The organism is Pseudonocardia cypriaca, assembly GCF_006717045.1.
Taxonomy (GTDB): Bacteria; Actinomycetota; Actinomycetes; order Mycobacteriales; family Pseudonocardiaceae; genus Pseudonocardia; species Pseudonocardia cypriaca.
This window is the reverse complement of record NZ_VFPH01000001.1, coordinates 1,138,216-1,253,043: the sequence shown is the minus strand read 5'-3', so window position 1 is coordinate 1,253,043 and position 114,828 is coordinate 1,138,216. Positions and strand designations below refer to the sequence as shown.

The following is a 114,828-nucleotide window of genomic DNA, read 5'->3' as shown; positions in this document are numbered from 1 at the left end:
TCCGTCTGCATCCGGCGCACGGTCGCCAGCAGCGGCTCGTCCGCGGGCGCGACCTCGTCGGCGAGGCCGGTGAGCTCGCGCGTCCCGACGTGCTCGGTGAGCACGAGGCGGTGGCCGGCACCGGTCGCCGCCTTGAGCAGCGCCTCCGCACGCGGATCGAGCTCCGCCGCGATCACCGCCGTCCCGACCCGCCGGTCGCCGTCGAGCACCGCCCTGACCTCGCCACCGGGCGCGTCCGGCGACTCCTCCGGCGGGCCCAACCAGGTCCTGTCCCCGCGGTCGGGGCTGTCGAGCTGCCGTGCCGCCGCGGTCCAGATCGTCTGGTCGTCCCAGCCCTCGACCTCGGAGCTCGCCTTGGCCACGATCGGTGGGCCGGTGCAGAGTGCGTCGCTGTCCACGACGACAGCGTCGATCCGGTCCAGGCGGCGGTACGCCGAGCCGTCCATCGGCAGCACGTCGCGCCGACACATCAGCAGGTCGAGCACCGACGCGAACGACTCCCGCCCCAGCATCGCCGTCCTGGGGGTCAGGGCCTTGAGCAGATCAGCGGACCGCCCCGGCGCGCGGGTCAGGGCGAGCACGCCCACCGCGGCTGCGAGCGACGTCGGGCCGAGCCGGGAGTGGTACGACTCGACCGGTCCGGGCGGCAGCGGGACCGGTCGCTCCCCCGGCGGCGCGATCGGATCGGGCTCGTCGGCCGGGTGGGGTCGGCACAGCTCCGGCTCCAGGCGGCGCCAGACGTCGCGGCGCGCGTACATCTCCATCGCCCGCTCGATGGCCGCGACGGCGTTGAGCGCCGGGACGGTCGGGCTCTGGGTGAGCGCGTGGAGCAGGGCGCTCGCGCCGGTGAACGCGAGGTCGGTTCCGACCGGCCCGATCCGCTCCGTGATGCGGCTCGAGATCCAGCGCTGCGAGTCGAGCAGGGCGAGCACCAGGGTCGCGTGCCGGGTCAGCGCGGGCACCGGGAGGACCTTGCCCGCGAAGGCCACACCGATCGCCGCCGTGTCGATGGCCGCTGCGACGAGCGCGGCCAGCAGGGGTTCGAGGTCGCCCGGGTGCTCGTCGTGGCGCGGGAAGACCGGCCGCCCCCCGCGCGCCTGCTCGATCGAGCTGACCACGCCGACGACGTCCTCCACCCGGACCCGCCGCTGGTCGAACGCGACGAGGACGCGACCGACCACGTCGTTGACGGTCGCCCACTCCACGCCCTCCAGCCGCTCGAGCCGCCGCCGCAGGGTGCGGCGGACCTCCGGGTCATCCGCGACGGCCGGCTCGGCGAGCTCGACGTGTGCGTGGCCGCCGTCGACCCAGACCCGGCGGTGGTGTCGTTCCTCCGCCGGTTCGAAAATGCCTCGGGCGGCCTCCGCCATCCGTTCCAGCCCGCCTTCGGCCAGCGGGTCCGTCCCCGTCACCGCGGTGCCGGCGAACCGGACCGTCTCGACCGCCGCGCGCCGCGCAAGCCCCAACGAACCACCGGCCACGGCAGCGGTCGCGCTGGTGGTGGCGCGGGTGGCGCGGACCCCGACCTTGGCCGTGCCGGCCACCAGGCCCGCCGTCAACCCGACACCGGTCGCGGTGACGGTGAACGCCACCCCCGCCGTCGAGCGGGCAACATCGGTGAGACGGGGTAGGGCCACCGGAACTCCTTGCGCGGACGGCATCCGTAGCGCCCGTTTACCCCGTCCCGAGACGCGCATCCCGGGTCGCGACCCGTCAACTCGCTCGCGAACGGGTCATACGCAACCGGTCCCCTCCTGGAGACAAGACCACCAGGCAGGAGATCCCCTGATCCACATGGTTTGAAATCCGGGCCGTTCGGGCACAACCCGAACCATCCATGGATCGGGCCCAGCGAGGTGAGCAGTGGCCGGGAAGACGAGGAACGCAGACACGCGCACCGGCGGCACTGCGACGCCGGCTGACGAGCAGGCAGGCCGCAAAGCCGAGGCGAGCGCGGACAGCACGCCGGCCGAGGAGATCCGCCCGGAGCGCCCCGCGGAGGGACCTTTCGAAGGGCATCGTTCAGCGACGGTCAACCTCCCCTTCGTGACGGCGCAGTTCCGCATGCCGGACCTGCGCACCCCCACGCGCCAGGATCTCCAGGCCGCCGCTCGCGGAGTCCGATCTTTGCTGCCCACGCAACCGCCTTCGCGCAAGTCGATGCTGTTCTACGGGGGGCTGGCCGCGACCGCGGCCGTTGGAGTGATCGAGTGGCCGGTGGCCACCGCCATCGGTATCGGCAGCGCACTGGCGAGCCGAGGCGCTGCCGACCCGACACCGCCCGCCCAGAAGCCGCCGGCAGACGCTCCTCGGGACACGTGATCTGACCATCGAGACGGGATCGCTGCGCCTGGGCAGGTAGCCCTGGCGTCCGGCTGCGCCCCGCGGGAACCGGGACGCGTCCGTCCGGGTCCGCCGCGGACCGTCACGATGACCGTCCCCCTCCGTCGGCACCCGGACGGGTCTGCTGCGGAGCCGGTTTGACGTTGAGGAAGAACCGGTCGCCGTAGTTGTCGATTCCCCAGCCGACGGCCTGCTCCACGGCCCGCTGCGACCGGTCGTCCCGGCGGATCAGCGGGTCGTGCCGCAGGTCCCTCGTGAGCGCCACGCACAGCAGGATCATGACCAGCCCGAACGGCACGGCCATGATGATCGTGAGGTTCTGGATGCCGCTGAGCGCATCGTCCCCTCCGACCATCAGCATGATGGCGGCAATCGCTCCCATCACCACGCCCCAGAACACGACGACACCGCGCGAGGGGTGGATCGAGCCGCGCTCGGAGAGCGTGCCCATCACGACCGAGGCCGCGTCGGCGCCCGAGACGAAGAAGATCGCGATCAGGACCATCGCCACGACGCCGAGCACGGCACCGAGCGGGTAGGCCCCGAGCACCCCGAACAGCTGGGCCTCCGCCGACTGCGAGGCCAGGTCGGTCCCGGTGCGCTGGAGGGTCAACGCCGCTCCACCGAAGATCGCGAACCAGACCAGGCTGACGAGGCTCGGCACGAGGATGACCCCCGCGACGAACGACTTGATCGTGCGACCGCGGCTGATCCGGGCGATGAACATCCCGACGAACGGGGTCCAGGAGATCCACCAGGCCCAGTAGAAGACCGTCCACCCCGACAGCCAGGCCTCGGTCGCGTCCCCGCCGGTGGCGCCGGTGCGGGAGGCCATCGCCGCGAGGTCACCGAAGTAGTCGCCGATCGCGGTCGGCAGCAGGTTGAGGATGAGGATCGTCGGTCCGGCGACGAACACGAAGGCCGCGAGTACCACCGCCAGCACCATGTTGATGTTCGACAACCACTGGATGCCCTTGGCGACACCGCTCACCGCGGAGGCCACGAACGCGATCGTGAGCACGACGATGATGACCACGAGCAACGCGGTCGGGGCCTCGTCCAGGAAGCCGCCTGCCTGCAGGCCGCCGCCGATCTGCAGCGCACCCAGGCCGAGCGACGCCGCCGATCCGAAGAGCGTCGCGAAGATCGCCATCACGTCGATCGCCCGGCCGATCGGGCCCTCGCAGCGCCTGGCGCCGAGCAGCGGCTCGAAGGCCGAGCTGATCAGGGATCGGCGGCGCCTGCGGAAGGTGCTGTAGGCGATGGCGAGCCCGACGACGGCGTAGATCGCCCACGGGTGCAGGGTCCAGTGGAACAAGGTGGTGGCCATCGCCACGTCGAACGCCGCGTCGGTGCCGGCGGCCGCCGTGCCCGGCGGAGGGTCCGAGAAGTGCGCGAGCGGCTCGGCGACGCCGTAGAACATCAGCCCGATGCCCATCCCGGCGCTGAACATCATCGCGATCCAGGAGACCGTGCGGAACTCCGGTGCCTCACCGTCGCGGCCCAGCGGGATCCGGCCGTACCGGCTGACCGCGAGCCACAGGGCGAACACGACGAACCCGCTCGCGGCGAGCACGAACGCCCATCCCCCGGCCCGCATCACACCGCTGAGCACCGCGGACATCACGGCGCTCATGGACTCGGTGCGCAGGAGCCCCCACGCGATGAACGCCACGACCAGCACCGCCGACGATCCGAAGACCCATCTGTCCACGCCGGTCCGCCCGTCGGGGGCGACGTGCGGAATGTCGTCGGGGATCTCGCTCGAGTCGGATGGAACCTGTAGGACCATGTCGCGTCGACCCTTCCTCTTCGGTTGGGCCCTCCTCGTCGAGGGCGGGCCGTGGTGGGTGTCGAGCTCGCTCGGTAGGCCGGTCGGGACGAACGTCGCTCACATGGCGAGCTGCTCCGTGACCCAGGTGTGGAAGGCACCGATGTGGTGCTCGCTGGGCACCAGGACCCCACCCTGGGCGTACGCCTTCGACGTGGCGGCGAGCTGGCAGCGCTCGCAGGCGTCGAAGTCCTGCTGGTTGACCCGGTGGAACAGCTCGACCGAACGGTCCAGGTCCTGGCCGCTGCGCACGACCTCGGGCAGGTAGAGCCAGTCGCACTCGACGACGGTGCGGTCCGGGCCCACCGGGTACATCCTGTGGAAGATCACGTGGTCCGGGACGAGGTTGATGAACACCTGCGGGTTCACCGTGATCGCGTAGTACTTCCGGTCGTGGCCGTCCACGACACCGGGGATCACCGTCACACCGGCGCTCCCGTCGACGGTGAACCCCTCCGCCTCCTCGGCGAACGCCGCCCCGTGCCCGACGAAGTACTGCGCGGCGAACCCGTCGGCGAACTCCGGCAGCACCTCCGTCAGCTCGGGGTGGATGGTCGCGCAGTGGTAGCACTCCATGAAGTTCTCGATGATCAGCTTCCAGTTGGCGCGCACGTCGTAGCTGATCCGGCGCCCGACCTCGAGGTTCTCGATGTCCCAGCCCTCGATGATCCCCGTGCCTCCGAGCCGTTCGGTGACGGCACCGATCACCGTGTCCTCGAACGAGGGCGGCTCGTCGGCGACGCAGACCCAGGCGTAGCCGAGCCACTCACGCACCGGAACCGGGACGAGCCCGTACGCGGTGCGATCGAGATCGGGCATCTGCGTCAGGTTCGGGGCGGCGACGAGCTTGCCGTCCAGGCCGTAGGTCCAGGCGTGGTAGCCGCACTGGATGTTCCGCCGCGCCACGCCGGACCGCTCCATGCAAACCCGGGCACCGCGATGGCGGCACACGTTCAGGAAGGCGCGCAACTGCCCGTCGCGGCCGCGGACCAGGATCACGTTCTCCCGGCCGACGTCGAGGGTGCGGAACGCACCGGGGCCGTCGAGGTCCGCGCTGCGCGCGGCGGCGATCCACCGGGCCTCGAAGATCTTCTCCTGTTCGCGCTGGAAGAGCGCGGCATCGGTGTAGGAGAGGCCCGGAAGGGTGGAGATCAGGCTAGGAGACACGTGGGTGGGAGCGGGCACGCGACACCTCTCGTGCGGGGAGTGGGATTCAGGAGAGTTCGGCGAGCGCGGGGGCGACCAGTTGCCTGCGCCACTTTCCGAAGAGCTTGGGCTGGTTCATCGCGAACACCGCGACGAGCTCGCCACGGCGGCGGTAGCCGGCGACGAAGCGCCGGGAGCCGAGGTCGCCCTCGATGATCTCGACGGCGTCGTCGGGCAGGCGGTGGCCGGCGAACTGCAGCCGTGCCCCGTACTGGTCCGACCAGAAGTAGGGCGCCGATGGCCGGGCCGCGGCGACGGGCAGTCCGAGGAGGCTCTCCACCGCCGCGGCGGGCTGCTGGATCGCGTTGGTCCAGTGCTCCTGGCGCAGGTCGACGCCCGCGTAGGGGCAGTACGAGAACGTGCAGTCCCCGGCGGCGACGACCTGCGGGATGTTGGTCGCGCCCCCGGCGTCCGTCCACACCCCGCGGTGGTCGTGGTCGACGCCCGATCCGGCGAGCCACTCGATGTTCGGCAGTGCGCCGATCCCGACCACGACCACGTCGGCGGGCTCCGAGCGGCCACCGGCCAGCCGGACCCCCTGAACCCGGTCGGTTCCCACGAGGCCGGTCACGGGGGTTCCGCTGATCAGGCGGACCCCGTTGTCCTCGTGCAGCGCCGTGCACGCCGCGCCGAGCTCGGGGCCCAGTACGCCGCCGAGCGGGAGCGGGTCCGCCTCGATCACGGTGACCTCGACGCCGAGGTCGCGCGCCGTCGAGGCCACCTCGGCCCCGATGAACCCGGCACCGATCACCACGAGCCGTCCGCCGGCCAGCAGCTCGTCCCGCAGCGCGACCGCATCGTCGAGGGAGCGGAGGGTGTGGACACCGGCGAGCCGGGCCCCGGGGAACGGCCGCGCCCGCGCGCCCGTGGCCAGCACGACGCCGTCGACCTCGATCCTCCGCCCCGAGGCCAGCACGACCGACCGGCCGCGCACATCGAGTCCGGCCGCCGGGACGCCGAGGTGCCAGTCCAGATCGAGGTCGGCGTCGGTGTCCGTCGTCAGCGCGAGGTCCTCGACACCGATCTTGCCCGCCAGGAACTCCTTCGACAGGGGCGGGCGGTCGTACGGGAGCCGCTCCTCGTCGCCGACGACGATGACCCGGCCGTCGAACCCGTGCTCGCGCAGGGCTCGCGCCGCGGCGAGACCGGCGAGGGAGCCTCCGATGACCGCGACCGCGCGCATCAGGCCGCCGCCTCCACGGACTCCGCCACGCGCACGTAGACGAGCCCGTCCGCGACGACCACCTCGTGGGTGCGCACGGGCGTCTTCGCGGGAGGCCCTGACGGCATGCCGGTGCGCAGGTCGAAGCAGGCGGCGTGCAGCGGGCACTCGACCGTGCAGCCCTCGACCCAGCCGTCGGCCAGCGATGCGTCCTGGTGCGTGCACGTGTCGTCGATGGCGAGGAACTCACCGTCCACGTTGAACACCGCGATCGGCAGCCCGGACCCGCCTCCGGCCTCGATCCGCACGGCGTCGCCGGGCGGTACGTCCTCCGGTCGACCGACGAGGATCATTTCGCCTCCGTTACGAATTTGTTTCAGATGGCGCAACAGCTCTCGCTATCAGCAACAACATGATGAGGCTGACGTCAGGCGTCGTCAAGACGCAGGAACTGCTCCGAGACGACGACGGCCGTAGAGTCGGGGCGTGATGTCCGATTCAGCGCGCCACGGCAGGGAGGCCGCCCCGTCCCAGGTCCAGTCGGTGGATCGCGCCATCGCGATCCTGTACCTGCTGGCCGAGCGGGGACGCGACGGCGCGGGCGTGACCGAGATGGCCGCTGAGCTCGGCGTCCACAAGTCGACCGCCTTCCGGCTCATCGAGGCGCTCGAGAACGGCGACCTGGTGGAGCAGCTCGAGGAGCGCGGCAAGTACCACCTGGGCCGCGGCATCGTCCGGCTGGCGGGCGCCACGACCGCCCAGCTCGAGCTGACGACGGAGAGCCGCCCGGTCTGCCGGCTGCTCGCTGCCGAGCTGGGCGAGACGGTCAACCTCGCCATCGCCGACACGGGCGAGGTCACGAACATCCTCCAGGAGTACGGCAGCTCGGCGATCAGCGGCCGCAACTGGACCGGTCAGCGCACCCCGCTGCACGCGACGGCCAGCGGCAAGGTCCTCCTGGCCTGGGCCGACGACGACACGGTGAAACAGGCCCTCGCCGGCGACCTGATCGAGTACACGCCACGCACCATCACCGACGCCGCCGCGCTCGAGGCGGAGCTGACGAGGGTCCGCACGCGGGGGTGGGCGTCGACCGCGGAGGAGCTCGAGGTCGGCCTCAACGCGGTCGCCGCGCCCGTCCACAGCTCCGCGGGCGACGTGGTCGCGGCGGTCGGCGCGTCCGGTCCGTCGTACCGGCTCACGGTCGAGTCGTTCCCCGAGGTCGCGGCGCACCTGCTCGCGGGCGCGCGCGAGATCAGCAGCCGCCTGGGCTACTTCGGCGCCACGCGCCGGTAGGCGAGCAGCAGCACCGTTTCCGACGAACGGCGCGTTCGTCGGAACCTAACCGACGAACGCGCCGTTCGTCGGAATCGTGCGGGACTAGAGGACGGCGCGGACGGCCCGCTCGAAGCCCACGACGTGCTCCAGCGCCAACCGTCCCGCCGTGTCGGCGTCGCCCTCGACGATGGCCTCGAGGAGGGCGACGTGCTCCCCCACGTGGCCGGCGATCGCCGGGATGCGGTCCAGGAACAGGCACCAGATCCGGGTGGCGAGGTTGTCCTGCCGCACGAGGATGTCCTCCAGGTACGGGTTCCCCGCCGCGCGGTAGATCTCGCGGTGGACCCGGACGTCGCGCCGGAGCAGCTCGCGCCGGTCGCTGATGCGGGCCTCGAGCCCGGCGACGTCCTCGGCGAGGTCGGCGAGGCGCGCGCGTGTGGCGGCGGAGGAGTTCTCCGCCGCCCGGGATGCCGCGAGCGGTTCCAGCTGCGCGCGGATGTCGGAGATGTGCGCCAGGTCGGTGATGTCGACCGCGGTCGCGAACGTCCCCCGCCGGGGATAGGCGACCACGAGCCGGTCGCCCTCCAGCCGCTTCAACGCCTCGCGCACGGGCGTGCGACCGGTGCCGAGCTCCTGGGCGAGCGCGTCGTCGTTCAGCGGGTCACCCGGCCGGATGTCCAGCATGACCAGGCGATCACGGATCCCCTCGTACGCCTGGTCGGCGAGCGACGCCGGTACGGCCAGCTGCGCGGCGAGACCCATGACCACCCCTTGACGTCGTCCCGAGAGCGGACCTACCGTACACCGCCGACTGATATATCAGTCTAGAGACCTTGGTACGACAGATCGGATGCCAGATGCTCCCGACCCAGGTCCGGACCACCCTCAACAGCAGCCTCGCCCAGGTAGACCCCGAGATCCACGCGGCGGTCGGCGCGGAGCTCCGGCGCCAGGAGACGACGCTGGAGATGATCGCCAGCGAGAACTTCGCCCCCGTCGCCGTGATGCAGGCCCAGGGCTCGGTGCTCACCAACAAGTACGCCGAGGGCTACCCGGGCCGCCGGTACTACGGCGGGTGCGAGCACGTGGACGTCGTCGAGCGGCTCGCCACCGACCGGGTCAGGGACCTCTTCGGCGCGACCTTCGCGAACGTCCAGCCGCACTCCGGCGCCCAGGCCAACGCCGCCGCCATGGCCGCGCTCCTGCAGCCCGGCGACACGATCCTCGGCCTCGACCTCGCCCACGGCGGCCACCTGACCCACGGCATGCGGCTCAACTTCTCGGGCCTGCTCTACGACGTCGCCGCCTACCACGTCCGCGAGGACGACCACCGCGTCGACATGGCCGAGGTGGAGCGGCTGGCGCAACAGCGCCGCCCGAAGCTGATCGTGGCCGGCTGGTCGGCCTACCCGCGCCACCTCGACTTCGCGGAGTTCCGCCGCATCGCCGACGAGGTCGGCGCGTACCTGATGGTCGACATGGCCCACTTCGCCGGGCTCGTCGCGGCCGGGCTGCATCCCTCACCGGTGCCGCACGCGCACGTCGTCACCACCACCACCCACAAGACGCTCGGCGGGCCCCGCGGCGGCGTGATCCTCTCCGCCGAGGACGACCCGGCGCTGCGGAAGAAGCTCAACTCGGCGGTGTTCCCCGGCCAGCAGGGCGGCCCGCTCGAGCACGTGATCGCCGCCAAGGCGGTGGCGTTCAAGCTGGCCGCGAGCGAGGCGTTCCGGGACCGGCAGGAGCACACGCTGCTCGGCGCGCGGCTGCTCGCCGACCGGCTGCTCGCGCCGGACTCGCGGGCCGCCGGCATCGGCGTGGTGAGCGGCGGCACCGACGTCCACCTCGTGCTCGTCGACCTGCGCCACTCCGAGCTCGACGGCAAGCAGGCAGAGGACCGGCTGCACGCCGCGGGGATCACCGTGAACCGCAACGCGGTGCCGTTCGACCCGCGGCCCCCGATGGTCAGCTCCGGGATCCGGATCGGCACGCCGGCACTCGCCACCCGTGGATTCGGCGCGGACGAGTTCGCCGAGGTCGCCGACATCATCGCGACCGCGCTGCGCCCGGCCACCGACGACAAGGCCATCGCTGCACTGCGCGAGCGCGTGGCCGCGCTCGCCGCACGCTTCCCCCTCTACCCGGCTCTCGAGGACGGTCCCCGATGAACCCGCTGCCCGAGCACCCGGACGTCCTGTGGCGCAACCCGGAGCCGAAGCGCTCCTACGACGTGGTGATCGTCGGTGCGGGTGGGCACGGCCTGGCCACCGCCCACTACCTCGCGAAGAACCACGGCATCACGAACGTCGCGGTACTCGAACGGGGCTGGCTCGCCGGCGGCAACATGGCCCGCAACACCACGATCATCCGCTCCAACTACCTGTGGGACGAGAGCGCGGCGATCTACGAGCACGCGCTGCGACTGTGGGAGGGCCTCGAGGACGACCTCGGCTACCCGATCCTGTTCAGCCAGCGGGGCGTGCTCAACCTGGCGCACAGCCTGCAGGACGTGCGCGACAGCGTCCGCCGGGTGGAGGCCAACCGACTCAACGGGGTCGACGCCGAGTGGCTCACCCCCGACGAGGTCAAGAAGGTCTGCCCGATCGTCAACACCTCGCAGGAGATCCGCTACCCGGTGCTGGGCGCCACCTACCAGCCCCGCGCCGGCATCGCCAAGCACGACTACGTCGCCTGGGGCTTCGCCCGCCGCGCCGACGAGGCCGGGATCGACCTCATCCAGGACTGCGAGGTCACCGGCTTCATCACCGACGGCGATCGGGTCACCGGCGTGCGCACGACCCGCGGCGACATCGCCACCGGCAAGGTCGCCCTCTGCGCCGCGGGCCACACCTCGGTGCTCGCCGACCAGCTGGGCCTGCGCCTGCCACTGCAGAGCCACCCGCTCCAGGCACTGGTCTCCGAGCTGCTCGAACCCGTGCACCCCACCGTCGTCATGTCCAACGCGATCCACGTCTACGTCTCGCAGGCCCACAAGGGCGAGCTCGTGATGGGCGCCGGCATCGACTCCTACAACGGCTACGGCCAGCGCGGCGCCTTCCACATCATCGAACGCCAGATGGCCGCCGCGGTGGAGCTGTTCCCGGTGTTCGCCCGCGCCCACCTGCTGCGCACCTGGGGCGGCATCGTCGACACCACCCCCGACGCCTCCCCCATCGTCGGGCTCACCCCCTACGCGAACCTCTACCTCAACTGCGGGTGGGGCACCGGCGGGTTCAAGGCCACGCCCGGCGTCGGCTGGTGCATGGCCCACACCATCGCCCACGACGAACCACACCCCTACAACGCCCCGTTCACCCTCGAACGCTTCGTCACCGGCGCGCTGGTCGACGAGCACGGCGCCGCCGCCGTGGCCCACTAGGAGAAGCCGTGCAACTCATCGAATGCCCCTGGTGCGGACGACGCGAGGAAACCGAGTTCCACTACGGCGGGCAGGCCCACGTCGCTTACCCGGCCGACCCGGCCGCGCTCACCGACGAGGAATGGGCGCACTACCTGTTCTTCCGCGACAACCCCAAGGGCCTGTTCGCGGAGCGGTGGAGCCACTCCGCCGGATGCAGGCGCTGGTTCAACGCCGTGCGCGACACCGCGACCTACCGGTTCCACGCCGTCTACCGCCCCGACGAGCCCCGCCCGGTGAGCTCATGACGGAGTTCCGCGTTCCCGCCGGTGGGCGGATCGACCGCGCCACCGCCTACCGCTTCACCTTCGGCGGCGTTCCGTACACGGGGCACCCCGGCGACACCCTCGCGTCGGCGCTGCTGGCGAACGGCGTGCACGCCACCGGCAGGAGCATCGCGCTCGGCCGTCCCCGCGGCATCGGCGCGGCCTGGGCCGAGGATCCGGGCGGCCTGGTGCAGATCGAGGAGCCCTTCCCCGAACCGATGCTGCTCGCCACCACGATCGATCTCGTCGACGGGCTCGCCGCTCGCGGCGTCCCCGGCCAGGGCCGGCTCGCCGACGTGCCCGACTCCGCCCGTTACGACGCGAAGCACGCGCACGCCGACCTGCTCGTGGTCGGGGCGGGCCCGTCCGGCCTCGTCGCAGCGCTCACGGCGGCACGGGCAGGGGCCCGGGTAGTGCTCGTCGACGAGCAGTCCGAGCCGGGCGGGGCGCTGCTCGGCAGCGCCGACCGCGTCGACGGCGGTCCCGCCCTGGACTGGGTCGCCGCCGCGACGGCCGAGCTGGCGTCGTACCCCGACGTGCTGCACCTGCAGCGCACCACGGCGTTCGGGCACTACGACGACGGCTTCGTGCTCGCCCTGGAGCGGCGTGCGGACCATCTCGGTCCCGCGGCGCCGCGCAACCGCTCGCGCCAGCGCGTGTGGCGGATCCGCGCGCGCCACGTGCTCATCGCGACCGGCGCGCACGAGCGCCCGATCGTGTTCGCCGACAACGATCGCCCCGGGATCATGCTCGCCGCATCGGCCCGCACGTTCCTGCACCGCTACGGCGTGCTGGCCGGCCGCGACGCCGTCGTGTTCACCACCGACGACGCCGCCTACGCCACGGCGGTCGACCTCGCGGACGCCGGGGCGCGGGTGCACGCCGTCGTCGACGCACGGCCGGAGGCGCCCGCGCAGTGGCGTGCGGAGTGCGAGCGGCGTGGCATCCCGGTGCGCACGGGGCAGGTCGTCACCGGCACGGAGGGCACCGAGCGGGTGAGCGCCGCCCTCGTCGCGGAGCTGCAGGGCGGCGAGCGCGAGCGGATCACGTGCGACCTGCTGCTGGTCAGCGGCGGGTGGAACCCCGCGGTGCACCTGTTCAGCCAGGCCCGCGGCCGGCTGCGCTACGACGACGGGCTGGGGGCTTTCGTGCCGGGCGAGACGCTGCCGGGCACGTCCGTCGCCGGCTCCGCGACCGGCGTCCTCGACCTGGACGGCTGCCTGCGCGACGGTGCCCGCGCCGCGCTCCTCGTGCTCGCGGACCTGGGGGTCGACGCCGGCGGGGTCGCGGCGCTGCCCACCGCGGAGGCGGGCCCCGAACGCACCCCACCGCTGGTGCTGTGGCGGGTGCCCGATGGGGACACCAGCACCCAGTTCGTCGACGTCCAGCGCGACGCCACCGTGGCCGACATCGCCCGCGCCGTCGGGGCCGGGTTGCGCAGCATCGAGCACGTCAAGCGGTACACGACGATCGGCACCGCGCACGACCAGGGCAAGACGTCCGGGATCGTCGCGGCCGGGATCACCGCCGAGCTGCTCGGCGTGCCCGTCGCGGACCTCGGCACCACGACGTTCCGCCCGCCGTACACGCCCGTGGCGTTCGCCGCGCTGGCCGGCCGCAACCGCGGCGCCCTCTTCGACCCCGAGCGCGTCACCGCCGTGCACGACTGGCACGTCGCGCGCGGCGCGGTGTTCGAGGACGTCGGGCAGTGGAAGCGGCCGCGCTACTACCCGCTGCCCGGTGAGGACATGGAGACCGCCGTCCTGCGCGAGTGCGCCGCGGTCCGCGGCGGCGTCGGGATCCTCGACGGTTCCACGCTCGGCAAGATCGACGTGCAGGGCCCGGACGCCTCGGTGCTGCTCGACCGGCTCTACACGAACCTGATGAGCAGCCTGAAGGTCGGCTCCGTGCGCTACGGCGTGCTGTGCGGCGCCGACGGGATGGTGCTCGACGACGGCACCGTGCTGCGCCTCGCCGAGGACCGGTTCCTCGTCTACACCACCACCGGCGGCGCCGCGAAGGTGCTCGACTGGATGGAGGAGTGGCTGCAGACCGAGTGGCCCGACCTGCGCGTGCACCTCACGTCGGTCACCGAGCAGTGGGCCACCTTCCCCGTGGTCGGGCCGCGCTCCCGGGACGTGATCGCCGCGGTCTTCCCGGACGTGGACGCCTCGAAGGGGGCCTTCCCGTTCATGGCGTGGCGCGACACGCGGCTCGGCGAGGTCCCGGTGCGGATCGCCCGCGTCAGCTTCTCCGGCGAGCTCGCCTACGAGGTCAACGTCGACGCCTGGCACGCGCAGGCCGTCTGGGACCGGCTCATCGAGGCGGGCGAACCGCACGGCATCACCCCGTACGGCACGGAGACCATGCACGTGCTGCGCGCGGAGAAGGCCTACCCGATCGTCGGGCAGGACACCGACGGCACCGTCACCCCGCAGGACCTCGGGATGTCGTGGGTGGTGTCGAAGAAGAAGCCCGACTTCGTCGGCAAGCGCTCCTTCGACCGGGCCGAGAACCGCAACCCGCTGCGCAAGCAGCTGGTCGGCCTGCTGCCGCTCGACCGCACCGTGCTGCTGCCCGAGGGCTCGCAGGTCGTCGAGGGCTCCGACCGCTCCGGGCGGCTGCCCGAACCGCCCGTGCCGATGCTCGGGCACGTCACGTCCAGCTACCGCAGCGCCGAGCTGGAGCGGACCTTCGCCCTCGCGCTGGTGCGGGCGGGCCGCGACCGCATCGGCCAGACCCTCCACGTTCCGGTCGGCGACGCGTTGGTCCCCGTGGCGGTCACCGAACCCGTGCTCGTCGACCCGGAAGGAGCCCGCCGTGACGGTTGAGCTGCCGCGCACCGGACCCCTGCACGGCTGGTCGGAGCACTTCGCCGATCTCCCCGACGGGGTGCAGATCATGGCTGAGCCGTTCGTCGCGATGGCCGACCTGCGCGTCGACCCGACCGGGCCGGCCGCGGACGCCGTCGCCGCGCACCTCCGCGCTGCCCTGCCCACCAGGCCGTCCTGGGTGGATGGCGAAAGGACCCGGGTGATCTGGCTGGGGCCCGACGAGTGGCTCGTCACGAGCCCGTTCCGCAACCCGGAGGAGCTGGAGGCGGATCTCCGGGCGGCCGTCGGCGCGGAAGGGGCGGTGGTCGACGTCTCCGCGCAGCGCACCACGTTGCGGCTGCGCGGCGAGCACGTCCGCGACGTGCTCGCCACCGGCTGCGCGATCGACCTGCACCCGCGCGCGTTCCCGGCGGGGTCAGCGGTGCAGACCACCCTCGGGCTGGCCGGCGTCGTGCTGCTGGCCCTCGACGACACGGCCACGCACTACCAGCTCCTGGTCCGGTCCTCCTTCGCCCGCTACCTCGCCACCTGGCTGCTCGACGCGGCCACCGAGTTCAGGGGAGCCTGATGCCCAGCACGCCACGAGTCGTGATCATCGGAGCCGGGATCGTCGGGACGAACCTCGCCGACGAGCTGACCTCCCGCGGGTGGGACCGGGTCACCGTCGTCGACCAGGGCCCGCTGCCGCTCACCGGCGGCTCCAGCTCGCACGCGCCCGGCCTGGTGTTCCAGACGAACGCGTCGAAGACGATGACGGAGTTCGCGCGCTACACCGTCGAGAAGTTCTCCGGCCTCGACCTCGACGGCGCCTGGTGCTTCAACCAGGTCGGCGGGCTGGAGGTCGCCACCACGCCGGAGCGGTTGGTCGACCTGCACCGCAAGCACGGCTGGGCCACGTCGTGGGGCGTCGAGAGCCGGGTCGTCGACGCGGACGAGTGCGTGCGCCTGCACCCGCTGCTCGACCGCGAGCGGGTGCTCGGGGGCTTCCACGTGCCGACCGACGGCCTCGCGAAGGCGCCCCGGGTGGTCGCCGCCCTCGCCCGCCGCGCGGAGGCGCGGGGCGCCCGCTTCCAGGGGTCGGCCCGGGTCACCGGCATCGAACGGTCCGACGGGCGGGTCACCGGAGTGCGCACCGCCGACGGCGTGCTGCCGGCCGACGTCGTGGTGTGCTGCGCCGGGTTCTGGGGGCAGCGGGTGGGCGCGATGGTGGGCATGCCGGTGCCGCTGCTGCCGCTGGCCCACCAGTACGTGAAGACCGGGCAGGTCGCCGAGCTCGTCGGCCGCAACAACGAGGTCACCGAGGCCGGTCTGCCCATCCTGCGCCACCAGGACCAGGACCTGTACTTCCGCGAGCACGTCGACCGGCTCGGGATCGGCAGCTACGCCCACCGCCCGATGCCGGTGCGGCTGTCCGACCTCGACGATGACGGGCAGGTCAGCGCGGCGGCGATGCCGTCGATGCTGCCGTTCACCGAGGAGGACTTCGCGCCGTCCTGGGAGCAGAGCCGGTTGCTGCTGCCCGCGCTGGCGTCGGCGAAGGTCGAGGAGGGCTTCAACGGCATCTTCTCCTTCACCCCGGACGGTGGCCCGCTGATCGGCGAGTCGCCCGACGTCGCCGGGTTCTGGATTGCCGAGGCGGTCTGGGTGACGCACTCGGCGGGGGTGGCGAAGGCCGTCGCGGAGCTGCTGACCGACGGCCGGTCGAGCGTGGACCTGCACGGGTGCGACGTGCACCGCTTCGAGGAGGTCCAGCTCACCGACGACTACGTCAGCGAGACCTCCCAGCAGAACTTCGTGGAGATCTACGACGTGCTGCACCCCCTGCAGCCGAAGGATTCGCCGCGCAACCTGCGGGTCAGCCCGTTCCACGCCCGGCAGCAGGAGCTGGGCGCGGTGTTCCTGGAGGCGGCCGGGTGGGAGCGACCGCACTGGTACGAGGCGAACGCGCCGCTGGTCCTGCAGCTGCCGCGGGAGTGGGTTCCGCCGGAGCGCGACGAGTGGTCGGCGCGGTTCTGGTCCCCCATCGCCGCCGCCGAGGCCTGGCGGACCCGCGAGGGCGTGGCGATGTACGACATGACCCCGCTCAAGCGGCTCGAGGTCACCGGCCCGGGCGCGCTGGCGCTGCTGGACCGGCTCACCACCGGCAAGATGGACAAGTCCGTCGGCTCGGTCACCTACACCCTCGCGCTCGACGAGGCGGGTGGCGTCCGCAGCGACCTGACCGTTGCCCGGCTGGGCGCCGACCGGTTCCAGGTCGGCGCGAACGGCAACCTCGACCTCGACCACCTCCGCCGCCACGCCCCCTCCGACGTGCAGGTGCGCGACATCACCGGTGGCACCTGCTGCATCGGCGTGTGGGGTCCGCTGGCCCGCGACCTCGTCCAGCCCCTGTCCCGCGAGGACTTCTCCAACGAGGCGCTGAAGTACTTCCGGGCCATGCCGGCGCGGATCGGCGGCGTGCCGGTCACCGCGATGCGGCTGTCCTACGTGGGCGAGCTCGGCTGGGAGATCTACACCAGCGCCGAGTACGGGCTGCGGCTGTGGGACGTGCTCTGGGAGGCCGGTCAGGAGCTGGGCGTCATCGTGGCCGGACGGGCCGCCTTCAACAGCCTCCGGCTGGAGAAGGGCTACCGCTCATGGGGTCACGACATGACCACGGAGCACAACCCGTACGAGGCGGGACTCGGCTTCGCGGTACGGCCGCAGAAGGGCGACTTCGTCGGCCGCGACGCGATCGCAGGCCTCGACGCGGACGCGGTCACCCGCAGGCTGTCCTGCCTCACCATCGATGACCGGCGCAGCGTGGTGCTCGGCCACGAGCCGGTGTTCGTCGACGGGCGGCCGGCGGGCTACGTCACCAGCGCAGCGTTCGGGCACACCATCGGCGCGCCCATCGCCTACGCATGGCTGCCGGCGAGCGCGACCCCGGGCACCGCCGTCGAGATCGAGTACTTCGGCCGCCGCATCCCGGCCACGGTGGCCACGGAGCCCCTCGTGGACCCGGAGATGACCCGCATCCGGCGCTGACGACCCGTGCTCCTCCGCCTCCGCCCCACCACCTCGACCAGGAAGGGCGCCGCCGTGCGCAACCAGACCATCGGGCAGTTCCTCATCGCCCTCGCCGCTCGGGTCCCCGCGCCCGGCGGCGGCGCGACCGCCGCGCTGCACGCCGCCCAGGCCGCCGCGCTCGTGGCGATGGTCGCGCGCTACAGCGACGGCCCGAAGTACGTCGAGCACGCCGGAGCGATCGGGCGCATCCGCGACACCGCCGACGAGCTGCGCGAGACTGCGCTCACGCTCGCCGAGGACGACGCGGCCGCGTTCACGGCGGTCACGGAGGCCTACCGGCTGCCGAAGACCGGCGCCGCCGAGGCCGCGACGCGGTCCGCCGCGATCGCCACTGCGCTCCTCGCCGCGGCCCGCCCACCCGCGTTCGTCATCGGGGTCGCCGCCCGCGTCCTCGACCTCACCGAGGAGCTGCTGCCCATCGGCAACCCCAACGTGATCAGCGACGTGGCCGCAGCGGCCGAGGCGGCGCGGGCCGCGGCGACCACCGCGCGGGTCAACGTCGAGATCAACCTCACCGGGGTCGAGGACGCGCAGGCCAGGAGCGAGCTGCTCGCCGCGGCCGGTTCGGTCGGCGGGCTCTGCGACCGGGCCGACAAGGTGACAGGCGAGGTACGTGCGGGGCTCGCCTCATGACCGCCTCGCTCGGTGGCCGCGAGCTCGCGGCCGACCTGCGCCGTCGCACCGCCGAGTCGGCCGCGACGCTGACCGCGGCCGGCAGGCCGCCGCGGCTCGCGATCGTCGTCGCGACGGCCGACGAGTCCAGCGCGTGGTACGTGCGCTCGATCGCGAAGGCGGCGGCCGCGGCCGGGATCGTCTGCGACGTCGTGTCCCCCACCCCGACGGAGATCCACACCGTCCTGAGCCGGCTCGGCGCGGACGACGACGTGCACGGGATCATCCTGCAGACGCCGCTCCCGGCAGGGGTCGACGTCGGCGACCTGGCCCCGGCGATCCCCCCGGCGAAGGACGTCGACGGCGCCAACCCCGCGAGCCTGGGCCGCCTCGCCGCGGGCCTGCCTTCCTTCCCGCCTGCCACCGCCGAGGCGGTGCTGGCGCTGCTCGACCACCACGGTGTCCCGCTGTCCGGTCGGCACGCCGTCGTCGTGGGCCGCTCGACCGTGGTGGGCAAGCCGGCGGCGCACCTGCTGCTCGACCGCGACGCCACGGTGACGATCTGCCACTCCCGCACCAGCGACCTCGCCGCGATCACCCGGCAGGCCGACGTGCTCGTCGCGGCGGTCGGCAGGCCCGGGCTGATCACGACCGAGCACGTGTCGCCCGGAACCGTCGTGATCGACGTCGGGACCAACCCGACCGCGGACGGCGGGCTCGTCGGCGACGTCGACCCGGCCGTCGCGGAGACGGCGGGCGGCCTGACCCCCGTGCCCGGCGGAGTCGGGCCGGTCACGACCGCGCTGCTGCTGCAGCACACCGTCCGGGCCGCGGGTGGGCCATGACCATCAGCGCCTTCGACCTGTTCAAGGTCGGCATCGGCCCGTCGAGCTCGCACACGGTGGGGCCGATGCGCGCGGCGAGCTCGTTCGCGAGCCGCCTGGAGCGGGACGGGCTGCTCCCCCGCACCGCCCGCGTCCGTGCCGAGCTGTTCGGCTCGCTCGGGGCCACCGGGCACGGGCACGGGAGCGTCAAGGCCGTCGTGCTCGGGCTGGAGGGCGAGCAGCCCGACCTCGTCGACCCGGCGGCCGCCGATCCCCGGGTCAGCGCCGTCCGGGACGGCGGCCGCCTGCTGCTCGCCGGCGAGGTGTCGATCCCGTTCTCCGTCGACGACGACGTCGTGCTGCACCGGCGCAAGCGGCTGCCCTTCCACACCAACGGCATGATCTTCCGTGCCTTCGGCGCCGACGGCGGCGAGCTGACGGCCAGGGAGTACTACTCGGTCGGCGGCGGATTCGTCCTGGACGAGGACGAGGCAGGGCGCCCGGTCCTCGTCGAGGACCCGACGCCGGTGCGCTATCCGTTCACCACCGGCGAGGAGTTGCTGCGGCGCACCCGCGAGACCGGGCTGCGCATCAGCGACCTCATGCTCGCGAACGAGCTGGCGTGGCGCACCGAGCAGGACGTGCGCGCCGGGCTGCTGCACATCTGGTCGGTGATGCAGGAGTGCGTCGAGCGCGGGACGCACACCGGCGGCGTGCTTCCCGGCGGGCTGAAGGTGCGCAGGCGCGCCGCCGCGCTGCGCGAGCGGCTCGACGCCACAATCGACGAGCAGGACCCGCTGCGCGCCGTCGACTGGGTCACCCTCTACGCGCTCGCCGTGAACGAGGAGAACGCCGCCGGCGGCCGCGTCGTCACCGCCCCGACGAACGGCGCGGCCGGCATCGTCCCGGCCGTCCTGCACTACTACCGGCGTTTCATCGGCTCGTTCTCCGACGACGGGGTGGTGCGGTTCCTGCTCACGGCCGCCGCTGTGGGGCTGCTGTTCAAGGAGAACGCCTCGATCTCCGGGGCCGAGGTCGGCTGCCAGGGCGAGGTCGGATCGGCCTGCTCGATGGCCGCCGCAGGCCTCGCCGAGGTGCTCGGGGGCACCCCGGAACAGGTCGAGAACGCCGCTGAGATCGGCATCGAGCACAACCTCGGGCTCACGTGCGACCCCGTCGGCGGGCTCGTGCAGATCCCGTGCATCGAACGCAACGCCGTGGGCGCCGTCAAGGCCATCACCGCGGCCCGGCTCGCCGTGCGCGGCGACGGGCGGCACCAGGTCACCCTCGACAAGGCGATCAAGACGATGCGCGAGACCGGGGCGGACATGAAGGACAAGTACAAGGAGACCGCCCGCGGCGGTCTCGCCCTCAACGTCGTCGAGTGCTGAGCGCCGAGGAGTCCCGTGACGAGCACCTTCATCCTCACCCTGAGCTGCCCGCAACGCCCGGGCATCGTGCACGCGGTCACCGCCTTCCTCTTCGAGCAGGGCTGCGACATCGTCGAGCACCAGCAGTTCGACGACCGGGTGCGCGGCACGCTGTTCCTGCGCACCGAGTTCGTCACCGCGCGGGAGACCGACGCCGAGGCCCTGTCGGCGGCGTTCGAGCCGGTGGCGGCCGAGTTCGGCATGGCGTTCGGCCTCACCCGTGACAGCCCGCAACGGGTGCTGGCCATGGTGTCGAAGGCCGGGCACTGCCTCAACGACCTGATCTTCCGCTGGCGGGCCGGGAGCCTCGGTGGCGAGCTCGTCGCCGTCGTCTCCAACCACGAGGACCTGCGGCCCATGGCCGAAGCGGCCAGCCTGCCCTTCCACCACGTGCCGGTCACGCCGACCACCAAGCCGCAGGCCGAGCGGCGGCTGCTCGAGCTCGTCGAGGAGTACCACGTCGATCTGGTGGTGCTCGCCCGCTACATGCAGGTCCTCTCCGATGGCATGTGCCGCACGTTGCACGGGCGGGCGATCAACATCCACCATTCGTTCCTGCCCGGCTTCAAGGGAGCCAAGCCCTACCACCAGGCGTACGACCGCGGCGTGAAGCTCGTCGGCGCCACCGCCCACTACGTGACGCCGGACCTCGACGAGGGCCCCATCATCGAGCAGGAGGTGATCCGGATCGACCACACCTTCGACCCCCGCCACCTCACCACCGCGGGCCGGGACGCCGAGGCGCTCGCGCTGTCCCGTGCCGTGCGCTGGCACTGCGAACGTCGCGTCCTGCTCAACGACCGCAGCACGGTGGTCTTCCGCTGACCGGTAGTCGCTCCTGTACCGCTGCTCAGGGGCTCCCGCCCGCCGAATCCGTGACGTTTCAATCCACGACGAGGACGATCTTCCCGGTGGTGCGCCCGGTCTCACCGTGGGCGTGTGCCCGGGCGGCCTCCGTGAGCGGGAAGGTCGCATCGACGTGGGCGCGGAGCCTGCCCTGCTCGGCGAGTTCGGCGATGGCGCGCATGCCCGCGTGGTCGGCTTCGACGAGCAGCCCCTGCAACCGGACGCCCCGCTCGGCGGCCTTCCTCGCGTCGGCGGCGTCGACGGCCGGGTCGCTCGACACGAGCGAGATCATCCTGCCGCCCTCCCGCAGGACGTCCAGGGACCGGGTGCGCACCTCGCCGGCGAGGGTGTCGAGGACCACGTCGACGTCGTCGAGGGCCTCGGCGAAGTCCGTGGTCCGGTAGTCGATCAGCTCGTCGGCGCCGAGCTCGCGCAGGAAGTCGTGCTTCGCCGCGCTGGCCGTGCCGATGACGTGCGCACCGCGCGCCTTCGCGATCTGCACGGCCAGGTGGCCGACCCCGCCCGCCGCGGCGTGGATCAGCACTCGCTGGCCCGGCTGGACGTCCACCGTGTCGACCAGCGACTGGTGCGCCGTCAGCGCGGCGAGGGGCAACGCGGCGGCCCGCACGTGGTCGAGGTTCGCCGGCTTGCGGGCGAAGGACCGCGTGGGCGCCTTGGCGTACTCGGCGTACGCCCCGCCGCCCCGCGGGTAGGGCAGCATGCCGAACACCTCGTCGCCGGGCTCGTACAGGGTGACCCCGCTGCCGACCCGCTCAACGACCCCGGCGACGTCCCACCCGAGGACCGGCACCGGTTCCCTCATCCAGGGCAGGCCCGCGCGGTGCTTCCAGTCGGTCGGGTTCACGCCCGCCGCGTGGACCCGGACGACGATCTCCCCGGGGCCCGCGACGGGCTGCGGCCGCGTGACCACGTGGAGCACGTCCGGGCGGCCGAGCACGTCTTGGCTGATAGCGCGCATCGTGGCGCCCTCGCTTCCGCTCATGATCTCAGTCTGTTGAGGACCCGAGCGGGCGACAATGGCATGATTGCCACTATTCGATGGGATCCTGCCAGCAGCGGTGGTCCCCGATCCAAGGAGCCACACCGTGCCGAGAGCGCACCGGGTCGCCGTCCTCGCCATCGACGGGGTGTATCCGTTCGAACTCGGCATGCCGAGCCGGATCCTCGGCGCCACCGAAGGCCTCTACGAGGTGCTGACCTGCAGCGTCGACGGTCGCCCGGTACGCACGAGCAGTGACTTCACCGTCGCCGTCGAACACGGCCCCGAGCTGCTGTCCACGGCCGACACGGTGGTGATCGCGCCGTTCGCCCCGCCCCCCGACGACGCCGAACCGATCGTGCCGGAGCTACCGGAACCGATCGCGGAAGCCTTCCGGCAGATCCGGCCCGGCACCCGGCTCGTGTCCATCTGCACCGGCGCCTTCGTGCTCGCCGCCGCCGGTATGCTCGACGGTCGCCCGGCCACCACCCACTGGCAGGCGGCCGAGCCGTTCCGCCGCCTCTTCCCGAAGGTCGACCTGAACCCCGACGTGCTGTTCGTCGACGACGGCGACGTCCTGACCTCCGCAGGCGCAGCCTCCGGCGTCGACCTGTTCCTGCACCTGCTGCGCACCGACCACGGCAGCGAGATCGCCAACCGGGCCGCCCGCCGCTGCGTGGTGCCTCCCTGGCGGGACGGTGGGCAGGCGCAGTACATCGAATCGCCGGTCCCCCGGACCACACAGGACGGCACCGCGGCCGCGCGGCAATGGGCCCTCGCGCACCTGCACGAACCCCTCGTCCTCGCCGATCTCGCCGAGCACGCCCGGATGAGCCTGCGCACCTTCGCCCGCCGCTTCACCGACGAGGTCGGCACGAGCCCCGGGCGATGGCTCACCCAGCAACGCCTCGCCCGCGCACGTCACCTCCTCGAATCCAGCGATCTCCCGATCGACGAGATCGCCGGCGAGGTCGGCTTCGCCACCAGCACGTCCCTGCGCCAACACCTCCACGCGGCGATCGGGGTCTCCCCGCTGGCCTACCGGCGCACGTTCCGGGCGGCGCGCGCCTGACGGACTTCCCCCCGCCACACGTCGCCGTCGGGATCCGGGAAGACGCCGGTGGGACCGGAGGGAAGCGATCCCAGCAGCAGGGCCCTGCGAGGCCGGCGTCATGCCCGCATTGCTGCTGACCTCGTGGGCAGCAGTCGAGGACGGGCCCCAGGAGAGCCGGGCGGTCGCGAGGTGATCTGATTCACCCGTGCGGGGGACGAGAACGCTTTCGGTTGTCTTGGGTTCGTTGCTGCTGGCCAGCCTCACCAGTGGAGTCGGCTCCGCTGCGGCGGCGGCAGGCCCGTGCGTCGCACCGGCTGCGTCGGACGACGCCGCCACCTACGATTTCATCCACACGTATCGCAGCGAGTGCGCGACGAACCGGAACTACGACCGGACGTTTCCCGACGTCACGCTGGCCACGACGGTGGACGGGACCAACCGGCTGTCCGTCACCACGTCGACCGCGCTGGCCGGGGCGATCGCCTCGGTGCGGGTGAACGACAAGGAGTTCATCGCGAGCGGCGGTTACGGAGCGGCGCTGCAGTACGCGTTCCACGCCTGGCAGGAGGGCGAAGCCGGCAGCGAGTGCTACAACCCCACCCAGGCGGGTACGCGTCTCGATGCGGAGGGCCAGAAGGCTCCTTACCACCGGAAGAGCAGCACCAGCGCGCTGTACACCATGGCGAAGTCCGGGCTGTCCGTGCGCACCGAGTCCAGGCCGGCGATGTTCATGACCCGCGCCGACCCGGCCCCGGGCTGGGACGGCTGCCACGGCGTCGACTTCCAACCCGACCGAGTACCGTTCTCGCAGGGCCTCTCGCCGTACTGGTTGGAGACGACCGTCGATCTCCAGCCCGACGGCGCGCAGGAGCTCTCCAACGTCATCCGGCTCGAAGCCACGCTGACGTCCGACGACGACACACACGATCACTTCGATGGTGTGCTGGTCGCCTACTTGCAGCGCGACTTCACCGACGCGTTCTCGGTCGACCCGACCACCCGCGTCCTCACTCCCCGGCCGAATGACTCCTACACGAGCAAGGAACCCCTCGCCCGCTGCACCACCGACGGCGACTACTGCATGGGCATCCTCACCGTGCCGAGCGCGGTGGCCGCCGGCACGTACTACTACTCGATGAGCAGGCCTCCGAGCCCCTACAACGGCATGACCGGCGAGGACACCATCCAAATCACCGCGCCGCGCGGCACGGTCGCCCGCGGCGACAAGGTCTCCTACGAGGTCTACCTCGCCGTCGGCAACCGGCAACGCGTGGCCGACACGCTCGCCGTGCTGCAGGGCGTCGTCGCGGAGAGGTAGCGCGGTCCTTTGGTCACCCAGCGGACGACAGGATCGAGCGGGCGTTGACCCTCACAAGGCGTCCTCGACCTGGGCGACAAGAACTTCGCCATCGTCACCCCGGACTGAAGCCTCCCGCCACCGGTGGACCGGCCGATGCCGGCGGAGGCACGCACATCCGGAGGCTCCGGATCGACCCGAACCGGCGTTCCCGGCAACGACGCCGATCCACTCGCCCGCACCTGACCGGCAGGTCGCGCACGCAGCCGTTGAGTCGCCCGCTCGTGCCGGTAACGCCCGGGAAACCGCGGATCTGGCGTGCGCACACGATCAGCCCATTGAGCTGGGTCGTACTCCGTGCCAACCTCGTATCGGTCCGAACATCCTTCGAGGCGCTCGCCTCGAACGCTCGACCAGCGAGGGGAGTCAGTGGCAGGTCGCGACAACGCCACTGCTTCGGATTCGTATTCCCCATTGCGCGAGCAGCGGAGCAGCGGGCTCGGGGGCACCGGCTGCGGTTCGTGGCGGCCCGACCGGCTGGAGAGCACCCCTGGCAAACCGTTGCCCACGTGCTCGCCGCGGGCGGCTCACCGGCGGAGTGCGCCGCCGCGCTCGGCCTCCACCCTCCGGCAACCGTCAGCCACGAGCTGCGTTCCTGGCCAGACAAAACGCCCAGACGTACTGATGCGAACTGTCGAATGGCGTTCTCGGCGCGACCCGCCGCCCGTCGAGGTCATCGGACGGCAGACTGGAGGCCAACCGCAGCAGCCTGGTGCTGGCCGTGCTCGTGCGTGCCTCCCGGTGCTGGCACGGTCCCGCCATGACCGCGGCCGGGTTGCGACCGCTCCGGGTCCCACGGCGCGCGCTGTTCGAGAACCGCACCTTCCTACGACACGCCGAGGCGCCCGACGCCGACAAGCCCCGGCAGCGTCGGGGTAGTGGCCTAACATCGACCGCCGACGAGAGGCGATTCACATCTACTCATTTCACCCGCTAGTGATACACCACCACGCGACGCGGTGATGCACCGTACAGACAGCGGCCGATAAGACGCGAGAGGCTCATTTTGCGGATCTACACGACATGTCCACCGTCGACGGCGATGGACCGCACCAGTTACGTCTCCACGGTGCGTGACGTCGCGAGGTGGAGCGACCGTGCAGGATTCGCCGGGATTCTCGTCTACACCGACAACAGCCTGGTCGATCCGTGGCTCGTGTCCCAGATAATCGTCGAGAACACCGAGCAGCTGTGCCCACTGGTCGCGGTGCAGCCCGTGTACGCGCATCCCTACACGGTCGCAAAACTGGTCGCGTCGCTCGCTCATCTCCACGGTCGCCGGGTGCACCTGAACATGGTGGCGGGTGGATTCCGAAACGATCTCCTGGCCCTCGACGACGACACGGAGCACGACGAGCGCTATCGGCGGCTCGTCGAGTACACGCAGATCGTCATGGCGCTCCTGCGTGCCGAAACGGCGGTGACGATCAAGGGGCGGTACTACTCTGTCACGGGGTTGCGGATGCGGCCGAAGCTCCCGGCGCACCTCCTGCCGGACGTCCTCGTGTCCGGCTCCTCGCCGGCGGGCCGCGACGCGGCTCGGGCGCTCGATGCGACCGCCGTCAAGTACCCCCAGCCGCCGGGCGAGGAGGCCGCGTGGATGGGGCACGGGCTCGCCGGCGGGTTCGGCATCCGGGTCGGCATCGTGGCACGAGACACCGCAGAAGAGGCATGGCGGGTCGCGCGCACACGCTTCCCGAAGGACCGGAGCGGCCAGATCACCCATCGCCTCGCCGTCGCGGTCTCCGACTCGCACTGGCACGGCCAGCTGTCGGAGGAGCGAGACCGGTCCGGCGATCTCGACGGCGAGCCCGACCCCTACTGGTTGGGGCCGTTCCAGAACTACAAGACGTTCTGCCCCTACCTGGTCGGCAGTTACGACCGAGTCGCGCGAATGCTGAGCCACTACATCGCTCTCGGCACGACGACCTTCATCCTCGACGTCCCGCAGAGCGAAGAGGATCTCGCCCACACGGCGGTCGTCTTCGCCAAGACGCACGAGATGGTCACGCCATGATCGCGCGGCTGCAGGACTACCTGACCAGGTCCGCCGAGCGTGACGCGGGAGCTTGCGCGCTCGTGATGGGCGACGAACGCGTGTCGTACGGCGACCTCGAGGCGGAGACGAACCGATGGGCGCGCCTGATGCAGGAGTTCGGCTGCGGCGACGGGGACCGGGTCTGCGTGCTCGCGAGCAAGACCCCCCGCACGGTCGCAGGCCTTCTCGCCGTCCTCAAAGCCGGCGGGGTGTACGTGCCGGTCGACAGCACGAGCCCGCCGGCACGCGTCGCACGCATCTTCGGCTCGGCAGAGCCCGGCCTAGTCCTCGTGGACGAGTCGGCGGTTCCGCTCGTCGACGGGCTGATCGAGGCCGGTGCACTGTCCCGGCCCGGCACATCGATCGGATCGGTCGACGGCCCCCTGACCGGAGATCGCTTCAGCACGCAGTTCTGCCGGTCCGATGCCACCACGTGGTCGGCCGACCCACTCCCGAACCGACGCCGCGCCGAGGATCTCGCACACCTTCTCTTCACGTCGGGTTCGACGGGCACGCCGAAGGGTGTGATGATCACTCACGCGAACGTACTGGCGTTCGTCGAGTGGGCGGTGCGGTACTTCCGAACGCGGCCGTCCGACCGCATCTCAGGGCACCCACCCTTGCATTTCGACCTGTCGACGTTCGACATCTTCGCGACCCTCGCGGCGGGAGCCGAGCTGCACCTGGTGCCGGGCAACGCGAGCCTCAACCCGCGGGCGCTGGCCGCGATGATCCGCGACCGCGAGCTCACGCAGTGGTTCTCCGTTCCGACGGTGTTGACCTACCTCGCGAAGTTCGACGTCATCGCCCAGGACGACTTCCCGGCCCTGGAGCGCCTCCTGTGGTGTGGCGAGGTGCTGCCGACGCCCGTGCTGGCGCACTGGATGCGGCGCCTACCGCACGTGCGGTTCACCAACCTCTACGGGCCGACCGAAGCCACGATCGCGAGCAGCTACTACACCGTTCCGAGCTGTCCGGAGGACGAGACGGCGTCCATCCCGATCGGCACGCCGTGCGCCGGTGAGAACCTGCTCGTCCTCGACGAGGAGCTCGAACCGACCGCCCCCGGTGAAATCGGCGACCTCTACATCTCCGGTGCCGGGCTCTCTCCCGGGTACTGGCGAGATCCCGAGAAGACGGAGGCTGCGTTCATCACCCGCCCCGACGGGCGCATCTACCGGACCGGTGACCTGGCGAGGCGCGCCGAGGACGGTCTCGTGCACTTCCTCGGCCGGGCCGACTCGCAGATCAAGAGCCGCGGCTACCGGATCGAGCTGGGTGAGATCGAGGCGGCGGTGAACGCTCAACCGGGCGTGCGGGAGTGCGCGGTCGTCGGGGTCGACGTCGGCGGTTTCGAGGGAACCACCATCTGCTGCGCGTTCTCCGTGGCCGACGGCGTCGACCTGCAGCCGCTCGCCCTGCGGGCCGCCGTGTCCGAACTGCTGCCCGCCTACATGCTGCCCACGAGGTGGCGCGAGCTGGACACCCTCCCCAAGAACGTGAACGGGAAGATCGACCGCAATCAGCTGAAATCGAGCTTCACCGAAGAGTTGGCGGCACCGGGACGGCCGGTGGTCGGGTCGTGAACCACGATGGGATGCAGACCGGCGACGGGATCCTCGAGCTGATCCGGGACCGGCTCAACATCGATGTCGCGGACGTCGACGTGGACATGATCGAGACGGGCGTGCTCGACTCGATCGCGCTCGTAACGTTGATCACCGCAATCGAGGACGCGCTCTCGTGTGAGCTCCCGCTCGACGACTTCGACATCGAGCACTTCCGCTCGGCACGCCGGATCAGCCAGTACCTCGAAGCCTCGGGAGTGCGTGGCAACGGGAGCACGCCATGATCACGGCCCGGCTCCCGGCATCGCCGGTCTCATGAGAATTCCGGTCTCATGAGAATTGCAGTGGCCGCGGAGGAATCCGCAGGCGTCCAGGCCCTCCGACTCGTGGCCGGCTCCGCCCACGAGGCCTGCGTGGTGCTCACCGAGTCGAACTCGGGCGACCGCACGCGCGGCCTGACGGTCGCCGCCGTCGCCGACGAACTCGGGATCGACACCATTCCGGGCGCCGCCGTGCGGGACCCGAGCCTGGCGGGGATCCTCCGCGCCAGGGACGTCGACGTCCTGCTCAACGTGCATTCGCTGTATGTCGTGAATCCCGCGGTGCTCGCCGCGCCGCGGTTCGGCTGCTTCAACCTCCACCCGGGTCCGCTGCCCCGGTACGCCGGCCTGAACACCCCGAACTGGGCGCTCTACCAGGGGGAAACCACACACGGGGTGACGCTGCACTGGATGGCGCCGGGCATCGACACGGGACCGATCGCCTACCAGGAGAGCTTCCCCCTCGCGACCGAGGACAACGGGTTCAGCGTGTCCGCAACCTGCGTCCGCGAGGGCCTGCGCCTGGTCTCACGCCTGCTCGACGACCTCGGGACCGATCCTGCTCGCGTACCGGTCATCGAGCAGGACGTCACGCTGCGGCGCTACTTCGGGCGCGATGTCCCGCACGACGGCTGGATCCAGTGGACGGAGGGCGCCACCCACGTCGCCGGCTTGGTACGCGCATGTGACTACGGCCCGTGGACCTCGCCGTGGGGCCGGGCCCGCACCCGGGGCAACGACGGCCTCGAGATCACCGTGCGACGGGCGCACCGCACCGGTCGACCGGCGGAAGATCCGCCCGGCACGGTCGGACGCTGCGACAGCGCGGAGGCCTGGGTCGCCACCCGGGACGAGTGGATCGTGATCAGCCGTCTGCAGGTCGCGGGCACGGTCACGCCGGCCGATGCCGTCCTCACCACCGGAGACGTGCTGACCGCCCCTGAGAATGTGTTTGAGAAGCGCGGAGCGGGCCGCCCAGGGCAGCCAGGACCTGCTGAATCACCGGCGCCCGCGGCCCACATGCGCGCTTCTCAAACACATTCTGATCACGCTCTGCGCCGACAGCCGGCGAGCGACTGACCCGAAGGATTCGCCGCATCCATGCCGTCGCGGTCCTCCTCGACAGCGACGCGCCGACGAATGGAAAGAAGGCAATGCCAGAGAAGCCCGGAGTCCTCACCTACGCGGACACGTCTGCACGCCCCCGGTCGTCGAGGCCGGGGCGATGAGCCGTATTCGGAGCCTGCAGCCCGACGATCTGTCTCAGGTCGTCGCACTGTATCGGACCTATTTCGCAGAGCCGAACGTCGGCGACGCCGACGAGCTGCACACGGCCTTCGAGCAGATCTTCCTCGGCCAGCCGCTGTCGGATCCCTCCATTCCCTCGCTGGTGTTCGAAGGCTCCGACGGGGAGATCCTCGGCTTCATCGGCTCGCTGGTGCACCGGATGCGGTTCGATGAGACCCCCGTCCGTCTGGCGTGCAGCAGCTCGCTGGTCGTCGCACCACGAGCGAGACAGCTCGGCGCCGGAGGCCTGCTACTGCGGAAGTACCTGGCCGGCCCTCAGGACCTGACCATCACCGACACCGCCGGGAGTGCCACCGAGCACATGTGGAAACGCCTCGGCGGTTCCATGTACCACCTCGGCTCGGTGACCTGGCTACATCTCTTGCACCCGCTGCGAGCGGCGGTCGGCGTCAAGCTCTGGCAACGTGGCAGGCACCGGTGGCTGCCATTTGCCCGACCCCTGTGCCGGCCGACGGATGCCCTGTATTCCCGCTTCACCGGTACCGACGGTACGAGTGACGTCGAGAAGCACACCGAGGAGCCGCTGTCGCCGCAACTCTTGATCGACCACCTCCATCTCGGACCTCAGCAGTTCCCCCTCCGGCCGGACTTCGACGCCGAGTCGCTCGGCATGCTGTTCGACCAGATCGACCGCTCCCGGTCCAACGGCCGGCTCGTCAAGAACTTCGTCCGAGACGCCCGGGGAAGGCCTGTTGGCTGGTACATCGCCTCCCTGCTACCGAGCGGCATCTACCGCGTCATGGGTCTCGCCGCAGCCCCCGGGAACGAGGAACTCCTGTTCCGCCACGTGCTGCACAAGGCGAAGGATCTCAATGCTGCGGCCGTGGCGGGCAGGCTCGAGCCATGGATGCTCGAGGTCTCCCCACGGCGCATGATGATGTTCTTGCGCGTACGGTTCCTCGTCCATTCGCGCAATTCGGCCCTCTGTGATGCTGTCCGTTCAGGCAAGGCGTTGCTGACAGGGCTCGAGAGCGACATATGGATACCAAGATAGCGCTCGGGGACTACGGATGGCTAGCGAAAGAGAATGAACTCCATCGCAGTGATGACGCCGAGGCCGACGTCGCCGGAATCACTCTCGCACAGGAGTTCGAACGAGCGCGGATCGCTGGCGGGCGTGACGTGGATCAAGTGTCCGGTGGCGGCGACGACTTCGATCGAGCGAACGTGGCCGGCATTCCACCCGTAAGAGCGGCCGACGATCCCGGTCCCGGGGTAGGACGGGACCAGCGGGGCGAGTCCCAGTTCGGCGGCGTAGTCGACTACGTCCGACCACAGCGCGCCGGCTCGCGCGATCGCCGTACGGCCCCGCAGGTCGAGGTATATCTGGTTCATGCGGGTTGTAGTGATGAGCACGCCGTCATTCGCGGAGCTGGGCGCCCGGTGACCCGGCACCATGACGGCAAGCGGTAGCCGGAACTCCGAGGAGAACCTGACAGCGCCCTGGACATCGGCCGGGTTCGTCGCCCCGACCGCGATGGCGGGTTCGTGCAGGATCGTGGTATCGGGGCCGGGCACCTCGTCCGCGAGTTCCGGGTCGCCGGCGACCAGCACCGATCCCTGCGTGATGCTCGCCAACGCTGTGACGTCCTGGGGCGTGAAGCCTGGATCCCATCGGGCGGAACGGTAGTTCACTACGGCCCTCCGTTGGTGCTGTCCGGTCGGTGTCCGGACCTCGTGCCTCATCGACAATCGGGATGAGGCGAGTTCCACGACCGGGCGATGGCACAGGGCCGTGGGCGGCCGTTACGGCTCGTCGTGCACGTCGTGGCGATGCCGCCGATATCACCGGAGCCATCCGGGCCACCGGCGCCGGGTCACGCAGCTCGAGGGCGTCTCGGCCGGGAAAGATCCCGACAACGTCGGTGCGCTCCTACTCCCTGGTGATGGTCGCCTTCTCGGCGGTGGCCTCCTCCACACCGGACTCAGCGGTGTCCGCCTCGGCGGCGCCGGCGGCCGGGATGTGGCGGAGAAGGGTCACCGCCAGCACGGCGACGACCGCGGCGATGCCGGCGCACACGGCGGCTGCCGTGCCGAACCCGGACGTGAACGCCTCCCGAGCCGCGGCGAGCAGCGACGCGCCTGCCTCACCGGGCAGGTCGGCAGCCGTGGTGGTTGCGCCAGTCAAGGTGTCGCCCGCCTCGGCCGCGTCCGCGGGCACCGAGGTTTCCGCCATCTGGTTCCGGTAGACGGCCGCGCCGATGCTGCCCATCACCGCGACGCCGAGGGCCATGCCGAACTCGATGTTGGTCTCGGAGATCGACGAAGCCGAGCCCGCCTTCTCGCTCGGCGCGGACGACACGATCAGGTCGACGCCCAGGCCGGCGATCGGCGCCCCGCCGAAGAACGCGATCGACAAGCCGACCACGGCGAGCGTGATCCCGCCCGTGGCGCTCACCTGGGAGACGATCAGGAATCCGACGACCGTGATCACCAGTCCGCCCGCGATCAGGTAGGCCGGCCGGATCGTGCGGACCAGCATCGTCGCCAGCACCACACCGATCATCTGCGCCGCGGTGTGCGGCAGCATCCACAGCCCGGCCGCCAGTGGCGACATGCCTTGCACGTCCTGCAAGTACGTGGCGAACAGCAGCGTGCTTCCGCCGACGGTGAGGACACCGAGCAGCATGACGCCGAGCGCGCCGCTGAAGGCGCGGTCGGCGAACAGCGACACCTCCATCAGCGGGTTGGTGAGCGTGCGCTGCCTGCGCACGAACAGCACGCCGAACACGACACCGGCAACGACGGCCACGAGCGGCACGATGGCGAACCCATCCTTGGCGATCTCCTTGAGACCGAAGATGACCGGCAGGATCGCTGCCAGCGACAGCGCGACGCTGGCCAGGTCGAGCTTGCCGCCGGTGGGGTCGCGGTGCTCGGGCAGCAGCACCGGCGCGGTCACCAGCAGCAGGATCATGACGGGCACGCCCATCAGGAACACCGAGCCCCACCAGAACCACTGCAACAGCACGCCGCCGACCACCGGGCCGACGGCCGTGCCGCCCATGAAGCACGCCATCCACACACCGATCGCCGCGGCGCGCTGCCTGCCGTCGGTGAACATCGTGGTGATGAGCGACAGCGTGGACGGCATGAGCGTCGCGCCCGCGATGCCGAGCAGCGCCCGGGTGGCGATCAGCATCTCGGCCGAGGTCGAGTAGGCGGCCAGCACCGACGCTCCGGCGAAGGCGACGGCGCCGATCATCAGCAGCTTCCGCCTGCCGACGCGGTCGCCGAGGGTGCCCATGGTGACGAGGAACCCGGCGATCATGAATCCGTAGACGTCCATGATCCACAGCTGCTGCGCGCCGTCGGGCGCCAGGTCGGCGCTCAGGTGGGGCAGTGCGAGGAACAGGACGCTGAAGTCGAGTGCCAACAGGATGGTGGGCAGGGCCAGCACGGCCAGTCCCAGCCACTCCCTGCGCCCGGCGCGAGCGCCGGGCGCGGTCGTCGGTGTGGTGTCCATGGTCATCCCTCTCCGGCGGTTGCCGTCCTCAGAAGCGCCAGCGGGTGGGCGCGAACTTGTCGCTGGTCGGGAAGCCGAACACGGCGACCGGGTCGACCTCGTAGACGGCGAAGGGGCCCTCGCCCGCGGTCGGCCCCGCAGGTCTCGTGGTGCTATTCGAGCGTGTCCAGGCCGACCGGTGCTGCCATCGGCGCGGTGTGCGGGCCGGGCTGTGTCTTGCCCGGTGCGAAGAGTGCGGCGACCATGCCGACCATCGAGGCGATCGCGCCCACGACGAGTGCCGCTCGGAAGCCGCCCATGGCTGCCGCGGGGTCGCCGTAGTGGCCGTACGTGGCGAACGCCGCGCCGAGGGACACGACGCCGAACACCCCGCCGATCTCGCGGACCGCGCTGTTCACCCCGGACGCGACCCCGACATCGTTCTGCGGGACGGAGGCGAAGACCAGGTTGATCGTCGTGGGGAGGCACATCGCGATACCGACCCCGCCGAGGATCAACGGCACGATGAACGAGCCGTATCCGGTGTCTGGTTGTGCGACCGCGGCGATCCACGCGAGGCCGACGCCCTGGAGCAGCAAGCCGGCGACCATGAACGGCCGGTTGCCCAGTCTGTCGGCGAAATTACCGGCGATCGGGGCTACCAGCAGTGGCATCGCCGTCCACGCGAGCAGGCGCAGGCCGGTGCCCATCGGGTCGTTGCCGAGGCCCTCCTGGAACATCTGCGCCAGCATGAACAGCGCGCCGATCAGAGCGAAGTGCTGGAAGAAGGCCGAGACGTTGGCGATGGTGAAGCCGCGGCTGCGGAAGTAGGCCATCGGCAGCATCGCGTGCGTCACGCGCTTCTCCCAGAGCACGAACGCCACCAGCAGGACAAGGCCGCCGACGATCGACAGCAGGACCTCCGGGTCGCCCCATCCCAGGACGGGCTGCCGCACGGCGGCCCACACCAGACCGAACAGGCCGATCGACACGAGCGCCAGGCCGACGAGATCCAGCTCGGGACGCGGGCCGTAGCTCTCCCGCAGCAGTTTCGCCGACAGAACGGTCGCGGCCAGGCCGATCGGGACGTTGAGCCAGAAGATCCAGTGCCATGACAGGCCCTGGGTGATCAGGCCACCGACCACGGGGCCGGCCGCAACGGCCAGGCCCGAGACGCTTCCCCAGATGCCCATCGCCATGCCGCGCTTCTCGGGCGGGTAGGCGTTGGACAGCAGGGTCAGACTCACCGGGATCGCCACGCCGGCTGCCACCCCCTGCAGGACGCGGGAGAGGATCAGGACGCCGACCGTCGGGGCGAGCGCGGCCATCGCCGAAGCGGCGGTGAACACCGCCAGCCCCAGCACGTAGACCTTCATCCGGCCGAAGCGGTCGCCGAGCGCCGCACCGGTCAGCATCAGGCAGCCGAAGGCCAGGTTGTAGGCGTTGATGGTCCACTCGAGGTCCGCGAGGCCGGCGTCGAGGTCCTGCCGGATGGTCGGGATCGCGGTGACCACGACCATCACGTCGAGCGAGGTGAGGAACGCGCACACCGCGACCAGCACCAGCGTCCAGCCGGGACGCACCGGCCGTTCCGTACTCGTGTTCTCGCCTCTCACGGCTCGACCCCCCGGCCACAGTCGGACGCACTGCACGTCATTGCGACTCCGTTCTCGATCACGTCCGTCAGCGGTCGTACTGGTCGTGCAGGCGCCACCACTGGTAGGCCGGGGTCTGCGGCCAGCCTTCGGGTGAGTCCTCCCACGTCTCCTGCCGGCCGTAGGGCGTCAGGTCCAGCAGGGCGAGGTCGTTGCGGAGGTGATCGGTCCCCCGTGCGGCGGTGGAGTAGCTGCGGAACACGCGGTTCTCGTCCGAGCGCACGAAAACGCTGAGTCCGGCACCGCCGTCGATGCCGCAGTCGGCGTCGAAGTCGCTGCCCGCCGTGGAGTACCAGGGGATTTCCCAGCCCATGCGGACGCGGTACGGCTCGAACTGGGAGACCGGCGCCGGCGAGGTCATCACGTACGTGGTGTCGCGGGCGTGCAGATGCGCCAGGTGGGGCGTGCTGTCGGCCACCGCCGAGCAGCCGGGGCAGCGGTGGTCCGAACCCGCCTCCATCATGAAGTGGTAGACGATGAGCTGGCGGCGCCCGTCGAACAGCCCGGCAAGGCTCTTCCTACCGTCGGTGCCCTCGAACGCGTACTGCTTGTCGAACTCGACCACCGGCAGCCTGCGGCGGCGCGCGGCGAGGGCGTCGATGGCGCGGGTCATCTTCTTCTCCTCGACCAGCAGCTCCTCCCGGGCGCTGGCCCATTCCTGGGCGGAGACGATCGGTGGCAGCTCCATGAGCGCTCCCTGCTTCAGGTCCGTCAGTCGCACGCCACTGCGGCGCGCACTTCCAAGACCGTAGCAGCTACTTCATTTCACGTAGTAGAAACTTCTGATTAGGGAGGAGCGAGCTACACTGGCCGCGTGCCGACGAAACGCAGCTACGGCGACCCGTGCGGCGTGGCCCATGCGCTGGACCTGGTGGGCGAGCGCTGGGCGTTGCTGATCGTCCGGGACCTGCTGTTGGGCCCGAAACGGTTCACCGACCTCCAGGTCGGCCTCACCGGCGTGCCGCCGAACGTGCTCACGACCCGTCTCAACGACCTGCAGGAGGCCGGCGTGGTGCGCAAGCGCACGCTGCCGCCACCTGCGGCGGCCCGGGTCTACGAGCTGACCGAATGGGGCGCGGACCTGAAGCCGATCGTCCTGGCGCTCGGCCTGTGGGGCTCACGGTCCCCCGTGCCCCGCCCCGAAGGCGAGATGGGCACGGACTCGCTGATGCTGTCGATGCTCGGCACGCTGGACGCCGCTGCGTTCGCTCCGGGCGGGGGCACCTTCGAGGTCCGGCTGGGTCGAGAGAGTTTCACCATCTCGATCGGCGAGGACGTGCAGGTCGCGCGTGGCAACGCGCCCGACCCCACCGGCCCGGTCATCGACACCGACGCCGCCACCCTGGATGCGTTGATGGCAGGAGAAGTCGAGGTCGACGCCGCCGTCGCAGCCGGGCGCGTGCGACTGGAAGGGGACACGAACGCCTGCCGAGCCCTGCTCGCGGCCTTGTGGCGCAGCGACGTCTCCGCGCACGCGCATCCAAGCGTGTAGCACCGGGAAACCGTTCGCGACGACCCGCTGCCACGCGCACGGCGACTTCAACACCCCGGCCATCACGACCTCCGGCTATCTGGGCGGGATGGCAATAGCCATGCTGGCCGGCCGCGCCCCTGAGGTGTTCGCCGGTAGCGATGGTGGTCGCGGTTGCCCTGATCGCGTTGATCGCGTTCGACCTGCTGCAGCTCGCGCACCGATCAGCGGACGATCCCGACGGGGTTGCGCCGCCGACCCGGAATGGCGGAGGTCAGCGGCGCGAAGCAGCGTGGCGGGCCAGGACCGGGTTCCGCACCCGGCCGATGCTCTCGATCTCGACCTCGACGACGTCGCCGGGGTGCAGGAACACCCCGCGACCGGCCCCGACTCCCGCGGGTGTGCCCGTCGCGATGACGTCGCCCGGCTCGAGTGTCGTCAGCGCGCTCGCGGCAGCAATCAGCTCGGCGACGCTGCAGATCATCAGGGCTGTCGAGGCGGACTGCATGACCTCGCCGTTCACGGTGGTCCGCACGCAGAGCTGCTGCGGGTCCGGCACCTGCCAGTGCGGCACGATCCCGGACGCCATCGGCAGCGAGGTGTCGGCTCCCTTGGACGCGACCCAGTCCCAGACGAACGGGGCGGGCGCGTCCTCCCGGCGGTGCGGTCCGCGCAGCGAGATGTCGTTGACGACCGTGTATCCGGCGACGTGCGCGAGCGCCGCGCCCACGGCGATGTCGCGGCCTCCGACGCCGACGACCGCCGCGAGCTCGCCCTCCCAGTCGACCCGGTCGTCCGGGTCACCGCCGACGAGGATCGGCTCGCCGTCGGCGACCAGCGCGGTCGTCGGCGGCTTGAAGAAGAAGTAGGGCCGCCACTGCGCGCCGAAGGACTCCCCCATCTCGGCCAGGTGGTCGCTGTAGTTGGGCCCGGAGCAGAGGATCTTGCGCGGGTGCCGCAGCGGCAGGTCGAGGACCGCACCCTCGACGGCAGGTGCGTCGAACGGGTCGATCTCACGCAGCTCCGCCTCGAACTCGGCCCACCGCTCGACCACCGGCAGGACCCCGTCGACGCCGTCGAGCACGACGGGGGCCCGGACGCGGCCCTCGTGCAGCACCCCGGCTCCGGCCCGGCTCCCCTGCCGGTAGGTGACCAGGCTCCAGCCGCCGTTCATGCGGTCTCCTCCGTACCCGGCGCCTGCACGCCGACACCAGCCATCGCGCGCAGTAGGAACTCCCGCAGTTGGCGCTGTTCGTCGACGGAGAGCAGCGCCGTCGCCCTCATGTCCACCGGCGCGGTGAGGCGCTGGGCGCGTTCGAGCAGGCGGCGGCCGTCCTCGGTGATCCACACGCGGATCACCCGGCCCCGGCTGGGATGCGGCCCGCGCTCCACGAGGCCGCGGCTCTGGAGCCCGGCCAGCGCCGTGGACATCCCCTGCGCCGTGATCCCCGCCCGCCGTCCAAGCTCGGCCCCGGACAACCAGCCCTCGGCGCAGATCGCGAGCTGCCCCAGTGCGGCGAGCTGGGCCTGCGTCAGCCCCACCGGCCGGAGTGCCTGCTCGACCTGCTGGTTCAGCGCGTTCGCCAACATCCGTACGAGGTAGGCGATCCGGGTCGATGGCTCCACGATCCCGTGACCGTCGGGCTGCTGCTCGGGCATGCCCGACCATCCCATGGCTCCGCTCACAGCGATCCTCCGCCCGCGTCGACCCGCAGCACGATCTGGCCGTGGGCCTCCCCCCGCTCGACCGCGGCGTGCGCCTCCGCCGCGCGGTCCCACCCGAGCAGCTGCAGGTGGCTTGCCGGCGGCCGGAACCCGTTCGCCACGTCCGCCCACAGCGCGGCGCGCTGGGCCCGGTTGCCGGTCCGCACCCCGATCAGCGACTGGCTGCGCAGGTAGAACGTCAGCAGCGGGACGGGCACCGGGTCGTGGCTGATGGCCCCGGACATGACGATCGTGCCCATCGGCGCCAGTGCGGGCAGGTAGGCGTTCCACAGCTCGGTGATGCCGAGGTTGTCCACCACGCAGTCGATGCCGTCAACGTCGCCGACCCCGTCCACGTCGGTTCGCAGCGCCTCGGCCAGGTCCGGCCGGTCGCCGTCGATCATCGCCGCCAGCGGGAGCCCGGCCAGCCGGTCGGGATCCCGCCCGAGGCGGTCGACGCCGATCACGCGTGCCCCGCGGAACGCCGCCAGCGCGGCGAGGGTGGAGCCCAGCGAGCCGGCCGCTCCCAGGACGAGCACCGTGGACCCGGGACCGACCCGGCCGGCGTCCAGCTGGGCCGCGGCCACCCCGCCGTTGGCCGCGAGCGAGGCGGCCGCGGCCAGCGACACGTCCTCGGGCACGGGCTGCACGTTGGCCTCCGGAACCACGCAGAACTGGGCGTAGCTGCCGGGCCGGTGCACACCCACCAGCCGGAACCCGGCACAGGCCTCTTCCCGGCCCTGCCCGCAGGCGCGGCAGTTCCCGCAGGTCAGCACCGCCGACACTGCGACCCGGGAGCCGACCAGACGGTCGTCGACCCCCGGTCCGACGGCGTCGACGACACCCGCGTGCTCGGTGCCGAGCACGTGCGGGAAGGCGGTGATGGACGGCGCGAACGGCGGTCTGCCCGCGCGGGCGGCCACGTCCTTGGTCCGGGCGACGGCCACCGCCTCGACCGCCACCCGCACCTCACCCGGACCGGGCTCCGGGTCGGCGAGCTCCGCGGCACGCAGCACCTCGGGTCCGCCGAACCGCTCGATCACGATCGCCCTCATCGGGGCCGCTCGGACCCGGGCGGGTTCGCCATCGCCCGCACGACCTCCGGGGTGATCCCTCCCGAGGTGCCCCACACGTCGGCGTTCTCCTGGGTGCGCGCCCATTCCTGCGGCATCCAGCCGCTGTCGACCTCGATCAGCTCGGCGGTGTACTCGATCACGTTGCCCACCGGGTCGAGGAAGTAGCAGAAGACGTTGCCACCCGGGCCGTGCCGGCCCGGCCCCCAGATCGTGTCGACGCCGGCCCTGCGCATCCGGCCCAACGCCCGCATCACCTCGTCGGTGTCCCGGACCTCGAACGCGACGTGGTTGAGCGAGGTCCACTCCCCCGGCGCCAGCACGATGCAGTGGTGCACCGGGTTGCAGCGCAGGAACACCATCTGGTCGTTCTCGTATGTGTCGGAGACCGCGAACCCCAGTACGTCGACGAAGAACGCCTTCGACGCGGCGAGGTCAACCGTGTTGAGGACGACGTGGCTGAGCCGGTCCGGCCCGAAGTCGCGCGAGGCGGGATCCGGACGCTCCGGCACGTCCGCGCTCACCTCGATGCGCCGTCCCTCCGGATCGGTGAACTCGACGGCGTACTCCCCGCCGGGCCGACGGGCCGGGCCCGCGAGGAGTTGCGCGCCGCTCGCCCGCACCCGCTCCGCGACGGCATCCACCGCCGCGGCGTCGCGGGCTCCGAGGGCGATGCGGACGAGCTGGTGCGGGTCGCCCGCGACCAGCCGCAGCACGTGGTGCTCCGGGCCGCGGGCCCGGAGCGCGATGGTTCCCTCCGCGGCGGTGCCGGGCAGGTCCTCCACCCGCTCCAGGCCCCAGGTCTCCTCGTAGAACGGCAGGAGCGCTGCCGGCTGCTCCGCCGAGATGTCGATGCTTCTCAGGTGGGTGATGCCGAGCCCGTCCCTCATCGATCCCCCTCGATGCATCCGAGCGGATGTGTCAGAGTATAAAGCAGTTTATAAGCCGCTTGACAAGAGGACTTCGATGGACGGCACCGGCACGGCCCGTGTCGCTCAGCGCACCGCGCCGTTCAGCGACCGGCGACCGGTCGCCTGGCCGCAGAGACCCGTGTGGTGGACGAACCGCTGAAGATCGGCGCGCTCTCCTGAGCGAACCTGGGCAACAGGCGCCCGAACATCTCCCGCTCCTCCGGCGTCCAGTCGGCGCAGATCTGCCTGATGCGTTGCCGGTTCCTGATCCGCATCGCGTCCAGGTGCTCCACGGCCGCGGGCGTGAGGCTCACGACCAGAGCACGACGGTCACGCTCGTCCGGCCGCCGGACGACCAGACCGCGAGGCTCCAGCTCGTCGAGGTGGCGCGTCACGGTCGTGCGATCCAGACCCAGAGCCTCGGCCAGCTCCGACACCCGCAAGGGGCCGACGCGGTACAGCAGCATCAGCGGCGCGATCGTGCCGCGGCGCAGGCCGTCGGAGAAGGTGGCGGCGAGCTCGTCGAGGTAGCCCTCGGTCGTATGCAGCAGAACCGCCATCGCATCCAGGATCCGATCCTCGAGCCGCTGTCGTCCCACCATCGCCCTGCCCTGCTCCTGTCTCGCGCGTCCCGGCGGAAGTATGGGGCAGCTCGTTCGCCGTTGATGCGCGGTCGTCAGGCCGACTCCGCGAACGCGGCTTCTCGCACCACTCCGCGAACCTACGCGTACTCGGGCCTGATGTCCGTCAGCCGGCCGCCTGCGACCGAACCCGCTGGACGGGGACGGCCGACCCGGCACCCGCGCGAGCGACGCGCCGTGCCCACGATGCGGGATTACGTGTAGCACGCCACTCAATTTACGTGTAGCTTGCCGCATATTCCGGCGACGCTCCCGCTCGTCCCCCACGCGCCACGAACTGCGCACCGCCCGAACCGCCACTGGAAGGGATCTGCCGCATGGATCTGAACCCGCCGATCCACCTGCCCGACTTCTTCATCGGTGAGCCGGCACCGGTCTACCGGGAGCTGCGCAAGAACTCGCCGGTGCACTGGACCGACGCCAACGGCGGCTTCTGGGGGATCACGCGCTACGAGGACATCAAGTGGATCGCCTCCCGGCCACACCTGTTCTCCTCCGCGCGGGGAGTGCTGATGCCGGGTCCGAACATCGATACCGACGAGGTGCGTCCGATGCTGATCACGACCGACCCACCCCGTCACCAGGCGATGCGCAGGATCATCTCGAAGGGCTTCACCCCGCGGCACATCAACGCGATGGAGCCCGGCATCCGCGAGATAGTCCGCGGCGCCCTCGACCGCGCCGAACCGGGCGTGGAGCTGGACTACGCCGAGGGCATCGTCGCACCGATCCCGACCCGGATCATCGCCGACCTGCTCGGCGCTCCGCACCAGGACTGGGAGCAGTTCCGCGCCTGGTCCGACGCGTCGGTCGGCTCAGCCGACCCCGACATCACCCTGACATCACGGGAGGCGCTCGGCATCCTCACCACGTACTTCCAGAACCTGATCGACCTGCGCGATGAAGTGCGCACCAACGACCTGATCTCGATCCTGATGGACGCCGAGGTCGACGGGGAGCGCCTGTCCCACGACGAGGTCATGGCATTCCTGCACCTGCTGCTGGTCGCCGGCAACGAGACCACCCGCAACCTGATCTCCATGGGCACGCTCACGCTGATCGACCACCCCGACCAGCTGCAGAAGCTCATCGACGACCGCAGCCTGATCCCCAGCGCCGTCGAGGAGATGCTGCGCTTCATCTCCCCGGTCACACACATGACCCGCTGGGCGACCGAGGACGTCCCCCTTCGCGACAAGGTCATCAAGAAGGACCAGCCGGTCGTCCTGCTCTACGGCGCCGCCAACCGTGACGAGGCGATCTTCGGCGACGACGCCGAGGAGTTCGACATCACCCGCAGGCCCAACCCGCACCTGGCTTTCGGCACCGGTCAGCACGCCTGCCTCGGGCTGTCACTGGCACGACTCGAGGCCCGGGTCTTCTTCGAGGAACTCCTCGCCCGCTTCACCCGGATCGAGCTCGCGGGCGAGGTACTGCGCATGCGCTCGACCATGGTGCCCGGGATCCGGCGCATGCACGTCCGACTGGGAGCCGCGACCACGAGGACGGCTCGATGATGAAGATCGTCGTCGACCGGGCCAGATGCACCGGGATCGGGATCTGCGAGGCCATCGCCCCCACCGTGTTCGAAGTGGACGACGACGGCGGGCTCGTCCTGCTGTCCCAGCTGGTTCCCCACGGCGTAGCAGCAGAGGTGGCCGAGGCGGTCGAGGGCTGCCCGACGCTGGCGTTGCGGCTGGAGCCGTGATCGCGGTGTCAGCCGAGGAGATCCGCTGCCTGGTCGCGGTCGGGGCCTCCCTCGCGGGCGTGCGCGCCGTCGAGGCGGCGCGCAAGGCCGGCTTCGAGGGCCGGGTCACCTTGATCGGAGCCGAACCCCATCCGCCGTACGATCGGCCGCCCCTTTCCAAGGAGTTCCTCCGCCCCGATCACGCACCCGAACCGGTTGTCCTCCACGGCCGCGCCGAGCTCGTCGAGGACTTCGAGGCAGAGGTGCTGCTGGGCGCACCGGCCACGGGCTTGGACCTCGACGCCCGCACAGTGCGGGCCGGTGATGCGGACGTTCCCTACGACGCGCTGGTCATCGCCACCGGTGCCGCCGCCCGCGAGCTGCCGGGCACCGGCCACCTGTCCGGGGTACACGTCCTGCGCGATCTCGACGACGCCAAGGCGATCCGGCTCGCACTCGACGACGGCGCGCGCACCGTCGTCATCGGAGCCGGCTTCATCGGCTCCGAGGTCGCCTCGGCGGCCCGCAGGCGCGGCCTCGACGCCACGGTCGTCGAAGCCCGGCCCACACCCCTGGTCCGCGCCATCGGCCCAGACCTCGGCTCCGCGCTGGCCGGCCTCCACGAGCGGAACGGCGCCACCCTCATCTGCGGGCGGCCGGTGACCGGGCTCGAAGGAACCGGCGCCGTCGAGCGCGTACACCTGGCGGACGGAACCATGGTCGAGGCCGACCTCGTCGTGGTGGGCGTCGGCGCGGTGCCGTGCACCGACTGGCTCGCCGGTAGTGGTCTGGAGCTCGACGACGGAGTGGTGTGCGACGAGTTCCTGCAGACCAGCGCCCCTGGCGTCTACGCCGCGGGTGACGTCGCCCGATGGAACAACCCGCAGTTCGACCGGATGATGCGGGTGGAGCACTGGTCGAACGCCGCCGAGCAGGGAGTCCGCGCGGCCCGCAACGCGATTTCACCCACCACCGCCGCCGAGCCCTACACGACGGTCCCCTACTTCTGGTCCGACTGGTACGGCTCCCGCATCCAGTTCGTGGGACTCGCCGCCCGGGATCAGCACGAGGTGGTCTCCGGCGACCTGGCCGGCGACCACTTCGTGGCTCTCTACCGCGAATGCGACAAGCTGACCGGTGCGCTGACCCTCAACGGCCGGCGCCACATCATGAAGTACCGGAGGCTCATCGCCCAGGGCGCCACCTTCGAGGAGGCACTCGCGTTCTCCCGGACGGTGGCCGCCCGTCCGCGCAGCCGCGGACCGCAGTAGCTCGGAGGCCGCAAAGCCGTCTTCGGTCGCGAGCACCCGCCGCCTCGGCACCGCCGTGACGCAGCGTCGAGCACCACGAGCTCGAGCTCGTTCCCACACGACGCCGTCCGTGACCGGCACGCCAACCCGCACGTCGTTGCGGGCGACTCTTCCGATCTGACGGCCGCCCAGTCTCTGTGAGGAAAGATCGAGCATGACCGAACAGCAGCACCCGGATCAGAACCGGAACCAGGACCCGATCGACCAGGAGAAACCCACGCCTGCCGCATCCGCGTCCCCGGAACCCGCCCGCACCCGGGAGCAGGTGGTGCTGGACCGGATGGGCGGACGAAGGGGGTTCATCTACTCGACCATCCCGATCGTCGTGTTCGTGACGGCCAACCTGTTCCTCCCACTGGTGGCAACGCTCGGCATCGCCGTCTCGGTCGGAGGGGCACTGACCGCGATCCGCATCATCCGCGGCGAGCGATGGACCTCGGCGGCCGCAGGCCTGGTCGGTGTCGCGGTCGCCGCCACGATCGTTGGCCTGACCGGGTCGGCGAAGAACTACTTCCTGCTCGGGATCTGGGCCTATTTCGCCGGCTTCGTCATAGCCGTCGTCTCGGTGCTGATCCGCTGGCCGGTGAGCGGGATCATCTGGAACTTCCTGCACGCGGGCAAGTACCGATGGCGATCCGACCGGTCGGTGATGCGCGCACACAGCCTCGCCACACTGGCCGCCGCCGCCGTGCTGGGCTCCCGGTTCGTCATCCAGCAGTGGCTCTACCTCGCCGACAGCACCAGCGGACTGGGCATCGCCCGCATCGCGATGGGCACCCCGCTGTCCGCACTGGTCGCAGTGGTCGGGTTCTGGGCCTTCCGGCACAGCAGCAAGCAGCTGATCAAGCGGCCGGACCACGCACCGGAGGTTCCGGGCGACGGCCGACGCTAGGGAGTGAGTCGACCGGGTCGCCCACCGCGCCAGGGAACCTCACCGGCAACGTCGAGCGCTGACCGGCCTGCGCCGGCCGCCGGCGCCGCTCCGTCCAGCAGATCGCTCCATCCCACCTGGAGAGCTGCCGTGACAAACGCTGCGAACCCAGCACCGTCGCCGAGGGTCCTCGTCGCGGTGCTGACCCTCGCGGGAATCACCGTGTCATTGCAGCAGACCTCCGTCATCCTCCTGCTCCCCCAGCTGCCTCGGCTCCTCGACGCGTCTCCCGCCGACACCTCGTGGGCCATCACGGCCACGCTCCTCGCCGGCGCGGTGTCCATCCCGACCTTCGGACGCCTGGCCGACATGTGGGGAAAGCGCCGAATGCTGCTGGTCTGTCTGGGGATGCTCGTCGCCGGCTCGGTGACGGCGGCGCTGAGCACCTCGCTGGCCTGGCTGGTGGTGGGCCGCGCCATGCAGGGCATGGGCGCGGCCGTGGTGTCATTGGGTATCAGCCTGATGCGCGACCAGCTGCACCCGCAGCGCCTGGTCACGGCTACCGCGCTGATGAGCACCTCGCTGGGTGTCGGCGGGTCGCTGGGGCTGCCGCTGTCGGCGCTGCTTGCGCAGTACGCGAACTGGCGCGTGCTGTTCTGGGCCGCCGCCGGCCTGGGCGCCCTGTCGGTGGTCCTCGTGCTCCTCACCGTCCCCGAGTCGAAGCAGCGCACAGGTGGGCGGTTCGACCTCGTGGGCGCGCTACTGCTCGCGGGCATGTTGGTCTGCCTCCTGCTCGCGATCTCAGAGGGCGGCGCTCGGGGCTGGGGGAGCCCCGTGGTCGTGGGCCTGTACGTGGCCGCCGCCGTGCTGGTCGTGACGTTCGGCCGGTGGGAGCTGCGCACCCCCCAACCGTTGATCGACCTGCACGTCAGCCGACGCGCTCAGGTGCTGCTCACCAACACCACCTCGATCGTCTTCGGCTACGCGATGCTGACCAGCTCCCTGGTGCTCAGCCAGCTGCTACAGCTGCCGACGACCACCGGATACGGGTTCGGCGAACCGATCGTCGTCGCGGGGCTCCTCCAAGCTCCCGGCGGCCTGTGCATGATGGCCATGTCGCCGGTGTCGGCGCGCCTCACCGCAGCACAAGGCCCACGCACGACGCTCATGGTCGGAGCGCTGGTCATCGCCTCCGGCTACGGCTTCTCGGCCCTGTTCCACTCCCAGATCTGGCACCTGCTCCTCAGCGCCGGCGTGGTCGGTTCCGGGATCGGCCTGGGCTACGCCGCGATGCCCTCACTGATCATGGGCGCAGTCCCCGTCACCCAGACCGCGTCGGCCAACAGCCTCAACAACCTCTGCCGGTGCCTGGGCACCTCCATCGCCAGTGCGATGGCCGGCCTGCTCCTGGCGACGATGACGACAACGGTGGGCAACGAGACCGTTCCGTCCCGAACCGCGTTCGTCACCGTCCTCCTCATCGGCGCAGCCGCCGCGCTCCTCGCGCTGCTGCTCGCGGCCTTCATCCCACGCCGTTGCACCGCTCCCCCTGCCGGTCCCGCGCCGGCACTGCGCCAGAGCGGGCTCGGCTCCAGCCCGTTGTGACGGGCTTTGGGCTCGTGGTCGGTCTCGCAGCGATCGAGGACACAAGTAGACGACCGGTCTAATCGTGCTATGGTCGGGCCATGCCCGCCGCCGTCGACACTCGCCAGGCCATCCTCGATGCCGCTCAGCGCATCATGGCCCACAAGGGCTGGGCGGCGGTCGGCATCAACGAGGTGCTCGGCGCGGCCGGGGTCCCGAAGGGCTCGTTCTACCACTGGTTCAGCTCCAAGGACGCGTTCGGCGAGGCCATGATGCGGGGCTACTTCGCCGACTACCTGGCGGAGATGGACGCGGTCTTCGCCCGCCCGGACACCCCGGCCGCGGACCGGCTCATGGCCTACTGGGAGGGCTGGCGCGAAACCCAGAGCCTCGAGGACTGCCAGGGCAAGTGCCTCGCGGTCAAGCTCGGCGCCGAGGTCGCCGACCTCTCCGAGCCGATGCGGATCGCGTTGAAGGAGGGCACGACCGAGATCGTCGACCGCCTGCAGCGGATGATCGAGGCCGGCACCGCGGACGGGTCGCTGTCCGTGGAGGGGGACGCCCGCGCCACCGCTGAGACGCTCTACGACATGTGGCTCGGAGCCAGCGTGATGGCCAAGATCCACCGCGACCCCACCCCCCTGGACAACGCTCTCACCCTCACCGCGCGCCTCCTGGGCGTGCAGCGCCACTGGTAACAGTCGTCCCGCGCTCCGACCGGCAGCGCGGGCTCATCTCCAGCATTCCTAGTCGACCGGTCTACTCAAGGAGAAGCACATGAAGGTCCTCATCGTCCTCACCTCGCACGAGGAGCTCGGCGACACCGGCAAGAAGACCGGGTTCTGGCTGGAGGAGCTCGCTGCGCCCTACTACCGCTTCAAGGGGGCCGGCTACGAGATCACCCTGGCCTCGCCAAAGGGCGGCCGGCCGCCGCTGGACCCGAAGAGCAACCAGCCCGAGTTCCAGACCGACGACACCCGCCGTTTCGAGGCCGACGCCGAGGCGACTGCGGCACTGGCGAACACGGTGCGCCTGGACTCGGTCTCGGCCGCCGACTACGACACGGTCTTCTACCCCGGCGGCCACGGTCCCCTGTGGGACCTCGCAGAGGACCAGAGCTCCGTGCGTCTCATCGAGACCACGCTGCGCTCCGGGAAGCCGGTCGCGCTGGTGTGCCACGCCCCGGGCGTGCTGCGCCACACCACCAACGAGGACGGCAGCCCGCTCGTGGCGGGCAAGGAGGTCACCGGCTTCGCCAACACCGAGGAGGCCGCGGTCGAGCTCGTCGACGTCGTCCCGTTCCTGGTCGAGGACGAACTGACCAAGCTCGGCGGCGAGTACTCCAAGGGTGCCGACTGGGCGCCGTACGTGGTCCAGGACGGCCTGCTCATCACGGGCCAGAACCCGGCGTCCTCGGCCCCGGCCGCCGACGCCCTGATCGCGAAGCTCGGAGCGTGAGCGCCCGCTCGAGGAGATGCTCCGCACCCGGATGACCCCGGTATGGACATCCTCGAGGTGAACACCGACGACGCCCGCAGCGTCGGGCTGGTCGGTGGCAGCGACGTCGGTCGGCTGCTCGGCCGCGTCGATCAGGTCCTGGTCGACGCGGCCGGTACGGCAGCCAGCGTCTCCCGGAACGGTTCGCACTGCACCGCGTAGTCCGGGCCGGACCGGCGCGGACGCTCGTGCTTCTCGACCTGCCGATCCGCCCGGTATCGCTGCCTACTCGCTCGACAGCCGCTCGGCGATCAGCGGCACGACGGCGTCGAGTGCGAACTGGATCGACAGCACCGAGTTCGTGGAGTAGGCCTTCTGCACGTCCGGGTCGTCGAACACGATGACGCGGCCTGCTCGAACGGCCGGGATCGCGGCGAACAGCGGCGTGGCGTTGACCTCGGCCGCCGTCCGCTGGATCGGGAAGACGACCAGCAGGTCGGCGTCGAGCACGGAGAGCTGCTCCTCGGACACCGGGTGGGAGAACCGCACTTCGGGCAGTGACTCGATCCGCGGGTTCGGGACGAAGCCGAGCCGCGTCATGAACTCCACGCGTTCGGTGCTGGATGCGTACGCGCCCCAACCCGTTCCGGATCGCGCCGCGACGGTGACCGTTCTACCGGCGAACTCCGGATGCGCGGCCGCAGCGGCCGCGAACCGCCCCTCGACATCGGCGATCAGCTCCGCCCCCCGCTCCGGGACGCCGAGCGCGGCGGCGACCATCGTGACCTGGTCGGTAAGGGTCGTCTTGTAGTTCTCGGCGCCCGGCGGAAGCGCGATCGTCGGAGCGATCCGGGACAGCAAGTCGTATCGCTGCTCGTCACCGGAACTCTTCGTGTCCAGGATGAGATCCGGTCGCAAGGCGGCCACCTGCTCGTACGAGGGTTCGAGGGTGCCGATGATCTCCGGAGGTGCCGTGTAGCGCCCGGCTGCCCACGGACCGACGCCCTCGCCGCCGAAGTCGAGCCAATCGGCCGCACCGACGGGTTGCACGCCGAGCGCGAGAGCGGTCTCGGCGTCACCCCACCCCATGGCGACGACCCGCGTCGGCGGCGCATCGACGGTGACATCGCCGAACTTGGTGACGACGGTGACCGGGAAGGCGGCATCCGCGTCCGGCTGCTGGCTCGACGTGCTCGGCGCCGTCGCACTCCCGCCACCACAGGCGGCGAGCAGGAAAAGCGCACTCAGGCCTGCGACGAGAGAGAGCCACCTCGGTTTCATGAGGGCAGGCTAACCATGCTGCCGAGCGGAGGATGTCACCGGCTGACGCGGCGACCCGGGCGGTCCGCAGGGATCGCGACACGTCGTCCGGCGGGCCCGGGCTCACAGCACGCTCGCCGAGACGACAGCGCGTACGCCCAGGAACATCCCCAGCTCATCCGCTGCAGCGTGCAGCGCGGCGGTCTCGGCGGCGTCGAACGGCCGGCACAGCACCGCATCGAGCACGACGGTGCCGGCCCGGACCGTACGCTTCCAGCGGCCGGCCACCTGTGTGTCGACCACGATGCCACCGTTCGGCAGTGCGGCCTTGCCCGATGCCACGGGCGCCAGGTCGCCGAGGTCGAGCAGGTACCTGCTCTGGGTGTAGCCGACGATGTACTCGTCGTAGGCCTGCAGCAACCGCACCGATGGGGACGGGGCCGGCGTGCGGGCGTTTCCCGGCGCGGACCAGAAGGTGCTGCCGTCGACGTCGGTGCTCTCCAGTGCGTCGCCGGCGAGCGACAGCCCGGTGGCGATGTCGGCACGCGTGAGGCTGGACCACCACGCCAGGTCCTTCGTCGTCGCCGGACCATGGCTGGTGAAGAACCGGCGGACCAGCTCGGCCAGCGCCGCATCGCGCTCCAGGCTCGCCGCCCGCGGGACCCGCTCCTCCAGCAGCGCGTACGTGTGCTGCTTCCCCCGCAGCGGGCCGCTGCAGATCATCCGCTCCAGTTCGGCGTGGATGAGGATGTAGCCGAGCCGGAACCCCGCCGCGGTGATGCCATGGCGGGCGAGCAACGCCGCGATCTCGGTGCGAGTGAGGTGGTTCCCGTCGGCGACGGCGTCGGCGATCAGGTCCGTGGTGCGGCGCAGCAGCGGACCGTCGAGCTCCCCCAGCCGGTAGGCATACGTGTTGAGCGCATGGATCCGCGGTGCCGTGAGTTCCAGCAGCCAGCGCAGGTCGCCCGGGGCCACGAAGTGCCACGTCGGGCGTAGCACGTGCGTGCGCAGGATGACGCCGTCGTCGAATGCGCGATCGAGGTCTGCGTCGGTGACGCCGGGGCCGAGCCGCAGGGCGAGCGCCCACTTCGCCACGTGGTAGTCCTGAGACTGCAACCCACCGAACCAGCCGACCACATCGGCGGCGTCGGCGAACGGGGCCGGCTGCGCGCCACCCAGGCCAACGGCGCCGGTGCGGCGGTGGGCCAACTCGAGCCTGTCGGGCGTCACCGCTGCCCCCCGGCGGGCTGGGTTCGGTCGGTCGGCCGATCCTCGCGGTCCCGGACGCCGGCGAGCCGGTCGATGGTCATGCGGACTCTCCCCAACGGTTCGGGGCGGGAGTGTAGATCTGGCCACCGACACGATGTGACATCTCGTGAATCCGTGGTTGGGCCATGTGGTGATCCGGCGTGTGCGAGCGGTGACGGCGTCGACCGGCCACTGCTCATCCCGGGCGTTCTTGCATCCTCGCCTTGCATCTGCACGCCGTGATCGCACACTGTGGATCTCATGACCGTCACCGACGAACCGAGCCCCCGTTCGTCCGAGACCCGACTCCACATACCGCCGGCGACCGTGACGGTGACTTGCACCATCGACCACCACGCGCACGAGGTGCCCGACGTCGAACTCGCGGCGGCCTCCTCGCGGCCCGGCGGCCTGGTCCGGGCGATCTGCGGGCAGGCCATCGCGCCGGGCCCGATGGTCGCGCCCGACGGACCACCCTGCCTGCTGTGCACCGCCATCGATGACGTGCAAAGGGAGCGCCGGTAACGACGCAGGATTCGCGGCGCGAGACCGGGGAAGCGGCGAGGGCCTGGCGCCGTGCGCCTGCTCACCGGGCGAGCGGTTGCGCCCCTGTCTCCCGCACAGCCGTGAGCAGCACCACCAGGCTCACGGCCGCGCCGGCCCCCAGGTAGAAGGACGGGGCGAGCGGCGCCGGTCCGGGTTCCGCGGACCGCCCGCAACCGCAGCTCGACCCGCAGCATTGGGAACGCAGCCTCGCCGACTGCTGCCGGACACTCCGCGCGGCCGACCGGCGCCACCCGCGGGCCCTGCTCGTCTCGCTCGACGAGGAGGTGCGCGACACCGTCTTGACCAGCGCTGCCGCGCTACCCGATCGCGCACCCTCCACGCCTCGGGTTGATCTTCTCGACCACGCTCCGGGCGGTTCGGACCTCACTCGTCGGCTTGTTGCCGGCGGGCTTCGTCGATGAGGGGTTCGAGGAGTGCGCGGGTCGTGGAGCGGAGGCGGTTGTCTTCGGCGTCCGTGGAGTCGAAGCCGGGGAGGATGTTGACCCGCTCGTTGCTGACCAGGGCGCAGGCGCGGACGACGATGGCGTCGACGCGGGCGAACTCGCAGGAGCCGACCTGGGGAGGGAACTGGGCGAAGTTGGTGGTGGGAGGGAGGTTGGCGATGTAGCCGACGTGCTCGTCGGCTCCGGACAACGTGTTGTTGCTGAAGCGGACGGTGGTGAAGCCGACGGGGACCTCGGTGCGGCAGTCGCCGATGCGGCTGCGGATCTGGCTCATGATGGTGTCGTGGTGGGGAGCGTCGAGGTAGGCAACCGTGTAGAAGACGGAATCGCGGAAGCGGTCGGGTTGTGGGCCGACGTCTTCGCGATACCGGGAGTTGGTGGCGGCGAGCACGCCGGCTTCGGCCGGCAGCGGCGGGTCGGCCTCGACGTCGCATCCGAAGTAGGAGCGTGATCGGTCGATCTGGAGTGGGTCGCCGGGTGCCCCGTCGATTTCGGGGGTGTTGGAGTCGTCGTCGACGCGGAACCCCGCGGGTGGGCCCGTGGGGGTGATCGCGCTCACGAACGCGGCCGCATCCTCCGGGTCGGTTTCGGCAGGCCAGAGGGTGAGTGCGGCGGTCAAGGCGGCGGCCGCCCCGATCGCGGCCCCGACCGTGGCAGCGATCCGGGCACGGCGCGGCCGTCCCGCCGGCGGTGCGGCCTGCTCGGGTACACGAGCCGACCTGCCGGTAGTGGGCGTCGGCGTGTACGAGCCGGGAAGAACCGTCGGGGTGCCGGTGTCCGGCGTCGCCCCCGGGTAGTTGCCCGGGTCGGTGGACATCCCGGGGTGGGTGCGGGTGGGGGTGCGGCTGAGGCGCCGTGCTTCCTCTGCGCGGCTGTAGATCATGTGGTGGACGGGGGCGGGGAGCCAGTCACCGGCGGGGTCGAGCGGGCCGATGTGGTGCAGCAGCTGTTGTGTCGTGGGCCGGCGGGTGGGGTCCTTGTCGAGGCAGGCGGCGATCATCGGCCGAAGATCGGGTGGGACGCCGGTGAGGTCGGGTTCGGCAGTGGCGATGCGGTAGATCAGCGCGGGCACCGGGCCGTCGCCGAAGGCGCTGTAGCCCGTGGCGCTGTAGGTGAGGATGGCGCCGAGGGCGAAGACGTCGCTGGCGGGGGTCAGAGGCCGGTTGTCGATCTGTTCGGGGGACAGGTACGCGGGGGACCCGACGACGGCGCCTGTCTGGGTGAGCCGTTGTGCGGTGTCGTTGACGGCGTGGGCGATGCCGAAGTCGATGACTCGCGGGCCGTCGTCGGTGAGCAGGACGTTGCCGGGTTTGAAGTCGCGGTGGATGAGCCCGACCCGGTGGATCTCCTGCAGGGCGATCGCGAGGCCGACGGTGAGCCGCCACAACGCCGACTCGGGCAGGGGCCCGTGGGTCCTGATGACGGTGTCGAGGGCAGGGGCGGGGACGAACACCGATGCGAGCCAGGGGGCCTCGGCGTGGGGGTCGGCGTCCATCAGGGCGGCGGTGAACGCGCCCGACACCTTCCTGGAGGCCGAGATCTCCTGGGCGAACCGCTGCCGGAACTGCGGGTCCTCCGCGAAGGTGGACAGGACCTGCTTGATCGCGGCGAGCCGCCCGTCGGGACTCACACCGAGGAACACCCGGCCCATGCCGCCGGCGCCGATCACCCCGACGATCCGGTAGCGGCCGATGGCCAGCGGTTCGCCAGCCCGCAGCTCCCGCACCGAACCGAACCCCCCACTCCACCTCGTGCGTCCGGGACGCCCCCACCTCCACGGCGCTGGGCCGCTTCGATCGACCGTATGCCACCGGCACCTGAAGCTCGCCCAGAGCTGAGCCCAGCAGTATGCGGCCGGCGGCCGACGGTTGCGCCGCGTCGCCGCGGAGGGCATCGCCGGCCGCATCGGCGCGAACGGCACCCGACGCGTCAGGCGGGCGTCGGCGGCGGAGTTCGCGGAACGCGCCGCCACGGGGGTGGGGTGGAGGACCGGTTGGCGGTTGCTCCGCCGTGTTCACCGCGTCCGCGCACGAAGGTCGGGACCAGGCTCATGGGCAGGTCCGACGAGGTCGCCGCAGCCGCCCCTCCGCAGCGGCTTCCGCGACCTCGTCGATCGCGATCACCGCCTCGTCTCGTACCGGGTCAGCACCACGCCGCCGGGGAACTTCCGCGTCTCCACCAGGTTCAGGTCGACCCAGCTGTCGAGCGCGGTGAAGAACGGTGTGCCGCCGCCCACCAGGACCGGCTGGGTGACCAGCGCGTACTCGTCGACGAGTCCGGCTCGCACGGCCGCCCCGGCCAGCGTCGCCCCGCCGTGGATGTCCATCCGGCCGCCGTCCTGTGCCTTGAGCCGGGTGATCTCGGCGACCGGGTCGCCGGTGACCAGGCGGGTGTTCCAGTCGACCTCGTCGATCGTCGATGAGAACACCACCTTCGGCGTGTCCCGCCACCGGCGCGCGAACTCGATCTCCGCCGGGCCTGCGTCGGGCAGCTGGTCGCCGGTCGGCCAGTAGGAGCTCATCGTCTCCCACAGCCTGCGCCCGTACAGCGCCAGACTGGTGGCCCCCACCTGGTCGCTCCACCATTGGAACAGCTCGTCGCTCGGCACGCTCCAGCCGATGTCGTCGCCGTGCGCCGCGATGTAGCCGTCCAGGGTCACGTTCATGCCGAAGATCAGTTTGCGCATCGTGTATGCCTCCTCGAGTCGGTCTCACCGCGTACCGACGGGCACGGCGCGGGATTCTCATCGGTGCACGACCGGCTGCCGCACCGATCAGAAATCCGGCACCACGTCGTCGGTTCCGGTGACCCCTTGCTCCCGAGGAAGGATCGACGACCATGACCGACGAAATGCTGGGTGCCGACGAGGCCGCGTTCATCGCGGCGGCCCGCTCCGAGGACACGGCACAGTTCGCGGTTCTCACGGAGCGCTACCGGCACGAGCTACGGGTGCACTGCTACCGGATGCTCGCGAACTACGAGGACTCCCAGGACCTGACTCAGGAGACGTTCCTGCGAGCGTGGAAGAAGCGCGCGTCGTTCCGAGGCCACGCGACCCTGCGGACCTGGCTGTACCGGATCGCGACGAACGCCTGCCTCGACTTCCTCGACAAGCGCAACGACCGCACACCCGTACCGGTCGAGGTGCCGGGCGCGACCGCGGAGTTGCGGTACCTGCAGCCCTACCCCGACCGGACGCTCCCCGAGGACCCGCAGGAGTCGGCAGTGGCGCGGGAGACCATCGAGCTGGCGTTCATCGTCGCTGTCCAGTACCTGCCGCCTCGGCAGCGGGCGGTGCTGATCCTCCGTGACGTTCTCGGCTGGCCGGCGAGCAAGGCCGCCGACGCGCTCGAGCTCAGCCTCGCGTCGGTGAACAGCGCGCTGCAGCGGGCGCGCGTGACGATGCGCGAGCAACTGCCCGACCGCCGCCTCGACTGGCGTAGCCCCGCCACCCACGAGCTGTCGCACGACGAGCGCGCCGTGGTGAAGTCGTACATCGAAGCCCATGAGCGCAACGACGTCGACGGCCTGATGCTCCTGCTGCGCGACGACCTCCGCTTCGCGATGCTGCCCGTGGGGGCCTCGGCCAGCACAGCCGAGTCCGCGGTGGACGGCTGGGTCCGCGGTGGGCTCTTCCAGCCCGGCTACGACGACTGGCGCTGCATCCCCACGACCGTCAACCGCATGCCCGCCGCCGCGCTGTACCTCCGCACCCCCGACGACCCGGAGTTCCGCCTGCTGAACATCGCAGTACTGCACATCGTCGACGGGAAGATCGCCGAGCTCACCGGGTTCGGCGCCGCCGACAAGCCATGGCTCGGTCTGCCCGCGACACTGTGATCAGCCGAGGAGCCGAGGTCTGTCGAAGCCGAACGCAGCGCTCACCACGTCGTCGCGGGGACCTTCTCCCCGAGCCCGCGCAGGGCGTCCTTGTGCGCCATGACCCGCTCGAATATCTCACTGAGCCAACCCGGGAACTGCGGGTCGCGCAGGAACTTGGTGTGCACGAAGAGCGCGCGGTCGAACACGCGAGCCGATCCCTCGTACGGCAGCTCGAGACCATCGGCCCAGTGCCGCCACGCCGGGTCCTGGTGGGTCGGGGTGAAGCCGCCTTCCGCCCAGATCCCCTCGGCGCACAGCGCGACGCGCAGGTCCTTCGGACCGAGCCCGAGCTCGTCCTCCAGGGCGTCGAGGCAGGACAGGTAGAGGCAGAAGAACGGCGGGTACTCGGCGTCCGTCGGCGGGTTCCAGAGCACTCCGGGAGGCAGCACCCCGCCCCCGGAGACCAGCTCGCCGATCAGGCGGCGGTTCTCCCGCGCCTGCAACCGGGCGTGCAACGCACGCAGCCACTGCACGAGCCACAGGCCCGCGGACTGCTCGCCCAGGCGCTGGTTCCCGGCCGCGATGGTCTCCAGGTCCGCGAACGGGATCGGGTCGAGCCGACCGGGTCCGTGACCGCAGTCGGTGTCGGCTCGCAGCAGCGCGGCGATGTGCGGATCGGAGGTGACGGTCATCCCGGCCTCGCTCGAGGGGGCCGCCTTGCCACCGCCCTGCCCGGAGATCGACGCGGTGAGGGCCCGCTCGCCGTCGTACCGCGCGGCCCCGCCGAGGGCGTTGTCGTGGTGGACGATCACGTCGTGCTCCCGGCCCAGCGCGACGATCCGGTCGATCGCGCCGAAGTTGCCGTACATCGTCGCCGGCACGACCGCGAGCACGCGGTCGGCGTGCTGCGCCAGGTACTCGGCCACGACGGCCTCGTCCATGGTGGCGTCGAGCCTGGCCGGAACGGGCACGAGCCGGGGCGCGCGTCCCAGCTGCGCCGCAACGCCCAGCAGGACACCGTGGTGGGCCGACGCGTGGGTCAGGTCGGCGACGAGGACCTGGTCGCGACCGCGCGCCCACCGCTCACCCCTCGCCAGCAGCTGCGCGCGGAGACCGCTCGCGATCCCCAGGGTTCCGTTGGGCTGGCCGACCCCGTAGCGGTAGCCGGTGGTGTCGGCCACCACCTGCTCGAGCACGGCCCGCCACCGAGCGGGATGGTTGTCGTACCCCACCCACTGCCCGCCGTCGGTGATCTCGCCGAGGACGGCCGTCTCGAGCGCGCCCGCGCTCGGCCATGCGGGGTCGTTCGCCGCCGTGACCACGGGCGGCCCGCCGAGCACGGCGGGCAGCGTCGCCGCACTCATCGCCCGCCTCCCGGCGCCGCGTACGCGATCGTCGACATCAGCGCGTTCGCCGGCTGGCGCGAGTCGAGCCGGGTGTGCTGGACGACGACCGGGACGTCGCTGCGCAGCACGAGGCCGTAGTCCACGCCGAGCGGGACCGGTTCCGGGTGGCGCAGGTCGTTGAGCCGCTGGTGGTGGATGCGGCCGGCCGGCACCCGGAGGACGTAGGGCCCCGCCGGGTCCCGGTCGGCGAAGTGCACGTGGATCTGCACGGTGGCGTCCGCGTCGCCGGCGTTGAGCACGCACACGCTCTCGTGGCTGGTGAGGTCCGGGGCGGGGCCGGTGCTCGTGGCCGGGATGTACCCGTCCGCGACCACCCAGGTCGTGGAGCCGATCATGCGTTCCTCTCAGAAGTCGTTGGCGCTCTTGGCCATGAGGCCGCCGTCGCAGACGAGGTGGGTGCCGGTGACGTAGGAGGACTCGTCGGACAGCAACCAGACAACGGCTGCCGCGATCTCCTCCGGTCCGGCGAGCCGGCCGAGCGGCACCTGCTCGGCAGCCGCCGACCGGATGCGTGCGGCGGTGGCAGGTCGCGCCCGGGCCGGCACCCCGGTCAGGAGCATCGCGGTCTCGGTGGCGCCGGGCACCACGCTGTTCACCCGGATGCCCTGCGGCGCGCAGTCGAGGGCGATCGAGCGGACGAACGCGGCCACCCCGCCCTTCGAAGCGGCGTAGGCGCTGTTGCCACCACCGGCGAACCCGACGAACGCGGCCGGGGACGCGGTGCAGACGATCGAGCCGCCACGGCCGGCTGCGGTGAGCCGCCGCACCGCTTCCCGGCAGGTCAGGAAGACGCCGCCGAGGTTCACCTCCAGCACCCGCCACCACGCACCGGTCTCGAACTCCGCCAGCGGTGCGTTCTGCTCGATACCGGCGTTGGCGAAGACGGCGTCCGGGGTGCCGATGGCATCGGCAGCGTCGAAGGCCGCCAGCACGGCCGGCTCCGACGCCACGTCGCAGGCCACCCCGAGCGCGGCGGGCGCCCCCGCCGCGCGCGCCTCGCGGGCGACGACGTCCGCGGCCGCGGCGTCCAGGTCGAGGGCGACCACGGCGGCGCCCCTCGCGGCGACCGCGAGCGCCACCGCCCGGCCGATCCCGGCAGCGGCGCCGGTGACCAGGACCGTCCTACCCCGCATCGGGGGCCCGCGGCGCGAGGTGGATGTGGATGTGGCGCTCCACGGCGTCGAGCACGGCGGCCTCGTCGCCGGCTTTGATCACGTCGAGCAGCTCCTGGTGCTGCTTGGCCACGCCCATCGGGTCGTCGTGGGCCGGGGCGTCACGCCGGAAGTACGCCCGCACCCTCGGCTGGATGGTCTTCCAGACCTGCAGGCAGTGCCGCTGGCCGGAGCGGTCGATGACGAGCTCGTGGAACCGGATGTCGGCCTCGGCGAGCCGCTCGGGCGCGCCATCGCGCACCGCCGTCTCCATCTCGTCCACCAGGACCTGCAGCTGCTGCAGGTCCTCGGCGGTGAGCCGGTCGAGCGCGCGGGCGAAGGCGAAGCGCTCCAGCGTGACCCGGATCGGGACGAGGACCTGCTCCAGCTCGTCCTGCGATACACCCAGCACCTCGGTGCCCCGGTACGGGTACGAGGCGACCAGGCCCTCCTGCTCCAGCTGGCGCAGGGCCTCCCGTACCGGTGCTCGGCTGGTGCCGAGCTCGGTGGCGAGGTCCCCCTCGACCAGCCGGTCACCCGGCTTCAACCGCCCGCTGGTGATCGCCTCGCGGACGATCTGCACCACGAGCTCACGGCGCGACTGGTGGGGAATGCGCGGTAGCCCCAGTCCGGACACCTGACCGACCTCCTCGACCGACAACAGCGGTGCTCACCGTACCGCAGTCATCGATTGTCGACAATCGATCGTCGTCTTGCTACGGTCAGCCGCGTCCTTGAGCCGACGACGCCAGTCGGCCTCCCCCACCTCGAGGAGCAGGCATGAGACCTCGTCCGGTCGGCCTACCTCTGCTCGCTGCATTCGCGCTCGCCGCCGGCTGCAGCAGCGCGGACTCCCAGTCCCGTGAGGCACCCGCCGCACCACCCGCAGCGGTCGCCGCTGCCGAGGCGGCGGCGCGAGCGGTCGCCCGGGACCAGCAGGTCGGCGGCACCGTGAGCGTCCTGGGTGTCCTCGGCGGTGAGGAGCTGGACGCGTTCCTCGCCGTGCTCGAGCCGTTCGAGCGCGCGACCGGCGTGGACGTCGAGTACGAGGGCACGCGGGACTTCGCGGCCGTGCTCCGCACCAGGGTGGACGGGGGCAACCCACCCGACGTCGTGGTGACCCCGGCCATCGGCGAGATGGCGGCCCTCGCCGCGGAGGGCAGGCTGGCGGACCTGCGGACCGTCGTCGGCGAGGACGTATTGGCCGCGGCCTACGCCCCGAGCATCCTCGATGCCACCCGCGCCGCGGACGGGGCCGTGTTCGGCATCTTCGACACCGTCAACCTCGGAGGACTCGCCTGGTTCAACCCGCGCACCTACGACGGGCCGCGCCAGCCGGAGAGCTGGCAGGAGCTGCAGGACTGGGCGGCGGCGAAGGCCGCTCGCGGCGAGACGCCGTGGTGCGTGGGCCTGGAGAGCGGCGCAGCGAGCGGATGGCCTGCCGCCGACCTCGTCGACGAGATCCTCCTGCGCCAGGCGGGCCCGGAGTTCCACGAGCGCTGGCGGCGCGGGGCGGAGCCGTGGACGGCGCCGCAGGTGCGGCGGGCGTTCGAGACCTACGGCGCGGTCGTCGCGGAAGGTGCGGTGTACGGCGGCCCGACGACGGCGCTGAGCACCGGCTTCGACCAGGCGGCGAACCCGATGCTCGCCGACGACCCTGGCTGCGACCTCCTGGCGCAGGCCGCCTTCATGGGCGGCATCATCACCGACAGCTTCCCGGAGCTGACCCCGGTGGAGGACCTCGACTTCTTCCCGGTGCCCGACTTCGACCCGCAGCACCCGGACGTCCGCGCGATCTCGGGCGAGATCGCCGGCGTGCTCACCCGGACCCCGCAGTCGGACGCGCTGGTCCGCTACCTCGCCACGGCGGAGTCGGGAGCTCTCGTCGCGGCGACGGGTCGCTGGCTCTCCCCGCACGTCGGCCTCAGCGCGGACGCCTACACCGACCCGTTCCTGCGCCGCGCGCACGAGGTGCTGGCCACGGCCCGGGCGGTGCACCCGCTGGGCAACGCGCTGATGCCGCAGTCGGAGGTCGACGCCTTCTGGCAGGCGGGGCTGCGCTACACCGAGCACCCCGACCAGCTGGACGCGATCCTGCAGACCCTGCAGGCCGTCCGGGACGGCGTCCGGTGATCGCCGAGCGGATCGGGCTACTGCTCGGGGCCGTCGCCGTGGTCCTCGGCGCGACCTACGCCTACCTGCGCGGGGGCGACCGGCTGCTGGCCGCGCTGCCGAGGCGGTGGCACCGCGCGCTGCTGCCGTGGCTCTTCGTCGCACCCGCGGTCGGGGTCGTGGCGCTCACGCTGGCGATCCCGGCCGCGAGCACGATCGGGCTCAGCTTCCTCGACGCCGACGGCCGGGAGTGGGTCGGCCTCGACAACTACGCCGGGACGCTGTCCGACCCGGTGACCCTGACCGCCCTGCGCAACACCGTTCTCTGGGTGGTGCTGCTGCCGAGCACCGCGGTGCTCGTCGGGCTCACCGTCGCGGTGCTGGCCGAGCGGGTGCGCTACGCGCCGGTCGTGCGCGCCGCGCTGTTCCTGCCGATCGCCGTTTCGGCGGTCGCCGCCGGGGTGGTCTGGAGCTTCATGTACGACTACCAGCCGGCCGGGGCCGCCCAGACCGGGACGCTCAACGCGGTGCTCACGGTCTTCCCCGGCCTCGACCCGGTCGCCTGGCTGATCTCGGGCTCGACCGGCAACCTCGCACTGATCGCCGCGACGCTCTGGACCCAGGCCGGCTTCGCGATGGTGGTCTTCGACGCCGCGCTGCGGGCCGTGCCCGCCGAGCTGCACGAGGCCGCGCGCCTCGACGGCGCCTCGGAGTGGGGCACCTTCCGGTACGTCACGCTGCCGTTCCTGGTGCCGACGGTCGTGGTCGTCGCGACCACGATGACCATCGTCGCGCTCAAGGCGTTCGACCTCGTCTACGTGATGACCAACGGGAACCACGGCACGGACGTGCTGTCCACGGTCATGTACCGCGCACTGTTCACCGGGCGCGACGGCGGGATCGCCGCCGCCGTCGCGACGGTCCTCATGCTCGCCGTCGTTCCGATCATGGTTCTCAACGTCCGGCAGTTCCGCCGCTCGGTCGGGGAGGCCTGATGACCACCCACGTCCAGGGCATCGCCGTACCGCGCCACCGCGCCGCGGAACCCGCTCGGCTCCGGCTGCGCCGCGTGCCCGTGCACGCCGTCGTCCTCGCGCTCACCGCGGTGTGGCTGGTGCCGGTGGCCGGTCTCGTCGTCAGCTCGTTCCGCCCGCCCTCCGCGGTCCTGCGCAGCGGCTGGTGGGAGTCCTTCGCGCTGCCCGGCGACTACACCCTCGACAATTACCGGGACGTGCTCGGGCGCGACGGCATGGCGCTCAGCCTGGTCAACAGCCTCGCGGTGGTCGTGCCGGCGACCGTGCTCGTCGTCGCGGTCAGCGCTGCGGCCGCCTACGGCCTGACGTGCCTGCGGTTCCGCTTCCGCCGCGGGGTCCTGCTGGCGGTCGTGGGGCTGCTCGTCGTCCCGATGCAGATCACGCTCGTGCCGCTGCTGCAGGCGTTCAATGCACTCGACCTCACCGGGAGCTTCCTCGGGATCTGGCTGGTGCACCTGGGCTACGGGGTGCCGTTCGGGGTGTACCTGCTGCACAGCGCGTTCGCCGCGCTCCCCCGCGCGCTCTTCGAGGCCGCCGAGGTGGACGGGGCGAGCCGCAGCCAGGTCTTCCTGCGCATCGTGCTGCCGGTCACGCGGCCTGCGCTGGCCTCGCTCGCCGTCTTCGAGTTCGTGTGGACCTGGAACGACCTGCTCACCGCGCTGATCTTCCTGGGCGGCCGCCGCGAAGTGGCGCCCGTGACGGTGGCGGTCAGCCGGCTGGTCGCCTCCCGGGGTGACGGCTGGGAGGTGCTGACCGCGGCCGCCGTGGTCTCGGCAGTGGTTCCGATGGTCGTGTTCGCCGCGCTGCAGAAGCACTTCGTCCGCGGCCTGCTGGCCGGAACGACCAAGGGGTGAGCACGGTGGATGCAGGGACACCGCGGATCGGCTTCGGCCGCACCGACATCACGCCCCCGGTCGGCGTCGAGCTCGCCGGGTTCGGTCCCTACCTACGCCGGCGCAGCACCCGGGTCCACGGCCGCCTGCACGCCGGCGCGATCGCCGTCGAGCACGGCGGCGGCCGCTGGGTGCTCGTCAGCTGCGACCTGCTGGGGCTGGGCCGCTGGATCGTCGACGACGTGGTCGCGCGGGTGGGCGCGGCGACCGGGTGGCAGCCGCACGAGGTCGCGGTGCACGCCACCCACAACCACAGCGGCCCGGCGACGGTCGAGAACGTCGGCTGGGGTGAGCCGGACCCGCTCTACCTCGCGCAGCTGCCGGCGCTGATCGCCGAGGCCGCCGTCGCGGCCGTGGCGGCACGCGCACCGGCCACCGTCGCGCACGCCGAGGTGCCGCTGCCCGGCTTCGCCCACAACCGGATGCGGGAGCGGCGCGGTCTCACGAACGCCCACGCGCTCGCCGGCACCTGGCAGGAGCCCGAGCCCGAGCTCGTGGACCGCGGCGTGCACGTGCTGCGCGTTGACCACGGCGGGCACCTCGCCGGCTTCCTGGCCTCGTACTCGTGCCACCCCGTGATCTGCTGCGAGCAGACCGACGCGGTGCACGGCGACTTCCCGGGCGAGGCGCTCCGGCTGGTCGAGCAGACCCGTCCGGGCGCGGTCGGGGTGTTCGCGCAGGGCGCCCTCGGCGACGTGAACCCGCTCTACGCGCACGGCCCCGCCGAGGAGTCCTACGCCGCGCTCGCGCTGTTCGCGGGCCGGTTCGCCGGCGCGATCAGCACCGGCCTGGACAGCGCTGCCGCCGTGCCCGTCGAGGGCGTGGCGGCGCACCGCGCGACGCTCCATCCCGCGCTCGGCCCGTTCGACGTCGACGAGCTGCGCCGGCGGCGCGACCGCGCGCTCGCGACCGTCGCCGCCACCCCGGCGGACACGACGAGCCGGGAGAAGGCGATGGCCGGTGTCGTCGCCAACTCGCTCGGGGCCACCCTCGCCCGGCTGGAGCGCGGCGAGGACGCCGGCCCGCCGGTCCTCGTGCAGGCGTTGCGGCTCGGGCCGGTCAGCCTCCTCGGGTTCGGTCTCGAGGTCTTCCACGGGATCAAGCGCCGCCTGCAGCAGCAGCTCGGCGACCGCTGCCTCGTGCTCTCCACCACGGGCGGGTGGTCGGGGTACGCGCCGACCCCGGACGCCTACCGCCCGCCCGCCGACCCCTATCCCGCCTACGAGGTGCCGCTCATCGCGTGCCGCCTCCCCTTCCACGACCGGATCGCCGACGACCTCGTCGCCGCCGGCGTGGCCGCCCACGCCCACGTGACGTCCCCGCGCCCGTGAGCCCGACCGGAGAGAGGACCATGCCGACCCCGTCCCCGACCCCCACCACCCGTCCCGACCGCACCGAGCTGTGGTGGCGCGGAGCCGTCGTCTACGAGTGCCACCTCCCGAGCCTGCGCGACGGCAACGGCGACGGCACCGGTGACCTGGAGGGCCTCATCGCGTCGCTCGACCACCTGAGCGGCACGCTGGGGGTCGACGCGATCTGGACCGGACCGTTCTACCGATCCCCCCTGCTCGACCAGGGCTTCGACGTCACCGACCACACCGACGTCGAACCGGTCTTCGGCACGCTGGAGACGGTTGATCGGCTGCTCGGCGAGGCGCACGCCCGCGGGCTGCGGGTGATCGTCGACTACATCCCCAACCACACCTCCGACCAGCACCCGTGGTTCGTCGAGTCCCGGTCCTCGCGCACCAGCCCCAAGCGCGACTGGTACGTCTGGCGCGACCCCCGCCCCGCCGGCGGGCCGCCCAACAACTGGACGAGCGAGGCCGGCGGGTCGGTGTGGGAGTTCGACGAGCCGACCGGGCAGTACTACCTGCACTCGCACCTCAAGGAACAGCCCGACCTCGACTGGCGCAACCCGGACGTCCGCGCCGCGATGCTCGACGTGCTGCGGTTCTGGCTGGACCGCGGCGTCGACGGGGTGCGCATCGACGTGGCCCACATGCTCATGAAGGATCCCGAGCTGCGCGACAACCCGCCGGCGCCCGGCGGCAACCACAACCCGTTCGACCTGCAGCACCCCGACTTCGGCATGCAGCTGCACGTGCACGACCGGCGCCATCCCGACACCCACGAGGCCCTCTCCCAGATCCGGGCGGTCGTTGACGCCTACCCGGAGGCGGTCACCATCGCCGAGATCGAGGCGATGTCATGGGCGGACTGGGCCGAGTACTACGGCGCCGACCTCGGCGGCATGCACCTGCCGTTCCCGTTCCGGCTCATCGAGACCGAGTGGCGGGCCGGGGCCCTGCGGGCCGAGCTCGCCGGCCTCTACGCTGCGCTGCCCCCGGGAGCGTGGCCGATCATGGCGCTGGGCAACCACGACCGGTCGCGGCTCGCCACCCGGCTCGGCCCGGCGCAGGCGCGCGTGGCCGCGGTGCTGCTGCTGACCCTGGCCGCCACGCCGTGCCTGCTCTACGGCGACGAGCTGGGCATGACCGACCAGCCGGTGCCCCCCGAGCGGCAGCGCGACTGGTTCGGGCGGACGGCGGGCGGCGTGAGCCGGGACCCGGTCCGCACCCCGATGCCGTGGAACGACGGGCCGAACGCGGGCTTTTCCACCGCACCGGAGGAGGCGCTCTGGCTGCCCGTCGCGGGCAACGCCGCGGAGATCAACGTCGACGCGCAGCTGCGCGACCCCGGGTCGTTCCTCTGCCTCTACCGCGAGCTGCTGCGCCTTCGCAGCGCATGCACGGCGCTGCGGACGGGATCGATGGAGCTCCTCGACGCCGGCCCCGCCGACGCCGTCCTCGCCTACGAGCGGCGAGCCGGTGACGGTCGCGTCCTGGTGGCGCTGAACCTCACCGGCGCGCCGCAACGCGTGGTGCTGCCCGCGGGCGGCCGCGTGCTCGTCTCGACGACGGGGCGCCGGGCCGGCGGCGGCGTGGACCGGTCGCTGCTGCTGGCGGCCGACGAGGCGATCGTCATCGACACGGACGGAGGCAACCGTGCGGATCACTGACATCAGGGTCGCTGGGCTGCGCGGTGCGACCCCCGAGGGCGGCTGGAGCCGGGAGCTGCAACCCGACGACGTGGTCCACACGCTCGTCACCGTGCACACCGACGCCGGGCTCGTCGGGGTCGGCAGCGTCTTCTCCAGCGAAGCGCTCGTGCAGGGAGCCCTGGACGTGCTCCGGCCGATCTGCCTCGGGGCCGACCCGCGGGAGCCGGACCGGATCAGCCAGCTGATGCACCAGGACACCTTCTGGCTCGGCCGCGGCGGCGCGATCACCCACGCCGTCAGCGGCATCGACATCGCGCTGTGGGACATCCTCGGGCAGGCCACCGGCCTCCCGGTGAGCACACTGCTCGGCGGCCGCTACCGCGACCGCGTCCGCCCGTACGCGTCGGTCCTCATCGAGGAACCGGCCAGGATGAACGCCACGTTGACCCGGCTCGCCGAGCAGGGCTTCACCGCGTTCAAGATCGGTTGGGGCCACTTCGGCCGCGTCGACCCCGCCGCCGACGAGCGGGTGGTCCGGGCGGCGCGAGAGGCCGTCGGCGCGGAGGCGCTCCTGGCCGTCGACGCCGGCGGCTCGGACGCCTTCTGGCCGCACGGGACCGCATGGGCCACCCGCACCGCCGACATGCTCGCCGACCACGGCGTCGCCTGGTTCGAGGAGGCGCTGCGCCCCGACGACCTCGACGGGTTCGTCCGGCTCCGCAGCGCGTCCCGCGTGCCGATCTCCGGCGGCGAGGTGCTCACCCGCCGCCAGGACTTCACCCGCTTCCTCACCGCGGGCGCGTTCGACATCGTGCAGCCCGACACCACCAAGGGCGGGGGCCTCAGCGAGTCCCGCCGCGTGGCCTGGCTCGCCGACGACCTCGGCGTCCGGTTCATCCCGCACGGCTGGAACACCGGCGTCGGGCTCGCGGCCGACCTGCACCTGGCCGCGTCGCTGCCGCACACCGACCTCGTCGAGTACAAGACCGGCTCCGCCTACATCGACGAGCTGGTCGCGGGCGGCTTCCACCTCGACGACGACGGGATGCTCGCCGTGCCCTCGGGTCCCGGTCTCGGTATCCGCCTCGACGACGACGGACTCGACCGGTACTCCCCGGGACACCGCCTCTTCCGCAGATGAGATCGCGGGGCCCGACGCGGTTCAGGCGGTCGAGCCCCGCGGGAAGTCCGAGCGCCTGAAGTACCCTTTCCGCTCGTTGGAAACCGCGTCGCCGGGGTGGGGTGCCGATGTCCGGTGCGGGTGAGAGCTCGTCCAGCCGCTCGGTGACCCTGCGAGCGGTGGCGGTGCTGGGTGCCTTCGATGTCGAGCGACGGTGCCTGAACCTCTCCCAGCTGTCCCGCCGGAGTGGGTTGCCGCTGGCCACCGTGCACCGGCTGGCCGCCGACCTCGTCGCGGGGCGGCTGCTGGTGCGCCGCGAGGACGGGCGGTACGAGATAGGTGCCCGCCTGTGGCGGCTCGGGATGCTCGCGCCGGCCAACGATCTTCGTGAGCTGGCGTTGCCGCATCTGCAGGACCTCGTGACCGCCACCGGGCACACGGTCCACATGGCCGTGCTGGACGGCGGCAGGGCGCTGGTCATCGAGCGCCTCATCGGGACGAAGACCGTTCCCACCCGGCACAGCCCGGGCGGCTACCTCCCGCTGCACTGCACGACGGTGGGCAAGGCGCTGCTGGCGTATGCACCGGAGCCGCTGGTGGACGAGGTGATGGGCGATCTGCGCCGGCACACCCCGTACACCGTGACCGACCCGCGCGTGCTGCACCGCCAGCTCGAGACGATCCGCAGGACCGGACTGGCACGCAGCGCGCAGGAGCACCGGCTCGGGGTGTCCGGGGTCGCCGTTCCGGTCACCGGTCCCGAAGGTGTCGTCGCTGCGATCGGGCTGCTGGCGCCGCTGACCAGCCCGCGGCTGCCGGGCGCACTGCCGCACATCCGAGCCGCCGCGGCGTCCGTGAGCGCCGACTTCCTGCGGAGCGGGCTGGGGACCGCCGCTGGCGAGGTCCGGGCGTGAGGAACTCTTCCGGCCAGTGAAAAGGTCGGGTTGCCAGGCACGTGGCCCTCGGCGACCGTCGGCGACGCCGAACACCTGAGCCGAGGAGACAGTGGAGGACAACGATGTCCCAGCCCGCCGGCGAGCGATCCTTCCCGCTGCCGTCCCAGATCGCTGACGTCCCCGGCGCGGAAGGGTGGGAGGCGCTGTACCCCTACTTCACCCGCTTCCAGCCCGAGGACGATCAGCGGTTCTGGTTCTACAACTCGATGCACTTCCCCGAAGTTGTCCCCGCCTTCGACGGGATCACCTCGGAGATCCCGTACACCGCGATCGGGGCCAACACCGCGCGGCTGTTCGCGTTCCCGACCACGATGGGGATCGAGTACCGGATCCTGAACGGCCGGGTGTACATCACGGCCAACCCGGTGCTCGACGAGGCGAAGCAGGCCGAGCGGCTGGCCCACTTCCAGGAGCGCGCCGGCTACTACTACGCCAACTGGGACCGCCTGTACGAGGGCTGGCAACAGCGCATCGAGGCGCTGATCGCCGAGATCGAGGCCGTCGAGGTGCCGCAGCTCGACGAGCTCGACGACCTCGAGGTGGTCACCGGATCCCGCGGCTACGCGACCAACCACCTGGTGCGGGAGAACTTCCACCGCTGCATCGACCTGTACTCCAAGATGTGGCACCACCACACCGAGTTCCTGATGCTCGGATACGGCGCGTACGTGGTCTTCTTCGGGTTCTGCAGGCAGGCGTTCCCGGAGATCGGCGACCAGGCGGTGGCCCGGATGGTGGCCGGCATGGACGTGACCATGTACCGGCCGGACGACGAGCTGAAGAAGCTCGCCGCTCTCGCCGTGGAGCTCGATCTCGCCGACCTGTTCGTCGAGGGCAACGAACCGGCCAAGGTGCTCAGCGCGGTCGGAGAGCGCGGTGACGCCGGGGAACGCTGGCTGGCGGCCCTGGAGGAGGCCAAGGATCCCTGGTTCAACGTGTCGGTCGGGGACGGCTTCTACCACCACCACCTGTCCTGGGCCGACGACCTGACCGTGCCGTTCGCCGCGCTCCCCCGCTACGTCGAACAGATCCGTGCCGGGGAGGACCTGACCCGTCCGACCGAGCGGCTCGCTGCAGAGCGGGAACGGATCGCCGAGGAGTACCGGGCGCTGCTGGGCGGCGACGACGAGAGAGCCGCCTTCGACCAGATGCTCGGCCTGTGCCGCCAGGTCTTCCCGTACATCGAGTCGCACAAGTTCTACTGCGAGCACTGGTTCACCACCCGGTTCTTCCAGAAGATCCGGGCCTTCGGGCGGCTGCTGGCCGACCGCGGGGTTCTCGCGGAGGCCGAGGACGTGTTCCACCTGCGGCACGTGGAGGCCGAGGACGCCCTCGTCGACGTCATGCTCGCCTGGGCGTCCGGCGGCACCGAGCTGGGCGCACGGCACTGGCAGCCGATCGTCGCCGAACGCAAGCGGATCGTCGAGGCGCTCGCCGGTTGGTCGCCACCACCGGCACTGGGCCCGGTTCCCGAGGCGCTCAACGACCCCGCCGTGCAGATGCTGTGGGGCGTCACCGACGAGACGGTGCAGACCTGGCTGGGTGGCGACGAACTGGAGGAGAACGTCGTCCGCGGCTACGCCGCCGCACCGGGGGTGGTCGAGGGGACCGCACGGGTGCTCTCGAACGTCAACGAGATCGGCCAGATCCGCGAGGGCGAGATCCTGGTCTGCCCCGTGACGGCACCGAGCTGGGGCCCGGTGTTCGGCAAGATCGCCGCGGCCGTCTCCGACATCGGCGGCACGATGTCGCACGCCGCGATCGTGGCCCGCGAGTACGGCATGCCGGCGGTCGTCGGCACCGGCCAGGCCACTGCCCGGATCAAGACCGGCGACCGCCTCCACGTCGACGGCGACCGCGGCATCGTCACGATCCTCGGTTGATGGGGGCCCGATGACGACGTCCCTTCCGGTCCTGCCCTTCGCGGACATCGGCCGCGACGACGTGCACTCGGCGGGCGGCAAGGGCGCGAGCCTCGGCGAGCTGCTGCGCGCCGGGATCCGCGTGCCCGACGGGTTCGTGGTCACGACCGCCGCCTTCCAGCAGGTCGCCCTGCACCTGACGGTGCGGGCCGAGCCGATCGCGGAGCGAGTGAAGGCCCTCGACCCGGACGACCCGGGAGCGCTGGCCGCGGAGACCGCCCTGATCCGGGCGGCGGTGGAGTCGGCGCCGCTGCCGCCATCGGTCGTCGAGGCGATCACCGCGCACTACGAGCGGCTGTGCGCGGAGGCCGGCCGGCGCGACCTACCGGTGGCAGTGCGGTCCAGCGCGACGAGCGAGGACAGTGCCGAGGCGAGCTTCGCGGGCTTGCAGGACACCTACCTGTGGGTCAGCGGCGGGGGTTCGGTGGTCGAGCACGTGCGCCGCTGCTGGGCGAGCCTGTACAGCGTCGAGTCGGTGACCTACCGGCGACGTCGCGGCATCCCCGAGACCGATCTCGCGATGGCCGTCGTCGTCCAGCAGATGGTCGGCGCTCGCAGCTCCGGCGTGATGTTCACCCGCAGCCCGCTGACCGGCGACCGCTCCGTCATCGCGATCGACGCCGGCTGGGGTCTCGGCTCGGCGGTGGTCGGCGGGGACGTCACCCCCGACTCGTTCGTGGTCAGCAAGGTCACCGGCGAGATCGTCCGGCGAACGGTGTCGACGAAGACCCGATGGCACCAGCCGGATCCCAGCGGGCACGGAATCGTGGAGACCGACGTGCCCGCGCAGCTGCGGGACGTCCCGGCGCTCGGCGACGAGGAGATCGCCGAGCTCGTCGCGATCGGCCGGAGGGTCGAGGCCCACTACGGCTGCCCGCAGGACATCGAGTGGGCGGTGTCGCGCACCGCGCCGCCGGGCGAGAACGTCTTCCTGCTGCAGAGCCGGCCGGAGACGGTGTGGGCGAAGAAGGACGCCGCTCGCACAGCCCCCGCCGCCGCCCCGGCCGCCCGTGCCTTCGACCACGTTTTCACCGTGCTCGGCAAGCGATCTCCCGGGAGCTGACGTGGACCTGAGTCCCGACGACGTCCGCGACGTGCTGCGTGTGCTCGACTCCAGCGGCTTGGACGAGCTCCACCTGGAGCTGGAGCACCTCACCCTCACGGTGCGCCGCGAGGGCGCATCCGCATGGACCGTGGAGCAGCAGGTGCTGCGCCGACCCGCGGTGGAAGGCGGCGGCGAGCCCGCGGTCCACGTCGAGAACCGGGCGCCGCGCGCCGCGGTGCCCGACGGTCTGGTCGCGGTGCATCCGCCACTGCTGGGCACCTTCTACCGGGCGCCGAAGCCGGGCGCACCACCCTTCGTCGACGTCGGTGACCGGGTCGACGAGGAGACGGTCGTCGGGATCGTCGAGACGATGAAGATGATGACGCCGGTGCACGCCGGCGTCCGCGGCACGGTCGTGGAGTTCCGCACGGACAACGGCCAGTTCGCCGCCACCGACGCGGTCCTGCTGCTCCTGGAGCCGGCATGAGGATCCGTCGGTTGCTGATCGCCAACCGCGGTGAGATCGCCGCCCGGGTGATCCGCACCTGCGCGCGGCTCGGCATCGAGTCGGTGCTCGCCGCCTCCGACGCCGACCTCGACGCGCTGCCGGCCCGGCTGGCCGACCGGGTCGTGCGGCTCGGCCCCGCACCGGCGGCGGAGTCCTACCTGGACCCGGCCGCGGTCGTGCGGGCGGCGAAGGCGGTCGAGGCCGGCGCCGTGCACCCCGGATACGGCTTCCTGTCGGAGAACCCGTCGCTGGCGCGGGCCTGTCGAGATTCCGGGATCGTCTTCGTCGGGCCGGCACCGGAGACCCTCGAAGCGGTCGGGGACAAGCTGCGCGCCCGATCGCACGCGCTCGCCGCGGGGCTGCCGGTGGTGCCCGGTGGCGAGGCCGCCGACCTGGCAGGTGCGCAGGCCGTGGCCGCCGAGGTGGGCTATCCGCTTCTGGTGAAGGCCGTGGGCGGCGGTGGCGGTCGCGGCATGAAGCTCGTCCGCTCGCCCGACGAGCTGCCGCAGACGCTCGACATCGCGGTTTCCGAAGCCGCCGCCGCGTTCGGCGACCCCCGGGTGTACCTGGAACGGTTCGTCGCCTCCGGCCGGCACGTCGAGGTGCAGGTGCTGGGCGACGGCGCCCGTGCAGTGGCGCTGGGCGACCGCGACTGCTCGGTACAACGCCGCTACCAGAAGCTGTTCGAAGAGGCACCCGCGCCACTGCTGTCGGAGCGCATCCGCGCGGAGATGGCGGCCGCGGCGACCACGCTCGCCACGCACCTCGGCTACCGCGGGCTGGGTACCGTCGAACTGCTCTACGACCGGGAGCGGGACACCTTCCACTTCCTCGAGATGAACGCCCGGATCCAGGTGGAGCACCCGGTCACCGAGATGGTCACGGGGATCGACCTGGTCGCCGAGCAGCTCGCCGTGGCCGAGGGGCTGGCGCTGCGCATGCGCCAGGAGGACGTCGCTCTCACCGGGCACGCGGTGGAGTGCCGGATCAACGCCGAGGAGTGGGCGCACGACTTCCGCCCCTCCCCCGGGCGGATAGAGCGCGTTGTCCTGCCGGCCGGCGACGGCATCCGCGTCGACACCCACGTGCAGAGCGGCTCGGTCGTGCCGCCCTACTACGACTCCCTCCTGGCCAAGCTGATCGTGCACGGCGTCGACCGGGCCGACGCCCTGGCCAGGGCGCGGGCCGCGCTGGACCTGCTGCGGATCGACGGCGTGCCGACCACCGTGCCGATGCACCAGGCGCTGCTGGCCGACCCCGAGTTCGCCGCCGGGGGCGTCGACACCGCGTTCTTCGAGCGGTTCCTCGCGATCCGCCGGCCCGACGTCGTGGGGGTGCCGTAGATGGCTCAGGTCGAACTCGTCGACGTCTCGCTGCGCGACGGCAATCAGAGCCTTTGGGGTGCGGCCGCCCTGCGGACCGCCCACGTGCTGCAGGTCGCGCCGCTGCTGGAACGGGTCGGTTTCCGCGCGCTCGACTACAGCTCCAGCACGGCGATGGGCATGCTGGTGCGCACCCATCGCGAGGACCCGTGGGAGCTGTTCCGACGCACCCGGCGCCTCATGCCGAGGACGAAGCTGCAGTTCATCGGCACGGGCTTCCGATTCATCTCCTGGCAGAACTCCCACCCCGAGACGATGCAGCTCGTCTACGACCGGCTGGTCGCCAACGGCATCGACCGGGTGGTCGTGCTCGACCCGATGCACGACATGGACGCCGCACGCGCCACCGCCCGCCGCCTCAAGCGGGCCGGCGTCGACGAGGTGGTCGGCGCGCTGACGTTCACGATCAGCGCGGTGCACGACGACGCCTTCTACGCCGACCTCGCCCGCCAGATGCGTGAGTGCCCGGACATCGACCGCGTCTACGTGAAGGACCCGGCGGGAATCCTCACCGCCGAGCGGGCCCGCACGCTGCTGCCTGCGATCAAGGCGGAGCTGCTGGACACACCGCTCGAGCTGCACTCCCACGCCACCATCGGGCTGTCTCCCATGACCTACTCGATCGCGTCGGACCTCGGGGTGCAGGTCCTGCAGACCGGCTGCGGGGTGCTGGGCAACGGCTCGTCACTGCCCGAAGTGCGACGCACGGTGGCCAACCTGCGGGAGATGGGGCACCGCGTCGACGTCGACGACCGCGCCCTGGGTCTGGCCTGCGACTTCTTCCGCCGGCTCGCCGAGGCCGATGAGCTGCCGGCCGGCCGGCCGCAGGATTTCGACGCCGCGTTCCTCCACCACCAGATCGCAGGCGGGGTGCTGACCACGACCCGGCGCCAGCTGGGCGAGATCGGGATGGAGGACCGCTTCGAGAGCCTGATCGAGGAGGTCGGCCGGGTCCGCGCCGAGCTGGGCCACCCGATCATGGTGACGCCGTTCCCGCAGATGGTCGTCTCCCAGGCGCTGTTCAACGTCATGAGCGGGGTCATGGGCGAGCGGTACGCGAACGTGCCCGACCAGGTGATCCGCTACGTGCTCGGCAGCTTCGGCCGTCCGACCGCGCCCATCGAACCGCAAGTTCAGGACCGCATCCTCGACCGGCCGCGGGCCCGGGAGCTCGCCGCGGAACCGGATCCGCCGACCCCGGCGGAGCTGCGCCGCCAGTTCGGCTCCTCGATCAGCGACGAGGAGCTGCTGCTGCGCGCGCACATGCCCGCCGAGCAGGTCGACGCGATGCTCGCCGCCGGACCGGCCCCGGACCACCACAACCCGGACCTCGCCCCGGTTCTCCGCCTGCTCGGCGAGCTCGGGGAGCGGCGGAGCGTGCACGACCTGGCACTGGCGAAGCCGAACCTGCGCCTCTCCGTGCACCGTCGCAGGGAGGGAGGGGCCCGTGCTTGAACCCGACCCCGCGGTCCTCGACCGGCTCCGGCGAGTACGCGGCCTCGTCCTCGACATGGACGGCACCCTCGTGCTCGGCGACCGCAACAACCAGGGACTGCGTCCGTTGCCGGGTGCCGGGCCGCTCTTCGCCACGCTCACCGAGCTCGGACTGCCGTTCCGGATCTTCACGAACGGCACGTCCCGAACCCCCCGGCAGTACGCCCACGCGCTCCAGGCCCTCGGCTTCCCGGTGAGCGACGACGGGGTGCTGACACCGGCGTCGAGCGCCGTGGACCTCCTGCGCAGGCGCGGGCACCGGCGGGTGATGGTGCTCGGCGGCAAGGGGGTCACCGAGCCACTGGAGGCGGCCGGCCTGGAGACCGTGCCCCCGCTGCGGACGACCCGGGCCGACGCGGTGCTGGCCGGCTGGTTCCGCCAGGAGCTGACCTTCGACGCCCTCGAGGCCGCGTGCGACGCCGTGTTCGGCGGGGCCCAGCTCTACAGCGCCTCCCAGTCGCTGTTCTTCGCCACCGCGGAAGGGCGGCAGCTGGGCACCTCCCGGGCGATCACCGCCGTCGTCCGTGACGCCACCGGTGCACCGGTGACCGTCGTCGGCAAGCCTGCGCTGCCGGCGCTGCGGACCGCCGCCCGGTGCCTCGGGGTCGCCACCCAGGAGCTCGCGGTGGTGGGTGACGATCCCGAGCTGGAGGTGCCCATGGCGCACAAGGGCGGCGCGCTGGCCGTCGCCGTCCACACGGGCATCGGCCATGCGCAGTCGTTCTCCGACCTGCCCCCGGAACGGCGGCCGCACCTGGACCTGCCCGACGTCGGCGCACTGGCAGACCTGCTCGGGGGTCGGCGGTAGACGCCGCACGCGCACCACTACCGCGAGGAGGCGTCGGAGGGAACGGTCGGCGACGGCTCCCGTGCTGGGGCGAGGTCCTCCCGGCGGGCCGGACCGTCGAGGTCCCGCCGGACGGTCTCCGGGCCGAGCGCGAGCGCGACCATGGTCAGGACGGCGAGGACCGCCATGAACACCAGGATGGGCCACCAGTGGCCCGACCAGGCGTAGAGCGCGGTGGCCACGAAGGGCGCGAGACCACCGGCGAGCAGGGAGCCGAGCTCGCGGGAGAAGGCGAAGCCGGAGAGCCGGAACTCGGTGTCGAACAGCTCCGCGTACCAGGCCGCCTGCGGGGCGAGCATCGCCGGGTAGCAGACCCCCAGCCCGACGACGAACGCGAGCACCACCCAGGCGGTGACGCCGGTGTCGGTGAGCAGGAAGAACGGCACCAGCCACAGCAGCGACGCCAGCGTGCCGGCGGCGTAGACCGGCTTGCGGCCGACGTGGTCGGACAGCAGCCCGAACAGCGGGATCGCGATGACCTGCACGGCGGAGGCGGCCATCACCGCCCAGAGCGCGACCGCGCGGCCGAGTCCGAGGGTCGTCGAGACGTAGGCGACGCCGAAGACCGGCAGCAGGTAGGCGAACCCGTTCTCGCCCATCCGGGAGCCGATCACGATGAGGAAGCTGCGCGGGTGCCGGCGGATCGCCGCGAACACGCCGCCCGACGCCGGGGCGTCCGCCGCGTCCGCCCGGGCCTGCGCGAACGCGGGCGGCTCCTCGACCCGCCGCCGGATCACGTACCCGACGAGCACGCACACCGCGCCGAGCAGGAACGGCACCCGCCAGCCCCACGAGGCGAACTGCTCCGGCGGGAGCAGCAGGAACAGGAAGAACACGCCGTTGCCGAGCAGGGTGGCGACCGCGAAGCCCAGCGGCGCCGCCGAGCCGGCGAGCCCCCGGCGCCGGGGGTCGGCGTGCTCGACGGAGAGGACGACGGCGCCGGCGTACTCACCGCCCGCGCCGAAGCCCTGCACCAGGCGCAGCAGCACCAGCAGGATCGGCGCCAGTACCCCGACCTGCTCGTAGGTCGGCAGCAGCCCGATCGCGGTGGTCGCCGCACCCATCAGGAACAGGGTCAGCACCAGGACGCTCCTGCGCCCCACCCGGTCCCCCAGCCGACCGAGCACGAGCCCGCCGAGCGGGCGGGCCAGGAACCCCACGGCGTAGGTCGCGAACGCCGCCAACGTCCCGACCAGCGGATCGTCGGAGGGGAAGAACAGGGTGTTCAGGATGATCGCGGCGGCCGTGCCGTAGACGATGAAGTCGTACCACTCGAGGACGGTGCCGATGAGCGCCGCGAGCGACGCCCGCTTCGACTGGCGCTGCGACAGGACGGGGGGTGCGGACACGGGCCATCTCCTTCGATCGCGGGGTCGCACGGGAACAGTGGGTGGAGCGGTCACGTGGGAGGCGCGGGCCTGCGCAGCACCGCGCCCTGCTGGACGGGCCCGACGAGGGCCGCGTACTGGCCGAGCCAGCCCCGCTCCCGGCCCGGCCGCCCCGAGGTGACCGGGGCGCCGTCGCGGACCGGGTCGGCGTCGAGGGTGCGGGCGTCGAGGTCGATCGTGACGACGTCGCCGGTCTCGACCCCGGCGAGCGGTCCACCGTCGGCGGCCTCGGGCATGACCTGGCCGACGACGAGGCCGTGGTTGAGCCCGGACAGCTCGCCGTCGGTCACCACGGCCACCTGGCCGCCGAGCCCGGCGCCGTTGAGCGCCGCGACGAAGCTCGCCGCGAAGACCGTGCCGGGGCCGCCCCGCGGGCCCATGCCGCGCAGCACGATCACCGCGCCGGGACGGATGCGCCCCTCACCGAGGGCGTCGATGGCGGCGTCCTCGCCTGCGAAGACCTCGGCCCGCCCGGTGAAGCGGCGCCGGGCGTTCCCGGCACCGGCGACCTTGACCACCGCACCGTCGGGTGCCAGCGACCCGCGCAGGATGAGCAGACCGGGCTCGGGTCGGACCGGATCGGTGAGCGGGTGCAGGACGGCGCCGTCGGGATCGGGGGCCTGCGCGGCGAGCTCGGCGACGGTGCGGCCGGTGACGGTGAGCGCGTCGCCGTGGATCCGCGGCAGCAGCGCGCGCACCACGGCCTGCGCCCCGCCGACGCGCTCGAGGTCCCAGACCTGGTCGGTGCCGTTGGGGCGGATCGCCGCGAGCTGCACCGCGTCGGCACCGAGGCTCTCGAACAGCCCGACGACGTCGAGGTCGAGGTCCGCCTCGGCGGCCACCGCGGCCAGGTGCCGCACGCAGTTCACGGAACCGCCCAGTGCCAGTGCGACCTGCACCGCGTTCTCGATCGCGGCCGCGGTGAGGACCTTCCGCGCGGTGAGGCCCTCGGACACCATGCCGAGGATCCGCCGGCCGGACTCGGCGGCGAGCGCGCGCATCCGCTCGGAGCCTGCGCGGACGGGCGCCGACCCGGGCAGCGTCATGCCGAGCGACTCCGCGAGCACGTGCATGGTGTTCGCGGTGGCCAGGCCGGCGCAGACGCCGGGGCCGACGATGGCGGAGTCCGCGACCTCGCCCAGCTCGGCGACCGTCATCGCGCCGGAGCGCACGGCGCCGACCGACTCGTAGACGGTGTCGATGTCGACGGAGCATCCGTTGCGGGTGCCGGCTTGCTGGTACCCGCCGATGACGAGGATCGACGGGATGTCCAGCCGCGCCGACGCCATCAGGTGCGCCGGAGTGGTCTTGTCGCAGGAGGACAGGCAGACCATGCCGTCGAGCACCGCACCCTCGACCGCGGCCTCGACGTCGTTGACGATCAGGTCGCGGGTCGGCATGAGGTAGCGCGCCTTGCGCCCGGCGCTGGTCACGAAGTCGCTCGGCGCCACCGTGCGGATCTCCAGCGGCAGCCCGCCCGCCTCCCAGATCGCCTCGGACACGACGTCGGCGACCCCGTCGAGGTGGGAGAAGCACACCGCGAGCTTCGACGAGGTGTTGACGACAGCGATCTTGGGTCGGCCCTGGTCCTCCGGGGCGTAACCCATCGCGGTCCACTGCGCGCGGCGCACCGCCCAGCGGGTGGTGCCGGGGGTGAACTCGCTGCGCAGGCCGTCGGGGCGGGGACGGTCGGCGTCGGGCAGGTCGGGCAGCTCGGGCATGGTGGTCTCCGGTCTGAGGGGTACGGATGGCCGGGCGTCAGAGATCGCTGCCGGCCGCGCGCATCGCGGCACGCACCTCGGCGCCGTCGACGGCGCGGTAGGGGGTGCCCTTGCGGATCGAGAGCAGCGTCGCCGCGGCGGCGGCGTGCCCGTACTCGAAGCACTGCGCGGTCACGCGCGCCGAGGCGAGCGCCTCGTGCTCGGCGCCGAGGCACCGGCCGGCGACGATCACGTTCTCGCCGACCCTCGGCACCAGCGCGAGGTACGGGACCTCGTAGAAGTCCTCGAGCAGCCAGTGCAGCTTCGGCCGGTCGCCTGCGTGCAGCTCGATCGGCCAGGGTGAGCGGACGACGCCGTCGGGGCGCTTGCGGCAGGAGACGACGTCGTCGTTGGTCAGGGTCTCGGCCGCGAGGATGCTGCGGGTCTGCCGGATCCCCGCCTCGACGCCGGTGTCCACCACGAACGCGCCCGCGCAGCCCGGCACCTCGCTGCGCAGGAACCGGGCGTACTCGCGGACCTGGCGACGGCCGAGGACCTCCGCCTCGGTGAAGTCCTCCGGGTCGATGACGTTGAGCATGCGGCCGTCCCGCCCGACCAGCCGCGTGGCGTTGACCAGCAGCTCACCGGGTCGGGTCGTGCGGAAGACCCAGATCTTCGAACGGGGCAGGTCGGCACCGTCGGACCGGACCCGCTCGATGGCCTCGGTGACCCACGGCGCGCAGATGGTGTCCTCGCCCCACGCGGCGCCGAAGGCGGCCAGGTCGACGTTGCCGAGCCGGAAGAACATCGTGGGGTTCTGGATCACCCCGTCGTCGCCGAACACGGTGCCGTGCCCGGCCCGCGCGACGACGGCGGCGTCACCGGAGGCGTCGATCGTGCGTGCCGCCCGGACCACCGCCCGTCCGGCGTTGGACTCGACGACGACCCCGCGGTGCTCACCCTGCTCGACCAGCACGCCCGTGACCGCGGTGTGGAGCAGCACGCGCACCCCGGCCGACTCGAGCAGGTCGTCGGCCACCTCGCGCCAGACGAGCGGGTCGTGCGCCACCGTCCACGTGCGCCCGTACCGCTGCGGGCCGGTGACGCCCGCCCGGTCCGCCAGGGCGGCGCGGAAGCGCTCGGTGAACCCGCGCACGACCTGCTCCGGGCCGCCCCGGCCCGCGGTGGACAGGTACAGGCCGCAGATGGTCCCGGACATCCCGGCAACGGCCGCACCGCCGCAGAAGCCGTACCTCTCGATCAGCACGACCGACAGGCCGCCCTCCGCGGCGACGGTGGCCGCCGCCACCCCGGCCGCTCCCCCACCGACCACGACGACATCGACATCGGCCAGCACCGGGAGCTCGGCGGCGTCTCCTGCGGCCTCCCCCAAACGCCATCCGGCGAACTCGGGCGCCGTCCGTCGATCGCTCATATATCGGTTATACATGGGAGATGTGGCAGCGGTCCAGAGGCGGTCTGCGAGGATGGGTGGGCGCGGGCGGGAGGGAACGACGTGGCGGAGCAGCTGAGCAACAAGACCGACCAGGTGTACGCCCTGCTCGAGGAGATGATCACGTTCCAGGACCTCGCCCCGGGCGATGCCGTGTCGGAGTCGCAGCTCATGACGCGGACGGGCTTCGGCCGAACCCCCGTGCGCGAGGCGCTGCAGCGGCTCGCGCGGGAACGCATGGTCGAGATCCACCCGCACCGCGGGGTCTTCGTCGCGCCGGTGTCGGTTGAAGCGCACTTCCGGCTGCTCGAGCTGCGCCGGGGCCTCGAGGAGATGGCCGTCAGGTTCGCCACCTTCCGCGCGCAGACCCGCCAGAAGGAGCAGATGCTGGCGCTGGCCGCGGAGCTCGACGCGTTCAGCGGGACCGACGTCCGCGCCTTCGGCGCGCTCCTCAAGCGGTCCCACGCCGCGATCGTCGAGGCGGCCCACAACGAGTACCTGCAGCTCGCCATGGCACCGCTGCAGGCGCTCTCCCGCCGGTTCTGGTTCGCCCACCTGCCCGACGTCGCCGAGCACCTGCGGATCGCCGCCGACCGGCACGCCCGCATCCTCCGGCCGGTCGCCCACGGCGACGCGGCGGCAGCGGTCGACGCCGCGCTGGCACTGAACGACTACCTGACCGACCTCACCTACGCCGCGCTCGGGAGGCCGGGACCCGGGCCGGGCTGACGCCAAGGAGGAGCGCGCCGCCGATCGCCGGAGACGATGCCGCCGACGAGTTGACGCGCGCCTTGCCGGTGCTGGTGCCCGTGGTCGAGGTATCGCCTTGCGATCGCGCCATCGGCCACCTGCGCAGGGTCATTTCACGGCCCCCATCGACAGGCCCTGCACCAGCTTGTCCTGGGCGACGAACCCGGCGAGGAGGACGGGGAGGGAGATGACGAAGGCCGCCGTGCACATCTGGGCGAGGAACAAGCCCTGACTGGTCAGGAAGCTGGTCAGGAACACCGGCGCGGTGCCGGCGACGGTGGCCGTCAAGGTACGGGCGAGCAACAGCTCGTTCCAGGAGAAGATGAGGCAGATCAGGCTCGTCGCCGCGATGCCGGGGAGTGCGACGGGAGCGATCACGCTGCGCAGCGTCGTCGCGAGCCCGGCGCCGTCGAGCTCGGCCGCCTCCAACATCTCCTTCGGGATCTCGGCGAGGAACCGCTGCAGCATCCAGAGCGCGATCGGCAGGTTCATCGATGTGTAGAGCAGGACGAGCATGGCGATGTTGTCCTGCAGGCCGGTCGTGGTCGCGAAGAGGTAGAGCGGGAGCAGGCCGACGACGACGGGGAGGAACTTCGTCGACAGGGCGAAGAACAGAACGTCGGTCCACCGGCGGACGGGCTTGATCGCGAGGGCGTAGGCCGCCGGTAGCGCCAGCGCGATGACCAGCACGGTCGACCCGACGGACGCGCTGATCGAGTTCAGGATCGGTGGCCACGGATTGCTGGAGAAGAATGACGCGTAGTTCTCCAGCGTCAGGGGCGCGGCGACGGACGGCGGGTTGGTCGCCGCGTCCGGCTCGGCGTGGAAGGTCGTGAGCACCATCCACAGCACGGGCAGGAAGAAGAGCGACGCCGCGCCCCACGCCGCGACGGTGAGCAGCGCGCCGGTGACGCGTCGCCTGCCCCCGGCCCGGGCGCGCTCGGCCGACGACCTGCGCATCCCGGTGGTGCGGGCGCGGAGCGGACGATCGAGGGAAGCCGTCATCGGTTGATCTCCTCGCGGAGCAGGGAACTGACCACGCGCAGCGCGAAGGTGGCGATCAGGATCGTCCCGATCACGACCAGCACGCCCATCGCCGATGCGAGCCCGTAGTCCTGGGCCTGGAAGAACGTCCGGTAGATCGAGTAAGGCAGGTTCGCCGTGCCCAACCCGCCGGCGGTGAGGGTGTAGACCGCATCGAAGTTCTGGACGATGTAGATGCTGCCGAGCAGGGCTCCGAGCTCCATGTACTGCCGCAGGTGGGGGAAGAGGACGTAGCGGAAGGTCTGCCACGGCCCCGCGCCGTCGATCCCCGCAGCCTCCAGCGCATCGGTGGGCTTCGACTGCAGACCGCTCAACAGGATGAGCATCATGAACGGCGTCCACTGCCAGACGAGCGTCGCCTCCACGCTCAGCAGGGGGTTCTCGGCGAGCCAGGCCGGCTGCGGTGGCGCGCTCGACCCGAATAGTCCCCAGATCCATGTCAACGCCCCGTTCACCAGGCCGTACTGCGGGTTGAGCAGGGCGTGCTTCCACAGGAGCGCCGCGGCGACCGGGACCACCAGGTAGGGCGCGATCAGCATCGTCCGCACGATGCCGCGGCCGCGGAAGGACCGGTCGAGCAGGAGGGCGAGGACGAGCCCGAGCACCAGCGACACGAGGGCCACGGTCACGGTCAGGACGACGGTGGTCACCAGTGACGACCGCAGCTCGGCGTCGGCGAACACCTCGCGGAAGTTCTCGAGCCCGGCGAAGCCGCGCTGGTCCGGGTACAGCGCGTTCCAGCTCGTGAGCGACACCACGAGGGTGGCGAGGAACGGGATCTGGGTCGTCACGACCAGGAAGATCAGCGCAGGTAGGAGCGGCAACCTGCGAGCCCATGCTGCGCGACGGAGGTGCGCGGCGCCGGCCGCGGACACGGTGCGGGACGGCGCCACGGAGGCACCGGTCGAAGCGGCGGTTCGGCGCCGGGCAGCGGACGTCATTGCTCACGCTCCTTGCAGGGACCCCGATCGGAGTCCAGAGCCTGACACGCAATCGAAGGAGTTCGCAAGCCCTTGACGTTTGTTTACTTTCGTTTCATGCTGAGCCTGCTCGACAGCGAAGGAGGGCACATGGGGCTCGGCACCGAGGTCCGGATGGCACGTCTGTTCGCCCACCCGTCCGCCAACCTCTTCGGCGCAGCGGTGGATCACTTCATCGGATACGGGGGCATGCGTTCAGGAGGCCTGGCAGACCTGCCCGGCGCGATCGCCAAGATCATGGAGAGTCCGCCGGACACCGTCACGATGTTGGGCGGCAGTGCGCGGCACATCTGGCCGTCGTACGCCGGACGCGCCGCGCTGATCGTCCAGGGTGGGATGTTCACGCCGGACGATCGCGTCCGCGAGCTGACCGCGACACCGGAGGACGCGGCCCGCCTCGGCGCCGACGCTCTCGCCGTCGCGATCGGGGTGCGCGGGGAACACGAAGGGGCCTACCTGCGCTGGCTGAGCGACACGGTCAGGCGCGCGGCCCTGCTCGAGATGCCCGTGGTCGCTCACATCTACCCGCGGGACTACACGGACGGCACCAAGATCGTGTTCAACCCGGAGGAGATCGCATGGGCCGTGCGGTGCGGCCTCGAGACCGGGGTCGACGTGATCAAGGTGGGACACCCGGGCGATGAGAGGGCGTTCGCCGACATCATCCGCACGTGCCCCGTCCCCGTCGTCATGGCCGGCGGGCCGAAGACCGCCACGTTCGTCGAGGCGCTGACCCAGATCGAGAGCGGGATGCGCAGCGGGGCCCGCGGAGCTGTCGTCGGCCGCAACCTCTGGGACGCACCCGACGTCGTCGGCGCTGCGAAGGCCTGTGCGGCCGTGATCCACGACGGTCTCCCGGCCGAGGAGGCCGCCGGCCTGGCGGCGCCCGGAGCATCGGGATGAGCAGCTCCCGGCCGCGCTACGACGTGGTCGGCGGCGGAGCCGTCTCCGTCGACGACCTGGTCTTCGTGGACGGGTCGGTGGGTGACGGGAAGGGACGCGTCGTGCGCCGCGAGCGTCGCTTCGGCGGAAACGCGGCGGTCGCCCTGACGACGGCCGCGGAAGCGGGTGTGCGTGTCGGGTTCGTCGGGCACCTCCCGGACGACACCGCCGAGCCGGAGCTCCACGCCCGGATGCGAGCCGTGGGTATCGACCTCTCGGTCGCGCGCTACTCCGCGGACACACGTCCCATCCGGTCGACGATCATCGTCGGCGCCGACGGGCAGCGCTTCATCGCCTTCGACGACGACACCGTGCTCGGGCTACCGGAAGATCTCGACCTCGCCGTCGTCCGGGACGCAGGAGTCCTCCTGCTGGACGCCTACGGAACGCCAGGAGCGATCAGGGCGGCGCGGGCGGCACGGGAGGCCGGCGTGCCGGTCGTCGTCGACCTCGAGGCCGAGATGAACAACCGGATCAGTGAGTTGTTGGGGCTGGCCGACCACGTCGTGCTGCCGGTGGGCTTCGCCGAGCGGCTCACCGGCGCGGCCACGCCCGACGAGGCGGCGGCGGCGTTGTGGCGGCCCGATCGGACCGCGGTCGTGCTCACCGCCGGACGGCTGGGTTGCTTCTTCCGCAGCGTCGGTGACGACCGCGTGCACCATCGTCCGGCCGCGTCGGTGACGGTCGTCGACACCACGGGCTGCGGCGACGTCTTCCACGGCGCCTACGCCGCGGCGCTGACCCGTGGTGCGCACGTTGCCGCCTGCGTCGATGCGGCGACCGCGAGCGCCGGTGAGTGCGCGACGTACCCGGGCGGGATGCGGCCGCTCCCCGAGTCCGCCGCCGGTACATGACGAACCTGCCTCCATCGGGCACCCCGCGTGCCACGCGATCCCGATGTCGATCATCGAGAACGAAGAGACGAGGAACCGCGATGAAGCGATCCCGATCCGTGGTGGCGACAGCGCTGCTCACGATGACCGCGCTGGCGTTGACCGGCTGCGCAGGCGCTGGTTCGGCCGGCCCGTCCGGGCCCGGTGGCACGCTGCGCGTGCTCATGGTCAACAACCCGCAGATGCAGCCGCTGAAGGCGCTGGCCGCCGAGTTCACGCAGGAGACCGGCATCCGGCTGGCGTTCACGGAACTGCCCGAGAACGACCTGCGCGACACGGTCAACCAGGAGTTCGCCAACCAGTCCAACCAGTACGACGTGGCCAGCGTCAGCGCCTTCGAGGTGCCCATCTTCTCCCAGCGCGGGTGGATGGCCCCACTGGACGAGTACGTCGCCCAGGATCCCGGATTCGATCAGAACGACGTCTTCCCCGCGTTCACCGAAGCACTCAAGGGCGAGGACGGGCGGCTCTACGCCGAACCGTTCTACGGCGAGTCGTCCTTCCTGATGTACCGGAAGGATGTCTTCGAGGCCAGAGGGCTCACCATGCCGGACAACCCGACCTGGGACCAGGTCGCGCAACTGGCCGCTCAGGTCCACAACGCCGAGCCGGGCATGGCGGGCATCTGCCTGCGCGGCCAGGCCGGCTGGGGTCAGAACCTGGCGCCGCTGAACACCGTCGTCAACACTTTCGGTGGCTCCTGGTACGACATGGACTGGAACGCGCAGCTCACCTCACCCGCGTTCACCGAAGCCACCAGGTTCTACGTCGATCTGGTTCGGAACTACGGGGAACCGGGCGCGGCTCAGACCGGCGTGCAGGAGTGCATCAACATCACCCAGCAGGGCGGGGCCGCGATGTTCTACGACGCGACGTCCATCGCCGGAGTGCTGGAGGGCGACGACTCGCCCGTGCGGGGCAAGATGGGGTACGTGGCCGCGCCGGTCGAGAAGACCGCGAGCTCGGGCTGGTTGTGGACATGGGCGTGGGGCATCGAGCAGGCGAGCCCCAACAAGGACAACGCCTGGAAGTTCATCTCGTGGGCGTCCGGCAAGCAGTTCGAGCAGAAGGTCGCCGATCGGTTCGGCTGGACGGCGGCGCCGGCGGGCAAGCGCCTGTCGACCTACGACCAGGCCGCCTACCGGGACGCGGCGGCGGCGTACTACCAGCAGGAGCAGCGCGCACTGCAGCAGGCCGACCCCCGCAATCCCGGTGTCGCGCCGCGACCGTACGCCGGCGTCCAGTTCGTCGGGATCCCCGAGTTCCCGGACATGGGGACCCAGGTGTCGCAGCAGATCAGCTCGGCGATCGCCGGCCAGATCTCGGTGGAGGACGCCTTGGCGGCGGGCCAGAAGATGGCGCAGGACGTCGGCGACACGCGACGGTGAGGGGAATGATGAAGCTCTGCACGGCGACGCTCGCATCCGCCCGGCAGGGGACGGCGGTGCCCTCCTACGACCGCACGACGGTGCGGCCGGGGATCGTCCACATCGGGATGGGCAACTTCCACCGCGCCCACCAGGCCGTGTACCTCGATCGGCTCCTCACCCGCGATCCGACCGCCCGGGACTTCGGACTGGTCGGCGTCAACCTGCTGGAACAGGACGAGCGACTGGCCCGCGTCATGGCCGGCCAGGACCGGCTCTACACCGTCCTCGAGCGGCACGAGGACGGCACGACCGCAGCCCGGATCGTCGGCTCGATCGTCGACAACCTCTGGGCCCCGGACGGGACCGAACCGATCATCCGGGCCCTGGCGGACCCGCGCACCCGCATCGTGACGCTGACGATCACCGAGGGCGGCTACTGCCAGGACCCGGTGACCGGGGAGGTCGACCTCGCCGAGCCCGGGCTGCAGGCCGATCTCGCACACCCACGGGCGCCGGTCACCGCATTCGGCTACCTCGCCGAGGGTCTACGCCGCCGCCGCTCGGCGAGCATCGCCCCGTTCACCGTTCTCTCCTGCGACAACGTCATCGGCAACGGCGACCTCGCGCGATCCGTTCTGCTCGCGTTCGTGACGGCGCTCGATCCCGGCCTCGCCGAGTGGGTCGCCACGAACGTCGCGTTCCCGAACGCGATGGTCGATCGGATCACGCCGCGCACGAGCGCGGCCGACGTCGACGAGGCCGAAGCCGCCACGGGACTCCGCGACGACGCCCCGGTGCCATGCGAGCCCTTCACCCAGTGGGTCGTCGAAGACACCTTCCCGAGTGGACGGCCCAGCTGGGAGATGGTCGGCGTGCAGATGGTCGACGACGTCCGACCCTTCGAGTTGATGAAGCTGCGGCTGATCAACGCGGGGCACCAGACCATCGCCTACGCAGGCGCGCTTCTCGGTCACGAGTTCGGGTGGCAGGCGTGCGCCGATCCAACCGTCCGCAGGCTGCTCCAGCACTACCTGGAGCACGAGGGCATCCACACCGTCGGGACGGTGCCGGGCGTCGATCTGCACGCGTACTGCGACAGCGTCGTCGAACGCTTCTCGAACCCACGCATCCCCGACACCATGGCCCGGCTGTGCAACCAGTCCTCCACCATGCTGTCGACCTTCCTGCTACCGGTGGCGCGGGACCTCCTGCGCGACGGCCGGGACCTGCACGCCGTTGCGACCGTTGTCGCGTGCTGGACCCGATTCGTGCGGGAACGCCGCGACGAGCACGGCCGCCCGCTCGAGCTCGTGGACACCCGCTCCGACGACCTGCACATCCGCGCGACGCGCGACGACCCACTCGCCCTGATCCGGGGGAACCCGATCTTCGCCGGCCTCGACGACGATCCGCGCTTCGTCGAGGTCTACACCCGGATCCTGCACGACATGGGGCGACTGGGCGTTCGCCGTGCGATCGACGACGTGCTCGCGTCAGCCGCCTGAACGACGTGCCGTACCGATCACGAGCCCCGGTGCTGCGCGGGCGTGCTTGACTTTGCGCATGCTGGCGGAGGACCGACGCAACAGGATTCTCGAGCAGGTGTACGCGCACGGCTCCGTCCGTACCTCGGCGCTCGTGGAGACCCTGGACGTCAGTGAGGTAACCGTCCGCCACGACCTGCAGGAACTGGAACGCCGAGGGCGGCTCGTCCGAATCCGCGGCGGCGCGACCACGCCGGGAGCGGAGCTCGGAAAGACGACCTTCGACGCCCGGCTGATGCGGAACAAGAGCGCCAAGGAGCGGATCGCTCTGACAGCGTCGTCGATGGTGCGCGGCGATCAGACCATCGTCCTCGACGCCGGAACCACCGTTCTCGCGCTCGCGCAGCGGCTTCCGCCGGTCAGCGGCCTCACCGTCGTCACCCCGGCGCTCACCACCGCCCACCAGCTGCTCGGCGTCAAGAACGTTGACGTCGTCATGATCGGCGGCCCGGTGGATCCCGACACCGCCAGCGTGGTGTGGCCGAGCACGACGTGGCCCGCCGTGCACGCATCCGGCACCACGCTGATCGTGCACGTGTCGTTCATGGGCGCGCACGGGATCGATCCGGATCTCGACATCGTCGACGTCAGCACCTCCTCCGCCGCGCTCAAGCAGCGGTTGATCGAAGCCGGTCGCCGAGTGGTCCTGCTCGCCGATTCGAGCAAGTGGGGGGCGAAGGGATCGGTGAAGGTCGCACCCCTGAGCGCGGTCGACGTCGTCATCACCGACGACGGGGTGCCACCCCACGTCGTCGAGGACGTCAGGCGCGCGGGCGTGGAGCTCCTGATCGTCGAAGACACCTCGGCCGTCTGACGCGGTCGCCTGCTTCGGGTACGTCTCCTCGACCCGCCGCACCACTGTCCGAGGCGACACGCAGGTGCGTCGCTCCCGCTGCTCGCCCCGCTCACTCCCGCGGGCCGTCCGCGGTCTTGGTGGGGCGCAGCAGTCGCGCAGCGGTGAACGGGGCCCACGCCCCGAGCGCGAACCGGCCGTTCTCCTGCCGGATCTCCAGGGCGCCCGCCCCACCGAAGTGCCCGGGGACCAGCAGCTCCCGTTCGTCGACCGCCCGCTGCAGGACCCGACGGCGGCTCGCGACCGCCTGCTCCGGTGCCACGCAGGCGCTGCTGTTGAAGCAGGGGCCGACGATCTGCAGCGGGCTGTGCAGCAGGTCGCCGACGAAGACCGCCCGGTCGCTGCCGGACGCCAGCCGCAGGACGGAGTGACCGGGGGTGTGGCCCGCGGAGACCGGGGCGCGCGACGAGACGGAGCTGCTCTGCGGCAAGTACTGGCTCGACTGCAGCCGCCTGCACCCGCTCATGGCGGAGCTGCCCGATGTCGTCCACCTGCCCAACCGGGTGGGCCGTCACCTCGAGCTCCGCGCGGCGATCGACCTGCTGTCCGGCGAGCTGGACCAGGTGCGGCCCGGTTCGTGCGTCGCGCTCCCGAACCTGCTCGACCTCCTGCTCGTCTACATGATCCGTTCCTGGATGGCCGAGGCCACTTGTGGATCCTGGCCCGGCGCACTGGGTGACCCGGTCACGGCCGCCGCGCTCCGGGCCGTCCACTCGGATCCGGCGGCCCCGTGGACGATCGACCGCCTGGCTGCTGCGGCGGGCGCCTCGCGCCCCACGCTGTCGCGCCGGTTCACCGCGTTGGTCGGCCGTCCGCCGATGTCCTACCTGACGTGGTGGCGCCTGATCCTCGCCGCCGGCCTCCTCCGGGATACCCCGGACACCCTGGCCAGCATCGCCGGCCGGGTCGGCTACGGCAGTCCGTACGCGCTCTCGCACGCCTTCGAGAGGGAGTTCGGCACCACACCCGGGCGGTACCGGGCGGAGGCAGCGCGGCGGTCCGGCTTCCCGACCTGACGGCGTCGCCGCCACCGCTGCCTGCTCAGTTGGTGCGCAGCACCACGAACTGGAACCGGCCCTCGACGAAGTAGGTGCGGCTGTAGGCGACCGCGCTCCCCCGCCGGCTGAAGTGCACCTGGTCCAGCAGGACGTACAGCCCTGGCACCGGTTTCTGCGGGCCCCACCCGATCGACTCGTCGCTGATCGCGTGCACCTCGGCGAGCGCGCGGGCCGGCATCAGGCCCGCCTCGTGCAGCGTGGCGAACAGGCTGCCGGTGCCGAGCTGGTCCACGAGCGCCGGCGAGAACCCGGCGACCGGGACCACGTCGTAGGAGAACGCCACCGCCTGCCCGTCGGCGAGGATCATCCGCTCGACGGCGAGCACCTCGGTGCCCACGTCGACGCCGAGCTTCGCGGCCTCCGTGGCGGTGGCCGGCCGCCGCTGCATCGCGTGCCGCTCCATCCCCGGTTCGTGGCCCATCTCGCGGATCGTGTCGCTGATCGAGCGCAGCTCCTGCAGTCCGGCGCGGATGCCGGCCCCGAAGTCGCTGACGAACGAGCCCGATCCGTGTCGCACGTCGACCAGGCCCTGGGCCTCCAGCGTGCGCAGCGCCGTGCGCACGGTGACCCGCGAGACCTCGTAGTGGCGCACCAGCTCGGCCTCGCTCGGCAGCCGCTCGCCCGGCGCGTACTCCCCGGACATGATCCGGGACCGCACGTCCTCGGCGAGTCGGCGGGCCAGCGAGGTGCGGGAACCGAGCGAGGTCGACACGGGCCCCAGAGACATGGCGAACAGGGTAACTGTTGACAGTCGTCCTACAACTCCATAGCGTCCGGTGTCGGCGAGTCGTAGGACGACTGACAGATCCTGGAGGTCTCGTGGCGGTCCGCGCGGTGGAGTGGCTCGACGGGGCGGTCCCGGCCGTCCGCCTGCTCGACCAGACCCGACTGCCCGACACCGAGGCTCACCTCGAGGCCGCCGACGTCGAGACCCTGATCGACGCGATCCGCCGCCTCGCCGTCCGCGGCGCCCCCGCGCTCGGCGCGGTCGGGGCCCTCGGCGTGGTCGTCGCGATGGCGCAGGGTGCCCGCGAGGGCTGGGACGACGCCCGGCTGCACGAGGAGATCGGCCGCCTCCGCGCGGCCCGGCCCACCGCGGTCAACCTCGCGTGGGCGGTGGACCGGATGCTTCCGCTCGTCCCGCAGGGGCACGCGGCCGTGCTGGCCGAGGCCCGGCGGGTAGTGGCCGAGGACGAGATCGCGAACCGGCGGCTGTCGCAGCTGGGCGCCGACTGGCTGCTCGAGCGCTGCCCCCGCCGGCCGCTGCGGGTGCTGACCCACTGCAACACCGGCTCCCTGGCCACGGTCGCCTGGGGCACGGCGCTCGGCGTCGTCCGCGAGCTGCATGCCCGCGGCCTTCTGGAGATCGTGCACGTCGACGAGACGCGCCCCCTGCTGCAGGGCTCCCGGCTCACCGCATGGGAGCTGCAGGCCGACGGCATCGACCACGTCGTGCAGGTCGACAGCGCCGCACCCGGCGCGATCCTGCGCGGCCTCGTGGACGCCGTGGTGATCGGGGCCGACCGGATCGCCGCCAACGGCGACACCGCCAACAAGGTCGGCTCCGTCGGCCTCGCGCTGGCCTGCGCCGACGCGGGCGTCCCGTTCGTCGTCGCCGCTCCGTGGTCCACCGTCGACCTCGCGACGCCCGACGGTGCCGGCATCGTCATCGAGGAGCGCGACGCGGCTGAGGTCGTCTCCTGGGGCGGGGTGGCGACGGCCCCCGCCGGGAGCCGCGCGTTCAACCCGGCGTTCGACGTGACGCCGGCCCGCCTGATCGACGCCGTCACCACCGAGCACGGCGTCGTGGAGCCCAAGATCCGCCCCGACATGCGGGCGGTCCACCAACCCGCGTAGAAGCCCGCCCTCCCCCGAAGGAGCTGTCCAGAAGATGTCGACGACGACACTTCCGCCGCGCGCCCGCCTGTCGGTCGCGCTGCTGGGCCCGGTCCTGCTGCTCGCCGGCTGCTCCCAGGACCTCGGTCCGGGCGGGCCGCAGGCCGCGGCGCCGGAGACCGCAACCGTGCAGGAGGCCACCGGCGCGCAGCCGGCCCCGTTCGCGGGCGACGAGCCGGTGCGGGTGGCCCTCGTGCAGAACAGCGGGGCGGGCGACTACTTCCAGCAGTGGACGAACGGGGCCCGCCAGCAGGCGGCCGCGCTCGGCATCGAGCTGCAGGTCTACGACGCCCAGGCCGACAACGCCCGCCAGGCCACCGACATGCAGACCGCGATCGGGTCCGGGGTGCAGGCGATCATCGTCGACCACGGCCAGTCGGACACGATGTGCCCGCTCATCAACGACGGGCTCGCGGCCCGCCTCCCGGTCGTGATCTACGACGTGGAGATCAGCGCCTGCGCCCCGGACGCGGTGGAGACCGCGCAGGACGACGCCAACCTGGCGTCGCTGATCCTCGGCAAGATGACCGAGGACCTCGGCCAGGGCAAGCCCGTCGGCTACGTCAACGTGCTCGGCATCGCCCCGCTGGACCGCCGGCACGCGGTCTGGGAGCAGGTCCGCCAGCAGAACGGCTGGGACCAGCGGTTCTTCGTCGGCGAGTTCACCAACTCCGTCGCCACCGACAACGCGCAGCTGGTGGACGCGGCGCTCAAGGCCAGCCCGGGCATCGCGGGCATCTTCGCGCCGTACGACGAGCTGACCAAGGGCACGGTCTCGGCGGTGCGCCAGAACGGGCGCGAGGGCGAGATCAAGGTCTACGGCGTCGACATCTCCACCGCCGACATCGAGGTCATGACGGCCGAGGGCAGCCCGTGGGTCGCCACGGCCACCACCGACCCGAACGCGATCGGCGCGGCCGTCGTGCGCGCCACGGCGCTGGAGCTCGCCGGGCAGCTGGGCACCAAGGAGGTCGTGTTCCCCGGCACGCTCGTCACGCAGGACTTCCTGCGCGAGAAGCAGGTCCGCAACCTCGCGCAGCTGCGCGAGCAGCTGCCGGAGCTGAACATGACCCAGGTGGCCACGGCCGACTGGATCCCGGTCGTCGAGTTCTGAGCGGCGTGGGATGAGCACGGTCGAGCTGCACGACGTGCGGCACGCGTTCGGCGGCAACCCGGTGCTGCGCGGGGTCAGCATCGGGTGGGACGCAGGCGAGGTGCTCGCGCTGATGGGCGCCAACGGCGCCGGCAAGTCCACGCTGATCAAGGTGCTGGCCGGGGTGCACCCGCTCCAGCACGGGACGATCAGCGTGGCCGGCACGCCGCTCGTGACCGCCGACGGGCCGCTCGCCGCGCGGCGCCTCGGGATCGAGACCGTGCACCAGCGCATCGACGAGGGCGTGGTGCCGGGGCTGTCGGTGGCGGAGAACCTGCTGTTCGAGCAGATCGCGCAGGGCGAGCTGCCGCCCATCGGGTCGCTGCGGCGCCTGCTGCCGGCGGCCCGGGAGGTCGCGGCCGGCCTCGGGCTCGACTGGAGCGACACGGTGCTGCGCCGCGACGTCCACGAGCTGGGCATCGCCGACCAGCAGCTCGTGCTGCTCGCCAGGGCGCTCTCGCGCCGGCCGCGGCTGCTCGTGCTCGACGAGCCGACCTCGGCGCTGTCGGCCGCGGAGGCCGACCGGCTCTTCGGTGTCATCGACGACATGCGCCGCGGCGGCGTCGCCGTGCTCTACGTGTCCCACCGCATCGGCGAGATCGACCGGCTCGCCGACCGGATCGCCGTGCTGCGGGACGGGAGCATCCGCTCCGAGCAGGAGCGCCCGTTCGACTGGCCGGCCGCCGTGCGCGACATGCTCGGCGAGCGCGGGGCCGCCGAACTCGCCGAGCCGAACGACCGCCGCGGCGACGAGGTGGTGCTCGAGCTGAGCGGGGTGCGGTTGTTCGACCGCAGCGCGCCGTTCGACCTCGCGGTGCGCGGCGGCGAGGTCACCGGCGTGGTCGGGCTGCTCGGGGCCGGCAAGAGCGAGCTCGCGCTCGGGATCTTCGGTGCGCAGCCGTTCCCGGAGGGCACGATGCTGCTGCGCGGACGGCCCTACGCCCCCGGCTCCCCCGCCGACGCCGTCACCCGCGAGGTCTTCCTGGTGCCCGAGGACCGCGCGGCGCAGGCGATGCTGCCCGGCTGGTCGATCGCCCGCACCGCCTCGCTGCCGTTCCTGCGCGTTCTCTCGCCGCGCGGCGTCGTGCAGCGCGGGCGGGAGCGCGCCGACGGCCGGGCCGTCGTCCAGCAGTTCGACGTGGTGGCGTCGTCGGCCGACCAGCGGGTGGACGCCCTGTCGGGCGGCAACCAGCAGAAGGTCGTTGTGGGGCGGTGGCTGCGCGGGCAGCCGCAGGTGATGGTGCTCGACGAGCCGTTCCGCGGCATCGACATCGGCGCCCGCCACGACCTGTCCCGGCGGGTGCGCGAGCTGGCCGCCGGGGGGTCCGCCGCGCTCGTGCTCGCCGCGGACGTCGACGAGGTGCTCGAGGTGGCCGACCGGGTGGTCGTCCTGGTCGACGGCGTGCCCCGGCTGGACGCCCGCACCGCCGAGGTGACCCGGGACCGGATCGTCGCGCAGATGGCGGCGCTCCACGAGGATGAGGTGGCCTGAGTGGTTCTGCCGAAGACCGAGACGGTGCGGGGAGCGACCGGGGCGGCAGCGCCGCCCGAGCCCCAGCCGGGCGTGCGCGAGCTCGCCGTCCGCTACGGCTTCATCGCCATCACGGTGGTGCTGTTCGTGTTCTTCGCCGCCACCGAGGAGAGCTTCCGGCAGCCGAGCACGCTGTTCTCGATGCTGAAGTTCGCCTCCGTGGTGGCCGTCGTCGGGCTCGGGGTGACGCTCACGATGGTGGTCGGCGGGCTCGACCTGTCCGTCGGCGCCGTCGCCGGCATGTCCGTCACGATCTCGGCGATGACGATGGTCATCTACGCGCAGGTGGGCGGCATCGCGATCGCGCTGGTGCTGCTCGCAGGCGCGCTGATCGGCGCGGTGAACGCACTGCTCATCGTCGTGCTGCGGATCCCCGACCTGCTCGCGACGCTGGCCTCGATGTTCGTCGTCATGGGCCTCAAGCTCGTGCCGGTGGACGGGCAGTCGGTGTCGTCCGGGATGGTGCTGCGCGACGGGAGTGTGGCGCCCGGCCGGTTCACCCCCGACTTCCTCGCGATCGACCGCGCGTTCGTCGGCCCGGTGCCGCTGCCGGTGCTCATCGTGGGCGTGCTGGCCGTCGCCACCTGGTTCTTCCTCACCCGCACCCGCTGGGGCCGGCTCATGTACGCGGTCGGCGCCAACCCGGAGGCGTCCCGGCTGGCCGGCGTCCGGGTGGGCCGCTACCGGGCGCTCGCCTACGTCCTGTCCGGCGTGTTCGCCGCGATCGGCGGGCTCATCCTGTCCTCGCGGATCGGCCAGGGCGACATCAGCGCCGGCAACTCGCTGCTGCTCGACGCCGTGGCCGTCGCCCTCGTCGGCACCTCGGTGCTCGGGCTCGGCCGGCCCAACGCGTGGGGCACGATCCTCGGCGCCGTGCTCGTGGGCATCCTCATCACCGGCCTGACGATCACCGGCTTCCCCTACTACGGCCAGGACATCGTCAAGGGGATCGTCCTGCTGCTCGCCCTGCTGTTCTCGTTCACGCTGTCGCGCCGCCGCTCCCGCTACGCGCCCGCCGCCGTCATCTGAGGTTCCACATGACCACCAGCATCGACGCTCCCTACGAGATCCTGACGCCCGACACCGCCGTCGCGTACGTGCGGACCCGCCCCGCGCTCGCCGGGCGCATCGACGCCGACGACGTCCGGTCGGTGCGCGAGATCGGCGACGGCAACCTCAACCTCGTGTTCGTGCTCACCGACGGCGCCGGCTGCGGCCTGGTGCTCAAGCAGGCGCTGCCCTACGTGCGGCTGGTCGGCCCGAGCTGGCGGCTCACCCCGGACCGGGCGCGCCACGAGGCCGAGGCGCTGCGCCTGCACGGGCAGCTCGCCCCCGGCCTCGTGCCCGAGCTCTACGACTACGACGCCGAGCGCTACGTCCTCGCGCTGGAGGACCTGTCCGACCACCGGGTCTGGCGCACCGCGCTCAACGACGGGCTGCGCCACGACGGCGCCGCCGAGGCGATGGGCCGCTACGTCGCCGCCGTCGCTCTCGGCACGTCGGTGCTCGGAATGGACGCGGGGGAACGCGCCGCCACTCTGGCCGCCGCCGTCAACCCGGAGCTGTGCCTGATCACCGAGGACCTGGTGTTCACCGAGCCCTACGTCGACGCGGGCCGCAACAGCGTCCTGCCGGCCAACGAGCCCGACGCCGCGGAGCTCGCCGCCGACCAGGACATGGTGGCGGCCATGGGCCGGGCGAAGTGGGCGTTCATGACCCGCGCCGAGGCGCTGGTGCACGGCGACCTGCACACCGGCTCGGTGATGGTGCGGGCCGCCGACGGGACCGGAGGTCCCGTCGACTCCGCGAAGGCGTTCGACTCCGAGTTCGCCTTCTACGGCCCCGTCGCGTTCGACCTGGGCGCGCTGTGGGCGAACTACGTGATCGCCGCCGCCCGCGCCACGGCACTGGGCGACGACGACCGCGCGACCTGGGCCCTCGGGCTGTGCACGCGCACCTGGGACGCGTTCGAGGCCGAGTTCCGCGCCCGGTGGGAGCACGGCCTCGCCGACCCGCGCATGTTCCGCGCCGACCTGCGCGAGCACCTGCTCGCCACCTGGCGCGGCGAGGCGTGGCTCTTCGGGGCGGCGAAGATGACCCGCCGCATCGTCGGGCTGGCCAAGACCACCGACGTCGAGACGCTGCCGCCGCCGCTGCGCGAGGGCGCCGCCCGCGGGGTGCTGCGCACGGCCCGCCGGTGGGTCCGCGAGTTCCCGGCCGACCCCGCGCCACGGCGCGCGGAGGAGATCGCGGGCGAGCTGCTGCGCGCCACCGCGACCCGCTGAGCCGGGCCCCGGCGGCGGTCCGCTGCTCGATCGCCGGCTCACTCGGCCGGTCGGGGCCGGAACGGCCGCTCCTCGTCCGGGCCCTTCTGAACGACCAGCGCACTGGACGACGGCACCTCGTGCCACAGGTCCGGCAGGGCGATGAGCGGCTCGGAGACGACCACCCGTGCCTCGTCGCCGAAGTGGGCGAGCCGCTCCTCGGCGGGGTAGAGCCTGCGGAGCGCCTCGATGTCCTCGCTGACGTACAGGGTGTTGACGACGGGGCCGCTCGCGTAACGGACGGCGTAGAGCCGCTCGCCGTCGGACAACCCGATCGTCATCTGCAGCGGCTCGGCCACCCCTCGGGCGGCGCCGAGCGCCTCGACGTGGCCCGCCATCCGCTCCAGTCCGCCGATCGGATCGTCCTCGAGGCCGAAGGTCAGGGCGAGGTGGAACATCAGCTCCGAGTCGGTGGAGCCCTTGATGTTGGTGAAGAGGCCGGGGTGGACCGCGTACAGGAGATCACGTCGCAGGCGCTGGTAGTCGGCGATGTATCCGTTGTGCACGAAGAGCCAACGCCCGTAGCGGAACGGGTGGCAGTTGGTCTGCTGCACCGGCGTTCCGGTGGCGGCCCGGACGTGCGCCAGGAACAGCGGTGACTCGATCGCCGCTGTCAGCTCGCGCAGGTTCTCGTCGCCCCATGCGGGCGTCGCGCTGCGGAAGAGCGTCGGGCGGTCACGCGGCCCGTACCAGCCCAAGCCGAACCCGTCTCCGTTCGTGGCGGACATGTGCGGCCCGGCCCGCCTACTCTGCTCGATGAGCGAGCGCTCCGGGTCGGAGATGAGCTCCTTGGGCAGGATCGGGCTCCCGAAGTAGCCGAGCCAGCGGCACATTCGTCACCTCGAGTTCCTGCGGCGTACGTCAACGACCCATGCGTCGCTCTCCGTCCGCCGCACGCCCGATCGTGCCGGAACCGCACCAGCTCGGCGAGCTCAGCTCCAGCGCAGCGCGCCTGTTGTCCGCGGGCACCGGCTGGGGCCTCGACAGTCGCGGCCCGGTCACCACGCATGTCCACGCCGTCCCGGAATGGCGACGTCTGCCTTGCACGACTCAGCGGGCGCGACGCCCCAGTGCGAGCGAGGTTCCGAGCACGGCCAGGCAGATCGACGCCGAGAGGAGGTTGACCTCGACACCCATGACCTTGTTCGCCGGCGATTCGCTGAACTCTTCGTCGCTCAAAGCGGTGCCCGGGAAGGCGGCGGCGCCGAACATGCCGACGTACGGCACGGACAAGATCGCGGTGGCGATCACCCGATTGCGGTCCGGATCGCCGTTCGGTGAGCTCAGCAGTCGCAGGCCGACACCACCGAGTACTGCGCTCATCACGATGTACTGGGCGTTGTGGAACTTGGCGTGCGCGGGCCAGTGGGGATTGCGCATGTGCTGCCGGGCCGTCTCCGGCAGGACGGCGTCCACGAACAGCGCCCCGACGGTCGTCCCCGCTGCGACCAGGCCGACCAGCAGGCGTGACGCCTTCTTCCTCGCACTCATGGGAGAACCTCTATTCCGATCATGGCCCCGGCGGGGCCCGGACGATGGAGAAGAGAATGGCAATGGCGCCATTCTGCACGTAAGAGTTCGGGGCGAGCGTCGCGATCGAAGCGCTTGCGATTTCCCCGACTAACCGACCGAACGACTTGCCGGCACGAGGGCCTGGAGGAGATCCATCGCGGCGTCGGTGAGTTTCCTCAGGTCGGCGCTGTCGTCCCGCTCAACCCATTGAGCATATGCGGTGGCGAACACCTGGATACCCACGCGCGTTGCGAGTCGGGCCGCATTCTCCTCGACTCCGCGTCGCCGCAGGGCTTCGATGAACTCGACGGCGATGTCGTTCTGCTTGATCAGTTCGCGTTCCAACAGTCCCGGACTGGCCGCGATCACGGCGTGGCGCCGGCGCTGGAGCTCGATGCCGGGGACGCTCCAGTCGAACTCCGCCAGGATGGTGGTGACCACCTGGAGCGGCTCCGTGACGTCGGGAGCATCGAGGATCGCCTGCACGAGCGCCGCGCGTATGCGATCCGATTCGGCGAACAACACCTCGCTCTTGTCCGGGAAGTACCGGAAGAAGGTGCGGGTCGTGACACGCGCGCGGTCGGCGATCTCGACGACGCTCGTGTTCTCGAATCCTCGTTCCTCGAACAGCTCCAGGGCCGCCTTCGTCAGTCGGTCCGCGCTGCCCTGTTCCCAGCGGGGCATGGCCTCCACCCTCAGCGGTGCCTCTCACCGCGTCGTGCCGTGATGATTCATGACCGATCGTCCACGTCGACCTCACTCACAGCTGTTGTCGCGGCGTGACATCAACCGTAGCACGTGATGTCACTCCGCGACATCGCCGACCGCCATGCGATGGCGTTGACCAGTGCGAGTGCTGTCGCACTTCCGCGGCGGATCGAGCCACCCTTCGCCCCCGGAAGGGGGGATCAGCACGCCGTGGCTGCCGTCGAGCCAGGGGGATAGGAACGACGTCATGACCGCCTCGAACGACGCGCCGCCGATGCCCGAGCGGGTCGTCGACCCTGCCGCGGCCCGGACGCGCCACGGCGACCGGGTCGACTTCCTGCTGCGAATGTTGCGGGTGGGCGACCCGCTCGCCGACGCCGTCATCGCCGAGTTCGACGAGCTCGGCCGCCCCGCCCGCACGGCGCTCCAGCGGGGTCTCACCGAGGGCCGGGCGAGCGTGCCGGACGCTCCACCGGCCGTCGACGCGCTGCTCGCCCACGTCGAGACAGTGCCCGGCTGGGTCTCGACGGAGCTGCTGGAGCAGGGCGACCGGACCTCGCTCGCAGTGCCTGCGCACTGGAGCCGCCTTGCGTTCGCCGGCGGCTCGCTGACCCACACCTACAGCTCCCCCTCCATGGCGAGACTGCTGGTGGGCACGGGTCGACTGACCTCCACGACACCGCGCCGGCTCGCCGAGACCGGGCTGTGGAACGCGGCCGCGGTGCTGCCCGGCGGTCTGCGCCACGGTGCCCCCGGCTACGTGCAGACCGTGCAGGTCCGGCTGCTGCACGCGCGCGTCCGGGCGTCGGCCACGGCGCACGGGTGGGACACCGACCGGTGGGGAGTGCCGATCAACCAGGCCGATGTCGCCCGCACCTGGCTCGACTTCACCCTGGTGCCGTTCCTGCTGCTGGAGAGCATCGGCTACCAGCTCACCGACCAGGAGCAGTCACGCCTCTACCACTACTGGTGGTACGTGGGCCACCTGCTGGGCCTCGACGAGCAGTTCTTCCTCGGCATCGAGGACCACGAGCAGGCCGGGAAGCTGCTGGACCTGCTCGACTCGACCTCCGCCGGACCGGACGAGAACAGCAGGGCACTGGTCGAGGCCCTGTTCGACGTGTCGGTCCCGCACCTCGTCGCCGCGCCGGGCTCCTCGATGAACGCGGCGGGCTGGCGTGACCTGCTCCACGCGGTCGTCCGTGACCACCACGGCGAGGACATCGCCGCCGCGCTCGGCATCCCGGAGACACCCCTGACGTCGATCCTGCCGCTGATCGCGGCAGGCGAGGCGAAGGCACGTCGCTACCAGCTGCAGGTCCCCGGAGCGTTGCAGCAGGCCGAGGAGGACGGCGTCGCCGCCCGCCGCGGCCTCGTCGCCGCACTCACCGGCAACACCGCCTACCAGGACCACGCCGCGGCCTCCTGAACCACGCGAATCGTTCTCAAGTCCTTGAGGCTCATCAAGAAGCGGTAGTATCAGCGCCCGTGCTGCACGACGCGTCCACGCCGCCCGACGACATCGACGTGCTCGGCCGTGTCGGGTCGCTCCTGCGCCGGGCCGACCTCGCACTGCTGGCGACCAAGGAGCCACCGCTGCGCCGGCTCGGCGTGTCCGGCTCGCTCTACTCGGTGCTGATGAACATCCAGGTCGCGCCCGGGCTCACCGGCGCGGAGCTCGCCCGCGTCGTGGGCGTGACGCCCCAGGCGATCGCGCCGCTCGTCGCGAAGCTCGTCGACCGGGGCTGGATCGAGCGGCGCCCCCACCCCCGGCACGCCAACGTCCAGGAGCTGCACCTCACCGACAGCGGGCGCCGCGAGGCCGCCGCGGCCGACCGGGTCCTCGCTCACCTCGAGGACCACCTCCGCCGCTCGCTCGGCGACGAGGACCACCGCCGCCTGCGAGAGCTGCTCGGGCGGGTGATCGAGCTCCTGCCCGCCTGGACGCCGCCGGTGGGGCAGGAACAGGACGGTCGGTAGGGCCCGCCGGTCACCACCGCGGTCGATCAGCCGAGCAGTGCTTCCGGCGTGATGGGCAGCTCGCGGACGCGGCGACCCGTGGCGTGGAAGACGGCGTTGGCGATCGCCGGAGCGACCCCGACGATCACGATCTCCCCGAGGCCCTTCACCCCGATCGGGTCGGCCTCGCGGTCCTCCCCGTCGACGTAGATCGCGCGCACGTCGGGGACGTCGGCGTTCACCGGGACCAGGTAGCCGGCGAAGTCGGCGTTGACGATCCGACCGTCGCGGTGGTCGGTGACGGTGTGCTCCAGCAGCGCCTGCCCGATGCCACCGATCATGCCGCCGTGGGCCTGGCTGTCGGCGAGCGTCGGGTTGATGATCCGTCCGGCGTCGAACACGCCGAGCATCCGCCGCACCCGCACCAGCCCCAGCCGGGCGTCGACGGCGACCTCGGCGAAGATCGCGCTGTAGGAGTACATCGAGAACCCGCTCTCCTCGGGCGGCTCGTAGGAGCCGATCACCTCGAGGTGCGCGCGGTTGTTGCGGCCCATCAGCTGCTGGTAGGTCTCGCCGCGGCCGGGGTGGGTCCCCACGCTCATCCGCCCGTCCCGGACCACGACGGTGCCAGGGGCCGCGCCGTGCAGCGGCGAGCCCGGATCGGTGACCGCGAGGTCGACGGCCTGGACGCGCAGCAGGTCGCACGCGTTCTGCACGGCAGAGCCGACGCTGAGCATGGTCCACGCCAGCGCCTGGACCGGGGCCGGCGGTAGCAGCGAGTCGCCCAGGTCGAAGCGCACAGCCTCGACGGCGATGCCCAGGGCGTCCGCGGCGACCTGCGACATCGACGTGGCGGTGCCCGGTCCGATGTCGCTCGTGGCGGACTGGACCACGGCGCGCCCGTCCGCGTCGAGCCGGGCGTACGCCTGGGCGTTCATCCGCTCGGTCGCGTAGGCGCCCGCGGCGAACCCCGTACCGATCAACCAGTCGCCGTCGCGGGTGGCCGCCGGTGCCGGGTTGCGCCGGTCCCAGCCGAACTCCCGCGCACCGATCGCGTAGCAGTCGCGCAGCCGGCGCGTCGAGAAGGGCGACCCGGTGGCCGGGTCGGACTCCGGTTCGTTGCGCAGCCGCAGCTCGATCGGGTCGATGCCGAGCTCGTGGGCGAGCTCGTCCATCGAGCACTCGAGCGCGTACGCGGCGGTCGACCAGCCGGGACCGCGCATCCAGGTCGGCGTGTTCACGTCGAGCGGCACCAGCGACACGGTCTGGCCGACGTGGGGGGTGGCGTAGAGCATCCTCCCGAGCGACATGTCGTCGGCGTGCGTCTCGTAGCGGGAGGTCTCCCCCCGGACGTCGTGGGCCATCGCGGTCACCCGCCCGCTCCGGTCGCTGCCCAGGCGCACCCCGTACTCGTACGCGGGCCGGTACCCGACACCGGAGTAGAGCTGCTTGCGGGTCATCACCAGCTTCACCGGCCGCCGGACCTCGCGGGCCGCGAGCGCAGCGATCACGGAGTGGACCCACGTGCGCCCGCCGTTGCCGAACGCCCCGCCGACGACCGTGGACAGGCAGCGCACCGACTCCTGCGGGATGCCGAACACCGCGGCGAGCTCGTTGCGCGGGTCGGCCACCCATTGCGTCTTCTCCCAGACGGTGAGGCGGTCACCGTCCCAGCGCGCGATGACCGCGTGCGGCTCCATCGCGTTGTGGTGGTTCCGGCCCAGGTGGTAGGTCATCTCCAGCCGAACCTCCGCCGAGCCCAGCGCCGCCTCGACGTCGCCGCGGGCGTAGGTCTCGGGCTCGGCGGCGGGTGCGTCGGCGGCCAGGTCCGTCGCCACGCGCTCGGCGTCGTAGCGGACGTCGACCAGGCGTGCCGCGTGCCGTGCCTCCTCCAGCGTGGTCGCGACGACCACCGCGACCGGCTGGCCGAAGAACCGCACCCGGTCGTCCTGGAAGGCGCGCAGCCGCTCACCGGGTGGGTTGATCGAGTCCGGGAACGGGTTGTCGCGGTAGGGCAGCCGCGGCGCGTTGCCGTGGTGGAACACGGCCAGCACGCCAGGCAGGCCCTCGGCGGCCCGGGTGTCGACACCGGTGATCCGGCCGCGGCCGATCGTGGAGTCGACGAGCACGGCGTGCACGGCCCCCTCGATCCCGTCGGCGCGGCCGTGGTCGGCCGGGTAGCGCGCCGCGCCGGTGACCTTGAGCCTGCCGTCGACCCGGGGCACGGGGGCGCCGACGGCGTTCTGCGGCTGTATCGACGGCGACTGCATCGACTGCGACCGGTTCACGACCCACCTCCCACGATGCGCAGCTGACGTTCGACGGTGCGGCGGAGCAGGTCGACCTTGAAACCGTTGTGCGCCAGCGGCCGCGCCCCCTCGGCGGCCCGTTCGGCCGCCGCGGCCCAAAGCCCGTCGGCGGGCCGCCGGCCGACGAGGTGCTGCTCCACCGCGCGCAGCCGCCAGGGCACCGTGCCCACCCCGCCGGCGGCGACCCCGGCGGCCCGGATCACCCCGCCCTGCACGTGCAGGGCGACGGCGGCCGACGTCAGCGCGAACTCGTAGCTCTGCCGGTCGCGCACCTTGAGGTAGCCGGACGCGAGCGGACGCGGGTGCGGCGGCACCTCGACGGCGACGATCAGCTCGCCGGGCCGCAGGTCCTGCTCCCGGTCGGGGGTGGCGCCCGGGAGCAGGTGGAAGTCGGCGAAGGGCACCGTGCGGTCACCATCGGGGCCGCGCGTGTGGACGCGCGCGTCCAGCGCCGCGAGCGCCACCGCGAGGTCGGAGGGATGGGTGGCGACGCACGCGTCCGACGTGCCGAGAATCGCGTGGGCGCGGTTGTAGCCCTCCTGCGCGGCGCAGCCGGAGCCGGGCGCGCGCTTGTTGCACGCCGCCGACACGTCCCGGAAGTAGGAGCAGCGGGTTCGCTGCATGATGTTGCCGCCGATCGTGGCCATGTTGCGCAGCTGCGGCGACGCGCTCAGCTCCAGCGCCTGGGCGACGACCGGGTACGCGTCCCGGACCGCCGGGTCGGCCGCGACGTCCGCCATCCGGGCGAGCGCGCCGAGGCGCAGGCCACCCCCCGGGATGGACGTGATCCCGGTCAACGGGAGCGCGGAGATGTCCACGAGCGTGTCGGGGCGCTCGACGGTCTCGCGCATCAGGTCGACGAGCGTCGTGCCGCCTGCGATGTACCGGCCGCCGCTCCTGCCGGCCCGGACGGCCGCGTCGACGTCGGGGACGGTGGTGTACGAGAAGGGGAACACGTCACTCCTCCCCCGCCGCCTGCTCGACCGCCCTGACGATCTTCAGGTAGCAGCCGCACCGGCAGAGGTTGCCGCTCATCCACTCCCGGATCTCCTCCGCCGAACCGGCGTGGCCCTCCCGGATGCAGCTGACCCCGGACATGATCTGCCCCGGCGTGCAGTACCCGCACTGGAGCGCGTCCTGCTCGACGAAGGCCGCCTGCAGGGGGTGCAGCCGGCCGTCGCCGGGCGCGAGCCCCTCGATCGTGACGACGTCCGCGCCCTCCAACCGCACCGCGAGCATGAGGCACGACAGGACCCGGCGACCGTTGACGTGCACGGTGCACGCGCCGCAGGCGCCTGCGTCACAACCCTTCTTCGTGCCGGGCAGCTCCAGGTTCTCGCGCAGCAGGTCCAGCAGCGACGTCCGGCTGTCGACCTCCACGACGACGGGCTGTCCGTTCACCGTCAGGGCGACGCCGGTGACGGTCTCCTCCCCCGGGTCCGTCGCGTCGACCACGGCGAGGCCGACCGCCACTCCGCCGGCCGCCACCCCCGTGACCGCGAGGAACGTGCGCCGGGACACGTGCCACGGCGGGACATCGGGCGGCGGGCCGCCGGAGACGGGCTGCAGGGAGGACATGATCCCTCTCGGGTCGAGTCAGAAGCGGGTCGAGAGCTTGACTCGAGTGAGGGTAATCAAGAACTTGATGCTCATCAAGTAGTGAACACTCCCCGGCAGGTCCTGCCCGTCGAAATCCTGGACCGATGCGAGGTGGGGATTGGACGAGGTCCGCGGCATAGCCATCCCGCTGCCGGTCGTCCCGCAAGACGGCATCGCTCACAGGTCCGACTGGACCGGCTGAGCCCCGATGACCGAGAGCAGCTGCAGCTTCTCGTAGCTCTCGCTGCCCGGAACCGCGGTGTAGACCATCATGTAGTGCGACTGCTCCGGGTCGAGCAGCCGCTGGCAGTTCAGCTCCAGCCGGCCGACCTCCGGGTGGACGAACCGCTTGGTGTCGTGGGGTCGGATCCCGATCTCCTGGTTGTCCCACACCCGCCGGAACTCCTCGCACTGCGCGAGGAGGAGGTCCGCGAGGTGCGCCGCCCGGGAACCGGGACCGCGCAACGTGACGATCGCGCGCAGGCCCGCGGCGTACATCCGGGACAGGAACGCGTGGTCCTCCGGCGCGTACAGCCGCCGTGCGGCGGGGTCGGTGAACCAGCGGTAGCCGTTGCTGCGCGCCGGACCCGTGTACCTGGTCGCGTCCCCGGTGAGGGCCACCCCGAGAGGGGTCTGGCGCAGGGTCTCGCCGAGCTCGGTGACGATCTCGGCGGGGGTGTCGGCCAGCCGGTCGAGGATGCGCAGCAGGCCGGGACTGATGTGCTCGCTGTCCGCGCCGCGGGTGGGCGGGTGGTGCCCGGCGAGGCGGAACAGGTGGTCGCGCTCGTCGAGCGAGAGGTGCAGGCCCTGCGCGATCGAGGCGATCATCTGCTCGGACGGCTGGGGCCCGCGTTCGCGCTCGAGGCGCGCGTAGTAGTCGGTCGACATGTGGCAGAGAGCAGCGACCTCCTCGCGCCGCAGCCCGCTGGTCCTGCGGCGTGATCCGCGCGGGAGGCCGACGTCCTCGGGCTGTAGTGACTCCCGGCGGTGGCGCAGGAACGCCCCCAGCCCGGCTCGGTCGATCATGGCCTGCCTCCTGGTCCTCGGTGCTGCGTCGTTCCTACCGGCAGTGGGCGCGGCCAGCCACGGCTCGTCGAGCCCCCCATCGGGCGGCCGCGGTGGCTCGCTCAGCCACGGATCGGGAGGCCGTGGATGTCCTTCCGGCGACGAGCGAGTCTCGATGGCACATCCAGCACCCACGGAGGAACGACGCATGGACAGCGAGATGGCCACGGCGCCGCAGCGAGGCCTCACCGTCGACGACGAGCGGCCGACCATCGCCACGGCCACGCGTCGGGCCGTGGAGAGGTCGGGGGGCTGGACCGGGGTCGCCATCGCCTCCGCTCCCACGGTCGCGTTCGTCATCGCCAACGCCGTCGCCGGGCTGACCTGGGCGTTCATCGCCCTCGCCGGGGCCGCATCCGTGGCCTTCGGCGTGCGGCTCGTGCGCCGGGAGTCCCTCAGGGTGGCACTGATCGGCCTGGTCGTCGCCGCCGGGTGCGCGCTGGTCGCCGCCCTCACCGGGGAAGCGCGGGGCTTCTTCCTCGTCCCCACCCTGCTGCCCGCCGGATGGGTGCTGGCCTTCCTCGGCTCGGTGCTCGTCGGGCGGCCCCTGACCGGGGTCGCGCTCAACCGCCTGGCCCGCGGGCCTCGCAACTGGCGCCGGCACCCCGCGCTGCGGCGCGTCTACAACGTCACGTCGCTGATCGCGGCAGGCATCTGCTTCGTCAACTTCGTCCTCGGCGGGGTGCTCTACCTCACCGACCAGCTGGCCGCCATGGCCGCCATGGACGTCGCCGTCATGCCGGTGCCCTTCGTGCTGGCCGCCTTCACCGTCGCCGCCGCCCGCCGCGCGATCCGCCGCTCGGCCGCCGCCACCCCGACCCCCCGCAGCTGACCGGCCCCGCACGACCGCCGAGCCGGATGCAGGACCAACCACCAGGAGCACCGTCATGCCACGCACCCGCCCCGACATCACCGTCCCCGACCTGACCGGCAAGCGCGCCGTCGTCACCGGCGCCAGCGACGGCTTCGGCCTCGGTCTCGCCACCCGCCTCGCCGCCGCAGGCGCCGAGGTCGTCATGCCCGTCCGCAACCCGGCCAAGGGACACGCCGCGATCGGCAGGATCGCCGACCAGGTGCCCGGCGCGCACGTCTCGCTGCGCGAGCTCGACCTGTCCTCGCTCGCCTCCGTCGCCGCCCTCGGCGAGACCCTGCGGGCCGAGGGCCGGCCGATCCACATCCTCGTCAACAACGCCGGCGTCATGGAGCCCCCGGACCGGCTGACCACCACCGACGGGTTCGAGCTGCAGTTCGGCACCAACCACCTCGGCCACGTCGCCCTCATCGCCCACCTGCTGCCGCTGCTGCGCTCCGGCCACGCCCGCATCACCAACCAGCTCAGCCTCGCCGCCCGCTTCGGCACCATCAGCTGGGACGACCTGAACTGGGAACGCAGCTACGCCAGCCGCGGCGCCTACGCCCAGTCCAAGATCGCTTTCGGGCTCTTCGGCCTGGAGCTCGACCGGCGCAGCCAGGCGGGCGGCTGGGGCATCACCAGCAACATCTCCCACCCCGGAGTCGCCCCGACCAACCTGCTCGCCGCCCAACCGCACATGGGACGCGACCAGGCCGTCCCCCAGTACCGCCTGATCCGAATGCTGTCCCGCTGGGGCGTCATGGGGACGGTCGAGACAGCCGTGCTGCCGGCGCTGTACGCCGCGACCTCCCCCGACGCCCGCGGCGGCCGGTTCTACGGTCCGAACGGGTTCGGCGGCCTCTCCGGCGCCCCCGCCGAGCAGACCCTCTACCGCCCGCTCCGCAGCACCGAGGACGCCGAGCGCGTCTGGCGCGTTTCCCAGGAACTGGCGAAGGTGTCCTTCACCGCGCCGCAACCGCACCCCGGGCCACGCCAGGCGGGGTGATCGTCAGGATCCCCAGCGCCCCGATGCGGTCCGGGTCGACGTCGTCCCGGGTCGTCAGAACCCCGACGGTCAGCGCCCGTACGACCCTCAGCTCGCCGACCGGGCGCGGTCACGCAGTTCGGCGAACTCGCCGAGCCGTACCCGCACCATCTCGATGACGGCACGCACGGCCGGCGAGCACCGACGTCCCGCGCGGGTGGCCGCCACGACCTGCCGCTCCAGTACCGGCGCGAATGCCACGGCTTCGAACAGGCCTGCGTCCAGGTCGTCCCGAACGAACGTGTGCGGCAGGACGGAGCAGAACTCCCCCCGCGCCACGAGGTCCCTGACCCGGTGGATGGAGTCCGTGCGGGAACCGATGTCCTCCGCGACCTGCCCCAGCTCGACGCTCGCGCGCAGTAGATCGCGAAAGCCCGGAGTCAGGACCAGCCGAAGGGACTGGAGAACGCCCGGGGTGGCGTGGTCGCCGACGTCGGGAAGCATGCCCTGCCTCGCGACGAGCAGCATCTCGTCCGAACCGAGTGCGGTGACCGACAGGTGCGGGTTCGCGTGACAGGGCTGATGGGTGAAGATGCCGAGGTCCAGTCGCCCCTCCTCGACCCATTCCCCGAGGAACATCGGCAAGGCCTCGACGATCTCGATACGGGCCTGCTCGTGCTCATCGGCGAACCGTTCCTCCAGGTAACCGGCCAGCCCGGGGACGAGCGACGGCGACAGGCCGAGTCGCACGGTTCCCACCAGCGATGCAGCAGCCTCCCGAACCGCCGACCTGATGTCGTCCACGTAGCCGAGAAGGGTCTGGGCCATCTCGTCGAGGCGGGCACCGGCGACCGTCGGACGGACGCCTTCGGGAAGTCGCACCAGTAGCTCGACGCCCAACTCGCGCTCGAGCGCCTGGACCTGCTTGCTGAGAGCGGGCTGGCCGACGTACAGCTTGCGGGCGGCGCGGCTGAAGCTCCCCTCGCGGACGATTGTCGTGAAGTACTGGATCTGCCGGATGTCCACCGGATCACCCCGTCCCGGCCGCTCGGCCGCGCCGGCGATCCGGGTGGCGCTGTCACGGCTGTACCTCCGCCACCGTAACAAACGTATTCCTCGGAAGAATACGTGCTCAGCCCCGCCGCAACAGGAATCGCTGGATCTTGCCGCTCGGCGTCTTCGGCAGCGCATCGACGAAGTGGACCGTACGCGGGTAGGCGTGGCGCGAGTACGTGTCCCGGACGAGGACCTGGAGCTCCCGGGCCAGCGCGTCGTGCGCTTCCGGTGGGGCGCTCGTGACGACGAACGCCTCGACGACCTCGCCGCGGACGCCTTCGGGGTCCGGCCGCCCGACCACGGCCACGTCGACGACCGCGGGGTGCGTGACCAGCACGCTCTCGACGTCGAACGGACCGATGCGATACCCCGAGGCCAGGATGACGTCGTCGTCGCGGGCCGTGAAGAAGAAGTACCCGTCCTCGTCCGTGCGGCCGGCGTCGCCGGTCAGGTACCACCTCCCGGCCTCGATGAAGCGTTCGGCCGACTTCTCCGGTGCGTCCTGGTAGCCCTCGAACCAGAACAACCGGCTCGCCGACGCGTCGACGGCGATCTGGCCGTCCACCGCACCGGCGACGAAGCCGGGCAGCGGATGCCCCATCGAGCCCGCCCGGATCGGCCGAGCGACGTCCTCGTGCCAATGGTTGCCGATGACCATGCCCAGCTCGGTCTGGCCGTAGTGGTCCGCGATCGGGACCCCGAACGTCGTCTTCCCCCACTCCACCACGTCCGGGGTGAGCGGCTCACCGGCGGACGATGCCCGGCGTAGCGGGACCGGCCCGGCCGCCGCCTTGCTCATCGCCCGGTACATGGTGGGGGCACCGGCGAAGTTGGTGACGCCGAACCGCTGCATCACGGCCGCTGTCGACCCGGGGGTGAACGTCCCACGGGACAGCAGGTTGGCCCGCCCGCCCACCATGGGCGCAACGACGCCGTAGTAGAGCCCGTAGGCCCAGCCCGGGTCCGCCGCGTTCCAGTAGACGTCCTCGGCCCGCACGTCGAGCCCGTAGTGCAGGTAGGTCTGGAAAGCGGCGAGCGCCCGCACGGGAACGACGACGCCCTTCGGCTTCCCGGTCGTGCCGCTGGTGTAGAGCTGCAGGAAGGCGCCGTCGCCGCCGACCGCCTCGGACGTGGTCCACGGCGCGCTGTCGCCGACGAGCCGGTCGACGTCCGGGCCGGTCTCGAGCACGTCGACACCCTCGAGCGCGTCGAGCTTCGCCCGCTGCTCCGGCTCGGTCAGGACCAGCCGGGTCTGCGCGCTCTCGACCCGCAGCCGGATCGCGCCGCCGGCGAAGGCCGTGAACAGCGGCACGTGCACCGCACCCAGCCGCCACAGCGCCAGCAGCGCGACGACGAGCTCGGGGCGCTTGGACATCAGGACCGCCACCCGGTCCCCACGCTCCACCCCCCGGTCGGCGAGGCCGGTGGCGAGGCGCCGGGACCGGTCGCCGAGCTCGCCGTAGGTCAGCGTCGACCCGGCCAGGTCCTCGTCCACGAACCGGAAGGCGACCGCGTCCGGGTCGTGGCGGTCGCAGAGCAGGGTGGCGACGTTCGCGTCGGGCGCCGCGTACTCGCTCAGCCAGCGCTCAACGGTGTCATCGACGTCCGGCACGGGACTCCTCCTCGAGTCGCAGCGGGATGACGTCGATCCCCTGCGTCACGGTCTGCCGGGTCTCCCCCAGCCCCACCCCACTGAGGCTAACCACGTCCCCCGGCTGCAGCCAGCGCGGGAAATCTCCCAGCTCAGAGGTGTCTACGTGCTCGAGCAGGCAGCCACCGGGAACCGTGCCGGACCCGATCACCGCACCCGGCGGGAGATCCGTCCCCCGCGAGATGTAGGCGAGTAGCTCGCCGAAGGTCCAGTCCATCTGGGCGAGCGTTCCCCGGGTCAGCTCCTCACCGTTGACCGTCGCGGACAGCTCGAGCACCAGACGCCCGTCCCGGCGGTGCGGTTCGAGCTCGTCGACGGTGACCAGCGCAGGCCCCAGCGTGATGGCGCTGTCCTTGCTCTTGGCCATCCCGATGCCCTGGGCCATGTCCACGACCTGGTGGTCGCGCGCGGTCCAGTCGTTGTAGAGCGTGAAGCCGGCGATGTGCTCCTCGGCGCGGTGCGGGTGCAGGTCGCGGCCACCCCGCCCGATCACGGCGCCGAGCTCGAGCTCGAAGTCGAACATCGTGGAACCCGGCGAGATCGGGACGTCGTCGTACGGCCCGACGATCGCGTCGGCGTTGGCGAAGTAGAAGGCGGGGCTCCGCGACCACACCTCGGCCAACCGGACGTCCCGGCCGAGCGCCCGGTAGCACCCGCGGAGGTGGTCGAGGAAGCACAGCCCGTCCCGCACCGACGGCGGACGACGCAGCGGGGCGAGCAGCCGCACCTCGGCCAGTGCGCGGACCTCCGCGGGCGCGCGCCGCGCGTCCTCCCCCGCCTCGGTGAGACCGCCGCTCGCCAGCAGCCCCTCCAGGGTCGTGCCCGCGGCGAGCCCTCGGACGGACCCGCCGTCGAGCACGCCGGTGCGGACGCCGTCTCCCGCCTCGTAGGTGACCCACTTCATGACATCGCTCCTTCGAGTCCGGGCCGGCCGGTTGCTGCGGGGTCGCCGGCCTTCGAGAACCCGTGGGTCGGACGGGCTCCTCGGCCGAGGTGGATGGGGACCCGCAGGACGACGAAGGCGGCGACGGTCGTCAGGCCGCACGCGACCAGCACCACGTACATGGGCGCCCCGAGCCCGACGTTCGCGACCAGCCACACCAGGATCAGGTTGAGGAAGCCGCCTAGCACCGCGACGACCAGGTTGTACGGCAGCGAGAAGCCGGTCTGTCGCACCTCGGTCGGGAAGATGGCAGAGACCAGGCCAGGGGCTGAGGCCGCGATCCCACCGGCCGACAGCGCCGCGGGCAGTTGCACCCACACGGCGAGCCCGGATCCCGGAGGCAGGGCGGGGATGACGACCAGGAGCAACACCGTGGTCGCCGCGGTCGACAGACCGGCCCAGAGCAGCATCCGGCTCCAGCCGTACCGGTCGGCGACGTAACCCCATGCCGGCATGGCCGCCATCGCGCCCGCGATCGAGATCAGGCTGGCGGCCAGCGACGTCGTCGAGGAGTAGCCGAGGACGGTCTGCAGGTAGGTCGGCCAGAAGTTGAAGTAGGTGATGTTCACGAGCGTCAGGGCGATGACGAGGAGGACCGCGTACCCGACCGCACGGCGGTGCTTGCCGAGCACCTCACGAACCGGAGCGGCCGGACGCTTGCCCTCCTCGACGGTCTCGCGGACGAATGCGGGCGTCTCGTCGATCCTGCGTCGCAGGTAGATCGCCACGACCCCGAGCAACCCGCCGACGACGAACGGAAGCCGCCATGCGAGCGAGGGCAGCTCCGGTGTCAGGTGCGTCGCCACGAGGCCGGCCACGAACGCAGCCGCCGCACCGAGCAGGAACCCGCTGTACGCCGTCATCTGCTGGAAGGCGCCAGCCCGCGCGACGCCGTCCGGCCGGGCGTGCTCGGTGACGAAGACCGCGGCCGCGGGGATCTCCCCACCCACCGCGCAGCCCTGGGCGACCCGCAGCAGCAACAGCAGCACCGGCGCGAGCACGCCGATCCGGTCGTAGGTCGGCAGCAGCCCGATGAGCAGCGTGGCCACCGACATGACGACAACGGTCAGGATGAACAACCGCTTCCGCCCGACCCGGTCGGCCACCCTGGCGATGAGGATCCCGGCGACCGGCCTGATCAGGAGACCGGTCGAGTAGATGGCGAAGGTCTGGACCAGCCTCATCGTCGGCGACATGTCGGCCGGGAAGAACGCCTGACCGATCAAGGTCGCCACGTAGAGGTAGACGACGAAGTCGTAGTACTCGAGTGCGGCGCCCAACGAGCCCAGGCGGATGTTCCGCCTGGCCCTCCGTTCGGCCTCGACCGACGATGATTGCGTCATTGCAAGGCATCCTTTGTGAGGCGCGTGGCCATCGGACGCGCCGAGGCCCACGAGGTGATGGAACCGACTCGGCCTTCTCCGCTAGTCGTCGAAGTCGACGGCCGCGTGCGGCCAGTTCACTGCGTCGAGCAGGTGGTCGTGGGACTCCTGCACGCGGCGCCGGACCTCGTCCAGGTCGACGCCGATCAGCCGGCCGTCCCACTTGACGACACGGCCGTTCACGAGCACGGCGGTGACGGACTCCACCCCGGCGCCCTGCACGACCGAGGCCAGCACGTTGTTCCGGGGGAAGAGATGTGGCGCCGACGCGTCGACGAGGATGACGTCGGCCTTCTTGCCCGGAGTCAGCGATCCTGCGACGTCCCCCACGCCGCAGTTGTTCGCGCCCTGCTGGGTGGCGGACTGCAAGATCTCCCGCAGGGTCGCCGAGGCACTTCCGGAACGGTGCTGGTCGACCCGCTGCACCAGGTGGAGCGCACGCATCTCGGCGAACATGTCGATCGCGTAGGTCATCGGGTTGTCGTTGCTCAGCCCCGGCCGCAGCCCCTGCTCGACCCATTCGTCGTACGGGATCCGGCCGTACCGGAACTGGGACTCGATACGGGGGCACACGTTCACCTGCGCCCCGTTGTCGATCACGAGCTGCCGCTGGTCACGTGAGAGGAAGTTCGCGTGGTTGATCGCCTCCCGTCCATCGAAGGATCCATCCGCGTACAACCGGGCGAGGTCCTGCTTCTCGATCCCGCTGTCGAAGGAGAACCACACATCGAGTTCTTTGCGGACGGGCAGGAGGTCGGTGAGGTCGTCGAAGCCGGCCGCGAAGAGACGCATCGAGCACAGGTCGTCGTCGTCGCCGAAGTACCGGTCCCGCAACCGCCGGGCATCGGCCGGGAACGGGTCGGCCCAGGTGCCGGCACGAGGGCGTCCGACGGCGTGCACACCGCGCACCCCGGACGCGAGCAGCGCCTCGACCCCGGCATCGGAGTGCTCGGGCGAGCGGGCGTTGTGCATGTTGTCGACGACCGTGGTGATCCCGCCGTTGAGCGCGGCCAGCAGGGTGTTCAGGGTGCCCGCGTAGATGTCCTCCGGGCGGCACGCCGGGGCGAACGCCCGATGGGCGGCGTACATGTAGCTGCGGCCCGACACCGGGGCACCGCCGATCGCGTCCTCGGTGGTCTGGGGGATGTTCTCCGGGATGATCCGGCCGAGTGAGCCCTCCCAGCAGTGGATGTGCGGGTCGCAGAAGCCCGGCATGACGATGTGGTGACGCGCGTCGATGACGACCGCCTCCGGCGCGGAGATCGAGGCCCCGACCGCGGCGACCCGGTCCCCGACGATCAGCACGTCGCCGACGGCGAAGTCGCCGACGTCACCGTCCATCGACAGCACCGACCCCCCTCGGAGGAGGATCTGCTGGTTCGCCTCCACCGATCGCCCGGCGGCATGCCGCTCGAGGAGGGCCGCGAGACGGCGCTCGGCAGACGGATCCGGTCGCGCATTCCCGTCAGCACTCATCGAACCTCGATTCCACGATTCAGGGAGCGGTGTCGAATCATCTCGGTAGGAGCGGATCTGCTCAGCTCGCGTCGTCGGCGAGCACGATCTCCATCGCTTCCTGCCACGAGAGATCGCTGAGGTCGGGTCGGAGCTCGGCGTACACCGCGCGAATCGACTGGAACGCCCGGGACGCGTGCGGCCACAGGCGGTACTCGCCGGGGTCGAAGCTGCGGTAGGCCTGCTCCAGCGGCGTACCGGCCTCGACGCACCGGGCAGCGTGTTCGAGCAGGCGGGAGAGGTAGTTCCGCGTCTCACGGACGCCCGAGGTGCCGGCCACCGGGCCGTGGCCGGGCACCACGACGGCGGGGTCGAGCGAGAGGATGACGTCGCAGGCCGCGATGTAGTTCGAGACCGGACCCGCCCACACGATGGGCGTGGAACGGTGGAAGAGGATGTCGCCTGCGTAGACGACGCCGGCTTCCGGGATGTGCACGATCGCGTCGCCGCCGGTGTGGGCGGGTCCCACCTCGCGCAGCTCCACCGCCCCGTCGCCGACCTCGAGCGTGCGGGCACCGTCGAAGGTCTCGGTCGGGTACACCGGTCGCCAGCCCTCGTAGTCGTAGATCGACGCGCGCCACCGCGACCAGCGGCGCAGCGCGGTGCCCTCGTCCCCGACGTCGGAGAGGCGGCGGGGATCGACCCGCAGCGTCCGCATACCGGCCGCGGCGGCCGTGGTGGCGACGATGCGGGCGCCGTCGAACACCGTGTTCCCGAACCAGTGGTCACCGTCCTCGTGGGTGTTGACCACGGTCGTGACCGAACCGGGCCCACCGAGGTCGGTGGCCGCAGCGCGGACGGCACGGGCACGCCCGACGTCGTTCTGGGTGTCGATGACGAGCATCTCGTCACCGATCCGCACGAGACCCGAGTTGCTCAGACCCCAGCTCCCGGGCGGTTCGAACCACGCCCAGCAGCTGGGCGCCACTTCGTGCAACCCTCGTGAGAACGGCACAGATGCCATGGCGCTTCTCCTGTCCATGATCGTGTGCTGTGCCGGGATCACCCCCACTTGCCGCCTGCCCCTGGTGCGAAGTAGTGCCCCTGGTCCAGGTCCGCGAGCAGGCCCGGCTCGCGCGGTGTCCAGCCCGTCAGCTCGCGGGTGAGGGCGCTGGAGGCCGGGCCGTCGAGGTCGAGGAACGTCGCGAGGAAGCCGAAGTGCTCGTCGACCTCCTCGGCCGGAAGCGAGCGCGCCGGGACGTCGAGGTGACGGCCGATCGCCTCGGCGATCTGCCGCACCGGGATGGCCTCGTCGGCCACGGCGTGCAGCACGGATCCCGCCGGCGCCACCTCGATCGCCAGCCGGAACAGGCGCGCGGCGTCACGGACGTGCACCGCCGTCCAGCGCGACGACCCGTCACCCGGGTAGCCGGAGAACCCGTGCTTGCGGGCGATCTCGACGAGCGTGGCCATGAACCCGGCGTCGCCCTCTCCGTGGACGGTCGGCGACAGGCGCACGACCGACGCCCGCTGCCCGCGCTCGGCGAGGGCGAGCGCGGCGCTCGGCCCGGGCTGCCGATGGTCGCTCACCGAGCCCGGGGCGGGCGAGTCGCGCTCGGTGGCGGGGTTCGCCCCATCCCGCGCGAGCCCGAGGATGCCTCCGGCGACGGCGATCGACCCGCCGGGCGGCAGGCCCGCCCCCAGGGCCTCGATCGCGGCGGCGTCCGACGCGACGGCGTCGGCGAAGCGCCCCGCGAAGGCGATGTCGTGCCGGAAGGCGAGGTGAACGACGGCGTCGGCCGCCGCGGCCGCCTCGCGCAGCACGTCGAGGTCCTCGACCGACCCGCGGACGACCGTGGCACCCCGCGCCTCGACGGCGGCCGCCGACGCGTCCGACCGGGCGAGCCCGGTGACCACGTGCCCTGCTCCGACGAGCTCGGGGACGACCGCGGATCCGATCCATCCCGACGCACCGGTGACCAGTACGCGCATGCAAGCACCTCCAACATCGTCAGCGACTGCCGTGAACAGCACGACGCTGACGCGGCGAATCCGACCATGCCCTCGATTTCGACGGATTCAGGCATCTCCACCCGATTCCGCAGGGCAATTGGCGGACTGCCGCACGAACCGCGACAACGACGACGCTAACAGCAGACCAGAGGTGACCCAAATATCCGTTCGGCATGGCGCCCATTCCTCACAGGAATGAGCGCGAGCGGACCGCCGGGCAGAGCATTCATTCAGTCAGCGCCACCCTTGGCGGTTCAGCGCATCGTGGATCCGCCGTCGACGACGAGGACCTGTCCGGTCAGTGCTTCCGCGCCGTCGGAGGCGAGGAAGGCGACGGCGTTGGCGCTGTCTTCGGGGACCAGTGCGCGCTTCATCGCCTGCGTGGCGACGACCGCCTCGATCTGACCGGGGTCGTTGACGCTCCGCGCGATGGGTGTGTCGGTGAGACCCGGTGCCACCGCGGTGACCGCGATTCCGTCGGCTCCCAGGTCGACGGCCAGCGTGCGCATGATGCCGATCATGGCGCCCTTGCTGGCCACGTAGGGCAGGAACCGGGCACCCGGCGGCGACCAGAGCGTGTCGGAGGCGACGAACACGATGCGTCCGAACTTGCGCTCGGCCATTCCGGGCGTGAACGCCTGCGCCAGCCACAGCGGGGCTTCCACGTTGACGGCCTGGACGGTTCGCCAACG

At 71.7% G+C, this 114,828-nt stretch carries 105 protein-coding genes (2 of these 105 cut by a window edge); 59 read left to right on the top strand and 46 right to left on the bottom strand.

All coding sequences use genetic code 11. The features are described from left to right. On the bottom strand, positions 1-1,637 hold the beginning of the coding sequence (locus FB388_RS05845) for an HAD-IC family P-type ATPase (RefSeq protein WP_211361783.1). It extends 2,986 nt beyond the left edge of the window; only the first 1,637 of its 4,623 coding nucleotides appear in the window; the start codon lies at positions 1,635-1,637; its stop codon lies off the left edge, out of view. Positions 1,638-1,863: 226 nt separating this feature from the next. On the opposite strand from FB388_RS05845, the gene FB388_RS40210 reads away from it, so the two are divergent. Beyond that, the gene (locus FB388_RS40210; RefSeq protein ID WP_246121660.1) at positions 1,864-2,322 is read left to right on the top strand and encodes a hypothetical protein; all 459 of its coding nucleotides are present in this window, start codon (positions 1,864-1,866) and stop codon (positions 2,320-2,322) included. Positions 2,323-2,425: 103 nt separating this feature from the next. On the opposite strand, the gene FB388_RS05835 is transcribed toward FB388_RS40210, so the two are convergent. The 4 genes from FB388_RS05835 to FB388_RS05820 all read right to left on the bottom strand — a co-directional run bounded on the left by FB388_RS05835 (position 2,426) and on the right by FB388_RS05820 (position 6,895). Further along, positions 2,426-4,135 (bottom strand): BCCT family transporter, encoded by a 1,710-nt coding sequence (locus tag FB388_RS05835; protein ID WP_142097921.1) that lies wholly within the window; start codon positions 4,133-4,135, stop codon positions 2,426-2,428. A gap of 99 nt (positions 4,136-4,234) precedes the next feature. Further along, the gene (locus FB388_RS05830; RefSeq protein WP_142097918.1) at positions 4,235-5,359 is read right to left on the bottom strand and encodes an aromatic ring-hydroxylating oxygenase subunit alpha; all 1,125 of its coding nucleotides are present in this window, start codon (positions 5,357-5,359) and stop codon (positions 4,235-4,237) included. A gap of 28 nt (positions 5,360-5,387) precedes the next feature. After that, complete coding sequence (locus FB388_RS05825; RefSeq protein ID WP_142097915.1) at positions 5,388-6,563, bottom strand: NAD(P)/FAD-dependent oxidoreductase; 1,176 nt, start codon at positions 6,561-6,563, stop codon at positions 5,388-5,390. Next, a complete protein-coding gene (locus FB388_RS05820; protein ID WP_142097912.1) occupies positions 6,563-6,895 on the bottom strand; it encodes a bifunctional 3-phenylpropionate/cinnamic acid dioxygenase ferredoxin subunit in 333 nt (110 codons plus the stop codon). Before FB388_RS05820 ends, FB388_RS05825 begins: the two co-directional genes overlap by 1 nt. 136 nt (positions 6,896-7,031) lie before the next feature. Here FB388_RS05820 and FB388_RS05815 point away from each other — a divergent pair, with 136 nt between their 5' ends. Continuing rightward, positions 7,032-7,838 carry an IclR family transcriptional regulator gene (locus tag FB388_RS05815; protein WP_142102631.1) on the top strand — a complete coding sequence of 269 codons (807 nt, stop codon included), beginning with the start codon at positions 7,032-7,034 and terminating at the stop codon, positions 7,836-7,838. Between the two features lie 84 nt (positions 7,839-7,922). Here FB388_RS05815 and FB388_RS05810 read toward each other — a convergent pair whose 3' ends face one another. Beyond that, positions 7,923-8,582: a GntR family transcriptional regulator gene (locus tag FB388_RS05810; RefSeq protein WP_142097909.1), complete on the bottom strand. Its 660-nt coding sequence runs from the start codon at positions 8,580-8,582 to the stop codon at positions 7,923-7,925. 95 nt (positions 8,583-8,677) lie between these two features. Between FB388_RS05810 and glyA the strand changes: the two genes are divergently transcribed. Genes glyA through purU form a run of 10 tightly spaced genes read left to right on the top strand, consistent with a single transcriptional unit; the run spans position 8,678 to position 21,098 of the window. Beyond that, a complete protein-coding gene (gene glyA / locus FB388_RS05805; protein ID WP_142097907.1) occupies positions 8,678-9,988 on the top strand; it encodes a serine hydroxymethyltransferase in 1,311 nt (436 codons plus the stop codon). Then, positions 9,985-11,199 carry a sarcosine oxidase subunit beta family protein gene (locus tag FB388_RS05800; RefSeq protein WP_142097904.1) on the top strand — a complete coding sequence of 405 codons (1,215 nt, stop codon included), beginning with the start codon at positions 9,985-9,987 and terminating at the stop codon, positions 11,197-11,199. Before glyA ends, FB388_RS05800 begins: the two co-directional genes overlap by 4 nt. A gap of 8 nt (positions 11,200-11,207) precedes the next feature. Further along, positions 11,208-11,486, top strand: a complete 279-nt coding sequence (locus FB388_RS05795; protein ID WP_142097901.1) for a sarcosine oxidase subunit delta — start codon at positions 11,208-11,210, stop codon at positions 11,484-11,486. Further along, positions 11,483-14,335 (top strand): 2Fe-2S iron-sulfur cluster-binding protein, encoded by a 2,853-nt coding sequence (locus tag FB388_RS05790; RefSeq protein ID WP_142097898.1) that lies wholly within the window; start codon positions 11,483-11,485, stop codon positions 14,333-14,335. The genes FB388_RS05795 and FB388_RS05790 overlap by 4 nt, the downstream gene beginning before the upstream one ends. After that, a complete protein-coding gene (locus FB388_RS05785; RefSeq protein WP_211361782.1) occupies positions 14,325-14,906 on the top strand; it encodes a sarcosine oxidase subunit gamma in 582 nt (193 codons plus the stop codon). The genes FB388_RS05790 and FB388_RS05785 overlap by 11 nt, the downstream gene beginning before the upstream one ends. Further along, complete coding sequence (locus FB388_RS05780; RefSeq protein WP_142097895.1) at positions 14,906-17,365, top strand: GcvT family protein; 2,460 nt, start codon at positions 14,906-14,908, stop codon at positions 17,363-17,365. Before FB388_RS05785 ends, FB388_RS05780 begins: the two co-directional genes overlap by 1 nt. 6 nt (positions 17,366-17,371) lie before the next feature. Next, positions 17,372-18,040, top strand: coding sequence for a cyclodeaminase/cyclohydrolase family protein (locus tag FB388_RS05775; RefSeq protein WP_246121656.1), 669 nt, complete (start codon positions 17,372-17,374; stop codon positions 18,038-18,040). Continuing rightward, positions 18,037-18,864 (top strand): bifunctional 5,10-methylenetetrahydrofolate dehydrogenase/5,10-methenyltetrahydrofolate cyclohydrolase, encoded by an 828-nt coding sequence (locus tag FB388_RS05770; protein WP_142097888.1) that lies wholly within the window; start codon positions 18,037-18,039, stop codon positions 18,862-18,864. The genes FB388_RS05775 and FB388_RS05770 overlap by 4 nt, the downstream gene beginning before the upstream one ends. Next, positions 18,861-20,234: an L-serine ammonia-lyase gene (locus FB388_RS05765; protein ID WP_142097885.1), complete on the top strand. Its 1,374-nt coding sequence runs from the start codon at positions 18,861-18,863 to the stop codon at positions 20,232-20,234. Before FB388_RS05770 ends, FB388_RS05765 begins: the two co-directional genes overlap by 4 nt. Before the next feature lie 15 nt (positions 20,235-20,249). Further along, positions 20,250-21,098, top strand: a complete 849-nt coding sequence (gene purU / locus FB388_RS05760) for a formyltetrahydrofolate deformylase (RefSeq protein ID WP_142097882.1) — start codon at positions 20,250-20,252, stop codon at positions 21,096-21,098. A gap of 58 nt (positions 21,099-21,156) precedes the next feature. Here purU and FB388_RS05755 read toward each other — a convergent pair whose 3' ends face one another. Beyond that, on the bottom strand, positions 21,157-22,098 hold the full coding sequence (locus FB388_RS05755; protein WP_142102627.1) for an NADP-dependent oxidoreductase: 942 nt from the start codon (positions 22,096-22,098) through the stop codon (positions 21,157-21,159). Between the two features lie 127 nt (positions 22,099-22,225). Between FB388_RS05755 and FB388_RS05750 the strand changes: the two genes are divergently transcribed. From FB388_RS05750 to FB388_RS05720, 7 genes are all read left to right on the top strand, one after another. Continuing rightward, positions 22,226-23,191 carry a GlxA family transcriptional regulator gene (locus FB388_RS05750; RefSeq protein WP_142097879.1) on the top strand — a complete coding sequence of 322 codons (966 nt, stop codon included), beginning with the start codon at positions 22,226-22,228 and terminating at the stop codon, positions 23,189-23,191. Between the two features lie 217 nt (positions 23,192-23,408). After that, positions 23,409-24,491 carry a hypothetical protein gene (locus tag FB388_RS05745; protein ID WP_142097876.1) on the top strand — a complete coding sequence of 361 codons (1,083 nt, stop codon included), beginning with the start codon at positions 23,409-23,411 and terminating at the stop codon, positions 24,489-24,491. A gap of 1,081 nt (positions 24,492-25,572) precedes the next feature. Further along, positions 25,573-26,547, top strand: a complete 975-nt coding sequence (locus FB388_RS05740) for an LLM class flavin-dependent oxidoreductase (RefSeq protein ID WP_211361781.1) — start codon at positions 25,573-25,575, stop codon at positions 26,545-26,547. After that, complete coding sequence (locus tag FB388_RS05735; protein WP_246121654.1) at positions 26,544-28,154, top strand: amino acid adenylation domain-containing protein; 1,611 nt, start codon at positions 26,544-26,546, stop codon at positions 28,152-28,154. The genes FB388_RS05740 and FB388_RS05735 overlap by 4 nt, the downstream gene beginning before the upstream one ends. Further along, a complete protein-coding gene (locus FB388_RS05730; RefSeq protein ID WP_142097871.1) occupies positions 28,151-28,420 on the top strand; it encodes an acyl carrier protein in 270 nt (89 codons plus the stop codon). Before FB388_RS05735 ends, FB388_RS05730 begins: the two co-directional genes overlap by 4 nt. A gap of 48 nt (positions 28,421-28,468) precedes the next feature. Then, positions 28,469-29,536 carry a methionyl-tRNA formyltransferase gene (locus FB388_RS05725; RefSeq protein ID WP_142097868.1) on the top strand — a complete coding sequence of 356 codons (1,068 nt, stop codon included), beginning with the start codon at positions 28,469-28,471 and terminating at the stop codon, positions 29,534-29,536. Positions 29,537-29,681: 145 nt separating this feature from the next. Beyond that, positions 29,682-30,758, top strand: coding sequence for a GNAT family N-acetyltransferase (locus FB388_RS05720; protein ID WP_142097864.1), 1,077 nt, complete (start codon positions 29,682-29,684; stop codon positions 30,756-30,758). Between the two features lie 20 nt (positions 30,759-30,778). Here the strand turns inward: FB388_RS05720 and FB388_RS05715 are convergent, their stop codons facing one another. The 4 genes from FB388_RS05715 to FB388_RS05700 all read right to left on the bottom strand — a co-directional run bounded on the left by FB388_RS05715 (position 30,779) and on the right by FB388_RS05700 (position 35,552). Then, on the bottom strand, positions 30,779-31,399 hold the full coding sequence (locus FB388_RS05715) for an FAD-binding oxidoreductase (RefSeq protein ID WP_170225487.1): 621 nt from the start codon (positions 31,397-31,399) through the stop codon (positions 30,779-30,781). A gap of 238 nt (positions 31,400-31,637) precedes the next feature. Beyond that, on the bottom strand, positions 31,638-33,230 hold the full coding sequence (locus FB388_RS05710) for an MFS transporter (protein WP_142097858.1): 1,593 nt from the start codon (positions 33,228-33,230) through the stop codon (positions 31,638-31,640). A 152-nt stretch (positions 33,231-33,382) separates the two neighbouring features. Further along, on the bottom strand, positions 33,383-34,825 hold the full coding sequence (locus tag FB388_RS05705; protein ID WP_246121652.1) for a DHA2 family efflux MFS transporter permease subunit: 1,443 nt from the start codon (positions 34,823-34,825) through the stop codon (positions 33,383-33,385). A gap of 67 nt (positions 34,826-34,892) precedes the next feature. Further along, entirely contained in the window at positions 34,893-35,552 is a 660-nt protein-coding gene (locus FB388_RS05700) for a DUF899 domain-containing protein (RefSeq protein WP_142097856.1), read from the bottom strand. 126 nt (positions 35,553-35,678) lie between these two features. Here FB388_RS05700 and FB388_RS05695 point away from each other — a divergent pair, with 126 nt between their 5' ends. Then, on the top strand, positions 35,679-36,356 hold the full coding sequence (locus FB388_RS05695; RefSeq protein ID WP_142097854.1) for a winged helix-turn-helix transcriptional regulator: 678 nt from the start codon (positions 35,679-35,681) through the stop codon (positions 36,354-36,356). Positions 36,357-36,609: 253 nt separating this feature from the next. Here the strand turns inward: FB388_RS05695 and FB388_RS05685 are convergent, their stop codons facing one another. From FB388_RS05685 to FB388_RS39235, 5 genes are all read right to left on the bottom strand, one after another. Next, the gene (locus tag FB388_RS05685; RefSeq protein WP_142097851.1) at positions 36,610-37,509 is read right to left on the bottom strand and encodes a fumarylacetoacetate hydrolase family protein; all 900 of its coding nucleotides are present in this window, start codon (positions 37,507-37,509) and stop codon (positions 36,610-36,612) included. Continuing rightward, positions 37,506-37,994 carry a MarR family winged helix-turn-helix transcriptional regulator gene (locus FB388_RS05680; protein WP_170225486.1) on the bottom strand — a complete coding sequence of 163 codons (489 nt, stop codon included), beginning with the start codon at positions 37,992-37,994 and terminating at the stop codon, positions 37,506-37,508. The genes FB388_RS05685 and FB388_RS05680 overlap by 4 nt, the downstream gene beginning before the upstream one ends. Before the next feature lie 23 nt (positions 37,995-38,017). Beyond that, entirely contained in the window at positions 38,018-39,094 is a 1,077-nt protein-coding gene (locus FB388_RS05675) for a quinone oxidoreductase family protein (protein ID WP_170225485.1), read from the bottom strand. Next, the gene (locus tag FB388_RS05670; protein ID WP_170225484.1) at positions 39,091-40,002 is read right to left on the bottom strand and encodes a VOC family protein; all 912 of its coding nucleotides are present in this window, start codon (positions 40,000-40,002) and stop codon (positions 39,091-39,093) included. Before FB388_RS05670 ends, FB388_RS05675 begins: the two co-directional genes overlap by 4 nt. Before the next feature lie 122 nt (positions 40,003-40,124). Further along, positions 40,125-40,583, bottom strand: coding sequence for a MarR family winged helix-turn-helix transcriptional regulator (locus FB388_RS39235; protein WP_211361780.1), 459 nt, complete (start codon positions 40,581-40,583; stop codon positions 40,125-40,127). Between the two features lie 398 nt (positions 40,584-40,981). Here FB388_RS39235 and FB388_RS05660 point away from each other — a divergent pair, with 398 nt between their 5' ends. The 8 genes from FB388_RS05660 (at position 40,982) to FB388_RS39230 (ending at position 47,775) form a co-directional block, all read left to right on the top strand. Next, positions 40,982-42,181, top strand: coding sequence for a cytochrome P450 (locus FB388_RS05660; RefSeq protein WP_142097842.1), 1,200 nt, complete (start codon positions 40,982-40,984; stop codon positions 42,179-42,181). Next, on the top strand, positions 42,178-42,372 hold the full coding sequence (locus tag FB388_RS05655; RefSeq protein WP_342787879.1) for a ferredoxin: 195 nt from the start codon (positions 42,178-42,180) through the stop codon (positions 42,370-42,372). Before FB388_RS05660 ends, FB388_RS05655 begins: the two co-directional genes overlap by 4 nt. Next, the gene (locus FB388_RS05650) at positions 42,369-43,622 is read left to right on the top strand and encodes an NAD(P)/FAD-dependent oxidoreductase (protein ID WP_246121650.1); all 1,254 of its coding nucleotides are present in this window, start codon (positions 42,369-42,371) and stop codon (positions 43,620-43,622) included. Before FB388_RS05655 ends, FB388_RS05650 begins: the two co-directional genes overlap by 4 nt. 193 nt (positions 43,623-43,815) lie before the next feature. Continuing rightward, on the top strand, positions 43,816-44,553 hold the full coding sequence (locus FB388_RS05645) for a DUF3159 domain-containing protein (RefSeq protein ID WP_142097840.1): 738 nt from the start codon (positions 43,816-43,818) through the stop codon (positions 44,551-44,553). A 129-nt stretch (positions 44,554-44,682) separates the two neighbouring features. Continuing rightward, positions 44,683-46,137, top strand: coding sequence for an MFS transporter (locus FB388_RS05640; protein WP_142097838.1), 1,455 nt, complete (start codon positions 44,683-44,685; stop codon positions 46,135-46,137). Between the two features lie 80 nt (positions 46,138-46,217). Continuing rightward, the gene (locus FB388_RS05635; RefSeq protein WP_142097836.1) at positions 46,218-46,814 is read left to right on the top strand and encodes a TetR/AcrR family transcriptional regulator; all 597 of its coding nucleotides are present in this window, start codon (positions 46,218-46,220) and stop codon (positions 46,812-46,814) included. Positions 46,815-46,893: 79 nt separating this feature from the next. Next, positions 46,894-47,574, top strand: a complete 681-nt coding sequence (locus tag FB388_RS05630; protein ID WP_142097834.1) for a type 1 glutamine amidotransferase domain-containing protein — start codon at positions 46,894-46,896, stop codon at positions 47,572-47,574. A gap of 42 nt (positions 47,575-47,616) precedes the next feature. Beyond that, a complete protein-coding gene (locus FB388_RS39230; protein ID WP_170225481.1) occupies positions 47,617-47,775 on the top strand; it encodes a hypothetical protein in 159 nt (52 codons plus the stop codon). Between the two features lie 63 nt (positions 47,776-47,838). On the opposite strand, the gene FB388_RS05625 is transcribed toward FB388_RS39230, so the two are convergent. Together FB388_RS05625 and FB388_RS39225 are read right to left on the bottom strand one after the other, a co-directional pair. Then, complete coding sequence (locus FB388_RS05625; RefSeq protein WP_142097832.1) at positions 47,839-48,834, bottom strand: ABC transporter substrate-binding protein; 996 nt, start codon at positions 48,832-48,834, stop codon at positions 47,839-47,841. A gap of 102 nt (positions 48,835-48,936) precedes the next feature. Further along, positions 48,937-50,043, bottom strand: coding sequence for a winged helix DNA-binding domain-containing protein (locus FB388_RS39225; RefSeq protein ID WP_170225480.1), 1,107 nt, complete (start codon positions 50,041-50,043; stop codon positions 48,937-48,939). 279 nt (positions 50,044-50,322) lie between these two features. On the opposite strand from FB388_RS39225, the gene FB388_RS39220 reads away from it, so the two are divergent. Then, positions 50,323-50,586: a hypothetical protein gene (locus FB388_RS39220; protein WP_170225479.1), complete on the top strand. Its 264-nt coding sequence runs from the start codon at positions 50,323-50,325 to the stop codon at positions 50,584-50,586. A 405-nt stretch (positions 50,587-50,991) separates the two neighbouring features. Here the strand turns inward: FB388_RS39220 and FB388_RS05615 are convergent, their stop codons facing one another. Next, complete coding sequence (locus FB388_RS05615; RefSeq protein WP_170225478.1) at positions 50,992-52,797, bottom strand: serine/threonine-protein kinase; 1,806 nt, start codon at positions 52,795-52,797, stop codon at positions 50,992-50,994. Positions 52,798-53,190: 393 nt separating this feature from the next. Next, positions 53,191-53,757, bottom strand: a complete 567-nt coding sequence (locus FB388_RS05610; RefSeq protein ID WP_142097824.1) for a dihydrofolate reductase family protein — start codon at positions 53,755-53,757, stop codon at positions 53,191-53,193. Between the two features lie 152 nt (positions 53,758-53,909). On the opposite strand from FB388_RS05610, the gene FB388_RS05605 reads away from it, so the two are divergent. Further along, positions 53,910-54,911, top strand: coding sequence for an RNA polymerase subunit sigma-70 (locus tag FB388_RS05605; protein WP_142097821.1), 1,002 nt, complete (start codon positions 53,910-53,912; stop codon positions 54,909-54,911). Between the two features lie 41 nt (positions 54,912-54,952). On the opposite strand, the gene FB388_RS05600 is transcribed toward FB388_RS05605, so the two are convergent. From FB388_RS05600 to FB388_RS05585, 4 genes are read right to left on the bottom strand one after another with little or no spacing between them, the layout of a single operon-like run. Further along, the gene (locus FB388_RS05600; protein WP_142097818.1) at positions 54,953-56,257 is read right to left on the bottom strand and encodes a DegT/DnrJ/EryC1/StrS family aminotransferase; all 1,305 of its coding nucleotides are present in this window, start codon (positions 56,255-56,257) and stop codon (positions 54,953-54,955) included. Next, the gene (locus tag FB388_RS05595; RefSeq protein WP_142097815.1) at positions 56,254-56,634 is read right to left on the bottom strand and encodes a sensory rhodopsin transducer; all 381 of its coding nucleotides are present in this window, start codon (positions 56,632-56,634) and stop codon (positions 56,254-56,256) included. The genes FB388_RS05600 and FB388_RS05595 overlap by 4 nt, the downstream gene beginning before the upstream one ends. 9 nt (positions 56,635-56,643) lie before the next feature. Next, positions 56,644-57,432 (bottom strand): SDR family NAD(P)-dependent oxidoreductase, encoded by a 789-nt coding sequence (locus FB388_RS05590; RefSeq protein ID WP_142097812.1) that lies wholly within the window; start codon positions 57,430-57,432, stop codon positions 56,644-56,646. Continuing rightward, on the bottom strand, positions 57,422-58,087 hold the full coding sequence (locus FB388_RS05585; RefSeq protein ID WP_142097809.1) for a GntR family transcriptional regulator: 666 nt from the start codon (positions 58,085-58,087) through the stop codon (positions 57,422-57,424). The genes FB388_RS05590 and FB388_RS05585 overlap by 11 nt, the downstream gene beginning before the upstream one ends. Positions 58,088-58,230: 143 nt before the next feature. Between FB388_RS05585 and FB388_RS05580 the strand changes: the two genes are divergently transcribed. From FB388_RS05580 to FB388_RS05520, 13 genes are all read left to right on the top strand, one after another. Further along, positions 58,231-59,583 (top strand): ABC transporter substrate-binding protein, encoded by a 1,353-nt coding sequence (locus FB388_RS05580; RefSeq protein WP_142097806.1) that lies wholly within the window; start codon positions 58,231-58,233, stop codon positions 59,581-59,583. Further along, positions 59,580-60,557 (top strand): carbohydrate ABC transporter permease, encoded by a 978-nt coding sequence (locus tag FB388_RS05575; protein WP_170225477.1) that lies wholly within the window; start codon positions 59,580-59,582, stop codon positions 60,555-60,557. Before FB388_RS05580 ends, FB388_RS05575 begins: the two co-directional genes overlap by 4 nt. After that, on the top strand, positions 60,557-61,450 hold the full coding sequence (locus FB388_RS05570; protein ID WP_142097803.1) for a carbohydrate ABC transporter permease: 894 nt from the start codon (positions 60,557-60,559) through the stop codon (positions 61,448-61,450). The genes FB388_RS05575 and FB388_RS05570 overlap by 1 nt, the downstream gene beginning before the upstream one ends. Before the next feature lie 5 nt (positions 61,451-61,455). After that, positions 61,456-62,820, top strand: coding sequence for a neutral/alkaline non-lysosomal ceramidase N-terminal domain-containing protein (locus FB388_RS05565; protein ID WP_142097800.1), 1,365 nt, complete (start codon positions 61,456-61,458; stop codon positions 62,818-62,820). Between the two features lie 20 nt (positions 62,821-62,840). Beyond that, the gene (locus tag FB388_RS05560; protein ID WP_142097798.1) at positions 62,841-64,511 is read left to right on the top strand and encodes an alpha-amylase family glycosyl hydrolase; all 1,671 of its coding nucleotides are present in this window, start codon (positions 62,841-62,843) and stop codon (positions 64,509-64,511) included. After that, positions 64,498-65,634, top strand: coding sequence for a mandelate racemase/muconate lactonizing enzyme family protein (locus tag FB388_RS05555; protein WP_142097795.1), 1,137 nt, complete (start codon positions 64,498-64,500; stop codon positions 65,632-65,634). Before FB388_RS05560 ends, FB388_RS05555 begins: the two co-directional genes overlap by 14 nt. Before the next feature lie 107 nt (positions 65,635-65,741). Continuing rightward, positions 65,742-66,527, top strand: a complete 786-nt coding sequence (locus FB388_RS05550; RefSeq protein ID WP_142097792.1) for an IclR family transcriptional regulator — start codon at positions 65,742-65,744, stop codon at positions 66,525-66,527. A 104-nt stretch (positions 66,528-66,631) separates the two neighbouring features. Next, a complete protein-coding gene (locus tag FB388_RS05545) occupies positions 66,632-68,452 on the top strand; it encodes a PEP-utilizing enzyme (RefSeq protein WP_142097790.1) in 1,821 nt (606 codons plus the stop codon). Positions 68,453-68,462: 10 nt separating this feature from the next. Continuing rightward, positions 68,463-69,554 carry a PEP/pyruvate-binding domain-containing protein gene (locus FB388_RS05540; RefSeq protein WP_142097788.1) on the top strand — a complete coding sequence of 364 codons (1,092 nt, stop codon included), beginning with the start codon at positions 68,463-68,465 and terminating at the stop codon, positions 69,552-69,554. A gap of 1 nt (position 69,555) precedes the next feature. Continuing rightward, the gene (locus FB388_RS05535; RefSeq protein ID WP_142097785.1) at positions 69,556-70,023 is read left to right on the top strand and encodes an acetyl-CoA carboxylase biotin carboxyl carrier protein; all 468 of its coding nucleotides are present in this window, start codon (positions 69,556-69,558) and stop codon (positions 70,021-70,023) included. Then, positions 70,020-71,387 (top strand): acetyl-CoA carboxylase biotin carboxylase subunit, encoded by a 1,368-nt coding sequence (locus FB388_RS05530; protein ID WP_142097782.1) that lies wholly within the window; start codon positions 70,020-70,022, stop codon positions 71,385-71,387. The genes FB388_RS05535 and FB388_RS05530 overlap by 4 nt, the downstream gene beginning before the upstream one ends. Then, positions 71,388-72,881, top strand: a complete 1,494-nt coding sequence (locus tag FB388_RS05525) for a biotin carboxyl carrier protein (protein ID WP_142097779.1) — start codon at positions 71,388-71,390, stop codon at positions 72,879-72,881. Next, positions 72,874-73,728, top strand: coding sequence for an HAD-IIA family hydrolase (locus FB388_RS05520; RefSeq protein ID WP_246121648.1), 855 nt, complete (start codon positions 72,874-72,876; stop codon positions 73,726-73,728). Before FB388_RS05525 ends, FB388_RS05520 begins: the two co-directional genes overlap by 8 nt. Positions 73,729-73,745: 17 nt before the next feature. On the opposite strand, the gene FB388_RS05515 is transcribed toward FB388_RS05520, so the two are convergent. Genes FB388_RS05515 through FB388_RS05505 form a run of 3 tightly spaced genes read right to left on the bottom strand, consistent with a single transcriptional unit; the run spans position 73,746 to position 78,290 of the window. Next, a complete protein-coding gene (locus FB388_RS05515; protein ID WP_142097776.1) occupies positions 73,746-75,116 on the bottom strand; it encodes an MFS transporter in 1,371 nt (456 codons plus the stop codon). Positions 75,117-75,166: 50 nt separating this feature from the next. Further along, a complete protein-coding gene (locus FB388_RS05510; protein WP_142097774.1) occupies positions 75,167-76,876 on the bottom strand; it encodes a dihydroxy-acid dehydratase in 1,710 nt (569 codons plus the stop codon). A 37-nt stretch (positions 76,877-76,913) separates the two neighbouring features. After that, a complete protein-coding gene (locus FB388_RS05505) occupies positions 76,914-78,290 on the bottom strand; it encodes an FAD-dependent oxidoreductase (protein WP_142097771.1) in 1,377 nt (458 codons plus the stop codon). Between the two features lie 81 nt (positions 78,291-78,371). Here FB388_RS05505 and FB388_RS05500 point away from each other — a divergent pair, with 81 nt between their 5' ends. After that, the gene (locus FB388_RS05500) at positions 78,372-79,037 is read left to right on the top strand and encodes a GntR family transcriptional regulator (protein ID WP_246121645.1); all 666 of its coding nucleotides are present in this window, start codon (positions 78,372-78,374) and stop codon (positions 79,035-79,037) included. Positions 79,038-79,166: 129 nt separating this feature from the next. Here the strand turns inward: FB388_RS05500 and FB388_RS05495 are convergent, their stop codons facing one another. Continuing rightward, a complete protein-coding gene (locus tag FB388_RS05495; protein ID WP_211361779.1) occupies positions 79,167-80,063 on the bottom strand; it encodes a carbohydrate ABC transporter permease in 897 nt (298 codons plus the stop codon). Further along, complete coding sequence (locus tag FB388_RS05490) at positions 80,060-81,043, bottom strand: carbohydrate ABC transporter permease (protein ID WP_142097767.1); 984 nt, start codon at positions 81,041-81,043, stop codon at positions 80,060-80,062. The genes FB388_RS05495 and FB388_RS05490 overlap by 4 nt, the downstream gene beginning before the upstream one ends. Positions 81,044-81,139: 96 nt before the next feature. On the opposite strand from FB388_RS05490, the gene FB388_RS05485 reads away from it, so the two are divergent. The 5 genes from FB388_RS05485 (at position 81,140) to FB388_RS05465 (ending at position 86,645) form a co-directional block, all read left to right on the top strand. Further along, positions 81,140-81,985, top strand: a complete 846-nt coding sequence (locus FB388_RS05485; RefSeq protein ID WP_211361778.1) for a beta/alpha barrel domain-containing protein — start codon at positions 81,140-81,142, stop codon at positions 81,983-81,985. Further along, a complete protein-coding gene (locus FB388_RS05480; RefSeq protein ID WP_142097765.1) occupies positions 81,982-82,878 on the top strand; it encodes a PfkB family carbohydrate kinase in 897 nt (298 codons plus the stop codon). The genes FB388_RS05485 and FB388_RS05480 overlap by 4 nt, the downstream gene beginning before the upstream one ends. An 80-nt stretch (positions 82,879-82,958) precedes the next feature. Next, entirely contained in the window at positions 82,959-84,305 is a 1,347-nt protein-coding gene (locus FB388_RS05475; RefSeq protein WP_142097762.1) for an ABC transporter substrate-binding protein, read from the top strand. Positions 84,306-84,310: 5 nt separating this feature from the next. Beyond that, positions 84,311-85,792, top strand: coding sequence for a mannitol dehydrogenase family protein (locus FB388_RS05470; RefSeq protein ID WP_142097758.1), 1,482 nt, complete (start codon positions 84,311-84,313; stop codon positions 85,790-85,792). Between the two features lie 58 nt (positions 85,793-85,850). After that, on the top strand, positions 85,851-86,645 hold the full coding sequence (locus FB388_RS05465; protein WP_142097755.1) for a DeoR/GlpR family DNA-binding transcription regulator: 795 nt from the start codon (positions 85,851-85,853) through the stop codon (positions 86,643-86,645). A 91-nt stretch (positions 86,646-86,736) separates the two neighbouring features. Here FB388_RS05465 and FB388_RS05460 read toward each other — a convergent pair whose 3' ends face one another. Beyond that, complete coding sequence (locus tag FB388_RS05460; RefSeq protein WP_211361777.1) at positions 86,737-87,114, bottom strand: MBL fold metallo-hydrolase; 378 nt, start codon at positions 87,112-87,114, stop codon at positions 86,737-86,739. On the opposite strand from FB388_RS05460, the gene FB388_RS05455 reads away from it, so the two are divergent. Beyond that, the gene (locus tag FB388_RS05455) at positions 87,062-87,700 is read left to right on the top strand and encodes an AraC family transcriptional regulator (RefSeq protein ID WP_246121641.1); all 639 of its coding nucleotides are present in this window, start codon (positions 87,062-87,064) and stop codon (positions 87,698-87,700) included. The two genes, FB388_RS05460 and FB388_RS05455, sit on opposite strands and share 53 nt — an antisense overlap. Positions 87,701-87,725: 25 nt before the next feature. Here FB388_RS05455 and FB388_RS05450 read toward each other — a convergent pair whose 3' ends face one another. Beyond that, positions 87,726-88,469 (bottom strand): GntR family transcriptional regulator, encoded by a 744-nt coding sequence (locus FB388_RS05450; RefSeq protein WP_142097752.1) that lies wholly within the window; start codon positions 88,467-88,469, stop codon positions 87,726-87,728. Between the two features lie 92 nt (positions 88,470-88,561). On the opposite strand from FB388_RS05450, the gene mtnA reads away from it, so the two are divergent. The 5 genes from mtnA to mtnK are packed head-to-tail and all read left to right on the top strand — an operon-like array spanning position 88,562 to position 94,607. After that, complete coding sequence (mtnA, locus tag FB388_RS05445; protein ID WP_142097749.1) at positions 88,562-89,599, top strand: S-methyl-5-thioribose-1-phosphate isomerase; 1,038 nt, start codon at positions 88,562-88,564, stop codon at positions 89,597-89,599. Positions 89,600-89,633: 34 nt separating this feature from the next. Then, positions 89,634-90,752, top strand: coding sequence for a substrate-binding domain-containing protein (locus FB388_RS05440; RefSeq protein WP_142097746.1), 1,119 nt, complete (start codon positions 89,634-89,636; stop codon positions 90,750-90,752). Between the two features lie 10 nt (positions 90,753-90,762). Continuing rightward, the gene (locus FB388_RS05435; RefSeq protein WP_142097742.1) at positions 90,763-92,283 is read left to right on the top strand and encodes a sugar ABC transporter ATP-binding protein; all 1,521 of its coding nucleotides are present in this window, start codon (positions 90,763-90,765) and stop codon (positions 92,281-92,283) included. After that, entirely contained in the window at positions 92,284-93,351 is a 1,068-nt protein-coding gene (locus FB388_RS05430; protein ID WP_142097739.1) for an ABC transporter permease, read from the top strand. Positions 93,352-93,359: 8 nt separating this feature from the next. Beyond that, positions 93,360-94,607 (top strand): S-methyl-5-thioribose kinase, encoded by a 1,248-nt coding sequence (gene mtnK, locus FB388_RS05425; protein WP_142097737.1) that lies wholly within the window; start codon positions 93,360-93,362, stop codon positions 94,605-94,607. A gap of 38 nt (positions 94,608-94,645) precedes the next feature. Here mtnK and FB388_RS05420 read toward each other — a convergent pair whose 3' ends face one another. From FB388_RS05420 to FB388_RS05410, 3 genes are all read right to left on the bottom strand, one after another. After that, entirely contained in the window at positions 94,646-95,479 is an 834-nt protein-coding gene (locus FB388_RS05420; RefSeq protein ID WP_142097734.1) for a class II glutamine amidotransferase, read from the bottom strand. A gap of 217 nt (positions 95,480-95,696) precedes the next feature. Continuing rightward, a complete protein-coding gene (locus FB388_RS05415; protein WP_142097731.1) occupies positions 95,697-96,137 on the bottom strand; it encodes a DUF6640 family protein in 441 nt (146 codons plus the stop codon). Positions 96,138-96,266: 129 nt separating this feature from the next. Next, entirely contained in the window at positions 96,267-96,842 is a 576-nt protein-coding gene (locus tag FB388_RS05410) for a TetR family transcriptional regulator (RefSeq protein WP_142097728.1), read from the bottom strand. Between the two features lie 271 nt (positions 96,843-97,113). Here FB388_RS05410 and FB388_RS05405 point away from each other — a divergent pair, with 271 nt between their 5' ends. Both FB388_RS05405 and FB388_RS05400 read left to right on the top strand, forming a co-directional pair. Further along, on the top strand, positions 97,114-98,295 hold the full coding sequence (locus FB388_RS05405) for an oxygenase MpaB family protein (RefSeq protein WP_142097725.1): 1,182 nt from the start codon (positions 97,114-97,116) through the stop codon (positions 98,293-98,295). A 59-nt stretch (positions 98,296-98,354) separates the two neighbouring features. Continuing rightward, positions 98,355-98,846 carry a MarR family winged helix-turn-helix transcriptional regulator gene (locus FB388_RS05400; protein WP_246121639.1) on the top strand — a complete coding sequence of 164 codons (492 nt, stop codon included), beginning with the start codon at positions 98,355-98,357 and terminating at the stop codon, positions 98,844-98,846. Between the two features lie 26 nt (positions 98,847-98,872). Here FB388_RS05400 and FB388_RS05395 read toward each other — a convergent pair whose 3' ends face one another. The 4 genes from FB388_RS05395 to FB388_RS05380 all read right to left on the bottom strand — a co-directional run bounded on the left by FB388_RS05395 (position 98,873) and on the right by FB388_RS05380 (position 103,759). After that, entirely contained in the window at positions 98,873-101,113 is a 2,241-nt protein-coding gene (locus FB388_RS05395; RefSeq protein ID WP_246121637.1) for a xanthine dehydrogenase family protein molybdopterin-binding subunit, read from the bottom strand. After that, positions 101,110-102,090 (bottom strand): FAD binding domain-containing protein, encoded by a 981-nt coding sequence (locus FB388_RS05390; protein WP_142097722.1) that lies wholly within the window; start codon positions 102,088-102,090, stop codon positions 101,110-101,112. Before FB388_RS05390 ends, FB388_RS05395 begins: the two co-directional genes overlap by 4 nt. A 1-nt stretch (position 102,091) precedes the next feature. After that, a complete protein-coding gene (locus FB388_RS05385) occupies positions 102,092-102,589 on the bottom strand; it encodes a (2Fe-2S)-binding protein (protein ID WP_425468554.1) in 498 nt (165 codons plus the stop codon). A gap of 321 nt (positions 102,590-102,910) precedes the next feature. Then, entirely contained in the window at positions 102,911-103,759 is an 849-nt protein-coding gene (locus tag FB388_RS05380) for a helix-turn-helix transcriptional regulator (RefSeq protein ID WP_142097717.1), read from the bottom strand. A gap of 187 nt (positions 103,760-103,946) precedes the next feature. Between FB388_RS05380 and FB388_RS05375 the strand changes: the two genes are divergently transcribed. Together FB388_RS05375 and FB388_RS05370 are read left to right on the top strand one after the other, a co-directional pair. Beyond that, positions 103,947-104,630 carry a DUF3159 domain-containing protein gene (locus FB388_RS05375; protein WP_170225476.1) on the top strand — a complete coding sequence of 228 codons (684 nt, stop codon included), beginning with the start codon at positions 103,947-103,949 and terminating at the stop codon, positions 104,628-104,630. Positions 104,631-104,685: 55 nt separating this feature from the next. Next, the gene (locus FB388_RS05370; protein ID WP_142097711.1) at positions 104,686-105,657 is read left to right on the top strand and encodes an SDR family oxidoreductase; all 972 of its coding nucleotides are present in this window, start codon (positions 104,686-104,688) and stop codon (positions 105,655-105,657) included. 87 nt (positions 105,658-105,744) lie between these two features. Here FB388_RS05370 and FB388_RS05365 read toward each other — a convergent pair whose 3' ends face one another. From FB388_RS05365 to FB388_RS05330, 8 genes are all read right to left on the bottom strand, one after another. Then, complete coding sequence (locus FB388_RS05365; protein WP_170225475.1) at positions 105,745-106,662, bottom strand: LysR family transcriptional regulator; 918 nt, start codon at positions 106,660-106,662, stop codon at positions 105,745-105,747. 106 nt (positions 106,663-106,768) lie between these two features. Continuing rightward, the gene (locus FB388_RS05360) at positions 106,769-108,304 is read right to left on the bottom strand and encodes an AMP-binding protein (protein ID WP_142097705.1); all 1,536 of its coding nucleotides are present in this window, start codon (positions 108,302-108,304) and stop codon (positions 106,769-106,771) included. Continuing rightward, positions 108,288-109,247, bottom strand: coding sequence for a fumarylacetoacetate hydrolase family protein (locus tag FB388_RS05355; RefSeq protein WP_142097702.1), 960 nt, complete (start codon positions 109,245-109,247; stop codon positions 108,288-108,290). Before FB388_RS05355 ends, FB388_RS05360 begins: the two co-directional genes overlap by 17 nt. After that, a complete protein-coding gene (locus FB388_RS05350) occupies positions 109,244-110,629 on the bottom strand; it encodes an MFS transporter (RefSeq protein WP_142097699.1) in 1,386 nt (461 codons plus the stop codon). Before FB388_RS05350 ends, FB388_RS05355 begins: the two co-directional genes overlap by 4 nt. Positions 110,630-110,710: 81 nt before the next feature. Next, positions 110,711-112,009 (bottom strand): amidohydrolase family protein, encoded by a 1,299-nt coding sequence (locus tag FB388_RS05345; protein ID WP_170225474.1) that lies wholly within the window; start codon positions 112,007-112,009, stop codon positions 110,711-110,713. 196 nt (positions 112,010-112,205) lie between these two features. Then, complete coding sequence (locus tag FB388_RS05340) at positions 112,206-113,147, bottom strand: MBL fold metallo-hydrolase (RefSeq protein ID WP_211361776.1); 942 nt, start codon at positions 113,145-113,147, stop codon at positions 112,206-112,208. A 38-nt stretch (positions 113,148-113,185) separates the two neighbouring features. Next, positions 113,186-114,115, bottom strand: a complete 930-nt coding sequence (locus FB388_RS05335; protein ID WP_142097690.1) for an SDR family oxidoreductase — start codon at positions 114,113-114,115, stop codon at positions 113,186-113,188. Between the two features lie 275 nt (positions 114,116-114,390). After that, positions 114,391-114,828 carry the 3' portion of an SDR family NAD(P)-dependent oxidoreductase gene (locus tag FB388_RS05330; RefSeq protein ID WP_142097687.1) on the bottom strand. 261 nt of this gene lie beyond the right edge of the window, so 438 of the gene's 699 nt are visible here — the last part of the coding sequence; its start codon lies beyond the right edge, outside the window; the stop codon is at positions 114,391-114,393.

Bases quoted from the DNA above. Each gene is read 5' to 3' on its own strand.
- FB388_RS05835 (WP_142097921.1), bottom strand. From the start codon at position 4,135: ATGGTCCTACAGGTTCCATCCGACTCGAGCGAGATCCCCGACGACATT.
- FB388_RS05825 (WP_142097915.1), bottom strand. From the start codon at position 6,563: ATGCGCGCGGTCGCGGTCATCGGAGGCTCCCTCGCCGGTCTCGCCGCG.
- FB388_RS05820 (WP_142097912.1), bottom strand. From the start codon at position 6,895: ATGATCCTCGTCGGTCGACCGGAGGACGTACCGCCCGGCGACGCCGTG.
- FB388_RS05815 (WP_142102631.1), top strand. From the start codon at position 7,032: ATGTCCGATTCAGCGCGCCACGGCAGGGAGGCCGCCCCGTCCCAGGTC.
- FB388_RS05810 (WP_142097909.1), bottom strand. From the start codon at position 8,582: ATGGGTCTCGCCGCGCAGCTGGCCGTACCGGCGTCGCTCGCCGACCAG.
- glyA (WP_142097907.1), top strand. From the start codon at position 8,678: ATGCTCCCGACCCAGGTCCGGACCACCCTCAACAGCAGCCTCGCCCAG.
- FB388_RS05800 (WP_142097904.1), top strand. From the start codon at position 9,985: ATGAACCCGCTGCCCGAGCACCCGGACGTCCTGTGGCGCAACCCGGAG.
- FB388_RS05790 (WP_142097898.1), top strand. From the start codon at position 11,483: ATGACGGAGTTCCGCGTTCCCGCCGGTGGGCGGATCGACCGCGCCACC.
- FB388_RS05780 (WP_142097895.1), top strand. From the start codon at position 14,906: ATGCCCAGCACGCCACGAGTCGTGATCATCGGAGCCGGGATCGTCGGG.
- FB388_RS05770 (WP_142097888.1), top strand. From the start codon at position 18,037: ATGACCGCCTCGCTCGGTGGCCGCGAGCTCGCGGCCGACCTGCGCCGT.
- FB388_RS05765 (WP_142097885.1), top strand. From the start codon at position 18,861: ATGACCATCAGCGCCTTCGACCTGTTCAAGGTCGGCATCGGCCCGTCG.
- FB388_RS05755 (WP_142102627.1), bottom strand. From the start codon at position 22,098: ATGCGCGCTATCAGCCAAGACGTGCTCGGCCGCCCGGACGTGCTCCAC.
- FB388_RS05740 (WP_211361781.1), top strand. From the start codon at position 25,573: ATGGACCGCACCAGTTACGTCTCCACGGTGCGTGACGTCGCGAGGTGG.
- FB388_RS05735 (WP_246121654.1), top strand. From the start codon at position 26,544: ATGATCGCGCGGCTGCAGGACTACCTGACCAGGTCCGCCGAGCGTGAC.
- FB388_RS05725 (WP_142097868.1), top strand. From the start codon at position 28,469: ATGAGAATTGCAGTGGCCGCGGAGGAATCCGCAGGCGTCCAGGCCCTC.
- FB388_RS05720 (WP_142097864.1), top strand. From the start codon at position 29,682: ATGAGCCGTATTCGGAGCCTGCAGCCCGACGATCTGTCTCAGGTCGTC.
- FB388_RS05710 (WP_142097858.1), bottom strand. From the start codon at position 33,230: ATGGACACCACACCGACGACCGCGCCCGGCGCTCGCGCCGGGCGCAGG.
- FB388_RS05700 (WP_142097856.1), bottom strand. From the start codon at position 35,552: ATGGAGCTGCCACCGATCGTCTCCGCCCAGGAATGGGCCAGCGCCCGG.
- FB388_RS05685 (WP_142097851.1), bottom strand. From the start codon at position 37,509: ATGAACGGCGGCTGGAGCCTGGTCACCTACCGGCAGGGGAGCCGGGCC.
- FB388_RS05680 (WP_170225486.1), bottom strand. From the start codon at position 37,994: ATGCCCGAGCAGCAGCCCGACGGTCACGGGATCGTGGAGCCATCGACC.
- FB388_RS05675 (WP_170225485.1), bottom strand. From the start codon at position 39,094: ATGAGGGCGATCGTGATCGAGCGGTTCGGCGGACCCGAGGTGCTGCGT.
- FB388_RS05670 (WP_170225484.1), bottom strand. From the start codon at position 40,002: ATGAGGGACGGGCTCGGCATCACCCACCTGAGAAGCATCGACATCTCG.
- FB388_RS39235 (WP_211361780.1), bottom strand. From the start codon at position 40,583: ATGGCGGTTCTGCTGCATACGACCGAGGGCTACCTCGACGAGCTCGCC.
- FB388_RS05660 (WP_142097842.1), top strand. From the start codon at position 40,982: ATGGATCTGAACCCGCCGATCCACCTGCCCGACTTCTTCATCGGTGAG.
- FB388_RS05655 (WP_342787879.1), top strand. From the start codon at position 42,178: ATGATGAAGATCGTCGTCGACCGGGCCAGATGCACCGGGATCGGGATC.
- FB388_RS05645 (WP_142097840.1), top strand. From the start codon at position 43,816: ATGACCGAACAGCAGCACCCGGATCAGAACCGGAACCAGGACCCGATC.
- FB388_RS05635 (WP_142097836.1), top strand. From the start codon at position 46,218: ATGCCCGCCGCCGTCGACACTCGCCAGGCCATCCTCGATGCCGCTCAG.
- FB388_RS05630 (WP_142097834.1), top strand. From the start codon at position 46,894: ATGAAGGTCCTCATCGTCCTCACCTCGCACGAGGAGCTCGGCGACACC.
- FB388_RS39230 (WP_170225481.1), top strand. From the start codon at position 47,617: ATGGACATCCTCGAGGTGAACACCGACGACGCCCGCAGCGTCGGGCTG.
- FB388_RS05625 (WP_142097832.1), bottom strand. From the start codon at position 48,834: ATGAAACCGAGGTGGCTCTCTCTCGTCGCAGGCCTGAGTGCGCTTTTC.
- FB388_RS39220 (WP_170225479.1), top strand. From the start codon at position 50,323: ATGACCGTCACCGACGAACCGAGCCCCCGTTCGTCCGAGACCCGACTC.
- FB388_RS05610 (WP_142097824.1), bottom strand. From the start codon at position 53,757: ATGCGCAAACTGATCTTCGGCATGAACGTGACCCTGGACGGCTACATC.
- FB388_RS05605 (WP_142097821.1), top strand. From the start codon at position 53,910: ATGACCGACGAAATGCTGGGTGCCGACGAGGCCGCGTTCATCGCGGCG.
- FB388_RS05600 (WP_142097818.1), bottom strand. From the start codon at position 56,257: ATGAGTGCGGCGACGCTGCCCGCCGTGCTCGGCGGGCCGCCCGTGGTC.
- FB388_RS05595 (WP_142097815.1), bottom strand. From the start codon at position 56,634: ATGATCGGCTCCACGACCTGGGTGGTCGCGGACGGGTACATCCCGGCC.
- FB388_RS05590 (WP_142097812.1), bottom strand. From the start codon at position 57,432: ATGCGGGGTAGGACGGTCCTGGTCACCGGCGCCGCTGCCGGGATCGGC.
- FB388_RS05580 (WP_142097806.1), top strand. From the start codon at position 58,231: ATGAGACCTCGTCCGGTCGGCCTACCTCTGCTCGCTGCATTCGCGCTC.
- FB388_RS05570 (WP_142097803.1), top strand. From the start codon at position 60,557: ATGACCACCCACGTCCAGGGCATCGCCGTACCGCGCCACCGCGCCGCG.
- FB388_RS05560 (WP_142097798.1), top strand. From the start codon at position 62,841: ATGCCGACCCCGTCCCCGACCCCCACCACCCGTCCCGACCGCACCGAG.
- FB388_RS05550 (WP_142097792.1), top strand. From the start codon at position 65,742: ATGTCCGGTGCGGGTGAGAGCTCGTCCAGCCGCTCGGTGACCCTGCGA.
- FB388_RS05545 (WP_142097790.1), top strand. From the start codon at position 66,632: ATGTCCCAGCCCGCCGGCGAGCGATCCTTCCCGCTGCCGTCCCAGATC.
- FB388_RS05540 (WP_142097788.1), top strand. From the start codon at position 68,463: ATGACGACGTCCCTTCCGGTCCTGCCCTTCGCGGACATCGGCCGCGAC.
- FB388_RS05530 (WP_142097782.1), top strand. From the start codon at position 70,020: ATGAGGATCCGTCGGTTGCTGATCGCCAACCGCGGTGAGATCGCCGCC.
- FB388_RS05525 (WP_142097779.1), top strand. From the start codon at position 71,388: ATGGCTCAGGTCGAACTCGTCGACGTCTCGCTGCGCGACGGCAATCAG.
- FB388_RS05510 (WP_142097774.1), bottom strand. From the start codon at position 76,876: ATGCCCGAGCTGCCCGACCTGCCCGACGCCGACCGTCCCCGCCCCGAC.
- FB388_RS05505 (WP_142097771.1), bottom strand. From the start codon at position 78,290: ATGAGCGATCGACGGACGGCGCCCGAGTTCGCCGGATGGCGTTTGGGG.
- FB388_RS05495 (WP_211361779.1), bottom strand. From the start codon at position 80,063: ATGACGGCTTCCCTCGATCGTCCGCTCCGCGCCCGCACCACCGGGATG.
- FB388_RS05490 (WP_142097767.1), bottom strand. From the start codon at position 81,043: ATGACGTCCGCTGCCCGGCGCCGAACCGCCGCTTCGACCGGTGCCTCC.
- FB388_RS05485 (WP_211361778.1), top strand. From the start codon at position 81,140: ATGCTGAGCCTGCTCGACAGCGAAGGAGGGCACATGGGGCTCGGCACC.
- FB388_RS05480 (WP_142097765.1), top strand. From the start codon at position 81,982: ATGAGCAGCTCCCGGCCGCGCTACGACGTGGTCGGCGGCGGAGCCGTC.
- FB388_RS05475 (WP_142097762.1), top strand. From the start codon at position 82,959: ATGAAGCGATCCCGATCCGTGGTGGCGACAGCGCTGCTCACGATGACC.
- FB388_RS05470 (WP_142097758.1), top strand. From the start codon at position 84,311: ATGATGAAGCTCTGCACGGCGACGCTCGCATCCGCCCGGCAGGGGACG.
- FB388_RS05465 (WP_142097755.1), top strand. From the start codon at position 85,851: ATGCTGGCGGAGGACCGACGCAACAGGATTCTCGAGCAGGTGTACGCG.
- FB388_RS05450 (WP_142097752.1), bottom strand. From the start codon at position 88,469: ATGTCTCTGGGGCCCGTGTCGACCTCGCTCGGTTCCCGCACCTCGCTG.
- FB388_RS05440 (WP_142097746.1), top strand. From the start codon at position 89,634: ATGTCGACGACGACACTTCCGCCGCGCGCCCGCCTGTCGGTCGCGCTG.
- FB388_RS05435 (WP_142097742.1), top strand. From the start codon at position 90,763: ATGAGCACGGTCGAGCTGCACGACGTGCGGCACGCGTTCGGCGGCAAC.
- mtnK (WP_142097737.1), top strand. From the start codon at position 93,360: ATGACCACCAGCATCGACGCTCCCTACGAGATCCTGACGCCCGACACC.
- FB388_RS05420 (WP_142097734.1), bottom strand. From the start codon at position 95,479: ATGTGCCGCTGGCTCGGCTACTTCGGGAGCCCGATCCTGCCCAAGGAG.
- FB388_RS05415 (WP_142097731.1), bottom strand. From the start codon at position 96,137: ATGAGTGCGAGGAAGAAGGCGTCACGCCTGCTGGTCGGCCTGGTCGCA.
- FB388_RS05410 (WP_142097728.1), bottom strand. From the start codon at position 96,842: ATGCCCCGCTGGGAACAGGGCAGCGCGGACCGACTGACGAAGGCGGCC.
- FB388_RS05405 (WP_142097725.1), top strand. From the start codon at position 97,114: ATGACCGCCTCGAACGACGCGCCGCCGATGCCCGAGCGGGTCGTCGAC.
- FB388_RS05380 (WP_142097717.1), bottom strand. From the start codon at position 103,759: ATGATCGACCGAGCCGGGCTGGGGGCGTTCCTGCGCCACCGCCGGGAG.
- FB388_RS05375 (WP_170225476.1), top strand. From the start codon at position 103,947: ATGGACAGCGAGATGGCCACGGCGCCGCAGCGAGGCCTCACCGTCGAC.
- FB388_RS05370 (WP_142097711.1), top strand. From the start codon at position 104,686: ATGCCACGCACCCGCCCCGACATCACCGTCCCCGACCTGACCGGCAAG.
- FB388_RS05355 (WP_142097702.1), bottom strand. From the start codon at position 109,247: ATGAAGTGGGTCACCTACGAGGCGGGAGACGGCGTCCGCACCGGCGTG.
- FB388_RS05350 (WP_142097699.1), bottom strand. From the start codon at position 110,629: ATGACGCAATCATCGTCGGTCGAGGCCGAACGGAGGGCCAGGCGGAAC.
- FB388_RS05345 (WP_170225474.1), bottom strand. From the start codon at position 112,009: ATGGACGGTGACGTCGGCGACTTCGCCGTCGGCGACGTGCTGATCGTC.
- FB388_RS05340 (WP_211361776.1), bottom strand. From the start codon at position 113,147: ATGGCATCTGTGCCGTTCTCACGAGGGTTGCACGAAGTGGCGCCCAGC.
- FB388_RS05335 (WP_142097690.1), bottom strand. From the start codon at position 114,115: ATGCGCGTACTGGTCACCGGTGCGTCGGGATGGATCGGATCCGCGGTC.